This is a genomic window from Vibrio sp. YQ_11 (genome assembly GCF_043103065.1).
GTDB lineage: Bacteria > Pseudomonadota > Gammaproteobacteria > Enterobacterales > Vibrionaceae > Vibrio > Vibrio parahaemolyticus.
This window is the reverse complement of record NZ_JBICJM010000009.1, coordinates 171,452-286,794: the sequence shown is the minus strand read 5'-3', so window position 1 is coordinate 286,794 and position 115,343 is coordinate 171,452. Positions and strand designations below refer to the sequence as shown.

Sequence of the window (115,343 nt, the reverse complement as noted above, 5' to 3'; positions counted from 1 at the left end):
TCGCGATTGTAGATGCAAAGCATATCTAGGTAAGCGCTCACGAGCTCTTTCAACTCGGCTTCACCTTTGAAGCGGTTTGCTTGTACGAACAGCGAGTAACAAATACCGTGGAATAGATTTGCCAAGTGTTCTGAATCGTGTTGATCACACACTTCACCGCGTTCAATCGCTTTAATGAACATGTTTTGAACCAGTAATTGGTTAGTGCGGTTGGTAGACACAAATAGAGGCCAAACTTCATCACGAGTTGATGCGCTCCACTCGAACCAAACTTTCAGCCAGTGACAATCTTGGCTTACGAGCTCGATCATCGCATTGGTGATGTTTGCGATGTTTTCACGAGCGTGTATGTCTAGGTCGATATTATCCGAAAGGAAATTCGAGAACTGACGGACAACATGGTTGAGAACTTCATCAACCAAATCTTCGCGAGTTGGGAAGTAGTTAAAAACGGTTGCAACAGACACTTGCGCAATTTCAGCAATATCTGCGTGACCACCACGGCCAATACCACGGCGTGCAAATACTTCTAACGCGATTTCCATGAGTTGTTGCTTACGTTTAAGAGGAGAAAGCCTAGTTCTAGGTCTCTTTGCAATTGAGTCCATATCCATTTTCCTTGCCATTTGAGTTGTTGTTGGGGGTAACCCCCTAATTGATTATTTTAATAATTGCTTTAAGCAGTGATGAGTGTAATGGTGCATATGCACAAGGTCAACATCTGATGGATAATTTATAGACAGTAATGTCATTATTATTGATAAGTTTTGCTGTAAACTTTCGAAAATTTGGCAGCGCTCCCAAGAATTTTCCGCAAAAGGATGTGACTTTCAACCCACTCTTCGTGGTGATACACTACACGCCGTAAGATTAGGTGATCGTTTGCGTGCGATCTACCTCAACCCACAAACTAAATTGAGCACAGTATGAAACATACAATAGAAGTCATGATTTCTGAGCAAGAAGTTCAGGAACGAATTCGTGAATTAGGCAAACAAATTACAGAGCGTTACCAAGGCAGTGAAGACCTAGTTTTGGTTGGCTTGTTGCGTGGTTCTTTTGTATTTATGGCCGACCTAGCGCGTGCTATTGAACTGACTCATCAAGTTGATTTTATGACGGCATCAAGCTACGGCAACACAATGGAAAGCTCACGCGATGTACGCATCTTGAAAGATTTGGATGATGACATTAAAGGCAAAGACGTTTTGCTTGTTGAAGACATCATCGATACAGGTAACACGCTCAATAAAATTCGCGAAATCCTATCGCTACGTGAACCGAAATCTATCGCGATTTGTACGCTACTAGACAAGCCATCTCGCCGTGAAGTAAATGTGCCAGTTGATTGGATTGGTTTCGAGATCCCTGACGAGTTCGTTGTTGGTGTTGGTATCGATTACGCTCAAAAATACCGTCACCTACCATTCATCGGTAAAGTGGTTCCTCAAGAATAATTGAGTTCACTATTCGAAATACAAAAAAAACGCCCATATAAATGGGCGTTTTTTATTTATTCAGATTTTATGGCTTAGCGACACAGAAGCTTATTGTCAGGGTTTAAAATCGTCGACAGTGCTTTCTGGTACGATGCTTCAACGGTCTCTTTAGAATTAGAGCGAATACCTAAATATTCAAGGCGACCATCTTCTATTCCGTATACGACACCATGAATTTCGACATCTTGCCCGCGCTCCCACGCGTTTTGCATGATGGTTGAATTGCCTAGGTTATAAACTTGTTCTGCAACGTTAATTTCACCAAGCTTATCGGCACGATCTTCAACAGGCATTTGGTCTAAGTAAGAACGATGCTTGAAGTAAAGATCTCTGATGTGCAGTAGCCAGTTATTGATAAGCCCGAGTTGAGGGTTATCTATCGCCGCATTAACACCGCCGCAACCATAGTGGCCACACACAATAATGTGCTTCACCTTGAGTACATCAACGGCGTATTGAACAACGGAAAGGCAATTGAGGTCTGTGTGAATGACTTGGTTTGCAACATTGCGGTGAACAAATAATTCACCGGAGTAAAGGCCGGTTAATCGTTCTGCGGGTACTCGACTATCGGAGCAGCCAATCCAAAGAAAATCAGGCTTTTGGCCTTCGGCGAGCTTAGCGAAATATTCAGGACGATCAGATTTGATTTCTTCCGACCATTTTGAATTATTCTCAAATAACTGTTTAATTTCCGGCATCTTGCAAACTACTTCCCTTAAATGACAAAAGCACTCATCGCAATTGAAACATATCAAGCGATCAGTGTTGTAACTATACACAATGTTACAATTTCGATCCCGTTAAATATGCGTCAGACAGGACTCATCTGACGTGTTCTTGGAAATAAATTCGTACAATTCAGACCGCTTATTAGATAACGAATTAAGCCATAATTTATTTATGGTTTAATTTTTCACATTCCTCGTTAAAGTAATGACATTTTACTTATTTAATTTTGAAATTAATGCAGGGAGCTAAACGGTGTTCGGTAGTCGTTTTAAAGATATCAATTTCAAAGGGGATATATTTGGCGGGGTGACCACGGCCATTATTTCTCTCCCTTTGGCGTTGGCGTTCGGGGTTGCTTCGGGGGCGGGTGCAGAAGCTGGCCTTTGGGGCGCCATCATGGTGGGCTTGTTTGCCTCCTTATTTGGTGGCTCAAATACACTTATCTCAGAACCCACGGGGCCGATGACGGTGATCATGACAGCCGTATTGACCAGTATGATGGCGAAGTACCCTGAAACAGGTATGGCGATGACGTTTACTGTTGTCATGATGGCGGGTGCATTTCAGATCTTGCTTGGAACGCTGAAGATGGGTAAATACGTTACCTTAATGCCTTACAGCGTGATCTCCGGCTTTATGTCGGGTATTGGTGTCATACTTATCATTCTTCAATTGTCGCCACTCCTGGGGCACGCTGCGCCTACGGGAGGAGTGCTAGGAACATTATCTGCGCTGCCTGAAACCATTTCTAATCTAAAATTTAACGAGCTTTTCCTTGGCTTGCTGACATTAGGCATTCTGTTCTTTTTCCCAAAGAAGTATCGCAAATATGTACCCGCCCAATTGGTTGCACTGGTTGCAGTGACCTTATTGTCGGTGATGTTGTTTGATACGGAAGATATCCGCCGTATCGGGGAAATTCCGGCTGGCCTGCCATCTTTGGTCGCGCCACATATCGACCCCGATATGTTCGTTGAAATGGTCATCGATGCATTGGTGTTAGGTACGCTCGGTTGTATTGATACCTTGTTAACTGCGGTTATCGGTGACTCACTTACCCGAAAAGAGCACGATTCCGACAAAGAGCTTCGTGGTCAGGGCTTAGCGAACATGATTTCAGGTTTATTCGGCGCACTTCCAGGAGCGGGTGCGACGATGGGCACGGTGACAAACATCCAAGTTGGCGCTCGCTCTCCATTATCTGGTGTGGTGCGAGCCTTAGTATTGGCTCTGGTTGTTTTGGTGGCTGGTGGATTAACCGAACCTATCCCAATGGCTGTGCTAGCAGGCATCGCGGTGTACGTTGGCTTTAACATCTTAGACTGGAGCTTTATTCAGCGCGCGCATAAGGTCAGTTTTTCTGGCATGGCGATCATGTATGGCGTGATGCTACTGACAGTGTTCGTTGATCTCATTGTGGCCGTTGGTTTGGGGGTGTTTGTTTCAAACATCATGATTATTGAGCGCTTGAGTCGCGAGCAAGCTCGTCAGGTAAAAGCCATCAGTGATGCCGATGAAGATGATGTGCCACTGACGGACAGTGAACGAGGATTGTTAGATCGCGCCAATGGGCGAGTGTTGTTCTTCTATCTCTCTGGCCCGATGATTTTCAGTGTGTCTAAGGCTATTTCTCGTCAACACACCAGTATTTCTGATTACGACGTGATGATCTTGGATTTGACCGATGTTCCTATGCTGGATGTTACGGTGGGCTTAGCTCTCGAAAACGCCATTAAAGACGCGTTAGATGCTCGCTGTGAAGTGTACTTGTTGTGTCCGAATCAGCGTACTCGCGAGCAACTCGAGAAGTTTCATGTCATCGACCTAGTGCCGGATAACAATATGTATCAGTTCCGCTACGAGGCCCTGAATGCGGCGGTCGCGCATGTAGAATCGGATCACTACCAGCGAATGACAGCTTAATTTTTACGCTCTGTATGAAAGCGCTGCTCAGTCTGTTTAGCGGCGCTTTTTTTGTTTCCCCTTAACCCCCTCAATTGAAAGCCTTGAAGATTACAAGGTTGATATTTCCAATATTGTCGAAAGGTTTAATTGTAATCATCGTTATTCGACGATAAACTAATGAAACTTTCTCCAGCTTCCTACTAAGCTTCAGGTGATGCTTATCTTGGAACTGGTCATCCCAATTCACTAACAGATGGCAATCATTACGCTATGTACGCATTAGAAATTGAACAATTACGTAAAACGTATGTGGGCGGCTTTGAAGCGTTAAAAGGCATCAGTCTACAAGTTAAAAAAGGTGACTTTTACGCGCTTCTTGGACCTAACGGTGCAGGAAAATCAACCACGATCGGCATCATCTCTTCTTTGGTTAATAAGACCTCTGGAGTGGCAAAAGTTTTTGGTTATGACATTGATACTGATTTAGAACTTGCCAAGCAAAACCTTGGTTTAGTGCCTCAAGAATTCAACTTCAACCAATTTGAAACGGTTGAGCAGATCGTCATTCAACAAGCGGGTTACTATGGTGTTTCTAAAATTCTGGCAAAAGAGCGAGCCGAAAAATACCTGAAGAAGCTCGATTTATGGGAGAAGCGCAAAGAGCGCGCTCGTAACTTATCGGGTGGTATGAAGCGTCGCTTGATGATTGCTCGCGCGCTCATGCACGAGCCAAAACTGCTGATTTTGGATGAGCCGACGGCAGGGGTGGACATTGAGCTGCGTCGTTCAATGTGGGATTTCCTCAAAGAAATCAATCAGCAGCAAGGGATCACTATCATTCTTACTACGCACTATTTAGAAGAAGCGGAAATGCTGTGTCGCAACATAGGCATTATCAATCGCGGCGAGTTGATTGAAAACACAACCATGAAAGCGTTGCTCAGCAAGCTCAGCGTAGAAACCTTTATTCTAGATATCGAGACTGACGGCGAAGTGCCTGAGTTGAATGGTGTCAATCGTCAAAGCTTAATCGATGGCTCATTAGAAATTGAGTTAGATAAAAGCCAAGGTCTCAATGCGGTGTTTGCTCAATTAACGGAACATGGCGTGAAAGTGCTGTCGATGCGCAATAAAGCCAACCGATTAGAAGAACTGTTTGTCAGCATTGTCAGAGAGGGGAGCAAGTAAATGTACCAACTGTATTGGACGGCATTTCGTAGTTTGCTGGGTAAAGAGGTGACGCGCTTCTCGCGTATTTGGGTACAAACTTTGGTACCACCAGCGATTACGATGACGCTGTACTTCATCATCTTCGGTAATCTGATCGGTTCTCGAATTGGTGAAATGAGCGGATTTAGCTACATGGAATACATCGTGCCGGGTTTGATCATGATGTCGGTGATCACCAACTCGTATTCAAATGTCGCATCTTCATTCTTTAGTGCAAAACTGCAAAAGAACATCGAAGAGTTGTTGGTTGCACCTGTGCCAAACTACGTCATCATCGCAGGTTATGTCATGGGGGGTGTAACCCGTGGCTTGCTGGTTGGTGCTATTGTGACGTGCGTGTCGCTGCTGTTTGTAGATCTACAGGTTGAGCACTGGGGCATCATTGTGGCGACGGTATTTATGACGTCGGTGGTGTTTGCTCTTGGTGGATTGATCAATGCGGTTTACGCAAAGACGTTTGATGACATCTCAATCATTCCTACGTTTGTATTAACGCCGCTTACCTATCTTGGCGGTGTGTTTTATTCGATTAGCCTGTTGCCTGAGTTTTGGCAAGGTGTATCGAAAATCAACCCAATTGTTTACATGGTGAATGCATTCCGTTACGGATTTTTAGGCGTATCGGATGTCGGTATCGTGACTTCATTTAGTGTACTGGGTGTGTTTGTTGTGGTGCTATACGCCATTGCCCACTACTTGGTAACAAAAGGGATTGGGCTACGAAGCTAAGCCATGCTCATAAAGAAAAGAGCAGCGATTTACGCTGCTCTTTTGCATGCACAACAATACATACCCATACAATCTTCCGGTTTTTATCATGATAGGTTTCAATCATTTGTAATAAATGAGTGATCCTATGAATATTGTCCCGCCGCCGCTTTTTTCCTATCAGTTACTTAAGCCCAAATATTGGTCTGTTTGGCTGGCATTTGGAGCTCTAGCAATCATTGTTAATGTACTGCCATATGTGGTTTTACGAATCTTAGGTAGAAGCATCGGTTGCGTTGCGATGCATTTAATGAAGCGCCGATACAAGATCGCTTTGCGTAATCTTCAGCTATGTTTTCCTGATTACACAGATTGGCAATGCAAGGATGTGGTACGAAAAAACTTTCAATACACGGGAATGGCGCTCATCGAAACTGGTATCGCTTGGTTTTGGCCAGACTGGCGAATTAATCGCATAACTTCTATTGTTGGCAAAGATCGTCTGCTCACAGAGGAAAAGAACGGTCGCGGTGTATTAGTGGTGTGTAGTCACCATTTGAACTTGGAAATAACCGCTCGTATTTTCAGCCAATTTGCCAAAGGCTATGGTGTTTATCGACCAAACTCAAACCCTGCTTATGAATTTATTCAACATCGAGGCCGAACTCGTTTTGGGCATCAAATGATTGATCGAAAAGACGTTAAATCAATGCTCAAAGTTCTGAAAAATGGCCATCGACTTTGGTATTTACCTGATCATGATTATGGTGCCAGCCATTCTGTTTTTGCACCGTTCTTTGCCGTTGAACAAGCTGCGAGCACTGTGGGGGCTAGCGTGCTTATTGACGCAACAAATTGCGCGGTCATATCAGGTGTCACAGTGAGCAGGAGTCATCACTACACGTTGTATATTGGGAAGGATCTCAGTGAGTATTTTGAAAGGCGTAATGCGATGAAAGCGGCAAGTATCTTGAACCAAGAACTCGAAAAAATGATAAGACGCGACATTCCTGCGTGGATGTGGTTGCACAAACGGTTTAAAACACGTCCTGAAGGATTTGATTGCGTCTATACGTAGAACATAAAAAAGGTCGACACAAGGTCGACCTTTTTCTTTTGAGCGTTTGACTTATTCAGCGTTTGCTGCGGTACCATCATTAGATTCTGCTTCATCTTTCGATTCCACAACCATATCAACAGTTTGGTTGTCGATAAGACGAGCTTGACCTAAGAATGCCGACATCAGAATGACAGCTTGTGTCGTTTCTGGTGTGATCACTTGCAGAGTACGAGCATCACGAATGAAGATCTCATCAGGATGAAGACCGGCAGCGCGTAGCTGATCATTTGCATCTTCAATGATGGATGCGTAATCATCGCGGCCACCACGAATGGCACTGCTGATCCAACGCATTGTACGAGCAAGTACTGGCGCACGTTGACGTTCATCCAGTGTCAGCAGGCCATTGCGTGAACTCATTGCTAAACCGTCCATCTCTCGTACGGTTGGTACACCAATGATTTCAATATCCATTGCTAGGTCATCAACCATCTTGCGGATAACTGCAAGTTGTTGGAAGTCCTTCTCGCCGAAGCATGCTACATCCGGTTGTACGATGTTAAATAGCTTATTCACAATGGTCGTCACGCCACGGAAGTGACCTGGGCGAGACGCGCCTTCTAGAATCGTTGAGAGGCCAGGAACATCGACGAAGGTTTGCTTATCCAGACCTTCTGGGTAGATGATTTCTGGAGTTGGCGTGAATACCACATCGACGCCTTCTGCCGTCAACTTGCTTAAGTCTTCTTCAAGCGTACGTGGGTAGTTATTTAAATCGTCTGCACGATCAAATTGCATCGGGTTTACAAAGATGCTTACGACAACGATATCAGCATATTCGCGTGCTTTACGCACTAAAGTTAAGTGACCTTCGTGAAGGTTGCCCATTGTAGGGACGAAGGCAATTTTACGACCTTCACGTTTAAAGGTTTTAAGGTGTTCACGAACTGCTGAGATTTCCGCAAAAGTTTGCATGCTTTTATCCTCTAGGCAATGGTATGAGCGTCGTCTGGGAATACACCGTTTGCTACATCTTCAATATATTTTGCAACGGCTTTGCGCATATCACCTGTTTCAGCAAGGAAGTTTTTGGAGAATTTAGGCATGTAGTTGGCAGAGATGCCGAACATATCATGCATTACAAGAATCTGACCATCCGTTACGTTACCCGCACCGATACCGATAACTGGTACGTCGAGTACTTTAGTAATGCGTTCTGCCAGTTCTGCAGGCACACATTCTAGTAGGACGATTTGAGCGCCTGCTTCTTGTAGCGCTAACGCATCTTTTACTATGCGATCCGCTTTTTCTTGATCGCGACCTTGGATTTTGTAACCACCAAAAATGTTAACAGACTGAGGGGTTAAACCAAGGTGAGCACAGACTGGCACCGCGCGTTCAGTAAGCATCTTAACGGTATCAACTAGCCAGTCGCCACCTTCGATTTTTACCATGTTTGCGCCTGCGCGCATCAATTTTGCTGCGTTCTCACACGCTTGCTCTGGTGTTGCGTAGCTCATGAATGGCATATCGGCCATTAGTAAGCAATTCGGGCTGCCAGCACGTACACAGCGAGTGTGGTACACGATGTCGTCTACCGTTACTGGTAGCGTATCGTTTTCACCTTGCAATACCATACCAAGTGAATCACCAACTAAAAGAACGGGCATTTCTTGGCTTTCAAAAAGTTGTGCAAAGCTCGCATCGTAAGCGGTTGAAGTAGCAAATTTACGACCTTCTTGCTTCCACTTGATAAGGTCGTTGATGGTCATCTTTTTCATTGTTTTATCCTTACTAGGAGCTGGCTATGACTGCCAAATTCTGAGGCCGTTTCTATCTACTTGTTCCAGTAGTTCAGAGACCTCGGTCCCATCAGGGAGTTGTAAACTTGGTGCAATTTCCGCAAGAGGGTAGAGTACGAATTCGCGCTCTCGCATTCCGTAATGAGGAACAATAAGTCTTTCGGAATTAATCACCTCATTGCCGTAAAGAACGATATCAAGATCCAAGGTTCTTGGTCCCCAACGTTCGTCTTTTCGGACACGCCCTTGCTCTTGCTCAATTGCTTGGGTGCAATCAAGTAGCTCAAGAGGCGTCAAATTTGTTTTGATCGCCACAACCGCATTGATGTAATCCGGCTGATTTTGTGGCCCCATAGGCGTGCTGCTGTATAGCGAAGACGCTTGTACAAACTCAGAGTTTGGTAATGTTTTTAGAGCCTCAATCGCTTGCTGAGCTTGGCTGACAGGATCAGCCAAGTTACTGCCTACCGCAATGTACGCTGTGATCATGATTTCGGCTTACTCTTTTTCTTGCGAAAGGTTTTGCGGCGACGTTGGCCCGATTTTGGTGCTTGACCATCTAGGTCTGCGGCCATCGCTTGGCGCATTTCTCGGCCTGCATTTTGGAAAGTTTCCCACCACTTAGCAAGCTTCAGAGTGTCGCCACCCTCAATTTCACCGCGCATTTCAAGAAAATCAAAGCCAGCTCTAAATTTGTTGAGTTCCATTAGGCGGAACGCACGTTTGCCATTACGTCGTGGAAGGCGCAATTGCAGCTGCCAAATCTCACGGATGGTCGCAGTATGGCGACGTGGAATTGCGATGGTGCGAACTTGATCATCAAGAATGATGTTGCTCGCTTCCATGATCGCGTCGTAATGACACAAGTTATGCTGATCCATGAGTTTGTCTGCTAGTGCACACAGCGGGTACCACAGCATTGCAGCAAACATAAATGCTGGGTTAATGCGCTTGCCATCTTCAATACGCATGTCAGTGGAATCCAACACAAGATCGAGCATTTGTTCAGTATGCGACGAGTAGTCTTCTGTGAAGTGCTCCGAAATGGCTGGGAACAGCTGTTGGAATAAGTTGTATTCACGTAGCAGGTGGTATGTCTCTAGACCATGGCCTGACTGCAAGAGTTTGAGTGACTCTTCGAAAAGACGAGCGGAAGGAATTTCACGCAGTAGCGGCGCCATCTCTTCGATTGGTGCAGCTGTGTCTTCTTCAATATCAAAGTCCAGTTTCACGGCAAAGCGAACTGCACGCAGCATGCGCACTGGGTCTTCACGGTAGCGTGTTTCTGGATCGCCAATCAGACGAATCAGACGATCTTCTAAATCTTCGATACCGCGCGCGTAGTCGTGGATCGAGTAATCAGCGATGTTGTAGTACATCGAGTTGATCGTAAAGTCACGGCGCTCAGCGTCTTCATCAATGGTGCCGTACACGTTATCGCGTAGCAGCATACCTTCTTTGGATTGCTGAGAGATGTTTTTGTTCTTTTGCTCTTGATGGTGACCGCGGAATGTCGCCACTTCGATGATGTCTCGGCCAAACATAATGTGTGCCAGACGGAAGCGTCGGCCAATCAAGCGGCAGTTTCTAAATAGCTGCTTGATCTGTTCTGGCGTTGCGTTGGTCGCAATATCAAAGTCTTTCGGTTTTTGTCCAAGCAGTAAGTCTCGAACCCCGCCACCCACAAGAAAAGCATCGAAACCAGCACCGTTTAGTCGGTACAGCACTTTCAGTGCGTTGTCACTGATCTGCTTACGCGAAATGTTGTGCTCTTCACGAGTTATTACATTGAGAGCGAGCTCTGGAACTGTGGCAGGTTCGCTTGGTGTATAGTCGTTTGTATTCATGTGCATCTGGCAATAACTGGGTTTAATCCAATCTTGCTTTGGTTAGTTATCTGCGCCTCTAGGGCTGATTTTGCGGCTAATGATAGCCTACACAGTGCCATTTGAGAATCGCGGTGTGATCTCGATCTCTGATGGCAGTTGTTCTAAGCGCCAATTTTCGCAGCCCCAACGAAGAATTTCGTTCATGCTGGCGGCTTTTATTTCTTCAGGCACATCAAAGCCTAAAAACGTCATGGCATGCAATAAAGCTGGCTTAGGGTTTTCGATATCAATAGCTGTCGCGTGATTTTGTTTCGACAATTTGTTGCCGTTGTCATCCATCGCCAATGGTAAATGCAAGTAGCTAACTTCAGGTTGTCCAAGGATTTGGTACAAACTGATTTGGCGTCCTGTTGGTTCAATCAGGTCTGCACCTCGAACCACTTCAGTAACCCCTTGGTCGATGTCGTCCAATACTACCGCAAGATTATAAGCAAATAATCCATCTCGACGTTTAATAATGAAATCTTCATTAACCAATTGCTCTGGAATCTCAATCATTCCATGTTTCTGATCGAGGAAGCGGGCGACGGGTTTGGTCATTTTTAGGCGAATCGCGCCTTCTTTCAAGTTTTTATCTCGGCAAGTTCCCGGATAAAAGCCACCGTGCTCTTTAATTTGCTTGCGAGTGCATTGGCAATAATAGGCGTCACCGTTGTCGAGCCAAGCGTCGATCTGTGCTTGGTAAAGGTCATGACGCTCGCTTTGATACACCACTTCTCCATCCCAATGCAACTGGTAAGCTTTAAGCGCTTCTAGAATCAGTTGCGAAGCGCCGGGCATTTCTCTTGGTGGATCAAGATCTTCAATGCGTACTAACCAAATTCCGTTGTTTGCTTTGGCTTGAAAATAACTGCCAAGCGCAGCAATCAATGAGCCAAAGTGTAATGGGCCAGAAGGGGATGGGGCAAATCGACCTACGTAGCGTGCCATGGGTGTATCTCGAATTTATTAGATGTACAGTTTAGTCATCGTAAGTAACGCTTCAGCTAGGTTTTGTAAACACGAAGTGGCAATAGCGTTTTGCCTGTGGAGAGTGTTTGTGGTTCTGAGCGCTTACGGGACTGATATTAGCCAAAACAAAAAGGGAGCCTTAGCTCCCTTCAGTAATCAAATGCGTGGTGATTAACCTTGCATCTGCTTCTCTTTGATTTCTGCAAGTGTTTTACAGTCAATACAAAGGTCTGCAGTTGGACGTGCTTCAAGGCGACGAACGCCAATCTCAACGCCACAAGACTCACAGAAACCAAAATCATCTTCTTTGATTTTGTCTAATGTTTTTTCAATCTTCTTGATCAAACGGCGCTCACGGTCACGATTACGCAGTTCTAGGCTGAACTCTTCCTCTTGAGAGGCGCGGTCAACTGGATCTGGGAAGTTTGCTGCTTCGTCCTGCATGTGGTGAACGGTACGATCTACTTCAGCTCGTAGTTGGTCACGCCAAGCTGTTAAGATTTTCGTAAAGTGTTCAACCTGCGCTGGTGACATGTATTCTTCACCAGGCTTCTCCTGATATGGCTCCACGCCGGCAATGGCTAGGATGCCGATCGTTTTCTTCTTTGCTTCTGGCATACAGCATCTCCTACTTACACCTAGTCAACTGCTACGCAGTCAATTTAAGGCGGGTATCTATAGCAAAAAGAGGCGGTGCAAGCAAACACTGAATCGCAAAGTTGTCGTCAATGTGAAGACGACATCATTTTTTCTCTTAATTGATAAAATCAATAGCGGAAATTAGCTTCATTTCAGTATTGCTCAGTTCGGCTTTATAGCAGAGAACTTCTACTCCGGCGTCTTGTGCTTGTTTGAGTAATAGTGAATATTTCGCGTCTATATGGTGTGCCGCGGATACTTTTTCAATACCTGAATGTAAAACAGTGAATAAAAGTATGGCTCTACTTCCATTTTGTGCCATTTCTGTGAGCTCTCTCAGGTGCTTTTGACCACGAGTCGTGACGGCATCTGGGAAGTATCCTTGTCCAGCTGAGCCTGTCTCATCAAGAAGAGTGACGCTTTTCACTTCTATATAGCACTTTGGCTTGTCGCTTGCGCTGAGCAAGATATCAATTCGACTATTTTCATTGCCATATTTCACTTCAGTTTGAAGTGTGTCATATCCGCAAAGCTCTGAAATGACATTATTTTCAATAGCCTCAACGGCTAATTGGTTGGCGCGGGCAGTATTGATACAAATACGATGCCCTTGCGCGGTTTCACTTAGCTCCCAGCTGTTGGGGTATTTGCGTTTTGGGTTGTCGGACGTTGAAAACCAAACTTTATCACCGGGTGTCGCGCAACCTGTCATCGCACCGGTGTTCGCACAGTGGATGGTGCGCAGCTCACCATTATCAAATTCGATATCAGCAAGGAAGCGTTTGTAGCGTTTAAGTAGAGTGGCTGACTCTAAAGCGGGTTTGAATTGCATTTGCTTATTTAGACGGGAATGTTTTTATGTACAATGTTGCCACCATTACACCACAAGGTATTTCCTTTGTCACAATTGCCGATTGAAGCCGTGATGCCCCAGCTACTTACGGCGGTCAAACATCAACATCAGGTTATTTTAAAAGCCGCGCCTGGTGCGGGTAAATCGACGTATTTCCCTTTACAACTTATCCAAAACCAAGTGGTGACTGGGAAAGTCATCATGCTTGAACCAAGACGATTAGCCGCGCGCAATATCGCGAGATATTTGGCCGAGCAACTTGGCGAGCAAGTTGGCCAGCGAGTGGGGTATCGCGTTCGTGGCGAGACAAAGGTAAGTGCTTCTACTCAGTTAGAAATTGTGACTGAAGGGGTCATGACTCGCATGATCCAAAATGACCCTGAGCTAGATGGCGTCGATTTGCTGATTTTTGATGAGTTCCATGAGCGCAGTATTCATGCCGATACGGCTTTGGCGCTTAGCTTGGAAGTTCAAGAAGCATTGCGAGACGATCTTAAGCTGGTGGTGATGTCGGCAACGTTGGAGCAAGAAGCGTTGCAATCCTTACTGCCGGAAGCTTGTTATATTGAATCTGAAGGGCGCAGCTTTGCCGTGGAAACTCGCTATGCTCCGCTGACTGCCAACGATCATCTTCCAACGGTAATGGCAAAAAATATAGAGAGTTTGATGAATAAAGAGTCAGGCTCTCTGCTTGCGTTTCTTCCCGGTGTGGCGGCCATTAAGCAAGTGCAAGAGCGGTTATCGCACTTACCGGACGATGTTGAAGTATGCCCGTTGTATGGTCAGTTGAGCTTTACTGAGCAACAGAAAGCCATCTCTCCTGCAGAAAAAGGTAAGCGCAAAGTCGTATTGGCAACCAACATTGCGGAAACCTCTCTGACAATTGAAGGTATTCGCCTTGTGGTGGATTCTGGTTTGGAGCGTGTTGCGCGTTTTGACTTGAAAAATGGCCTTACACGATTGGAACAAACGCGTATTGCTCAATCGTCTGCCATCCAGCGAGCTGGTCGTGCTGGTCGGATTGAAGAGGGGATTTGCGTTCGCCTCTATTCAGAAAGTCAACTCAAGCAACAGCCACAAGTGCCACAACCTGAGATTTTGCATTCCGATCTTGCGAGCTTGGTAATGGAGCTGGCGTTTTGGGGGACGACCGATATTCATGAGCTAAAATGGCTCGATATTCCTTCTGCTGCCGCGCTGCAACAAGCTAAGCAGTTGTTGTTTTCATTAGGGCTTATTACCGAGCAAGGACAACTGACTGCGGAAGGAAAGCAGGCTCATGACTTGGGCGTAGAACCTCGCGCGGCAGCGATGTTAATTAAATCGCAATCCCACAGCGATAAGATGGTAAATGTCGCTTTGGCGGCTGTCGCCCTAATTGAAGAGCCAGAGCGTAATACAACGAATATCGCACATAGCTTGCATCGTTGGTTGTCCGGTTCTCATCCGAAAAAATCGTTGTTATTGAAGCGCGCACAATCTCTTGCGCATAAACTCGATACCATGTTTAGCCTTCGAGAAGTGGATGAAGATGTATTGCCGTTGGTGTTGAGCTTGGCGTTTCCCGATAGGATCGCTCAGCAACGCACCAATCAATTTGGTCGCTTTGCACTAGCGAATGGTCATGGTGCAGAATGTCGTCCTGACGATATGTTAGGCGGCTGTGAGTACTTGGTCGCGATTGATCTGATGCGGTCTCATTCCAATTCGAGCCAAATACATTTAGCGTGTGAATTGGACGTCAATATATTGCAAACGACTTTTGATTCGCTATTTTCTACTGAAGAAGTAGTGGATTGGGATGAAAAGAAAGGGCGTTTAGTGGCCGAGAAACAACGAAAACTCGGTCAATTGGTGATTGAAAGGGTGTCATTACCTAATCCGGGTAAAGAAAAAATGACACAAGCTTTACTCACTTATGTCCGCCGTCAGGGCTTAAGCAGTCTAAACTGGACGCCGGCAGCGGAAAGCCTGCTTGAACGTATTCGCTGTGCGGTGGATTGGTTACCTGAGCAAGCATGGCCAATGTTTGATGAAGCCAGTTTGTTGGATTCATTAGACGAATGGTTAGAACCGTACATGACGTCGGTCGCTTCGGTGAAAGATCTGAGCAAGATAAACTTGGTCGAAGCGCTTAATGCTCGATTAGGCTGGCCACTCAATCAACACTTGGATGAATGGTTGCCAGAACATTATCAGTTACCGACTGGGACTAAAAAGCGCATTCGCTATCAACATGGGCATGAGCCCGTATTGTCAGTGCGAATGCAAGAAGTGTTTGGGGAAAGTACGTCGCCAACGGTGGCCCTTGGCCGCAAGCGTTTGGTGCTTGAACTACTTTCTCCCGCACAACGTCCACTGCAAGTGACGTCAGACTTGGCGGCTTTCTGGAATGGAAGTTACAAAGACGTTCAAAAAGAGATGAAAGGGCGCTACCCAAAACACAGGTGGCCTGATGACCCGGCAAACCACGTAGCGACAACGAAAACGAAAAGACAATTGAATAATGACTGACAGTAAGAAGCCAAGCGCTAAGAAAGCGCCTGCGAAGAAAAGTACAGCCAGCAAAGGCACCACAAAACGCCCTCGTCGCACGCCGAGTAAAAAGCCAACCAACGAGAAACGTTCTTGGCTCAAAGTGTTGTGGTCTTTCAGCTGGAAAGCCGGCGTTGCTCTTGCTGCGGTGTTGCTGTTTGTTGGTATTTACCTAGATAGTGTGGTTAAAGAACGCTTTGATGGGCAGCTATTCGAATTGCCTACCGTTGTGTACGCGCGCATTTTGAACCTCAATCCAGGTGAAAACATCACCATTCAAGAGCTTCGCAACGAATTAGATGTACTGAACTACCGCAAGGTAAGTCAGCCTCGTTACCCTGGTGAGTATTCTTCTTCTTCGACTCGTGTTGAACTGATTCGCCGTCCTTTTGAATTTGCTGATGGCCCAGAACCGGATCGCCACGTCATGCTGCACTTCTCAGACAGCGGTTTACAGCGTATTCAATCTTTAGAGTCAAAAGGCGATCTAGGCTACTTGCGCCTTGAGCCAAAGATGCTGGGGATGCTTGAAAAAGATCGTGATGAGCAACGTCTGTTCTTACGTCGTGACCAATTCCCTGAAATTTTAGTTGATGCCTTGTTGGCGACAGAAGACCGAGACTTCTATCAGCATGATGGTGTTTCACCATTGGCTATTGCCCGTGCTTTAGTGGCGAATATCAAAGCGGGTCGCACCGTGCAAGGTGGCAGTACCTTAACGCAGCAGCTAGCGAAAAACTTATTTCTAACCCGTGATAAAACGCTGTGGCGTAAGGTGCGCGAAGCTTATATTGCGCTTATTCTTGACTACCGTTACAGCAAAGACCGCATTTTAGAAGCCTACCTCAATGAAGTGTATTTGGGCCAAAGCGGCGGCGAAGCGATCCACGGTTTTGGCTTAGCATCGCGCTACTACTTTGGGCAGCCAATCCAAGAGTTGCGAATTGATCAACTTGCGATGCTGGTGGGCATGGTGAAAGGACCGTCGTACTACAATCCTGTTCGCTATCCTGAGCGCACTAAAGAGCGTCGAGACTTGGTGCTTCGATTGCTGATGCAACAAAACATGCTCACATCGCAGCAATATGAACAAGCTGTGAGTCGACCTCTTGATACACAAAGCAAACCACGTATTGCGAGCCGTCAGCCTGCATACTTCCAGCAATTGAATATCGAGCTGAAAGAGAAGGTCGGTGATCGCTTCAAGGCTGAAACTGGTCTGCGCGTGTTTACGTCTCTTGATCCTGTCTCTCAAAGTAAAATGGAGCAGGCGATCGCGAAGAAAATACCGGATTTAGCGAAGCGAGGCGGCAAAGAGCTTGAAGCTGCTGCCGTGGCTGTTGATCGCCACAGTGGTGAAATTCGTGCCATGGTTGGTGGTAAACGCGTGGGTTATGAAGGCTTTAACCGTGCGCTTAATGCTAGTCGTCCAATTGGTTCGTTGGTCAAGCCGGCGATTTACCTGACCGCGCTTGAACAGCCAGACAAATACAATTTGGGGACGACGCTGCACGACACGCCTCTAAGTTTGAAAGGTAGCAAAGGCTCGGTGTGGACTCCGCGTAACTACGACCGTAAATACCGCGGTGATGTGCCACTTTACCTTGCGCTTGCGAAGTCACTGAATGTACCAACGGTAAGGTTGGGGATGGAGCTTGGTATTCCAGAAGTGTCTGGCACGCTTGAACGTTTAGGCGTCAACAAAGATGAGATTCGTCCTGTGCCTTCTATGTTCTTGGGCTCGTTTTCATTGACGCCATTTGAAGTGGCGCAAATGTACCAAACACTGACTAACTCGGGTAAACGCGCTAAGTTGACCGCGCTTCGTTCCGTCATCGATATGGAAGGTAACGTGCTTTATCAATCGTTGCCTCGTTCCTCTCGCGCGGTTGATGAACAAGCGGCTTGGCTAACGACTTACGCGATGAAACAAGGTGTCGCACAAGGTACAGGCCGCTACCTTCAAAGCCAATTCGCTTGGGCTGCATTGGCGGGAAAAACGGGCACCAGTAACGATACTCGTGATAGCTGGTTTGTCGGGATTGATGGCCGTGAAGTGACGACCATTTGGCTAGGCCGTGATGACAACAAGCCAATCAACCTTACGGGGTCAAGCGGTGCATTGCGTGTTTACGCGGAATACTTGGCGCAGCGAATTCCTGAGCGTTTGGAGTTGCCTTGGCCTAAAGAAGTGACGACGCTTGGCTTTAAACCGACCTCCAACGGTGGTTTAGAGATGAATTGCCGCAGCGATTACAAACTTCCAGTATGGGATAAAACGGGTCAAATCAAACAACAGTGTGAGAAAAAATCTAACTGGTTGAATAGTTTGTTTGATTGGTAGGATCTCCAAATCAACAACATGGACTTGTTTCACTGGTCAATTCTTAGTACATATTAGTGATCAAGTATTCAGTAAAGGAAGAAGTGGATGTTCAAAACGCTGTCATCAAGCCCGATGTCGCGCTATTTCGCGTTGTGGGTAAGTTTGTTTTTGATAGCCACTCCTTCTGTTGCTCAAGTCAAAAATGAGGATACTCCGACTCGTCCTAAAGTCGCGGTTGTTCTCGCTGGTGGCGGCGCAAAAGGCTCAGCCCACATTGGTGTACTCAAGGCGCTAGAAGAAATGCACATTCCTGTCGATATCATCACAGGGACAAGCATGGGAGCTTATGTTGGCGGCTTGTACGCGACAGGCATGAGCGCCGATGAAATCGAAAGTTTTATCTATTCTGTTGATTGGAACAGTGGTTATCGTGATCGCGTCGATCGCAGTCAGCGTCGCGTTCGTGACAAAGAATATGAAGACCGCTATCAAATCACGACCGACCTTGGTTTACGGTTCGGCGAGGTTCGTGCTCCAACTGGTGTGGTTCAAGGGCAAAACATGTTGCGTGTGTTGCGCGAGACCACAGGCAACCTCGGACGTTTTGACTCCTTTGATGAGCTTGCCATTCCTTACCGTTCCGTTGCGACAGATATTTTAGAACTGGACGAAGTGGTGATCGGCAATGGTTATTTAGTTGATGCCATGATGGCCAGTATGTCTGTACCCGGTGCGCTCCCTCCGTATAAGTTAAATGGCCACATGCTTGTTGACGGTGGCGTGGTCAACAACATGCCAGTGGATGTTGCGCGTGCGATGGGCGCGGATGTGGTTATCGCGGTAGACATCAGTACCGACTACAAAACCGAAGATGATTTTACTGGGCTGTTTACCGTTGCAGACCAACTCTCCAACTATCTGGTGCGTCGCAGTACCCAGCAGCAAGTCGAAACCCTGCAAGAACACGATGTTTACATTCGTCCCAATGTCGGCCAAATGGAAACCGTCGAGTTCGACAAAATGCCTTGGGCTTTTCAATCTGGCTATGACATCACCAAAGAAATGGAGTCGAAGCTAGTGGGACTACGTTTATCAAACGCGGAGTATCAAAAGTACATCGACCATAAGCAGGAAGTTCGCAAGAAGCTCGTTTACGGTGATGATCGCGTAGTGGATGAGATTGTGATTGTAAACAATACCCACTATAGCGATGTTTTGTTGACCAACCGTTTGGAACTGGAAACTGGCCGTAAAATCGAAACGGCTGAAATCGAAAAAGCGGTAGAAAACCTCTATGCATTGGACCGATTTGAGTTAATTACTTATCACTTTGAAGAAGTCGATGGTTCGAATTTATTGGTGTTTGACGTTAACGAAAAATCTTGGGGGCCAAACTACCTTAACTTCCGTTTCTTCCTCGAAGATGACTTTGATACCGACAGCCAATACGGCATAGGGATGTCGACTAACTTTACCAACTTAAACTCGCACGGTGCTGAAATGGCACTCAACGTTGAGATGGGCACAGATAAGCTCATTGAGGCGGAGCTGTATTCTCCGGTTCTGTCGAGCCAAGAGTTTTTTGTTGCTGGTAAGGTGGCGTACAGCAGTGAAGGGCGAAACTTGCCGGTCAGTGATGATGACTCGAGTTTAAGTTCGGTGAACGATTTTTTGCCAGTGTCTTATACCGAGTTTGTTTCCGAGATAGCGATTGGTATTCAGCCTACGTTGTGGCAAGAGTTGAGATTGGGCGGTCGATACTCTTCGGGTAGCATTGAGTTATCGACATTGGCGTCTGTAGGCAATCTAGATTTTGAGCGAAGAGGCTTGTTTGCCAATTACCGCTTAGACACCCTCGATGATTTTGCTTTTCCTACGCGAGGTTTGTTGGTCGACCTAGAATATTTGGTTTCTCACGATACCAGCCCTCAAGAGATAGGTCAGTCCAAGCCTGAAGATATTGTGGAAGATACAGTGTATGAAATTGACGCTCGATTTAAGGGGGCAATGAGCTATCAGCGTCATACTTTAGTCGGACAAGCAGAATACAGCTTTGTGCAAAGTAAAAATTCGTCGATAACGCTGGACCCTCGTGAGTTAGGGGGCTTTTTGCATTTGTCAGGCATACCGAGAAACAGCTTGATAGGGCAAAACTTATTCTTCAGCAGCTTGGTATATCGCTACAAATGGTTCGACAATGATTTTGGATTGTTTGAAGCGCCAGTTTATGTTGGCGCGTCGCTAGAACATGGCGGTACATGGTCAGACAACGATCTGAAATTGAATGAAGCACCATTGTATAACGCCGCATCAATTTTCTTTGGTGTGGACTCGCCAATTGGACCTATTATGTTGGCATACGGTCGTACGGAGCAGAATATGGAAGCTGTGTATTTGATCGTAGGAACGTCGTTTAAATAATTGGGCTGTAGAAAGCAAAACCTTGGCATATTTGGTCAAAATTAGCAGGACTTTAGTCGTAAGTTGCTATGTTGGTCAAAATGATAAGATTTTAATTTAAGGTTAAATTTGCTATTCTTTTGCCCACAGTTTGGCCTCTACGGCGCTGTTTCTCAATCAGAATTGAATGAAAACAAGGGCAATGGAGAGCCAAGTTTCCAAGGATGTTCACTCCTTTACTTTAACAATAGTAATAATAGAGGAGGAACCGCAATGAGAGGAAAAAGTCGTGCTTGAAGCCTACCGTAAACACGTCGAAGAGCGTGCTGCCGAAGGAGTTGTTCCTAAACCGCTAGACGCAGAACAAGTTGCTGGACTTGTAGAACTTCTGAAAAATCCCCCGCAAGGTGAAGAAGAGTTCATTCTTGACCTACTAGAAAACCGTATTCCACCAGGTGTAGATGAAGCTGCTTATGTTAAAGCTGGTTTCCTGACTGCAGTAGCAAAAGGTGAAGTGTCTTCACCGCTTGTAAGCCGAGAAAAAGCGGCTGAGCTACTGGGTACAATGCAAGGCGGTTACAACATTGCACCGTTAGTTGAGCTACTAGACGATGAAGCCTTGGCTGAAATCGCTGTGAAAGCTCTGTCTCATACGCTACTGATGTTTGATGCTTTCTATGATGTAGAAGAGAAAGCGAAAGCAGGCAATGCTCATGCACAAAAAGTGCTTCAATCTTGGGCGGATGCTGAATGGTTCCTATCTAAGCCTAAGCTTGAAGAAAAAATCACGCTGACTGTCTTTAAAGTGACAGGTGAAACGAACACGGATGATCTTTCTCCAGCTCCTGATGCATGGTCTCGCCCTGATATTCCAGTACACGCGCTTGCGATGCTGAAAAACGAACGTGAGGGTATAAACCCTGACCAGCCAGGCACCATCGGTCCAATCAAACAAATCGAAGAGCTAAAATCAAAAGGTCACCAGCTAGTGTACGTTGGTGATGTTGTTGGTACTGGTTCTTCTCGTAAATCTGCAACTAACTCAGTGCTATGGTTCATGGGCGATGATATCCCTTACGTACCTAACAAACGCGCTGGTGGTTACGTGCTTGGCGGTAAAATTGCGCCTATCTTCTTCAACACAATGGAAGATGCGGGCGCGCTGCCTATCGAAGTTGATGTAACGAAGTTGAATATGGGCGACGTTATCGACGTTTACCCATACGAAGGCAAAGTATGTAACCACGAAACAGGTGAAGTACTCGCTGAGTTTTCTCTAAAAACAGACGTGCTGATTGATGAAGTCCGTGCTGGCGGTCGTATCCCACTGATCATCGGTCGTGGTTTAACAGATAAAGCGCGCCAAGCTCTAGGTCTTGAGTCTTCTGATGTATTCCGTAAACCTGGTGAAGTCGCTGATTCTGGCAAGGGTTACACGCTTGCACAGAAAATGGTTGGTAAAGCATGTGGTGTAGCAGGTGTTCGTCCGGGCACTTACTGTGAGCCTAAGATGACAACCGTAGGTTCTCAAGATACAACGGGTCCTATGACGCGTGATGAGCTTAAAGACCTTGCGTGTCTTGGCTTCTCAGCAGACCTAGTTATGCAGTCGTTCTGTCACACATCTGCGTACCCTAAACCAGTTGACGTGAATACTCACCATACACTTCCTGATTTCATCATGAACCGTGGCGGTGTTTCTCTACGTCCAGGCGATGGCATTATCCACTCGTGGCTAAACCGTATGCTACTGCCAGATACTGTCGGTACTGGTGGCGACTCGCATACTCGTTTCCCGCTAGGTATTTCATTCCCAGCTGGTTCTGGTCTGGTTGCATTCGCAGCGGCAACAGGCGTTATGCCATTGGATATGCCTGAATCAATTTTGGTTCGCTTTAAAGGCAAGATGCAACCGGGTATCACACTTCGTGACCTAGTTCATGCCATCCCTTACTACGCGATTCAACAAGGTCTACTGACTGTTGAAAAAGCCGGTAAAGTGAATGAATTCTCTGGCCGTATCCTTGAGATTGAAGGTCTAGAAACACTAACGGTTGAGCAAGCATTCGAATTGTCTGATGCGTCAGCTGAGCGTTCTGCTGCGGGTTGTACCGTTAAGTTATCTCAAGAATCAATCGAAGAGTACCTAAACTCGAACATCGTGATGCTTAAGTGGATGATCTCGGAAGGCTACGGTGACCGCCGTACAATCGAGCGTCGTATCACTGCGATGGAAGAGTGGTTGGCGAAACCTGAATTGATGTCAGCGGATTCAGATGCGGAATACGCGCATGTGATTGAAATCGACATGGCCGAAATCCACGAGCCAGTACTGTGTGCACCAAACGATCCAGATGATGCTCGTTTGCTATCTGAAGTACAAGGCACTGCGATTGATGAAGTGTTCATCGGTTCTTGTATGACGAACATTGGTCACTTCCGTGCTGCAGGTAAATTGCTTGATAAGTTCAATGGTCAGTTAGCGACGCGCCTTTGGGTAGCGCCTCCAACGAAGATGGATAAAGACCAACTGACAGAAGAAGGCTACTACGGCATCTTCGGACGTGCAGGGGTTCGTATTGAAACTCCAGGATGTTCACTATGTATGGGTAACCAAGCACGCGTTGCTGACAAATCGACAGTCATGTCTACGTCTACGCGTAACTTCCCGAACCGTCTAGGTACTGGCGCGAATGTTTACCTATCTTCTGCGGAGTTAGCAGCAGTAGGTGCAATCCTAGGTAAGATTCCAACCAAAGAAGAATACCTAGAATACGCGAAGCAAATCGACGCAACGGCAACAGATACTTACCGCTACTTGAACTTCCATAAAATGGAACAGTACACCAAGAAAGCTGATGAAGTTATCTTCCAAGAGCCAGCATAAGCAAAGCTAAACGACGAAAAGCACCTCACTTGAGGTGCTTTTTTTATGGACGTAATTCGTTATACTCCGCACCAAATTGATACGAAAAGGCAACCTCGATGGAATTTGAATTCATCCGTAATACGTTGATGGGCGAGTACTACGTAAAATGCAGCATGGGGCATGAGATCGTAGGGCGCTGGTTACAAGAAGAAATCGGGAAAGATCCAGCGAAGATTGCTCAAGTAGAAGCCTTAATTGATAAGGCGTTTTCTCTTCCTTCTCAAGAGTATACTTTAACAGGCACTGAGATCAGCTTGATGATTCAAGGGGATGAAGTTCTGGTGCAGGAGAACGCTCTATCGCACGATTACGATGTAGAGATGGAAAGTGAGTTTGATTTCTATGATGCAGAGAGTACAGCAAGCTGCGGCATTGAAGACTTTGTTGCACTGATTGAGCAATGGAAAGACTTTTTGAGCATTTAATGCACACTTTTGGGTAATCCCATCGGGATTGCTTTATATTTGTGAAAAAGGCGCACCATATCGGTGCGCCTTTTTTGTTTATAAACCTATAAATTACTATAAATCTATCTAATTCAATGGCTTAAAAACTTGGCACGCAGATTGGATTATTAGAAGTGTTTCAGGATGAAAGCTTCGGAGAGAATTGCATGAAAATAATCAACGCCATTATTAAGCCGTTTAAGTTAGACGATGTTCGCGAGGCATTGGCTGATGTCGGTATCGAAGGGATGACAGTATCAGAGGTGAAAGGCTTTGGTCGCCAGAAGGGTCACACTGAGTTGTACCGCGGTGCGGAATACCAAGTGGACTTTCTACCGAAGGTCAAAATAGAAATTGCGACACATGCAGACAATGTTGATCGCGTTGTAGAGGCGATCACAAAAGCGGCGCAGACCGGAAAAATTGGCGACGGTAAGATTTTTGTGTACGACCTGAACCAAGCGGTGCGCATCCGTACGGGTGAAATGGACGCAGAAGCACTTTAAGTATTCAAGGGATTGGAGACACTATTATGGAATTAGCAACAACAGTAACCGAGTTACGTTACGCACTCGACACCTTTTTCTTCCTCATTTCCGGTGCGTTGGTAATGTGGATGGCAGCAGGTTTTGCCATGTTAGAAGCGGGTCTAGTGCGTTCTAAGAACACAACTGAGATTCTAACCAAAAACTTTTGTTTGTACGCGATAGCGTGTACCACTTACCTTGTTATTGGTTACAACATTATGTACGTCGATAACGGAGAAGGCGGTTGGTTACCATCGTTCGGTGGGTTGATTGGTACCCAGGGTGAAGGCGCAGACCATTCTCTTGAATCCGACTTTTTCTTCCAAGTGGTATTTGTTGCAACAGCGATGTCTGTTGTTTCGGGGGCCGTTGCAGAGCGCATGAAGCTTTGGTCATTCTTGCTGTTCTCAGCTGTTTTGACCGCGTTCATTTACCCAATGGAAGGCTACTGGACATGGGGCGGTGGCTTCCTATCTGAAGCTGGCTTTAGCGACTTCGCGGGTTCAGGTATTGTTCATATGGCAGGTGCGTCTGCGGCGCTAGCTGGCGTGTTACTGCTTGGTGCTCGTAAAGGTAAATACGGTAAAAACGGTGAAATCTACCCAATTCCTGGCTCGAACATGCCATTAGCAACACTGGGTACGTTTATTCTTTGGTTCGGCTGGTTTGGCTTCAATGGCGGTTCTCAATTGATGGTTTCAGACTTTGAAAACGCAACAGCGGTTGGTCAAATCTTCCTTAACACGAACGCGGCTGCGGCTGCGGGTTCGATTGCTGCATTGTTTGTGTGTAAAACCACTTGGGGTAAAGCAGATTTAACCATGATCCTTAACGGTGCGCTGGCTGGTTTGGTCGCTATCACGGCAGACCCACTATCACCATCACCTTTGTATGCTGTAGCAATCGGTGCGGTATCGGGTGCGCTAGTGGTATTTAGCATCATCGGTCTCGATAAACTGAAGATTGACGATCCTGTAGGTGCAATTTCAGTTCATGGTGTTTGTGGTTTCTTCGGTCTAATGGTTGTTCCTCTAAGCAACGGTGAAGCGACGTTTGGTGCGCAGCTTCTTGGTGCCGCAGTGATCTTTGCTTGGGTATTTGGTGCAAGCCTAGTGGTTTGGGCGATTCTTAAAGCTACGGTTGGTATTCGAGTTACGGAAGAGGAAGAAATGGAAGGTATGGATATGCACGATTGTGGTGTTGGTGCTTACCCTGAATTCGTAACTGTGAAGTAAATATGCCTTGTAATAAATAGTTACATTCTCGGTATGTAAAAACCTGCTCCGATGAGCAGGTTTTTTTATTTTGGTCGTTGTTTTCTTATTGAACATACATATAATAACGCAACTGATAAACGTTATCATTAGCATGGTAAAGGATTAAACAATGAAAAAACTGCTAACTCTTTCAGCACTGACTTGCGCAACTCTAGCTCCAACAGCAATGGCAGCTGAAGAAGTGAACGTCTACTCTTACCGTCAACCTTTTCTAGTTGAACCAATGTTCAACGAGTTCACTAAAGAAACTGGCATCAAAGTAAACGTTAAATTTGCGAAGGAAGGTCTAGCAGAGAAACTAGCTCAGGAAGGCGAATACAGCCCAGCGGACGTTGTCCTGACTACTGATATCAGCCGTCTAGCAGAACTGACAAACAAAGGTCTAGTTCAGAAAGTTGATAGCAAGATCATTGAAGAAAATGTACCAGCTCAGTACCAAGACAAAGAGAATGAGTGGTTTGCACTTACGCTACGTACTCGTAGTGTTTACTCTTCTCGCGACCGTGTTGGCAAACTAGGTGCGGACTTTAACTATGCTGATCTAGCCAAACCAGAATACAAAGGTAAGATTTGTACTCGCAGCGGCAAGCACCCATACAACGTATCTCTTGTTTCTTCGATGATCGCTCACTACGGCGAAGCAGAAACGAAAGAATGGTTGGAAGGCGTAAAAGCGAACCTTGCTCGTAAACCTCAAGGTAACGACCGTGCACAAGTAAAAGCGATTAAAGAAGGTCTATGTGATGTTTCTTTGGGTAACAGCTACTACCTAGGCAAAATGGTTAACGACAAAGAGCAAAAAGCTTGGGCTGATGCGGTTTACATCAATTTCCCGAATCAAGAAACAACAGGCACGCACGTGAACATCTCTGGTATGGCGATGGCGAAATACGCTCCAAACCGAGATAACGCGCTTAAGCTAATGGAGTTCTTGACTGGCGAAACCGCTCAGAAGATGTACGCAGAAGTGAACTACGAGTACCCAGTAAAAGAAGGCGTTAAGCGTTCTGAACTTGTGGAATCTTGGGGCGACTTTAAAGCAGACACGCTTTCTCTAGATGATATCGCTTCTCACCATGAAGCAGCGATTAAGCTACTAGATGAAGTGAAATTTGACCTTTAATTCCTTGTGGGGGTATAACTATACCCCCATTTGATTAAAGGATATGAGATGTATTTGCACCAGCATTTGTATTTCATAAAGCCTTGCAGTAATTAGGCAATGAAAGATAGACATTCTCTATGGAAAACCAGTAGTGGAGCGATAACTCTGTTACTGGTTTTGCCGATCTTAGCGATCTTCTACACCGCAATTGGTGAAACGGATAACCTGTTTACACATTTGATGTCGACGGTGATGCCAACCTATATCTATAACACCGTCGTCTTAACGATTGGGGTTATGGTCCTGTCTCTTATTTTCGGTATTCCAAGCGCTTGGTTGATGGCAATGTGTAAGTTGCCAACGGAAAAGTGGTTACAGTGGGCGCTTGTATTGCCATTGGCAATGCCGGGTTACATTATTGGTTACATATTTACGGATTGGTTCGACTTTGCTGGTCCAATTCAAATATTCCTGCGTGATGTCACCGGGTGGGGACCTGGCGAGTATTGGTTCCCTGATATTCGAACCTTACCGGGGGCGACCTTTGTCCTGTCTCTAGTGTTATACCCTTACGTGTATCTACTGTGCCGCGCGGCGTTTATGGAACAGAATGTTTCACTGCTGCAAAGTGCCCGCTTGCTGAAATGCTCACCTTGGGAGAGCTTTTGGCGTATTTCGATGCCTTTGGTGCGGCCTTCTATTGCCGTGGGTTTGTCGCTGGTGGCGATGGAAACCATTGGGGACTTCGGCACTGTCAGCTATTTCGCCGTTAACACATTAACGACAGCGGTTTACGACACGTGGCTTGGTTATTCTAACCTTAACGCGGCCGCTAAAATTTCCGCAATTATGCTGTTGATTGTTGTGCTGCTACTCAGTACAGAACGTTATAGCCGCAGAAAGCAGAAACTATTCCAAAGCCAATTTAACAGCCATGAAGATTTTCGTTACGAGTTAAGTGGCTGGAAAAAATGGGCGGCACTGGTGTGGTGTTGGGGGCTGGTTGCTGTGGCGTTCATTTTGCCATTACTTCAGTTGATTGATTACTCCATTACTTACTTTGAGCAAAGCTGGACACCAGAATTCCGTGAGTACGCGTGGAACAGTCTTGTTGTGTCTGTCATTGCTGCGATCATCGGCGTGGCCGTTGCTCTTGTGGTTAACTTTACTCACCGAGTCAATGGCAAACGTGAAAGCCTTGCTTTTATGCGTCTTTCCTCAATGGGCTACGCAGTACCTGGAACGGTATTGGCGATCGGCGTGATGGTTGCCGTGCTGTTTATGGACTATCGCGTAAACGATATTGCGAAGGCGATGGAATGGGGTAGGCCGGGACTGATTTTCTCAGGCTCAATGTTTGCGTTGATCTTTGCGATGGTGGTGCGTTTCTCAGCTGTTGCGATTGGTAGTATCGAAAGTAATCTAAATAAAATTTCTCCATCGTTAGATATGGCGTCACGCACGATGGGATGTACGCCAAATACGATGCTGTGGCGAGTGCACTTTCCACTGGTAAAACGTGGTGCACTGATCGCGGCATTGTTGGTGTTTATTGAGTCGATGAAAGAGCTCAATGCCTCTCTACTTCTGCGTCCATTCAATTTTGAAACACTGGCAACATACGTATATAACTTTGCCTCGGATGAGCATTTAGAATTGGCAGCTCTGCCTGCTGTATTGTTGGTTCTTGTTGGGTTGATCCCGCTTGTTGTTGTTAACCGTTCACTGGAGCAAAATCACTGATGAGCTGCGCACTATCAATTAAAAACCTAACTTGCCAATACGATGCTCAAACCGTTTTAGAATCTTTGTCGCTTGAAGTGGAACAGGGGCAAATTGTTTGTCTTTTAGGGGCGAGTGGTTGTGGCAAAACGACATTATTGAAAGCGATTGCTGGTTTGCTGCCTCTTACTTCTGGTCAAATGAGCTTAAATTGTCAGACGATTGATGATGGTGAAAATTGGTTGCCGCCAGAAGAGCGCAATATCGGAATGATCTTCCAAGATTATGCACTATTTCCTCATCTGACAGTTGCGCAAAATATAGCCTTTGGCCTGAAGCATCAATCTGCACAAGAAAAACGCGCGAAAGTCGATGAAATGCTAGAACTCGTGCACCTTCAAGGTTACGCCGACCGTTATCCACATCAGCTTTCTGGTGGTCAACAACAGCGCGTTGCGATTGCCCGTTCTCTGGCTTACAGCCCTGATTTACTGCTTTTGGATGAACCGTTTTCGAATATTGATACTCAGGTTCGTCACGAGTTAATCAGCGAGATCCGTAAGATTTTTAAGGCACAAGGCGTTACAGCGATTTTCGTGACTCACAGTCGTGAAGAAGCATTTGCGTTTGCCGACAAAATGGCGGTGATGAACCACGGTGTTATTGAGCAATACGGCACGGCTTCAGAACTCTACTACCAACCTTCGAGCAAGTTTGTTGCAGACTTCTTAGGTGGTGGTAGCTACCTAGCCGCAACGCGCATTTCAGATACGGAATACGAAACCCATATTGGTGTAGTTGAGGCGAGTGCACAGCAAGAGATTCAAATGCAATCTGCTTGTTCATTACTACTGCGACCACAACATGTCCAAATTCAGTCGGATGAAGACAGTGCGGTCACTGTGCTTGAGCAGCACTTCATGGGTGATCATTGTCGTTATGTGATTGATGCTAATGGTGATCGTCTACTGGCTATCGCATCACAGCCGCTTCATATCGGTGAGCGTGTTGCTGTGAAGATCGAAACTCAAGGCGTGCTAGCGTTCGCTTAATGTCTCTGCATACGGGATTGCGAATCCATTCTCGATTTATAGATACAAAAAAGCCCGGCAGTGATGCCGGGCAAGTGCTCTTCTCCTGTTGATGATCGCCTTTTCCAGACAGCGTCGGCTCTCATCATTGTGCTCGAAGCGGGCACAAGGTCAGTTATAGAGACAAGAAGTCTTTAAACTGTTGAAGAACACGTTCCGCAGTGTCCTTATCTTGCATTTCTGCAAAAATACGTAGTAATGGCTCAGTACCAGAGAAGCGCGCGATGATCCAACCGCCGTTCTTGAAGTAGACTTTCGCGCCATCTTCGTAGCTGACTTTTTCAATATCGAACTCAAACTCAGGCAGTTGTTTTTCAACATATATCTTGTTGAATAGGACTTCTTTTTGCGCTGGTTTGAATTTGCAATCACCTTCTGCCATGTACGCGTAGCCGTACTTGCCATAGATTTCATCCAGTAGCTCAGACAGCTTTTTGCCCGTTACCGAGATCATTTCAACCAGTAAGCTTGATGCGAACACACCATCTTTACCTTTGATATGACCGCGAATAGTTAAACCACCAGAGCTTTCTCCACCAATCAGTGAGTCATCTGCTTCCATTTGCGAGCTGATGTGTTTGAAGCCCACTGGAACCTCAAAACATTTCTCACCGTGATCTTCGGCGATTTTGTCTAATAGGTGTGTTGTCGCGATGTTACGTACGACTGAGCCTTTCCAACCTTTGTATTTCAATAGGTAGTAATACAGAAGAATCAGCACTTCATTTGGATGAATGAAGTTGCCTTTCTCATCGATGATACCAAGACGGTCTGCATCGCCGTCAGTCCCAATACCGATGTCGTAGCCTTCTTGCTCGACAAGGTGCATCAAGCGGTACAGGGTCGCAGCACTTGGAGAAGGCATTAAACCGCCGAAGTCTGGGTTTTTTCCGTCGTTGATCACGTCTACTTCACAGCGGCCGTTGATTAGGACGGTTTGCAGTGCGTTTTTCGCGACGCCAAACATCGGGTCAATCAGCACACGAAGGTTGGCTTTTTTGATTGCTTCAATGTCGATAAAGTCGATGATTGAATCAACAAACTCGTTCATCGGGTTGATGATTTCAATTAACTTGTCTTCAACCGCTTGGTCAAAATCGACACTTTTCACATCTTGTGCGGTAAGTGTAGAAATTTGAGTTTCAATTTTCTCGGTAATGATTTCATCGGCATCACGACCACCTTCAATGAAGACTTTGATGCCATTGTAATCGGCAGGGTTATGCGATGCGGTGATGCACGCTGAATATGCACAGCCCATCTCTTTTGCTTTGAACATCACGATTGGCGTTGGAACAAACTTATCGATAAAGCTGACTACAATGCCATTTGCCGCTAAAACTTCGGCAAACCAACGGCCCGCTTTATCAGACAGAAAACGTCGGTCATAGCCAATGACAAAGCCACGATCTGCCACTGATTCTCTGTTAGTGATGTTTGCTACTGCCTGAGCAACCAAACGAACATTATCTTTAGTGAATTCTTCACCGATGAATGCGCGCCAACCGCCTGTACCAAATTTGATCATGATTCGAACCTCAATAAGGGCGGCAATACACCGCGCCTTAAAATTTTGCTAGCGAACCCAATGCACAAGCTAAAGAGCAAAAGTGCATTGGGGCATTTTTAAGCGATTAACCTAGTGTTACGATCACTTCGTTCACGGAGCCTTCCGCTTGAACTGGTACTGATGCGCTAGTGATAGCTTCGCCGTTCAGAGTGATAGATTTCACGCCTTTGCTGACTGAATCAGGGTTAACAACTTTGATGTTGTAAGTCGCGCCTAGCCACTGACGAGTGACTTCAAATCCAGGCCAGTTAGTTGGAATACATGGATCGATAGTTAGACCATCAAAACCTGTGCGCACACCAAGGATAAAGTTGGTCACTGCGAAGTAAGCCCAACCAGATGTGCCAGTTAGCCATGGGTGGTTTGCACGACCGTGATCTTGGTGGTCTCGACCCATAATGAACTGCACGTAGGAGTACGGTTCTGCGATACGTTTTTCGATGATGTCGTTTTGGTTGTATGGGTTGAGTGCATCGTAGAACTTCATCGCACGGTCACCGCGCCCCAATTTTGCTTCAGCAACCCAAGCCCATGGGTTTGGATGTGAGAAGATCGCACCGTTTTCTTTTACGCCTTGGTAAACGCGCGTTACAAAGCCGATATCATCATTTGGTGTTGCGAATGATGGTGAGTTCAGATGTAGGCCGTATTCAGAGAATAGATTCTCGTCGACTGCGTCCATTGCCTTTTCACCGCGCTCTTGAGATACCGCACCAGACAGCACCGCAAGAGTGTTTGACTCAAGGTGTACACGACCTTCTTTTTGTTGCGCTGTGCCAATCTTGTCGCCGTTTTTCGTTAGACCACGGATATACCAGCCGCCTTCTTCGTCCCAAAGGTGTGTTTCACACGCTTCACGCACGTTTGCTGCCATCTCGGTGTATTTCTCAACGTCAGCTTCTTTGCCTAGATATTTTGCAAGGTCGATGAACTCTTGTAGCGCCCAGAAGTGTAGGAAAGACACCATTGAAGACTCGCCGCCACCTAGGTTTAGACAGTCGTTCCAGTCGGCACGTAGACCTTTACAGATGCCCGTTTGACCCACGTATTCAGCTGAGAAGTCTAGCGCAGCTTTCATGTGGTCATACACGGTTGCATCACCGCCATCCGCGTAAGGAATCACTTCGTCGAAGAAGCTGTGCTCACCGGTTTCCATCACGTATTTACAGATGGTTGGTACTAGCCATAGGTGATCATCAGAGCAAGTGTCTTCAATACCGTGGATCTTATCTTCATCGGACGGAGTAGGAACAACCGTTGGAGACTTAGATGGTTTAACATCTGCTTTTTCAGGATCGAACCAATCAGGATCGAATAGGTGTAGGCCGTAACCCGCTTTTACTTGACCACGCAGTAGATCAACGATGCGCTTACGAGTCATTTTCGGGTTCGCGTGAGGAACGGAAATTGCGTCTTGCGCCGTATCGCGGTAACCAAGACCAGTACGACCACCCACTTCGATGAACGAAGCAAAGCGAGACCAAACCACACATGTTTCTGCTTGGTATAGCGTCCAAGCATTGATCATGGTGTCTAGGCCTTCGTTTGGCGATTTCACTTGGAACTTGCCACAACGCTCATCCCAGTGTGCTTTGATGCCAGAAAATGCATTGTCGACTTCTGCAAGGTCTTGGTACTTAGCACGCAGACGTTCACCGTTACCTTTACCGATACCCAGAATGTAAGCAAAGCGAACTTCTTCACCTGGTTGGATAGTAAATTGCTTGTGCAGAGAGCCACAGTGGTTGTAACACGTTTGTGCGGTGTTAAAACACTTACCTTGTTCTACTGCTAATGGGTTTGCTTCGTCGCGGTATAGACCTAGGAAGCTATCACGTTGACCGTCGTATGAATCTGGATCAAACGTTGACGCTAGGTAGTAGAAGCCTTCGAAATCGTTAGTGTTGTAGTACAGGTCGTATTCAATCACACCTTCGTTGTATGACGTACCAGCAGAGTAGAGAGACATCTGGTGGTTTTGGTTATCTGATTGAATGTGGCTGAACGAGAACTCAACAAATGAGAATGCACTGATCGTACGCGGTTTGTCAGAGGTGTTCTTGATGACCACATCCCAAATTTCTGCATCTTCGCCTTTTGGTACAAAGAGCGTTTTGGTTGCGCTAATGCCGCTGTATTCACACTTGAATTTAGAGTACGACAAACCATGACGAACTTCGTAGTTCGCTTCGTCTAGGCTTTTGGCAACTGGTTGCCAAGAGATTGACCAGTAATCTCCCGTCTCATCATCACGTAGGTAAACGTAGTGTCCTGGGCGATCGAATGTCGCATTTGGACGGAACTTAGTAACACGGTTGTATTCTGGAGAGTTGTAGAACGAATAGCCACCTGCGTTATGCGAGATAACGGTACAGAATTTTTCTGTACCTAGGTAGTTGGTCCAAGGAGCAGGTACATCAGGGCGAGTAATGACGTATTCACGATTCTCGTTATCGAAATAGCCGTATTTCATTTGTGTATTTCCTTTTTACAAAGCTGCGTCTGCAGCCAAAATTTAAAAACTCTTCAAGCGTGATGTTTCTACATCAGCTCTGTATTACTTCCACGGTTTACGGTAATTCACTCCCTGCAAATCAAGCAGCGGTAGGTGTCCTTTCAAACGTGATAAATAGTCGGTCCAGTCTCGGTGTTGCTTGTCTGTCCAACATGCTTCTGCCATTGCGGTTAAGCGCGGGAAGACCATGTAGTCCATGCGAGACTGGTTGTTGATGATTTCACACCACAATGCTGTTTGAATGCCCCAAATGCGTTTACGTATTGGATCGTCGGCTGGCACTTCAGCGAGTGGTTCATAGTTGTAAGCTTTTTCTAGCGGCAACGGGTTAGCCCAATCCACGCCCGGTTCTTCTGGTGCGTAATCTTGGGTCATATCTAGGTAGGTGGTTTGCGCTGGTTGTAGCACCACATCGAAACCTTGGCGCGCGCAGTTCAACGCCGCTTCTTCGCTTAACCACGAATAGATCACTGTGTCTTTGCTAACTTTGTCGCCATGCTGTGCTTCTTCCCAACCGAGCATACGCTTGCCAAGTTTGCGCAGTTTGTCTTCGGCATGACGCAAGAAGTGCCCTTGTAACTCTTTGTAGTCGCTGTAACCCAGTTGTTCCATTAGTGCTTGGCACGCTGGGCTTTTTGACCATACGCCGTTAGGTACTTCATCCGCACCGATATGAACATAAGGGGCAGGGAACAACGCGGAGACTTCCTCCAACACTTTGTCGATAAACTCATAGCTCCCCGGCAGAGCTGGGTTAATGACATTGTCGTTGTAATGCTGAATGCTGCGGTATTCGGTGGTATCTTCTGCTTCTACCAATAGGTGTGGTAATGACTTGATGGCAGCTCGGCAGTGGCCTGGTACATCGATTTCAGGGATAACAGTGATGCCTCGTTTAGAAGCAAAGGCAACCACGTCTTTGATGTCTTCTTGAGTGTAAAAACCGCCGTAACGCTCAGCAAGGTGCGTGTACTGTGGCTCATTGGTTTCATCCAACCCACGCCATGCGCCAATATCGGTTAGTTGAGGCAATGATTTGATCTCAATTCGCCAACCTTCATCATCGGTAAGGTGCCAATGGAATGTATTGAACTTGTAGTGAGCCAACTGGTTGATCAAACGTTTGACTTGCTCAACGGAGTGAAAATGGCGAGCACAATCTAGCATCATACCGCGGTAACGAAAACGTGGTCGGTCTTTGATTGAACAGCAAACCACTTCCATTGAGGCTGGTTGATCGCCAACTTTGATCAGTTGCAATAACGTTGCACAAGCATGGGTAAAACCAGACGAAGAGCCAGCTTCAATTTTGATAGACTCTTCTGCTACCTTCAGCTTGTAGGCGCCTTCATCCAAGGTTGGGTTGCCTTTGAAGATGATCTGACTGCCATTGTCTGATGCGAACTCAAATTGATGAATGCGCTTAAGCTCTTCAAGTAACCACTCTTTAGCTGAATTGGCTAAGTTTGAATAAACCGCAACGCCAGCTTGATGATTAAAGCTAAAGTAGTGATCGCTGACTTCTATATGGTTTGGTTTTGGCAATAAAGGCTGCGCATGCGTCAAGCTGGAAGGGATCTCACTACGTTCACGGTACGGCGAAGCCAATACGATCGGCGTGACATCGACTTGAGCTCGCTGCAGGTTGCCGTTGACTTCAAAGTTGACCAAGGCTTCATTGAATCCATCAGAATAGTAACGGAATGGGTTCGAACCAATACTGAACTCGCAGTAAAAATGATGGTTAGCTGCCAGCACCAACCCTTCTGGTTTGAGGGTGCAGTAGCTGCCAATTTGCTTGAGCTGACCATTCGAAATACTATCCGGCAGAATGTAGCGATCAAAAGCAAAAATCAGGCTCCAATTGTGGAGATCTTGATCGCTCAAGTTATGGAAAGTCAGTCCGAAACGGCAGTTTTGCTTTTGTTCTGATAGGACGACGAGATCAACACGATATTCCATATCTACTCCTACGCCGCACTGAGCGAGTAAAGGTTATGTTCAGGTTTACCTGCAAACATAATTGCGCCTTCAATCGCGTCAAACTGTGGCTCAACAACCCATTGCTGAACTGGTGGCGAAAGCCAACGTAAAATACGTTCAGCAATGCTGCCCATTAAACAAATACGCGTTGCGCCGCGCTTGTTTAATGCCACGAGAAACATTTCTATATCAGCTGCAGTTTGCTTCAGCATCTCAATTGCCAGTGCATCACCTTGTTCTGCATGTTGGAAAATAGCAGGAGAAAACTGGCCATAATCACGAGGAAGCGCTTGTTTAGACCAAGCCACCACGTTATCAACGTCATTTTCGAAATGCGCCATGACGTGTTGTGCTAGAGGCGTTTTCTCCCTGATGCCATCTTCTGCTAACAAAACTTGTTGAACTAGGCGAAGCCCCATCACTGCGCCGCCACCTTGATCCGAAATCGGGAATTCACGACCACCGACAACGTGCTGCTCCAATCCTTTAAGGTAGATGCCACAAGAGCCCGTTCCTGCGATCATGATTGCGCCATCTTCGCCATTGTGTGCACCAACGCACGCGCCGTAAGCATCAGTATTAAGAGTCATACTGGCAAACGGATGAGGAAGAGACATAAAGGCTTGCCAAGATGCTTTGTGCTCAGCACCTGCAAGGGCTAAGCCGACATGCATTGATGCGAAATCTTGTTGTGTCAGACCGCCTTGCTCGGCAGCCGAAGTGATGGATTCAAGAATCGAAGCCATTGCAATTTCAGCACCTAGCATGATGTTGGCGCTGCCGCTTTTGGCCTCGCCAAGAAAATTACCTTGTGAATCTTTAATCCTGGCTCGACATGACGTGCCGCCACCATCGATACCAACAAAATACATCCCCATGATTATTGTTCCTTAATATTTTTAGAGGTTGCCAACTGAGAAATATGCTGAGCTTGACTCATTATCGCGAGTAAGTACCAAGCGCCATGCGGGATCCATTGTTCGCCCCAGCGCCAGTTTTGTAGCATGTCGTCTTTTTGTGCTGGTGGGTTAAATGCGATGTCTTCCTCGTCTTCAAAGCCGCCAGTGATTCCGTTACATACACCGCCTTTAGCGTTGAAGAAACCATATTGAGGAAGGTAATCAGGGTTGTTACGACCGTGGCCATCAAGCATGCACATGTCGTACGGGTTTAAGCCTACAATCCAGTTCAATGCATCTTGAGCAAACACGGAAAGTTGTTGTTGTATTTCTTGCGACGCTATATGCGGTTGAGCGAGATACGCCATGGTCGCGAGTGAGCCCAATCGAGCATTCTCGCCTTGCCACCAATAGCCGGATTCATTGTTGTGTGCGACAAAAAATGCATCGCGTTTTGACTCGTTTACGCCTTTAACATACTGGCGAGGGTAACCGAATGGGTTGGTCACTTTATTCGATATTTTGATCTCAAACTCACACGCTCGGTTAACGATGCATTTTACTGATTCTGTCTGTACGGAGTCGTCTTCAATTGCTAGGTATTCGCATAGGGCAATAACTGGTAGACCTGCTTCGGCAGCGTGAAAGTATGGACGACTGCCGTCTTGGTTTGCTGACCAAAAGTGTTGAATCTGCTCGTCGCTCATTTGGCGGGCAACTAAGCGTTGTGCCCACAAACGGCTCTCTTCCAAGTAGCGAGTTTCTTTGGTGGCTTTAAACAGTTCTACACTAGCTAGTAGCGCACAGTATTCGTCGATAATGTTTTCTTCACCATCATTGAGGTACTGCGTATTGTGCTCTTTTAAGTGCCAGTAACCATTTTCAGCAGCGTTGCGGTATTTCTGTTGATCGTATTCGCCGTGAACACCTAAACGCGACGCCGCGGCCAGCGCTGCGATGGCGACACCGCCACCTTGTCGAAAGCCTGCTTGGTAGTCGTCAAATTTGTGACCAAGTTGCGTTTCATAGGCACAAATTTCTCGTTGTGCGGTATCTTTGCTCCACTTATCAAAGACCGTCATGTAGAAGAAGCCTTTTTCGTTTTGCATACGAACAAGGAAGTCTGCACCGAACAGGGCTTCTTCAATAAGACGTGTACGTGTGAAGGCTGCGATGTCTTCGCTTCCTTCAAGCAATGAAAGCCCTTTTAGGATGTTCCAAACCACCATTGGAGTTTGTTGAGGGTTCAAATAATTAGCGTATGAAAGATGACTTAAATACTTACTAACGTCTCCAGATGCGTCGTACCAGCCTCCGTGAACATCAACTGTTTGGTTGGCGTTGAGCACTGGCACTTGTCGATCTTGTTGATCGAAAACCCCACCGCAACGTTGTGATTTGAAGTAGTGGATCACATCTGACAGGGTTTGATTCAACAGAATATGTTCGCCAACAGTGAAAGAGGAAGAACGCGAATCTTCCACTTGTAGGAAATAGTCGCCTGAATCTGTGAAAGATGAAAAGTCGATGAGGTAGAAATAGCCCTGATGCCAGTTCGCCACTTTACCTTGTTCTTCAACCGCAAAAGTTGCCACTGTTTGCTCGCTAGTGGCACAAATCAATTGAGCAGTGTAAGAAGACAAGTGTGGTTGTTCGGTCTGGATAATGGCTTTTTTGGGACCCAGACGTTCATAACCAATGTGGTTAGTCAGTAGCAGCATTCAATGTCTCCGGGAAACGATAAAACAGGAATGGGCCAGGCTGAACCTGACCCTCGTTATGATTAATCTTCAAATAAGTAACAGCGGACAAAGTGGTTGTCGGACAGTTGAGTGACGCCCGGTAGTCGTTCGCGACATTTGTCGGTAGCGTGTACACAACGTCCTGCAAATGGACAGCCGACAGATTCTGGTGTCCAAAGTGGGATTTCCCCTTTGTTGCCTTTCAGCTTCTCGTGAATAGACTTCGATGGATCTGGAACCGCAGATACCAACAGTTGAGTATATGGGTGTTGAGGATCGTGAATGATTTCTTCAGTATCGCCCCATTCAACCATGTGACCTACGTACATGACCGCGAGATCTTCAGCAATGTAACGCGCTGTTGCGATGTCGTGAGTGATGTAAAGCAGAGACATTTGTTTCTCGAACTTCATCTCTTCCATCAAGTTCAGAACACCGGCACGGATTGATACATCGAGCATCGATGTTGGCTCATCCGCCAATACCACTTCTGCACCTACTGCGATGTTACGAGCTAGGTTTACACGTTGACGCTGGCCGCCAGATAGCTGGTGCGGGAACTTTTGCGCCGTTTCTTTTGGTGGAATAAGACCAACTTGTTCAAGTAGGTCGTACACACGCTCTTCCAGTTCTTTCTTGTTGCCCGGTGCTACTTTCTTATGAATCAGCAGCGGGCGCGCAATATGGTGGAAGATATTGTGCGTTGGGTTTAGCGAGCCAAATGGGTCTTGCCACACCATTTGTACGCCTTCACGATATGCCATCAAGTCTTGTCTTGAGGTGATGTCTTGAATATCACGCCCTTTGTACTCAATGATGCCGTCAGTAGGTGCGTACATTTTTGCAATCATTTTAGCGGTGGTCGATTTACCTGAACCAGATTCGCCCACTACTGACAAACCGCGGCTTTTGTACATTTTGAAAGATACGTCGTTGATAGCACGCATCTTTGACTGCTTGATTGAGTTACTGTTTAACGGGAAGTCCTTAACGACGTTTTTACCCTCAACCAGCAGTTCGCCGAGTTGTTTGCTCATAATTCTCTCCAGTGTAATTTTGTTCTTAGCTAGCGTGACTTCTGGTTTTAAACCTTGGTTTGAGCAATCGTATCGCCGTACAAGTGGCAGTTTGAATAACGACCAGGTTCAATTTGACGCAGCTGAGTCGGTACTCGTGTACAAGCTTCGTGGACACGGTCACAGCGAGCTTGGAAGCGGCAGCCTTGAGGAATCTCTAATAGGTTCAAAGGGTTGCCTGGAATACCAGTCAATTTGGTCTTAGGGCCAGTTAGTGGAGGGAAAGAGCTACCCAAACCTTTGGTGTAAGGGTGGTAAGGACTTTCCAGAATTTGTTTCGAAGGTGCGACTTCAATCAATTCACCTGAATACATGATGCCGATACGGTCAGAAAACTCGACCATCAGCGACAAGTCATGAGTAATGAACAGAATCGAGAAGCCAAACTCTTCTTTAAGCGCGTAAATCTTTTGCAGAATTTCACGTTGGACCACCACGTCTAGTGCCGTAGTTGGTTCATCCATGATGATCATCTTCGGATTCAGAGCCAGAGCAATAGCGATAACCAAACGCTGACGCATACCACCAGAGAACTGGTGCGGGTAATCGCTCAAGCGGCTAGGATGAATATCAACAATTTCCAATAGGCCTTCAGCGCGAACTCTTGCTTGAGCTCGAGTGAGTCCTGTGTGGCGCATGATTACGTCGCAGAACTGTTCTTCCATAGTGAGAACTGGGTTCAGCGCGTTCATCGCACTTTGGAATACCATCGACATTTCACTCCAACGGAATGATTGCATGCGTTGATCACTGTATTGGAGGATGTCTTCGCCATTGAAGATAACTTCACCTCCGGTGATAAACGCTGGCGGCTTATGTAAGCGCATTAGTGAGAAAGCAACGGTTGATTTACCACAGCCTGATTCACCAGCCAGACCAAAGACTTCGCCCGGTGCAATATCAAAGCTTACGTTGTTACAGGCACGGACATCGCCCGCATCTGTAATGTAGTCTACGCATAGGTTACGGATAGAAATTAGTGGTGCAGTCATGATTATTTATCTCCGCTCCATAGTGCATTTTGCGGTGCCAATTCAGGCTCACGCTCTTTCTTGTCTTTTGCTGCTAGTTTTTTCCAGCGTTTCATGCCTTTGTGAGAACGAAGCTGAGGGTTCGCAATTTCGTCAACGGCAAAGTTCAACAGAGCAAGACCAGTAACCAGTAGTGTTAGTGCAATACAAGGTGCGAGTACTTCCCACCATGCGCCAATCAACATTGCTGAAGATGTTTGTACGTTGTACAGCATGATGCCCCAGCTGATGGTGTTTGCGTCGCCAAGACCCAAGAACGAGATAACGGCTTCGGTGTTGATTGCCAGCATTACTGAACCGATGAAGCTTGCACCTACGATAGGAATTAGGTTTGGCAGAATTTCAACGAAGATGATGCGGAATGGAGATTCACCCAAAACTTCGGCTGCTTTAACGAACTCTTTCTCACGCAGTGCCATGGTTTGCGAGCGAACAACACGAGCGCCCCAAGCCCAGGAAGTACCTGCAATAATTAAGGCAATGGTGAGAGGACCTGCCTCGCCAATGAATGCCGCCAATACAAACAGCAATGGATATTGAGGAATTACTAGCATGATGTTCATTGCAGCACTCAATACGTCATCCACTTTACCGCCGAAGTAACCTGCCGAGATACCAATGACCGTAGCTAGGAAACACACGATGATGCCAGCACCGAAGCCTACCCCTAGTGATACGCGGGCACCGTAAGCCACTTGTGACCAGATGTCGCGGCCCATACGGCTAGTACCTAATACGTGATCTGCTTTTTTAGACATAATCAGCGTGCGACGATCGTCTGCTAGGTTCTTAGCCACCCAACCATCAGGGTTACTTTGCGCTTGTTTCACAACAAAGCTTGGGTACTCATGAGGGTTACCAGTACGCTTGTCTGGTGCGTGTTTTGTAATTAATGGTGCTGCCACTGCAACGAAGATGAAGATCGTGATAATGGCTAAACCAATACGTGCGAACGAGTTGCCTAAAATCAGTTTGAATAAGTTTTTCATGATTATTTGCCTCCCTTGCGTAGGCGAGGGTCTAGAATCATGTACAGCATGTCAGCCATTAAGTTGAAGCACAGCATGAACATCGTCATGATAATTAGTTGACCTTGAAGTACTTGGTAGTCACGAGCGTGGATAGCGTTCAGTAGAACAGTACCTAGGCCTGGGTAGTTAAAGATCATTTCGATAATCAACTGACCACCGATAGCCATACCTAGAGACATTGAAAGTGCAGTCACACTTGGAAGTAGAGCGTTACGAGCGGCGTAGTTAAATACCACACGGTTTTCGCTTAGACCCTTACCTTTAGCCATTGTGATGTAGTCTTCAGCTAGAAGGTTGATCATGTTGTTACGCATGTTTACTAAGAAGCCACCGATTTGAACAATCGTTGCACAAAATAGAGGCAGTACCGCGTGATAACCAACGTCTTTAATGAATGCCCAGCTTGACCAATCTGGTACGGTGCCTGGTGTATAAGCGTAGCCAGATGGGAACCATTTCAAGCCAATTGAAAAGGTAAACAGCGCTAGCATTGCGATAACCATTTGTGGGATAGCTTGGATGATCAGTGTGCCTGGTGTTACGAAGGCATCGTAACGACTACCACGTTTCCAAGCGGCGAAGATGCCAAGAACTGATGCGATTGAGAAAGAAAGTACAACCGCTGTACCAGCTAGGAACAGAGACCAGCCAAATGCACTGCCAAGTAGAGAGTTTACTGAAAGCGGATAGAACTGAATTGAAGTACCTAGCTCCCAGCTTAGAATGTTTTTAATGTAGGACAGGTATTGGATGTAAATAGGACCATCAACGAAACCTAGCAATTCTTTCATTGCTGCGATTCGCTCTGGCGTTACCTGTACTGAAGCGTTCGCAAACATCATGGTAACTGGGTCACCAGGCATTGCTCGCGGAATAATAAAGTTTAACGTCGCCGCAACTAAGAGCGCGACAAGATAGAACGACAAACGTCTTAAAAAATAACCCATAACTCACACCTTACTCACCCAGATTTTTTCCCTGTTTCTGGTTTCAGGTCGCCCCTAGCGAAATTTAGAGCGAAAAATCCCCTGACGACGAGCGCCACATATTGGTTTCGTTATTAGGGGATTTTTATAGGCGGCACACGGGATGTGTGCCGCGAGAAATGAACTTCTACTTATTTAACTGGTTTTAGGTCCAGTACGTGAAGTAGACGCTCTGGGATACCAGCCCAAATGTTTGGACGGCCCTTAGGATTTTCTTCGTTCCACCAACCAGTGAAGCGAGTTGTGTTGTATTGGTACATGTAAGCGCCAGACAACACAGGGATAGTAACTTGATCCTGAGCGATGATTTGCTGGATACCATGAGCGATTTCTAGCTGCTCTTGCTTATCAGCTGTTTTGTAGAAGCTGTTAAGTAGGCTGTCTAGCTTGTCGTTCTTGTAGAAGTGCATCGCGAAACGAGGCATACCATCGCCAGATTGTAGCTTCGAGTTGTAACCGCTATCCCAGTACAAGTGTGGATCTGCACCGTGGAAGTAGTTGGTGTAAGCAACGTCGTAAGTACCTTCTAGCATTGCTTGGTTGTACACAGAGAAGTCTGGAGTACGAGCACGTGCTTTAATACCAACTTCAGCTAGTTGCTCAACCGCTAGTTGTACTGTGTTGTTGAAGTCCGTCCAACCGTTTGGCGATTGAATTAGAAGCTCAAAAGACTTACCTGATGGTGTGTCTACGAAGCCATCTTTGTTCACGTCTTTGAAGCCAGCTTTCGCTAGAAGTTTCTTAGCACCTTCAACGTTGTACGTGTTGTAGCCTTTGTACTTGTTGTGAGTTGCTTCGTCAGACCAAGCTTCGAATGCGTAGCCAAGGCCAGATGCGAAGTCGTTCACTGTACCGCCACCGTAGAATGCGATGTCGATGATAGTTTGACGGTCAAGCGCCATAGAGAACGCGCGACGGAAGTCAACGTTTGTTAGTGCTTCGTTCTTAGCAGCGTCTGGGTTTTTGAAGTTCACTACGAACGCTTGAGTACCCGCTGGCGGGTACCAGTAGTGGTGGTTCGGGCTTGCTGCTGCGTAAGTACGGTCAATGTCAGGAACGAATGAAGAAGTCCAGTCCATCTCGCCGTTAACAATCTTACCTAGGAATTGGTCGTTGTTTGCGATTTGAGGTACACGTAGACAGTCAACATCTAGGTTGTCAGCATCCCAGTAGTTCGGGTTTTGACATTGGATGTACAATTGTGGAGTGAACGTATCGATCACTGTGAATGGGCCTGAACCTACAGGATTTTCGTTAGTAAACGTTGCTGGATCTTTCACTTTGCTCCATACGTGCTTAGGTACAACTGGTACTTTAGCAATTTCGTAAGGAACGTTAGAGTTTGCTTCGCTTAGACGGAATTTAACTTGGTAGTCGTTAACTTTCTCAACACCAGTAACCCAAGAGTTGATGCCTGACTGGTCTAGCTCAGGTTTCTCTTTTACTAGGTTGAAAGAGTAAACAACGTCGTCAGCAGTGAATGCTTGACCATCAGACCATTTCACGCCTTTACGGATATCGAAAGTTACGCTCATTAGGTCGTCAGCCATTTTGAAGTTTTCAGCTAGACGGAATACCGGAGTGTTACCGTGCATTTCGTTGAAAACAACTAGTGGCTCGTAGATGAAGTCGGTTGTTGTGTGCAAGTTAGTTGCACCCAAGAAAGGGTTAAAGTTACGAACGAAAGTTGTAAACTCTTTAGGGTGGATAGTCAGTTCACTGCGTTCAGCCGCAGTAGCTACCGATGCAAAACCTGTAGTAGCTGTTGCAATAATTGCTGTTGCTAGTGCTGTTTTTTTAATATTGGCAAGCATAGCTGTTCCTTACTATTTGCTTTCATTTCACTAAATGGAATTGAATGTCATCAATTGATAAACACTCTCCAAGACCTACCTCTTCGTTTTTCGTTACTTACGCTTTTCACATTAAGTCTCGTTAAGAGTGGCCTGTAGGCCTTAGGCAGGAGTAAGAAAACACCTTATCCATAAAATAATCAAACTCGATTCCCGTTAAAAACGTTAAAAACACACCCGTCCACGTCATAAACGTCATTTTGTTTGCTTTTAGCTCGTTCTTGGTTGAAAAATGAACATTGATATGTGTCGCAGTTTATATCCGTGTTTTGTTTGTGTGTTAGTGGATGCTAACCTTGGGGTTGGAGTATTTAAAGGGTTCTTTCTGTCTATCTAAGGTTCGGAGATCTAGCTCACATGCGCTGAAAGCGTTAATTAATCAGGTGAAATTTAATCTGCCGTTCTGTTGTGATTGACTTCGCAATCTCTGTCAATTGTTGGTCAATTTCCGTTTGGAATATGAAAAATCGTCTTTTTTACCAGCGAAATTAAGGGGGTGATTATGCTTTTTTTACAAGAAAAATGAAGTCTAATTTCCCATTTATCAAAGAAGAATGGCGGATTGATAAATAGTGCAATACAACACTTTTTAACTACGGTGTTTTTTCGTTTAAAGAAGAGGAGAGTTCCGTCGAAGCTGCTAGGAAATGAGCTCAATTAAGAAGAGTGCTTGAGGCCGTCGCTAAGATTAATGGTGTTTGTGAAAATGTCAGCTCGTACTAGTTCGTTGAGTGCATAGGAGCATACTTTCACCGTTTACATGTCATGCATTTTGTTTTTTGAGAGGTGAGAGTGCGTACCACCCATAGGCAGAAAACATAGGTATAAAAAGCCCCGCATTGAGCGAGGCTTGTATTTTATGAGAGGTTTAGCTAGTGAGCAGTCTTTGCAATTTATCGCGCTGTGCTTCGATGTAAGCACGTTCAGGGCTCTGTTCTTTACAGTGTTCAAGAATAAACTCAATCGAACTCAGAACCGTTCTCCAGCGTGGTGTTTTAGGCAGAGTTTCGATACGCATGTATTTATCGAGCGTGCGGGTTTGCAGTGTGCTTCGGTCGAGGTAGACGCGCCACAGTCCACTTTGTTCGGCAAACGCAAATTTACTTTCACCCGTAACAGACTCCCAATAGTCCAATGCATGCGTCATGGCATCGACTAACACTTCACGCATCAAATCTTGCTTATCTTTTTTGTTGCCCAAAGCCTTATCAGCCAAACGAGTAAACTCGCCACCAAGCTCTTTGAGTTTCTGCAACTGGTCTCTATCACCATCGAATGCATAACTTGAGAGTACTTCTACCGCAGTTTCTAGGTTATGAATACGCGCGGCGTTAGCTCCACCACCGACATTAAAGATGTACATCACATCTAAGCCGGAGCCTTCTGGCAGTTTTAGAATGTCGGCTTCAATGTTTTGACGAATATCCTCAATGTAGATATCAATTTTGCCGCAATAATGAGGCTGCTTCACCGTCAAATATTTTGGTGCGATCAGTTCGTCAGCTGACGAGCGTTTAAGTTGCTCTAAACTGCGTTTGAATAGCTTACAAGCCGCTTCGTTAGCAAAACGAATACGCTGATCTTCTCGCAGACAAATAATAGCTTCCGGTGCAGATTCTAGCTGTTCCAACAAACGACCTTGAGTTTCAAGAAGGCTTGCTTCGACGACAGCACGTTGTCTAAGTTCTGACTCCAGCACTTTGTTTTCCATATGGCGCATTTCCGCTTTACTTGCTGTTAAATGCGCTTGGATACGTGCCGCCAACTCTTGTTTGTTGAATGGCTTCGATAAGTAGTCATTCGCGCCTGCTTCAAAGCCTCTCACACGGTCTTCTGTTTGGCTGAGAGCGGTGAGCATAATGATCGGTAGCTCAGCATGATCATAGGTTTCACGTAGTTCACTACATACTTGGTAGCCGCTCATGCCGGGCATCATAATGTCGAGTAACAGCAGTTCCGGCTTTTCTTGTTCAACCAGCGCCAGCGTTTCTGGGCCATCTGAAACGGTACGAACGCGGTATCCTTCTAGGCGCAAGAAGCTTTCCAGTACTCGCAAGTTAACGGGTTCATCATCTGCGACGTAAAGCAGTGGGCCATCAGGGTTCTCGGGTAGCGATAAGTCGTCGCCATTTTCCAAATTAATCTCAGGAATTTGAAAGTGCCCGCGCGCCACTAAGGTTTGAGTTGCTTGGATTTCTTCTTCGCTGGCCAATGGCAAGGTGAAACTAAACGTGGTGCCGACCATCGGTTGACTGCTTACGTAAAGCGAACCGCCCATCAACTCAATCAGTTGGCGGCTAATCGATAGTCCCAGTCCCGCACCTTGACGATAGCGACTTGCATCTTGACCAGCTTGAATTAAAGGCTCAAAAATATGCTCAAGATGTTCTGCTGGAATCCCCTGACCAGTATCGACCACTTGCACTCGGACGTGATCGTCAACAATGGTAGCGGAAATGACGATCTTACCTTCTGAGGTGTATTTAATGGCATTGCCAATCAAGTTATACAGCACTTGCTCTAGGCGTTGAGGATCGGCCGAAACGGCTTTCAGGTCGGCTGGTACTTGGTTGATGATGCGAATGGTCTTATTGCCTAGCAGGTGATTAGAAAGCTCAAGCACCAAGCGTGTTGCACTGGCTAAGCTTACTGCCGATTTTTGGATATCCATGCTGCCATAGCGCATTTTGTGGTAATCCAATAAATCGTCTACGAGGTTAGCTAAGCGTTGACCACTTTTGATAATGATATCAAGTTGGTATTTTTGACTGGCGGGAATGACTCCATTTGCTCCTGACACGAGGGTTTCTGCAATCCCAACCATGCCATGTAGCGGTGTACGTAATTCGTGCGAGGTTGTTGCGAGGAACTCATCTTTCAGTTTATCAGCCAGTTGCAACTCATCATTTTGCTTCTGAATCAGCTTGATGTTGCTTTCAAGTTCTTCGTTTTGCTGTTTGATGGTTTGGATTTTTTCTCGAATCGAGCGCTGCATACGTTCGAAGCTGATAGCCAAGCGACCGATTTCATCTTTACGTTCGGTATTGAATGTTGTTTCGTCGAGGTCGCCAGCGGATACTTTCTCCGCCGCCCAAGTCAGCTTCAGCAGTGGTGATGTAATGAAGTTGGACAAATAATGCGATGCAATCACCACAAGAATGATCGCGATTAGCATGGCGATAACGAAGAGTTTTTCCAGTTGATGAATGCGTGAAAACGCCTCTTTTTCTGGAAGTTGAACTACGAGCGCCCATGTAATGCCGCGTGTTTGAATTGGGGCAAATGCAGCGATAATTTCTTCGCCAAGTCCATTGGTGTAGGTGCCAACGTCGGTTTGTCCCGCTAAAGCTTTATCGATGACTTCAAGACTGTTTTGAATACTGTCTTGTTTGGTATTAATCGTACGTGGTTGCTGATCGCTGCCGACCAGTAGAGTGTTGATGGACGATTCACGGTTCTTATCTGCGATCAGTTTGGTAATGCCGTTGTTTGGTAAACGGAACATAGCATAGCTGTGCAAATAGCCTTGCTGAACGATAGGTGCTCCAAGCCAAGCGACTTGTCGACCATGTTCCAGTTCAAAATCAGAAATAATGACGGGCGTATAATCTTCATTCACTTTGCGGCGTTCGTTGACGTCATCAGCTAGACGTTTAAAGGTTTTACCTAATGCCGAGTCTTTGTAGCGCCCCGTTAGTAGGTTAGTACCGTAGTTGTCATCTTTGTTGATGGAATAAGTCACGTTGCCGTTAATATCGACCAGCAAAATATCATTAAAATCTGAGCGTTTGAGTAGCTCCAGATACGCCCAGTGATAACGTTTGTGGAGTAAGCGATAACGTTCACTGCCGACATAATTTGAGGACTCCGGCAAAATCGATGTTTTGATTTGGTCACCGCTGCCTTCGATATAACGTTGCTGAGCATTTTCACGTGCTTCTTCAATATCATTGCCTAAACGGCTAAATGCATTGACGAGGCCGTAAAAACGACCACCACTGGCATACGCGAGCTCAGAGCGTACAAATCCCATGACTTCGGTTTCTTGCGCTTCGAAGTAGTCGAGGATCTGTTGTTGTTTGGTATCACGAACAGAAAGCAGATGTGAAGTGCTCTGTTCTTGCAGATCTTTACTATGGGATTGCAGGAAAAAAATCGCAGTGATGGTAAGAGGCGTAATGCTGAGGACAAGAAACGCAGTCATCAGCGTACTCTGAAGGCGCTTAAATTTCTGTTTTTTGTAGAATTTAAACATGGATAAGATTACAACTCGTAAAGGGCTTGCACGGGTTGAAGGTGCTCGCCTAGGTTCTCGTTAAAAACGGATAAGAAGTTAAATTCGATAGAATTAACAAAATTAACGAGTTTTTTTTCTTTGACAAGAAAGTTAGTTGCAAAGCGTGCAGAGTCACGCAGTTTTTCTTACAAATGGGGCAATTTTAGGAAAGAAGCGCGCAGGTTCTTGCCTGCGCGGCTCACCATTACGATTTTTTCGCGTAGTAGATAGAGAACTTATTGGTCTTATTTAGCGTCTCGCAATTATTGAATGCATTCTCAATAATTGGTGGGTATTTCAAGAAGCTGTTCGCAACAATGATCATCTCACCATGGTTTGAAAGGTGTTGTGGCGCGTGACCTAACAGAGTTTCAGCAGCGTTGTAATTGGTGTCTAAACCACTGTGGAATGGCGGGTTGCTGATGATAAATCGGTAGTCATTGGCCGTATCTGAGTAAATGTCAGACGCAAACACGCGACCAGACAAACCGTTGGCTTCAAGCGTTGCTTGGCTTGAGGTGATGGCATACGCGTTGATGTCACACATCTCAATCGCAATTTCTGGGTTTGCTTTCGCCATGAACGCGCCTAAAACACCGGCCCCACAACCAAAATCGAGCACTTTGCCTGACAAGTTAGGTAAGGTTTCCAGTAGTAGACGGCTGCCTAAGTCAAATTGACCATGACTGAATACGCCCGGTAAACTTTTTACTGTAAGTGACTGCTCACCAAGGGTTACCGTGTAAGACTTAAACCAATCTTCTTGATTGAATGGCTTTGGCTCATTTAAGCAATTACCCCAGTAGAAAGAGCAGCGGCGAGCTGAGTCGTATTTGTTCACCGGGCCATATTCTTTGAACATCTTTTCAATGCTCTTTACGCCGGAACGGTTTTCACCGACAACCACAATCTCCGTGTTCACGCCGAGTTTAGCCATGAGCATGGCAAGCAAATATTCGGCTTCTGCTTTCGCTTTTGGCCAATACAGCAGGAGCATGTCGGCTTGAGTACCCACATCAAATTCAGAACCAAAATGGCTTTTTATTTTATCTGAGTGACGGATTTGACGGAAATAGCTGTAGTTTGAAGTAAAGACTTCGACCGATTCACAGTGTGCGGTCAGTTCCAGAGGGAACATATCTTCGACTTCACCTGCAACTAAAACATGTTTTCCGTTGAAGTACTCTAGCTGACGCTGAGCGATTTGGCTTGGAGCGATATAGGCAGACATAAATTTGGTTCATCAGAAATAATTAGGGCCAGATTTTCGCACAATCTGGCCCAAGCTTGAAGCTGTTGCTTACTATTCAGTGGCGGCTAGCTGTTGTCTTGTTGGTTGAGGAAGTCTTTGAATTCCTCTTCATAGATATTAAACAGCACCATGGTGACCGCAAAAATCAGTGGGCCATAAATCAAACCAATCAAACCAAATAAGTGCAGACCACCTAATAATGAGAAGAAAATCATTAAGGTATTCATGCCTGCGCTGCCTTGCATCAACAATGGACGCAGCAAGTTATCAATCGAACCGACGATGACTACACTCCATGCGGTTAGGAAGATTGCCCACGTCATATCACCGGTGAGGAACAAGTACGCGGCGGCTGGTATCCAGATCAACGCCGTACCGACAACTGGAATGAAGGAAGCAAAGCCCATCATGGTGCCCCAGAATAAACCAGGGAAGCCAGCTAGCCACATACCGATACCGCCCGCTAAGCCTTGCGCGATAGCTGTTAAAAACGAGCCCATGACTGCGGACTTCGAAACTTGTTCTATCTCGGTCAAGATTCTATCTTCTTGGCTACGAGAGAGTGGCAGAATATGTCGAATTGCCGAAATGATTTTGTCGTGGTCACGTAATAGGAAGAAAAGCACAAACAGCATCAGGAAAAAATCCATCAAGAAGTTTGTTGCATCACCCAGAATTTTCGCACTGATCGCGACAAGGTTTGAACCAAAAGTGGTAGCAAATTGCCCGATTTTTTCGGCGATGGCTTTTGGCTCGATTTTATCGAAAGGTAAGTACTCATTAACAATGGATAGACCTTTGATAACCCAAGGATGTTGGAAGATGTCTTGAATGCCACCATTGGTGACCCATTTGTACGTATTCTGAGAAAAAACAGAGCCTTGTTGAACAATTGCAGCAAACACAAACAGTAGTGGAATGACAATAATGAAAGTCAAAACTACGCACGTGAGCAGCGATGCCGAATTTTTGTGTTTTGGCATTTTACGCTCAAACCACTCATGCACAGGAAACATAAGCAGTGAGATAATGAAAGCCATTACGATCGAATTGATGTAAGGCTCGACCAATAAATAGCAAGCAAAAGCAGCGGCGAGTAGAGCGATCATTAATACACGATGACTCGACGTGATTTTTACGTTGTTTGGCATGAGATAAATCCAACTTACGGATGACGTTTACAATGGCTCGCGTTGATATCAGCGCGAAACCTTTATTACTTTGCACCGGCTTTCCTTTCAGCCTTATGACACAGCTGAATTGGGAAGGGGTAAATGACCTTGTTATAATGACTACAAATCAGATGGTTATCAATCAAGAGATGAAAAATGGGTTGTTGTAACGGCGATAAGAAATGTAAATCTGAGAAGAAAACCAAACGTATTCCGTGGTTTGGCATTGTTCTAGGCGTGTTAGCTGTCTTGGTAATTTTGAACTGGCAATAAAAAAGGACCTTCCGGTCCTTTTCTTATAACTTGCGTATAGCGCTTATTTTGCTTCTGCCGCAATGATTGCAAAACAGCGATCCGCCGCTTCTAGTGTCGCGTCGATCTCTTTTGAACCGTGCGCTAGAGACGTAAAGCTTGCTTCGAATGCTGATGGCGCGAGGTATACGCCGTGATCTAGCATTAAGTGGAAGAAACGCTTGAATCGTTCGATGTCGCACTTAGTTACGTCTTCGTAGCAAGTTACTGTTTCTTGGTCAGTGAAGAAGAAGCCGAACATGCCGCCCACTTGGTTAACAGCTAGTGGGATACCGTGTTTCTCTGCTAGAGACTTAAAGCCATCTGCCAGTTGCTTAGTTTTAGAAGCTAGGCGTTTTTCATTGCCTTCTTCTTTTAGAAGGTTCAAACAGGCAAAACCTGCAGCCATTGCCACTGGGTTACCAGAAAGCGTACCAGCTTGGTAAACAGGGCCTGTAGGCGCAACGTATTGCATCACTTCTTTACGGCCACCGAAAGCACCCACAGGCATACCGCCGCCGATTACTTTACCTAGTGTGGTTAGATCTGGTTTGATGTTGTAGTGTGCTTGTGCGCCGCCAAGTGCGACACGGAAGCCTGTCATTACTTCATCAAAAATCAGCAGTGCGCCTTCTTGATCACAGATTTCACGCAGGCCTTCGTGGAAGCCTTCTACTGGTGGGATACAGTTCATGTTGCCCGCTACTGGTTCAACGATGATACATGCGATCTCACCTTTGTTCGCTGCAAACAGTTCACGTACAGAATCTAGATCGTTAAATGTTGCCGTTAGCGTGTGCTTAGCAAAGTCTGCAGGAACGCCTGGAGAGCTTGGTTGGCCTAGAGTTAGTGCGCCAGAGCCAGCTTTTACTAGCAAACTGTCTGCGTGACCGTGGTAACAGCCTTCAAACTTCATGATCTTGTCACGACCAGTAAAGCCACGAGCGAGACGAATCGCACTCATGGTTGCTTCTGTACCAGAACTTACCATGCGGATTTGTTCCATTGATGGTACGAGTTCAGACACTAGTTCTGCCATCGCGATTTCCATCTCTGTTGGTGCGCCAAAGCTCAGGCCACGTTGTGCCGCGTCGATAACCGCTTCACGAATAACAGCGTGGTTGTGGCCAAGAATCATTGGACCCCAAGAGCCAACGTAATCAATGTACGCTTTACCATCGGCATCAAAAATCAGTGCACCGTCTGCTCGTTCGATAAATAGCGGAGAACCGCCAACGCCATTGAATGCACGAACTGGTGAATTTACACCGCCAGGAATGGTTTGCTGAGCTTTTTGATACAGCTCTGATGATTTGGTCATGGGGTTATCCTCTTTTGATTGCTCGGACCAAGTGGGGCGCATTGTACCTAGCTATAATCAAGTTAGAAACGTTTTGCTTAATTTATGTGTTGTTTCGCAGTGTAATCTTACATATCAGCGACCAATCTAAAGAATCGGCGGCGAATACTTGAACGAGTTTGTCAGGTATTGGATAATCGTCCTCAATTAGCACAAATTTGACGTCTTGCTCCAGGCTTGACGCATTACACGAGTGAGAGAGGTCTTCGTGAGCGAAGTAAACGTACCATTATCTTTTTCTGATGCTGCAGCATCTCGCGTTAAGGCACTGATTGCAGAAGAAGAAAACCCGGCATTGAAATTGCGCGTATACATTACTGGTGGCGGTTGTAGCGGCTTCCAATACGGCTTTACTTTCGATGAGAACGTAAATGACGGCGATACAACCATCGAAAACAGTGGCGTGACACTGGTTGTTGACCCAATGAGCCTGCAATACCTGATTGGCGGCATTGTGGATTACACCGAAGGGTTGGAAGGCGCTCGCTTCTTCGTTAACAACCCGAATGCAACAACCACATGTGGTTGTGGTGCATCATTTAGCGTGTAATTGACACGATGACAGGCAGCCAATTGGCTGCCTGAGTTTTACGTAGCAGGATGTCACGTAAACATGCTCTCAGCGCTCCGCAGGAGAGAATAATAAAAAGGACTTTGTATGTCTGGAACTTCGTTTGGGCGACGTTTTGTCGAACGTCCATGGCTAGTATCTCTCATCCTTATTTTGCTACTTGTTGCTTGGTTGGCTGCAGGGCAGCTCAAAGCACAAGGTGACCACACCTCATCCCCATCTCTCCAATCTGAAAACACGCCCTTAGCTAAGGTGATGTTTGATACTTTCACCGCAAAACCTACCAGTAAAACGATAGAACTTTATGGCCGAACCGCACCCAATCGCCAAGCTCGTCTTGGTGCAGAAGTGGCCGGTAAAATTGTCAGTCTCAACATCAATAAAGGGCAACTTGTTAAGCAAGGGCAAGTGATTGCTAACATTGATAAGCGGGATTTGGACAGTCAGCTCAAACGCGCTCAGGCTATGCTGCGAGTGAAAGAAAAGGAGTTTAATGCCGCAAAATCCCTCAAAAGCAGGGGGTTACAAGGCGAGGTGGCCTTTGCGACTGCGGAAGCCGCGTTAGTCGATGCAAGAGCGAACCTCAATAATGTCCAAACCGCTCTCAAGAATACCGAAGTTAAAGCGCCCTTTGATGGCATTGTTGATCATCATTTTGTCGAAGTGGGTGACTTTGTCGGTGTGGGCGACCCAATAGCGACAGTGATTGATTTAGAGACTCTGGTTATTGAAGCCGACGTTAGCGAGCGCCATATCCAGTATCTTAAAGAAGGTCTTCAAGCGGATGTCAGAACTATCAATGGTCAGCATCACTTGGGGATTTTACGTTATATTGGTCGCGTTTCCTCCGCATCGACCAATACGTTTCCGATTGAAATCGAAATAGATAATCGCAATTCGCTCATCCCTGCGGGGATCAGTGCGGAAGTGCAGCTCCCTTTGAATGAAGTGCTAGCGATTAAAATTACCGCTGCAATGTTGGCGTTAGATGAAGAAGGGAATTTAGGTGTCAAAACACTGCAAGATGAACACGTTAAGTTTGTTCCTATTCAGTTAGTCAAAGCAGAAGAAGATGGCGTTTGGTTATCTGGGCTTGGCGAGCAAGCGGACATCATTGTATTAGGACAGGGGTTTGTTCGTGATGGCGATACCGTAATTGCGAATAAAGTCGGTGATGTCGCTGCCGATGCGGCCGAAAAATAGGGAGGCAGCATGTTTAGCATAATTGACGCTGCGTTATCCCGATCAAGAACGATGTTGACCTTGTTGGTGATGATCCTCATCGCAGGGGTCATTACTTACGTCACCATCCCAAAAGAATCTAGTCCCGATATCACTATTCCTATCATTTACGTCTCTGTGGGGCATCAAGGTATTTCTCCAACTGATGCTGAGCGTTTACTGGTTCGTCCTATCGAACAAGAACTGCGCTCAATTGAAGGGGTGAAAGAGATGACATCGGTTGCCTCCGAAGGCCATGCCTCAGTCACTTTGGAGTTTAGCGTCGGCGTGGATCTCGATAAAGCGATGGCGGATGTTCGCGACGCGGTCGATCTGGCGAAACCTAAGTTACCTGCAGACAGTGATGAACCGACGGTCAATGAAGTCACTTTTGCTTCAGAGGAGCCTGTTTTAACTGTTGTGCTTTATGGCACGGTGCCAGAGAGAACCATTGTTCAAATCGCACGAACGTTGCGTGACCGATTAGAAAGCTTCCGCCAGATTTTGGAAGTCGATATTGCTGGTGATCGTGAAGATATTGTCGAGATCGTGGTCGATCCGCTTTTAATGGAAAGCTATGGATTGGATCAGGCCGATATCTATAACTTGATCGCACTAAACAACCGAGTGGTTGCGGCTGGGTTTGTCGATACAGGGTATGGGCGCTTTTCGGTCAAAGTTCCGTCGGTGTTTGATTCTCTGAAAGATGTTCTCGAATTGCCTATCAAAGTGAATGGCAAAGAAGTGATCACCTTTGGTGATGTGGCCACAGTTCGCCGAGCGTTTCGTGATCCGGAAAGCTTTGCCCGCTTGGATGGTGAGCCTGCCATTGTGCTTGACGTGAAAAAGCGTGCTGGCGAGAACATTATTGAAACCGTCGCGTTAGTTAAAGAGGTGATTGCCCAAGGGCAACTGCGAGCAGAGTGGCCAAGTAATTTGCAGGTGAAATACACTTGGGATCAGTCGGATGATGTTAAGCTGATGCTTAGTGATCTGCAAAACAACATTCTCTCGGCAATCATTTTGGTGGTCATCGTTATTATCGCGATCTTGGGGGTAAGAACGGCATTGTTGGTTGGGATCTCTATTCCAGGATCTTTCTTAACGGGGCTGTTAGTTCTCTCTGTTTTTGGTCTTACCGTAAACATCGTGGTGCTGTTTGCCTTAATCATGGCGGTCGGCATGCTGGTGGATGGTGCAATCGTCGTCACTGAGTTTGCCGATCGGAGAATGCAAGAAGGCACGCCGCGTAAAGAGGCATACCGAGACGCAGCCAAACGCATGGCATGGCCGATCACCGCCTCTACCGCAACTACGTTGGCGGCATTTGCTCCGCTTCTTTTTTGGCCGGATATTACCGGTGAGTTTATGAAGTACTTACCGTTAACGCTAATCGCGACGTTAGCGGCGTCATTGGTGATGGCTTTGCTATTTGTGCCTGTTATTGGCGGCATTATTGGTAAACCTCAGGTTATCAATCCTAAAGCCCAACAAGAAATGGTGGAGTTGCACAACGGAAACTTTGAGAAAGCGACAGGAATTACCAAGCTTTATTACAAAACCTTGTTTGTGGCGATTCAACATCCTTGGAAAGTGCTGCTGAGCGCGGTATTGCTGGCGGGTGGTGTTGGATTTACTTACAGTAAAGCGGGGTTAGGAGCTGAGTTTTTCCCTGAAGTCGACCCGCCATTTTTCACCGTAAAAGTACGCTCTTACGGGGATCTTTCCATTAATGAGAAAGATATCGTAATGCGAGAAATTGAAAAGGTCATGCTGGGTCATGATGAGTTTGAAAGTGTCTACACTCGCACTGGATCGAGCGATAATGGTGACGAAATCGGTCAGATTCAAATAACTCCTGTGGATTGGCAATATCGTCGTAAAGTCAAAACGATCATTGAAGAACTAAAAGCTACCACCGACCAATTTTATGGCGTTGAGTTAGAGTACAAATTCCCGGATGCCGGCCCTCCGGTTGAACATGATTTGGTGATTGAAGTTTCTTCTCGAAGTAGGAGTATAGGCGAGCTAGATGACGCCGCGAAGCTAGTTAGGCTTTGGGCTGATAGCAACCCAGCACTGACTAATTTGAGTGATACCACCAATAAAGAGGGGATTGACTGGCAAATTGACATTCGACGCGACGACGCTTCTCGTTTTGCTGCCGATGCAACTTTGGTGGGAAATACAGTTCAATTTGTCACGAATGGTCTGAAAATAGGGGACTATTTACCTGACGATGCGGATGAAGAAGTCGATATTTTGGTGCGCTACCCACAAGAGAAGCGAGATATTGGTCGATTCGATCAGCTAAGAGTGAAAACCGCTGCAGGTTTAGTGCCTATAACCAACTTTGCTCAAATTAAGCCAGACCACAAGCAAGATACTATCCGTCGTGTTGATGGTCATCGAGTTATCAACATTAAAGCGGATATGGTGGAAGGCTACAATTTGGCGCTTGAGTTACCTAAGATTGCCGCTGAAATGGAACAGCTCGGTTTACCGGAAGGTATTGAATATAAGATAAGGGGGCAAAATGAGGAGCAGGAAAACTCATCAGCGTTCTTGCAAAACGCTTTTGTTGTGGCTCTTGGCGTCATGGCGCTCATTCTCATCACGCAGTTCAACAGCTTTTATCAGGCATTTTTGATTTTGAGTGCGGTGCTGTTTTCAACGGTCGGGGTTTTTGCTGGGTTGCTTATTTTCCAAAAACCATTCGGCATCATCATGTCTGGCATTGGTGTGATTGCCTTGGCTGGTATCGTAGTTAATAACAACATTGTACTGATTGATACTTATAACCAAATGCGAAAAAGAGGACTGGACAAAGCAGAGGCTATCCTGCGGACCGGTGTGCAACGTTTGAGACCGGTGCTATTAACCACAATTACGACCATTTTAGGGTTGTTACCGATGGTTCTAGAAATGAACATCGATTTAGTTAATCAAAAAGTCGAATTTGGTGCGCCGAGTACGCAATGGTGGTCTCAGTTAGCGACGGCAGTAGCAGGAGGATTAGCATTCGCTACGGTGTTGACGTTGGTGCTTACGCCTTGTTTGCTTATGTTGGGAAGAGATCATCTTGCTAAGCCCGAACCTGATGAAAGCGAAGAGGCAGCGTAATGCTGCCTCTTTTTACTTTTCCGTTTATCTCATTGCCAGTAACTTACTGTAACGATCCAGCTTGTCCATACTGACTTTTGCATTCGCCATGAAGGTTTGTCTTGCTTTACCTGTTAACGATTTGGATTGCGGCAAATTCACTGTTCTTGGGTTTTTGTGCACGCCATTTACTAGGAACTCATAATGTAAGTGAGGTCCTGTCACACGACCTGTTCCACCAAGCGTACCGATAGTTTGACCTTGTTTAACACGTTGACCCGTTTTGACTGTGCGCTTCGTTAAGTGCAGATACTTGGTAATGTATGTGTTGCTGTGCTTGATGAACACGTAGTTCCCGTTGAACTTGTTGTAAGCCGATTTTTGCACCACACCATCACCAGCGGCCCAAATTGGCGTACCAACAGGTGCTGCGTAGTCAGTGCCTCGGTGAGGACGTACTCGACCCGTAACTGGGTGAAGACGACGTGGGTTAAAGTTTGAAGTCACGCGACGGAAATCCAGTGGAGCGCGCAAGAAGGCTTTTTTCATCGCTCGGCCATTTTCGTCGTAATATTTGCCCGTTTTTTCATCTAAAATAGCCGTAAACGTATCGCCCTGGTTTTTGAATATCGCAGCGATGATTTTTCCGCGACCAATGACTTCACCTTCTACAACTTCTTCTTGATACAGCACTCGGAAAGAGTCGTTTTTGCGAATATCGAGTGCGAAGTCGATATCCCAGCCAAAAATTCCTGCTAGCTCCATGATTTGGTTGCCATTCAAGCCAGACGAAATTCCTGCGTTCCAGAAGTTGGATTTGATGGTTGCCTCGGCGTAGTTAAATTGGTAATCGACCTCTTTTTTATCGACCTCAGAAACGTATTTGCCGTCTTGCAGTTTGATGCGAAAGGTTTCAAATGCGCTTAGCGTACGGCGCAGTTGAACCAAGTCGTTTTTCTCATCAAAACCAAATTGCAATTTATCGCCCGGACGAAGACGAGTTAACTGCTGTTCAATTTCTTTATCGGAGGACACTAACTCGTGCAGTAGACGAGCAGAGAGTCCCACTCGATTAAATAGAATGGCGGCGCTCTCGCCATTTTTTACTTTGTAAGTTTCCCAGCGCAAAACCGAAGACATCTGAGAAGAGCCATTTAATGTCGTCAATTCAAGTGAGATCGGCACAGGATAGTGTTGACCAACTTTTAATCGGCTTTGTTGCGGGTTGAGGTCTTGCGGATCGGGCAGAAAGAACAGTGCAATGATGATCAGAGCACTAAAAAAACCGATCAATACTTTGTGCAAGAGTGGAAGTCGGACAAAAATCGAATGCATGAGGTACTTGATTGCTAAATTAAACGGAAAAAGTGACAACTACCTAGTCTAACGTGTTTCAAAATGCATCGCTATTCAAGTAATATGTTCAGCTATTATATTTTTGCCAAATCTGTGGGAGTGAACAAGAATGGCGAGCATTGAAGCTGCACTAGCCGAGATTAAGCGCGGTGTTGAAGAGCTGATTCCAGAAGAAGAGCTAATCGCAAAACTAAAAGAAGGTCGTCCTCTACGTATTAAACTGGGCGCCGATCCAACAGCACCTGACATTCACCTAGGCCATACGGTTATTTTCAATAAGCTTCGCTTGTTCCAAGAACTGGGTCATGAAGTGACGTTCCTAATCGGTGACTTCACTGCAATGGTTGGTGACCCAACAGGTAAAAACACCACTCGTCCACCGCTAAGCCGCGAAGACGTATTGCGTAATGCTGAAACGTACAAAGAACAGGTGTTCAAAATTCTAGATCCTGCGAAGACTAAAATTCAGTTTAACTCTGAGTGGCTGTCTGAGCTGGGCGCAGAAGGTATGATTCGTCTTGCTGCAAACCAAACCGTTGCTCGTATGCTAGAACGTGACGACTTTAAAAAGCGTTACGCAGGCGGCCAACCAATTGCTATCCATGAGTTCATGTATCCACTTCTGCAAGGTTGGGACTCAGTTGCGATGGAAACGGACGTTGAATTAGGCGGTACAGACCAGAAGTTCAACCTTCTAATGGGTCGTGAACTGCAAAAATCTCACGGTCAAAAGCCTCAAGTTGTACTTATGATGCCGCTTCTTGTTGGTCTAGACGGCGAGAAGAAGATGTCTAAGTCTGCGGGTAACTACATTGGTATCAGCGAAGCGCCAAGCGAAATGTTTGGTAAGATCATGTCGATCTCTGATGACTTAATGTGGAGCTACTACGAGCTGCTATCGTTCCGTCCTCTAGAGGAAATCGAACAGTTTAAAGCGGATGTTCAAGCGGGTAAAAACCCACGTGATATCAAAGTGCTACTTGCTAAAGAGATCATTGCGCGTTTCCACAGTGAAGCCGATGCAGATGCGGCAGAGCAAGAGTTTGTGAACCGTTTCGCTAAGAACCAAATCCCTGACGAAATGCCAGAATTTGACTTTGATGCTGGTACTCCAGTAGCGAATCTTCTAAAAGATGCTGGTCTGTGTGCGTCAACGTCTGAAGCGATGCGCATGGTAAAACAAGGTGCAGCAAAGGTTGAAGGCGAGAAAGTTGCCGACGCTAAATTTGCACCAGAAGCTGGTACTTACGTATTCCAAGTTGGTAAACGTAAATTTGCACGTATTACGATTAAGTAATCCATAATTATTACGTATGGAAGCGCCCAATGGGCGCTTTTTTTGTTCCTAAAATTGGCAAAAAAAGAACAAAGCCCACCTGTAAATATGGATTAACTTTGCTACTATACTTGCGCTGCTAATCAGGGCAGCGATATCGGAGATTTACATGAACAATACCGACCATCCTCCCAGTCGTTGGGTGAGTAAGATTAAGGGAGCGAAATAACCCGCTTCGGTATTGGCGATCTCCGTCTTACCCGAGTGGTGAGGCATCTTTTCTAATTTTCTTCTCGTTATTTCCTTCATACATTCTGAATAGACAGTGCTTTTGCATTGGTGAATTTGCGTGTTTGTGTCATCTATCGGCATAAAGGCGTGATGAGCTTGTGCTTGTGTTGTCGATGGTCGTTACCAATGCCAATCGGGAGATTCGCCATGACGGTAATGAACAACACTTTTATTGAAACAACACCAAACTTTTCTGAAGTAGAAATTGGTGCAGCTCGCAATGCGTTTTTGAAATACGATCAAGAGCAGCAACTTCATTTGCTCACCATCATGCCAATAGATGAAGCGGTGGGGATTTTGAAGCACTGTTCTGTAGGGTATGTGAACAGTTTGATGTCTCAACTTGAGCATGCGGGTCATGATAAGCGTGCGCGTCACTATGCGCACCAATTGGGTTTGCATGTGTCGGAAGTTGATACTCCTGACGGTTACTTATCAACAGGCGTACTAGAGCATGTAAAGCAGCGAATAGGCTGGATTATTGCTCTCGCTTTATTGGGGATCGTTTCTGGGCTGATTATTGCTCAGTATGAAGATACATTGAGCCAACTGGTTTTACTTGCAGTGTACATGCCGGTGATTGCGGCGGCTGGTGGTAATACGGGTACTCAAGCGGCCACATTGGTCATTCGTGCATTGGCCACAGGTGAGCTTAAAAAGCGTCAGTGGTTAGCAGTACTTTGGAAAGAAAGTCGCGTAGCGCTGTGTCTCGCATTAGCGATCGCAATAGTTATGGTTGGACGCATTATGCTTTTTAGTGCTGGCCAATCTACGGGGGGCTTTGAACTGACAGACATCGCACTTGCAATCGCAGTTGCTTTGTTTATTCAAGTCTCAATTTCCACGACGCTTGGCGGTTTGTTGCCAATAATTGCCCGTGCTTGCAAGCTAGACCCAGCCGTATTGGTGAGCCCTGTGCTTGCATCAATCGTTGATATATCAGGTATGTGGATTTACTTTACTGTGGTGAATTACTTCTTAGGTATCGCCTGACTAAAATTCACGATGTCACGGTAAAATAACTGCTCAAAATGCGTAATAGGGGCGATGACAGGTTTGTTATCGTCCCTTTTTTCTGGGAAGTAGTCTGAGACAAACTGTACGAAAATAGTATTCGGCTGGCCATTTTTATCTAAACCATAACCCGCCATGTTGTAGGTTCCGTACAATGAACCACTCTTGGCAATCAGTTGACCTTTAATTGGGGCATTCCGCATGCTTTGGCGGTATTGCAGCGTACCCGACTCGCCTGATTTAGGCATGATGGCAATCAGCTTCAGTGTTTTTTCGTTTTTCCAGATATAACGTAGGATTTCTGCCATTTTGTTCGCAGAAATACGGTTGTTTCTTGAAAGGCCCGATCCATCTTCCAAGCGTGCGTTACGGATATCGATGCCAGTGTTGGCGAAAATGATCTGTTTGATCGCTTCTGTACCATTGGTAAAACTTCCGGGTTGAACAAAAAATTTCGCACCCAATGTTTTCGTTAATGTGTCTGCGATCAAATTGTCAGAATGCTTGAGCATGTCATCAAGTAAATCGGATAGCGGCTTTGATTGATGTAATGCCATCAATTTACGTTGTTTCTGTGGCGCTGAACCAATCTTAATTTTGCCTTTGAGCTCAATACCTAATTGCTTGAGTAACGTACTGATATTTTGACTGGTATAACGTTCAGGATCTTGAACCGCAAATTTGAGAGGCAGCGGCTTTTCTCGTTCGACTAAGCATCCTTTTAATTCGTAGCGATTGTCTGGGTTAGCAAGCAGGTCTAAATCGCAATGGCGGCTCTTTTGAATGGTCTTAGAAACGGTCTCGACCGAACTTTTAACACGAATAGGTTGATGCTCTGGCACATAGACTCGAGTCCCGCCATCTTTTTGCGTATAGATAGAAGCTTGGACACAGTTGTTGTTGAGTGTAATGCTAGAAGCCGGAGCGCTGTAGCAAACCCCCAGAATGTCCCACGGCCAACCCACCGCTCGGTCATACCCTGTAAAGGCACTGTTGTCTAACCACAAGTCACCGTTAATGCGCGTTAAACCATTTTTTTTCGCCAATGACAGCAACGCTTTCAAATCTTGGGTTTGTAAGGTGGGATCTCCGACAAAGTAGATAACGGCATCGGAACTCGAGGTTTCAAGCTTTGTTCGAAATGCAAAGCTGTCCCCTAACTCTAATTTAGCAGCTAAGGCTGTGACAATTTTTAAGGTGCTCGCAGGTGGAAATAGTTGGTCTGTTGGACGGATACCATCGAGCGTGGAACTTTCGGTTAGTTTTTCTGCAACTAAGCTGATACGGGCGCCCTCTGGCAATACCTCTTGATGAGGATACGCATAAGACAATAGCGGAAAAATAAGAGAAGAAATGAGTAGAGGCCAACGTAAACGCATAGTGTGATTTTCTAGGGTTAGTTATGTGATTGAGTATACGCAAGTCCACTCAATATGCTAGGTGCATCCAAGAATGCTTGGTTCATCATTAATATTGAGACAAAGTGGATAGAAGAACGCGCTATTAAGATGAGAAATGAAAGATAAAAAAATGCCCGCAATAAGCGGGCACTGAGTATTCAAGTCTAAAGACAGGAATTAGAAGTCGTAACGTAGACCTAGAGCTAGCTCGTCTTCTGCATCTGCTTTAGATGCTGTAGTGTTGCCACCAGCTTTACCTAGTTTATCGCCAGAGTCGATTAGGTTGAAGTTGTATGAAACGTAACCACGGAAGTTAGGCTTGAAGTAGTAAGATGCATCAACAGCGAAGTTGTTAGCAGAAGTTTCGTTGTTAGTTTCTGCGTTGTTGTACGTTGTTGTGAATACTGTTTGACCTAGAGTGTAAGCACCAGCTAGTTCGTAACCAGTGTAGTCACCTTCAGTTTTCGCTTTTTCACCGTCAGTGAAGATACCAGCGAAGTATAGGTCACCCATAGTGTAAGATGCAGCTAGCATGTATTCGTTAGCTTCATCTTGGTCTGCATAACCAGCACCTAGCTCAAGACCGGTGTCTGCTACTGCGTAGATTGCAGATAGAGAGTAGCCGTCTTGTTTGTTGTCTGTGTATTCACCGTTTACTTCTTCACGGTCAGCAAAGCGGTAGCTAGCTTTAACGTTTAGGTTTTCGAATTGACCTTTGTAAGACATCATGTTGTCTGAACGGTCAGCCACTGCTAGTTTGTCAGCTGCTGAGTTACCGTGGTAAGCCATGATATCTGTGAAATCAGTGATAACGCCTAGTGCACCTTCGTTTTTACCGTAAGTGAACTCACCCCATGCACCGCCAAGACCAGCGTATGCGTAACGAGTGTCTAGGTTGCTGTTTCCATCCACACCGCCGTTTTCAGCTGTAGTAAACTCACCTTCCCAGAAACCAACACCGTATAGGTTATCGTTGATTGCTTGAGTACCAAGGAAGTTTAGACGGATACGAGAGTTGTCTTGAGCGTCGCCATCTTTCATAGATAGACGTGCTTCAGCGCGGCCGCCCATTTCTAGAGAAGTGCCGTCTTGGTTGTAAAGTTCAGCTGCGTTAACGCCAGTTGCCATAGCTGCTGCAGATACAGAAAGAGCAATTAGAGTCTTTTTCATCTTATTTGTCCTAGTTAGCTGTCCATAATCATTGTTGTATGGGGGAGAGATGACCTCTCACAAGTTATTGGTCTATATTTGGCTTCATCTGCGAGAGTTTTCCGCAACTGTAAGCCTTTGATGTAACAACTTGCTGGACATGTTTTACTGCTAAAGTTTCATGATGAGTTAGTAAAATGATATAAATCATGCTGATGAACACTGTTCGATTGTGGTTGGTTGTTTATTAAGTAGTTGTTTTACATATACTAATGCTTCGATGACATTGGCCTGACATTGATTAGTTTTTATGTTTTTTGATGTTTTTAGTGTAATGAACAGTGTTGTTTTTCAATAAATTGCGATAATGAGTGGATCTAAAATTGATTCGGTTCATTATGCTGCAAAGGCATAGCAATGTTGAATTTCGAATTAAGATGATTTCGCTCAGGAGTTTGTTTACACTAGTTGAAAATACATCTTTAACCGCACTACCTAGTCCTACGACTGGGTGGGCTTTTTATTGTCCAAAGACCCATTTGGGCTTGAGGTTACATAATGGAAAAAGTTCCAATGACACTACGTGGCGAACAAATGCTACGTACAGAACTAGAACGTCTACTTAAGCTACGTCCTCAAATTTCAGAAGCGATTGCTGAAGCACGAGAACTAGGTGATTTGAAGGAAAATGCTGAATATCATGCCGCTCGAGAAGAGCAGGGTATTTGTGAAGCGCAAATCCGTGACATTGAATATAAGCTATCTGTTGCGCAAGTAATTGATGTAACTAAAATGGAAAACACTGGCAAGGTTATCTTTGGTTCAACGGTGACTTTGATTGATGTCGATACCGATGAAGAAAAGACATATCAGATCGTTGGTGACGATGAAGCTGATATTAAAGCTGGCCGTATTTCAGTGAGCTCTCCAATTGCTCGTGGCTTGATCGGCAAGATGGAAGGCGACGAGGTTGCTATCCAGACTCCTGGTGGAGCGAAAGATTTCGAAATTGACCGAGTTGAATACATCTAAGTGGCATCTTGAATGCCCACTATTTGTTAAATGCAAAAAAGGTCGCCAATGGCGACCTTTTTCTTCAACAACGTAAGTGAATTACTTACGAGGAATTTCGATTTTACGCTCTTCAGACTGGCGGTATAGCACAAGCACTTTACCAATTGTCTGAACTTTTTCAGCGCCTGTCTCACGTACGATAGCGTCAATGATTAGCTGTTTTGTTTCACGATCTTCTGAAGCAACTTTTACTTTGATCAGTTCGTGATGGTTTAGAGCGATTTCAATTTCTGCTAGCACGGCTTCTGTAAGTCCATTTGCGCCCATTAGCACAACAGGTTTTAAACTGTGAGCCAGGCCTTTTAGGTGCTGCTTTTGTTTGGTGCTTAGGTTCATTACGCGGCCAATTTTCTTTAAAATAAGGGTTGAAAAAAGCTATTTTAACGCCATCTATTGCTGAAGACTATAATTTATTGAGTAATAGGTTGTGCCTATTAAAACAATAGCTCCTATTTGCGCCTTGTTGGGATTAAAATGAGTAAACAAAAACATTCGGCTAGTTCTGGTCGTTGGTTGAAAGAACACTTTGATGATAAATACGCGAATGAAGCCCGTAAAAAAGGATATCGTTCACGTGCGTACTTCAAGATTGATGAAATCCAAACAAAAGATAAGTTGTTAAAACCTGGCATGACAGTGGTCGATTTAGGTGCTGCTCCGGGTGGATGGTCTCAATATGCTGCTAAAATAGTAGGAGATAGTGGTCAGATTATTGCTTGTGATTTACTTCCTATGGATCCAATAGCTGGTGTAAGTTTCTTGCAAGGTGACTTCCGAGACGATGCCGTGTTAGAGGCGTTGCTTGATAGAATTCAACCATCAATGGTTGATGTTGTAATGTCTGATATGGCGCCGAACATTGCAGGTAACAACTCTGTCGATCAACCACGCGCAATGTATTTAGTTGAATTGGCTTTAGATATGTGTCGACAAGTTCTAGCGCCTAATGGTAGCTTTGTCGTAAAGGTTTTCCAGGGTGAAGGCTTCGATCAATACGTGAAAGAAGTCCGAGACATGTTTAAAGTCGTAAAAATCAGAAAACCAGACTCATCGCGAGCGCGCTCCCGAGAAGTCTTTGTTGTAGCCACTGGTTACAAAGGTTAACTATTTTGCTCTTTCGGGAGCGTGTTAACACTATAGCTACAGTGAGTGAACTGTAGTACCCTACCTTTAATTACAATTAGTTATCGAGAGGCTTACACCTTGAGTGACATGGCAAAAAATTTAATTCTGTGGCTTGTTATCGCTGTCGTATTGATGTCGGTATTCCAGAGCTTTGGCCCTGGAGAAAGCAATGGCAGAACCGTGGATTACACCACGTTTGTACAGGAAGTTGGCCAAGGCCAGATTCAAGAAGCAACTTTTAAAGACGGTGAAATTAGCTTTGTTCGTCGTGGCGGCGGTGCCAAAATGGTCACTTACATGCCTGTGTATGATCAGAAGCTTCTAGATGACCTAATTAACCAAAACGTGAAAGTGCAAGGAACGCCTCCTGAAGAGCAAAGCTTGCTTGGCACAATTTTCATTTCTTGGTTCCCAATGATCTTACTGATTGGTGTGTGGATTTTCTTCATGCGTCAAATGCAAGGCGGCGGCGGTAAAGGCGCTATGTCTTTCGGTAAGAGTAAAGCTCGAATGATGAGCGAAGAACAAATCAAAACCACTTTCGCTGATGTTGCAGGCTGTGACGAAGCAAAAGAAGACGTAAAAGAACTTGTTGATTACCTACGTGATCCAAGCCGTTTCCAAAAACTGGGTGGTAAGATTCCAACTGGTGTTTTAATGGTTGGTCCTCCAGGTACGGGTAAAACGTTACTTGCAAAAGCTATCGCAGGTGAGGCAAAAGTACCGTTCTTTACTATTTCAGGTTCCGATTTCGTAGAAATGTTCGTTGGTGTTGGTGCATCTCGTGTACGTGACATGTTCGAGCAAGCGAAGAAAGCCGCGCCTTGTATTATCTTTATCGATGAAATCGATGCTGTAGGTCGTCAGCGTGGTGCTGGTGTAGGTGGTGGTCACGATGAACGTGAGCAAACACTGAACCAAATGCTAGTAGAAATGGATGGTTTTGAGGGCAACGAAGGTATTATCGTTATTGCTGCGACCAACCGCCCAGACGTATTAGACCCTGCATTGCTACGTCCGGGTCGTTTTGACCGTCAAGTGGTTGTAGGTCTTCCTGATGTACGCGGTCGTGAACAGATTCTAAAAGTACACATGCGCAAAGTGCCATTAGCTGGTGACGTAGAGCCTTCTTTAATCGCTCGTGGTACACCAGGTTTCTCTGGTGCAGACCTAGCCAACTTAGTTAACGAAGCTGCGCTATTTGCTGCACGTGGTAACAAACGCAATGTCTCTATGGTTGAGTTTGAGTTAGCGAAAGACAAAATCATGATGGGTGCAGAGCGTCGCTCTATGGTGATGTCAGAAGAGACCAAAGAGTCAACAGCGTACCATGAAGCTGGTCACGCGATTGTTGGCCGTTTAGTTCCTGAGCATGATCCAGTGTACAAAGTGTCTATCATTCCACGTGGTCGTGCACTTGGTGTAACGATGTACTTGCCAGAACAAGACCGCGTAAGTATGTCTCGTCAGCACTTAGAGTCTATGATTTCAAGCCTGTATGGCGGTCGTCTTGCTGAAGAGCTAATTTACGGTCCTGAAAAAGTATCGACAGGTGCTTCCAACGACATTGAACGGGCGACAGATATTGCTCGTAAGATGGTGACACAATGGGGCTTCTCTGAAAAACTTGGTCCTCTACTTTATGCAGAAGATGAAGGTGAAGTATTCCTTGGTCGTAGCGTAACGCAGACTAAACACATGTCTGATGATACCGCTAAGCTGATCGATGACGAGGTTCGTCAAATCATCGACCGCAACTACGACCGTGCGAAAAAGATTTTGGAAGACAACATGGACATCATGCATGCGATGAAAGATGCGCTAATGAAGTATGAAACCATTGATGCTCGCCAAATTGATGATCTCATGGAACGTAAAGCGGAAATTCGTGAGCCAGCAGGCTGGGGTGATAACCCAATGAATAAGCCAAAGGATGACGATAAGTCTCAAGCAACGCCTGAAGTGAAAGAGGAAGAGAAAGCAACGGATTCTGCGAATGCCGCAGAGCAAGTTACTTCTCAAGATTCTGCTTCAAGTGAAGTTCCAGAAAAGAAAGACTCTGAATAAAGAGTGTTGATAATAATAAACCCCGAGTTAGCTCGGGGTTTTTGTATTTATTATGATTATTACAGCAAATAACAAATCTCTCGACCTTTCTCGTCCACATGTAATGGCGATTCTTAATGTTACCCCTGATTCATTTTCTGATGGTGGTAAATTCAATTCTTTAGAACTTGCTCTTGCTCAAGTTGAAAAAATGATTACCGCAGGGGTTAGCATCATTGATGTTGGTGGTGAGTCTACACGCCCTGGTGCGCCAGATGTCTCTCTAGAAGAAGAGCTGCAACGCGTTGTTCCTGTTGTAAAGGCCATCCGCGAAAAATACGATGTATGGATCTCTGTCGATACCAGTAAAGCAGAAGTAATGCGTCAGGCTATCGCTGTTGGTGCGGATCTAATTAACGATATCCGTGCGTTACAAGAACCTGGTGCACTTCAAGTTGCGGCTGCATCAAAACTACCTGTTTGCTTAATGCATATGAAGGGGCAACCTAGAACTATGCAGGAAAGCCCTCAGTACGAGAACTTGATGGATGACGTCGCTCAGTTTCTGGAAGAGCGCATAGCTGCTTGTGAAGCCGTAGGTATCAATAAGTCTCAACTTATCCTCGATCCTGGTTTTGGCTTTGGCAAAACCATTGAACACAATTATCATATGCTCGCTCATCTCGAGAAGTTTCATGAGTTCGGTCTGCCTATCTTGGCGGGTATGTCTCGTAAATCAATGATTTTCAAGCTGCTTGATAAGCCAGCAGCAGATTGCACTAACGCCAGTGTGGTTTGTGCCACGATTGCTGCCATGAAAGGCGCGCAGATCATTCGTGTTCATGATTTTGAAGAAACTATTGAAGCAATGAAAATTGTCGAAATGATGCAAAACAATATTTAAAAATAATAAAGGTAAGTTTATGTCGAATAAAAGACGTTACTTTGGTACGGACGGTGTACGCGGTAAAGTTGGACAGTACCCAATCACTCCAGACTTCGTACTTAAGCTTGGCTGGGCTGCTGGTCGTGTACTAGCAAAACAAGGCACAAAGAAAGTTATTATTGGTAAAGATACTCGTATCTCTGGTTACATGCTTGAATCTGCACTAGAAGCTGGTCTTGCTGCCGCAGGTCTGAAGGCAACCTTCACAGGTCCAATGCCGACACCTGCTGTCGCTTACTTAACGCAAACTTTCCGCGCAGAAGCGGGCATTGTGATTTCTGCATCGCATAACCCATATTACGACAACGGTATTAAATTCTTCTCATCTGAGGGCACAAAATTGCCTGATGATATCGAGCTTGCTATCGAAGCTGAATTGGACAAAGACATTGAATGTGTTGAGTCTTCTGAATTGGGCAAAGCGACTCGTTTAAATGATGCTGCAGGTCGTTACATCGAGTTCTGTAAAAGCACATTCCCATCGACACTAAGTCTCTCTAACTTAAAGATCGTCGTTGATTGCGCTCATGGTGCTACCTACCATATTGCTCCAAATGTCTTCAAAGAACTTGGTGCAGATGTAATCGCGATGGGTGTTGAGCCAAATGGTATCAACATCAATGAAGAAGTCGGTGCTACAGACGTTCGCGCGCTACAAAAACGCGTTGTAGAAGAGCAAGCTCATCTTGGTCTTGCATTCGATGGTGACGGTGACCGTATCATCATGGTTGATCATTTAGGTAATAAAGTCGATGGTGACCAAATTGCTTACATTATCGCACGTGATGCTTTGCGTCGTGGTGAACTAAAAGGTGGCGTGGTTGGTACGTTGATGACTAACCTAGGTATGGAAAATGGCCTGAAGCAATTAGGTATTCCATTTGTTCGTGCAGCTGTCGGTGACCGCTATGTAATGGAGCAATTGCTGGCTAAAGGCTGGAAGATCGGTGCCGAAAACTCTGGTCACGTTATCTTGCTAGATAAAGTAACAACGGGAGATGCGATTGTTGCTGCTCTACAAGTGCTTGCTTCTGTTGTTGGCAGTGACATGTCATTGCACGACTTGTCGCAAGGCATGACGCTTTACCCACAAGTTTTAGAAAATGTACGTTTCGCTGGTGAAAACAACCCTCTAGAAGCGCAAGCAGTACTGGCTGCTGTAGAAGAAGTTGAAGCTGAGCTAGGCGATAAAGGTCGCGTTTTACTACGTAAATCAGGTACAGAGCCTTTGATTCGCGTAATGGTAGAAGGTGAAGATGCCGAGCTTGTTCAAAGCTCAGCGCTTAAGATTGCGGATGCAGTAAAAGCAAGTTGTTAATCATTGCTTTAACGTATTTAAAGAAAGAAAAGGGCAAGTTTTGCCCTTTTTTTGAGCGCTTAACCCGCCGACATTGATTTTTTACTAATTTTCCCTTGTCAGCGTTACTGGCTTTCGCTAGTATTGCTCCGCCTCCCGTTAGGAGGTCGCTAGCCTTGTTCATTAACGATGTTTCGATATTGAACGGCGCTGGCTCAACAATTTGGAACATAGGTGGAAAAAATGTTTTCAGTTCTACTTGTGATTTACCTGTTGGCAGCGCTTGGTGTGATTGGCCTTGTGTTGATTCAACAAGGTAAAGGCGCAGATATGGGAGCCTCGTTCGGTGCTGGTGCTTCAAACACAGTGTTTGGTGCTAGTGGCTCAGGTAATTTCTTAACCCGAACAACTGCTATTTTAGCAACCGTATTTTTTGTCGTTAGCTTGCTACTTGGTCGTATGTCTACACACAAGACCGAGTCTCAATGGGTAGACCCAACATTAGGTCAACCAGTAGTTGAACAAGTTAAAGACGCAGCGAGTGAAGTTCCAGCACCTACTGGTGATGAAATTCCTCAATAAGCTGTAAGGTTTTGTGCCGAGATGGTGAAATTGGTAGACACGCTAGCATGAGGTGCTAGTGCCTTAGGTGTGAGGGTTCGAGTCCCTCTCTCGGCACCATGTATTTACAAACTTGTAAATCACTTGTTTGCGAGTATAATGCTCAGCAAGTCGGACGCGGGGTGGAGCAGCTTGGTAGCTCGTCGGGCTCATAACCCGAAGGTCGTCGGTTCAAATCCGGCCCCCGCAACCAATCTCCTTCTTTGAATAAAGAAGTTGCAGATTGGCAAGTTTGCGTAGTGCTAACCACACTACGAGTTAAGAAAAGTAATTTTGACTATTCTTAACGTATCAGGGTCCAGCAGCATAAAACCCCGACTATCGGGGTTTTTTGTTATCTGAGTTTTTTAAATGACTCAGGTCACTGCTTGGTTTTTTGATTGGGCTCTGAGCCCTTTTTTTGTTTCTGGAGTGGTTTAAATGACTGGTTTAGAAAGACAACTTACTGAAATGCTTGAAGCGCCAGTAGAGGCATCAGGCTATGAGTTAGTTGGATTAGAATTCATTCGTGCTGGCGCGCACTCAACGTTACGCATCTACATCGACCATGAAAATGGTATTAACGTGGACGACTGTGCAGAAGTTAGCCACCAAGTAAGTGCAGTGTTAGACGTTGAAGATCCAATTTCTGTTGCTTACAGCCTAGAAGTGTCTTCTCCAGGTTTAGAAAGACCACTATTCAAAGCAGCACATTACGAGCAATTTATTGGTCACGAGGTCAGCATCGTTTTGAAAATGGCTGTAGCAAACCGTCGTAAGTGGAAAGGCATTATCCACGGCGTGGATGGCGAAACAGTGACAGTTACTGTTGAAGGTCAGCAAGAAGAGTTTGCTTTAAGTAACATTTCAAAAGCTAACCTGATCCCTAAATTTTAGGTCCCTAAAAAAGTTTAAGCTTAGAGGCTAAATACAATGAGTAAAGAAATTTTAGCGGTAGCAGAAGCGGTATCGAACGAAAAAGCGGTACCTCGTGAGCGTATCTTTGAAGCTCTTGAGATTGCTCTAGCAACTTCTACAAAGAAAAAGTACGAAATCGAAATCGACGTTCGTGTTGCTATTGACCGTAAAACTGGTGAGTTTGTAACTTACCGTCGTTGGTTGGTTGTTGACCAAGTAGAAAGCCCAACGAAAGAGATCTCTCTAGAAGCTGCTCAATATGAAGATGATTCAGTTGAGCTAGGCGATTACGTAGAAGATGAAATCGAATCAGTAACGTTTGACCGTATTACGACTCAAACGGCTAAGCAAGTTATTGTACAAAAAGTTCGTGAAGCTGAACGTGCACAAATCGTTGAGCAGTTTATCGACAACGAAGGTGATCTAATCACTGGTGTTGTTAAGAAGGTAAACCGCGACACAATCGTTCTTGACTTAGGTAACAACGCAGAAGCTGTAATCCTACGTGATGACCAACTTCCTCGTGAAAACTTCCGTCCAGGTGACCGTGTACGTGGTCTTCTGTACAAAGTCGCTCCAGAAGCGCGTGGTTTCCAATTGTTTATCACTCGTTCTAAGCCTGAAATGCTTGAAGAACTATTCCGTGTAGAAGTTCCTGAGATCGCTGAAGAAATCATCGAACTGAAAGGCGCTGCTCGTGATCCTGGTTCTCGCGCTAAGATCGCAGTGAAAACAAATGACAAACGTATTGACCCTGTTGGTGCGTGTGTTGGTATGCGTGGCGCACGTGTACAAGCTGTTTCTGGTGAGCTTGGTGGTGAGCGTATCGATATCGTGCTTTGGGATGATAACCCAGCGCAATTCGTTATCAACGCAATGGCTCCAGCAGACGTAGCTTCTATCATCGTGGATGAAGATGCACACTCAATGGACATCGCAGTTGAAGCCGACAACCTAGCACAGGCTATCGGTCGTAACGGTCAGAACGTACGTTTAGCATCTCAGCTAACGGGTTGGGAGCTGAACGTAATGACAGTTGCAGATCTTCAGAAGAAACACGCTGAAGAATCACAAGCGTCTATCGAAAACTTCATGAAGTACCTAGACATCGAAGAAGACTTTGCTCAGCTGCTTGTTGAAGAAGGCTTCTCTACTCTAGAAGAAATCGCATACGTTCCAGTTAACGAGCTTCTAGAAATCGACGGCCTAAACGAAGAGCTTGTAGAAGAGCTACGTGGTCGTGCGAAAGACGCGCTAACAACAATTGCATTAGCACAAGAAGAATCTTTTGAAGGTCTAGAGCCTGCAGACGATCTACTAGGTCTTGAAGGTCTAGAGCGCGAAATGGCATTCAAACTGGCAGCTAAAGGTGTAGCGACACTGGAAGATCTAGCTGACCAAGGCATTGACGATTTAGAAGGTATCGAAGGCCTGACCGAAGAACGTGCAGGCGAGCTAATTATGGCCGCACGTAACATCTGTTGGTTCGGCGAAGAAGCATAATTTCGGCAAGGAGGAAAGCGGCATGACACAATTAACAGTTAAAGCACTGAGTGATGAGATTGGTACGCCAGTCGACCGCTTGATTGAACAACTTGCTGACGCTGGCATGAAAAAGGCGAGCTCTGACAATGTAACTGATGAAGAGAAGCAAAAGCTTCTCTCTCATCTAAAGAAAGAACACGGTGATAAATCTGGTGATGCAGAGCCGACTCGCCTAACGCTTCAGCGTAAAACTCGTAGTACACTTAGTGTGAATGCGGGTGGTGGTAAGAGTAAGAATGTTCAGGTTGAGGTGCGCAAAAAACGTACATACGTGAAGCGTAGCACAATTGAAGATGAAGCTAAGCGCGAAGCAGAAGAAGTAGCAAAACGTGAAGCAGAAGAAGCAGCAAAACGCGTAGCAGAGGAAACTGCTAAGCGTGAAGCTGAAGAAGCTGCAAAACGTGAAGCTGAAGATGCTGTAAAACGTGAAGCGGAAGAAAAAGCGAAACGCGAAGCTGAAGAAAAAGCGAAGCGCGACGCAGATACGAATGCACAACGTAATGCTGAAGAAAAAGCAAAACGTGATGCTGAAGAGAAAATTAAGCAAGAAGCAGCGCGAAAAGAGGCCGACGAGCTTAAACGTCGTCAGGAAGAAGAAGCTAAGCGTAAGGCTGAAGAGGAAAGTCAGCGCAAGCTTGAGGAAGCTCGCGAATTGGCTGAAAAGAATAAAGAGCGTTGGTCTGCTGCAGAAGAGAAAAAGGGTGATATGGAAGATACAGATTACCATGTAACGACTTCACAATACGCACGTGAAGCCGAAGATGAAGCAGATCGCAAAGAAGAAGCCGGTCGTCGTAATAAGAAGAAGAAAAAACCTTCGACTAAAGACGAGCAGGCACGCAATAGCGGTCGTAGCCAACGTGGCGGTAAAGGCGGCCGTAAAGGTAAGCTAGCTAAACCAACATCAATGCAGCACGGCTTTGATAAGTCGGCGACTGTTGCTAAGCAAGATGTTGTGATTGGCGAAACAATTGTTCTTTCAGAACTTGCTAACAAGATGTCGGTTAAAGCGACAGAAGTTATCAAAGTGATGATGAAGATGGGCGCTATGGCGACTATCAACCAAGTGATCGACCAAGAAACAGCACAGCTTGTTGCTGAAGAAATGGGTCACAAAGTTGTTCTTCGTAAAGAGAACGAACTGGAAGAAGCAGTACTATCTGACCGCGACACTAATGCTGAATCAGTACCTCGTGCTCCAGTTGTAACGATCATGGGTCACGTTGACCATGGTAAAACGTCAACACTTGACTACATCCGTCGTACACACGTTGCTTCAGGCGAAGCTGGTGGTATTACACAGCACATCGGTGCTTACCACGTTGAAACTGAAAACGGTATGATCACGTTCCTTGATACTCCTGGACACGCGGCGTTTACTGCTATGCGTGCTCGTGGTGCTCAAGCGACAGATATCGTTGTTCTTGTAGTTGCAGCAGATGATGGCGTAATGCCACAAACAGTAGAAGCGATCCAGCACGCGAAAGCGGCAGGCGTTCCTTTGATTGTTGCTGTGAACAAGATCGATAAAGAAGATGCGAACCCAGACAACGTTAAGAATGAGCTAGCTCAATACGACGTAATCCCTGAAGAATGGGGCGGTGAGAACATGTTCGTTCACATCTCTGCAAAACAGGGTACAAACATTGATGGTCTGCTAGAAGCAATCCTTCTTCAATCTGAAGTTCTAGAACTTACAGCTGTGAAAGAAGGTATGGCGTCTGGTGTGGTAGTTGAATCTCGTCTTGATAAAGGTCGTGGTCCAGTTGCTACAGTACTAGTTCAATCTGGTACGCTACATAAAGGCGACATCGTACTTTGTGGTCAAGAGTACGGCCGTGTTCGTGCAATGCGCGACGAACTAGGTCAAGAAATCACAGAAGCAGGTCCATCTATTCCTGTAGAGATCCTTGGTCTTTCAGGTGTGCCAGCTTCAGGTGACGAAGCTACTGTAGTACGTGATGAACGTAAAGCACGTGAAGTTGCTAACTACCGTGCTGGTAAGTTCCGTGAAGTGAAACTTGCTCGTCAGCAGAAATCTAAACTAGAGAACATGTTCTCTAACATGACTGCTGGTGAAGTTGCAGAGCTTAACGTTGTTCTTAAAGCTGACGTTCAAGGTTCTGTAGAAGCTATCGCAGACTCACTACTGAAACTATCGACTGACGAAGTGAAAGTGAACATCGTTGGTTCTGGTGTTGGTGGTATTACTGAGACTGACGTAGTACTAGCAGAAGCTTCAAACGCAATCATTCTTGGCTTTAACGTACGTGCTGATGCATCTGCTCGTCGTGCAGTTGAAGCCGCAGCAGTTGACCTACGTTACTACTCAATCATTTACCAATTGATTGACGAAGTGAAACAGGCAATGGGCGGTATGCTTGCTCCAGAATTCAAGCAAGAGATCATTGGTCTTGCTGAAGTTCGTGACGTGTTTAAGTCACCGAAACTGGGCGCAATCGCTGGCTGTATGGTTACTGAAGGTCTAATTAAGCGCAACAACCCTATCCGTGTTCTACGTGATAACGTTGTTATTTACGAAGGTGAACTAGAGTCACTACGTCGCTTTAAAGATGACGTTCAAGAAGTTAAGAATGGCTACGAATGTGGTATCGGCGTTAAGAACTACAATGACGTTCGCGTTGGTGACCAAATCGAAGTATTCGAAATCGTTGAAATTCAACGTACTCTAGACTAATTGACTAAAATTACTCATATTATCTTTGATAGATAAGTAGTAATTGGTTGTTGAATACACCATGGGGGGCTGGCTTTGACCAACCCCCCATTCTTTCTATATAAGAGAAAAGATATGTCAAAAGAATTTAGCCGCACGCAGCGTGTTGCACAGCAGCTGCAAAAAGAATTAGCAATGATCCTTCAACGTGAAGTTCGTGATTCACGTTTGGGTATGGTTACCATTTCCGATGTGGAAGTCTCTCGTGACCTTGCTTACGCAAAAGTGTTCGTGACTTTCCTATGTGTAGGTGAGCAAACACCAGAATCATGCCTAGCGGCACTACGTGAGCATGAAGTTCACATTCGCATGATGCTTGGTAAGCGTATTCGTCTGCGTCTAACCCCAGAAATCCGCTTCTACTACGACAACACGCTCGTAGAAGGTATGCGTATGTCTAACCTAGTAACCGAAGTGGTTAACTCAGACAAGCAGAAGCAAAAGAACTCTGGCCGTGAGGACGAAGAATAATGGCTCGTCGTCGTAAAGGTCGTCCAATTAATGGTGTTATCTTGTTGGATAAACCAACAGGTATCTCTTCCAATGATGCACTGCAAAAAGTAAAGCGAATCTACTTTGCTGAGAAAGCGGGTCACACTGGTGCGTTGGACCCTCTAGCGACGGGTATGTTGCCGATCTGTTTAGGTGAAGCAACCAAGTTTTCTCAGTTCCTACTGGATTCAGACAAACGCTATCGCGTGATCGCAAAACTTGGCGAACGTACTAACACTTCAGACTCTGATGGTGAAGTGGTAGAAACGCGACCAGTAGATGTGACTTTCGAGAAACTAGAAGCGTGTATTGAGAAGTTCCGTGGCGAATCTGACCAAGTGCCTTCGATGTTTTCTGCTTTGAAATACCAAGGCAAACCTCTGTACGAGTACGCTCGTAAAGGCATCGAAGTTCCACGTGAGTCTCGTAAAATTACGGTATACGAAATCATTCTTCACCGTTTTGAAGGTGATGAAGTTGAGATGGAGGTGCACTGTTCAAAAGGCACTTACATTCGTACTATCGTCGATGACTTGGGCGAAATGCTCGGTTGTGGTGCTCACGTAACTATGCTGCGCCGCACAGCTGTAGCCAAGTACCCTTACGAGAAAATGGTGACTCTTGAGCAGCTTAATGAGCTGCTTGAGCAAGCTCATCGTGAAGAAATCGCTCCTCGCGAGTTGCTCGATCCACTGCTTATGCCAATGGACACTGCAGTTGAAGACTTACCAGAAGTAAACCTAATTCCTGAATTAGCAGATATGGTTCAGCATGGCCAACCGGTTCAAGTATTAGGTGCACCAGAGCAGGGGGCTCTACGCCTGACTATGGGCGAAGAGCGTTTGTTTATCGGTGTTGGTGAAATGAACGATGATGGTAAGATCGCACCAAAACGTTTAGTCGTTTTCCGCGACGAAGAGTAATCTCTATCTCACTTGAAAAATACCGGCATTTAGGCCGGTATTTTTATATTGCGCCTATAAGCAAACTTCCTTATAATTCGCGCTTCTCGTGTCGGCTGAATCAGAGATTGGCTGGCACAAACATTAACTTACTCTTATTAGGAGAGAATTATGTCTCTGAATGCAGAAACTAAAGCAGCAATCGTTGCAGAATACGCACAATCTGAAGGCGACACTGGTTCACCAGAAGTTCAAGTAGCTCTACTTACAGCTTCTATCAACCACCTACAAGGTCACTTCAAAGCTCACAAAGGCGATCACCACAGCCGTCGTGGTCTTCTACGTATGGTTTCTCGCCGTCGTAAGCTTCTAGATTACCTAAAAGGTAAAGATCTAGCTCGCTACCAAGACCTAATCAAGCGTCTAGGCCTACGTCGCTAATAAGCGACTGCATAGCAGTTTGTCAAAAAAGGGGCTTTATGCCCCTTTTTTGTTGCCTCTAATTTATTTTTTGACTGCTATAGCTTAGCCAAATCATCCTTAAGCCGTTATAATACTTGCGGCTTAATCTTTTGATACCGTTCTAGATGAGTGATTAGTCGCTGATTAGTCGCTGATTAGTCTGGTATATTAGATTTTTATTAAACTCATAGCATTACAGTCAACCTCGTCGACCAAAAGGTCGCGGCTATTAAAAAGAAATTTAGGTAAGTTTCTTTTCACTAGTCGCGATTCGTAATGCCTTGAGTGTTTATTAACACACCTAAGCGGCTATTTATCGGTGCGCTTAGAAACAAGGAATAACAATGTTCGAAAAACCAGTTGTTAAAACGTTCCAGTACGGTAACCACACGGTTACTCTAGAAACTGGCGTTATCGCACGTCAAGCTACAGCAGCAGTTATGGTTACAATGGACGATACAGCAGTATTCGTTTCAGTTGTTGGTAAAAAAGAAGCAGTAGCGGGTCAAGACTTCTTCCCACTAACTGTAAACTACCAAGAGCGTACTTACGCTGCAGGTAAAATCCCAGGTGGCTTCTTCAAACGTGAAGGTCGTCCATCTGAAGGCGAAACGCTAACAGCTCGTCTAATCGACCGTCCAATCCGTCCACTATTCCCGGACGCGTTCAAAAATGAAGTGCAAGTTATTGCAACGGTTGTATCTGTAAACCCAGACGTTCAACCAGATATCCCAACAATGATTGGTACATCAGCGGCTCTTGCTATCTCTGGTATTCCATTCAATGGTCCTATCGGTGCAGCACGTGTTGGTCACATCGATGGTCAGCTAGTTCTTAACCCTAGCCAAACTGAGCTAAACGCATCGCGTCTAGATCTAGTGGTTGCAGGTACAGAGTCTGCGGTACTAATGGTTGAGTCAGAAGCTGACAACCTAACTGAAGAAGAAATGCTAGCAGCAGTTGTGTTCGGCCACGATCAACAACAAGTTGTAATCAACGCTATCAACGAGTTCAAAGCTGAAGTTGCTACTCCAGCTTGGGATTGGGTTGCTCCAGAAGAAAATACAGCACTTAAGACTAAGATTGCTGAACTTGCTGAAGCTAAGCTTGTTGAGGCTTACCAAATCACTGAGAAAATGGCTCGTTACGACCGCATCCATGAGATTGCAGCAGAAGTAAACGAAGCACTGCTTGCTCAAGATCCTGAAGCGGATACTAAAGAAATCCACACAATCTTCCACGATCTAGAGAAGACTGTTGTACGTCGTAGCATCATCGCGGGTAACCCTCGTATCGATGGTCGTGAGAAAGACATGGTTCGTGCGCTAGACGTACGTACTGGTGTTCTTCCACGTACTCACGGTTCTGCACTGTTCACTCGTGGTGAAACTCAGGCCCTAGTTACTGCGACTCTAGGTACTCAACGTGATGCACAAATCATCGATGAGCTAACTGGTGAGCGTAAAGATCACTTCCTACTACACTACAACTTCCCTCCATACTGTGTGGGTGAGACTGGTTTCGTAGGTTCTCCTAAGCGTCGTGAAATCGGCCACGGTAAACTGGCTAAGCGTGGTATTGCAGCTGTAATGCCATCTGTTGACGAGTTCCCATACACAGTTCGCGTTGTATCAGAAATCACGGAATCTAACGGTTCATCTTCAATGGCGTCTGTATGTGGTACATCTCTAGCACTTATGGATGCTGGTGTGCCAATCAAAGCATCTGTTGCGGGTATCGCGATGGGTCTTGTGAAAGAAGGCGATGACTTTGTTGTTCTTTCTGACATCCTTGGCGACGAAGACCACCTAGGTGACATGGACTTTAAAGTAGCAGGTACTAGCACTGGTGTTACTGCACTTCAAATGGACATCAAGATCGAAGGTATCACTAAAGAGATCATGCAAATTGCGCTTAACCAAGCACAAGGCGCACGTAAGCACATCCTATCTGTAATGGATGAAGCGCTTGCTGGTGCTCGTGACGATATCTCTGAGTTCGCTCCACGCATCCACACAATGAAGATCAGCGCAGAGAAGATCAAAGACGTTATCGGTAAAGGTGGTGCAGTTATCCGTGCTCTAACTGAAGAGACTGGTACAACTATCGAAATCGAAGACGACGGTACAATCAAGATTGCAGCAACTGAAGGTGCAGCAGCGAAAGAAGCTATCCGCCGTATCGAAGAGATCACTGCTGAAGTTGAAGTAGGCCGTATCTACACTGGTAAAGTGGCTCGTCTAGCTGACTTTGGTGCGTTTGTAACGGTTCTACCAGGTAAAGATGGTCTAGTACACATTTCTCAAATCGCTGAAAAACGCGTTGAGAAAGTGTCTGACTACCTAACTGAAGGTCAAGAAGTTCAAGTTAAAGTTCTTGAAATCGACCGTCAAGGCCGTGTACGTCTAAGCATGAAAGAAGCGGTAGAGAAGCCTGCTGAAGAAGCAGCGGCAGAAGCAGCGGCAGAAGCACCAGCAGCGAAAGAAGAGTAATCTGAAACTCGCCTTTCGGTCTTTTATTAGCTTAAGAGCCTGAAAGCATGCTATAAAGGGGAGCATTTTCGCTCCCTTTTTTTTTGGCCTGTTTCGAGGAGTTTGACCTCAAATGAGGTTATTTATCCTATAGTGCATTAAGGAAACAGACCCAAGGCGGTCCAAACAGGAGTATCAATTAGTGAAATGGTTTCAAACCGCAAGTTTATGTGTTGCTATCGCGCTGACCGGTTGTGCAAATACTTCTCAGCATTCAGCACTGAAGTGGCTTTACCCACCAATGGCTGTGCCTTTACAACCGAGCGTTCAACAAGAAGTTCAAATTGCGCGTTTATCACAACTACTGCAGCGCCCTGATCTCAGCGATGAAGTGCGTGCCAAAATGCACTATGAACGTGGTAATTACTACGACAGTGTTGGCTTGCGTGACCTTGCTCGTTTGGATTTCAACCAATCATTGCAGTTGAACCCAGCTCAGCCAGATATATTTAATCTTCTCGGCGTTTACTTTACTCAGGTTGGAGAGTTTGATGCGGCATACGAAGCATTTGATTCAACACTCGAACTTGCACCAGATAACTCTTACGCAGAGCGCAATCGGGCGATAGCGCTATACTACGGCGGTCGTATTGATTTGGCCTTGGAAGATATGACCAAGCATTATCAAGAGATGCCAAGCGATCCATTTCGCGCATTGTGGTTATACATCATTGAAGCGGATCAAAACCCTGAGCAAGCAAAAGCAAACCTTCAGCAGCGTTACCAACAAGATCGCAGTGAAGAATGGGGTTGGGTGTTAGTCGCTCTTATGCTACGCGATGTTTCTGATGAAGCGGCTCTTGCTGCGATTATGGATGGTACGCGAGAAAACTATCGCCTTGCTCAGCGATTGACGGAAACCTATTTTTATCTCGGTAAACGTCATCAATTGGAAGGTGACATCGCCAGCGCGATTTCGTTGTATAAGCTTGCCATTTCGTTGAATGTGTACGAGTACGTTGAGCATCGTTACTCTTTCTTGGAGTTAGCACAAATTTATGACCAACTTCAGCAAGATAGGTTGGCCAAGCTAAAAGCCGCCGAGCAACAAGAACAACAATAATAATAAAGCCGCTTCCATAAGCCGCTTCCATAAGCGGCTTTTTTACGCTTGATGATTGAGATAACTCGCTTTAGAATAGTTAGCCTTGCTAACTAATTGGTGAATCTTTATGGCTTTAGAAGAGAGTTTGATCGATTTGGAGCGTTTTTGCGCCAAAGCTTGGCGTGTTTACGCTAAAGAAGATCCATTGTCTCATCTTAGCTTTAACGAATTTGATTACTTACGCGTAATTCAGGTGTTTCCTGAAGGCGTTCGTATTACTGATCTTGCCGACGAGTTACAGGTAACCAAACCTTCTGCCTCCAATATGGTGGTGCGTTTAGAAAAGAAAGGGTTAGTGAAGCGTATTGCTTGCAATGAAGATGCTCGCGCAAAGCGTATCTTACTGACGGAAGATGTCGCTGAAAAAATGTCTTTAGAACAAATTGTTTATAAGGATATTTCGGATCAAATGATGCTAAAGCTAAATGAACAAGAAGCCAAACAATTGCAGTCGCTACTCAATAAAGCGCTTGGAAATTAATTCAAAAATTCATTTATTTAACTATTTAGTTAGCTTTGCTAACTATTGGTGAGAATCATGCAAAACTCCATTTATAAACAGTTTTGGAAATATACCATGCCAACTGTCGCAGCCATGTTGGTCAATGGGCTATACCAAGTCGTCGACGGTATTTTTATTGGCCGTTACGTTGGCGCTGACGGATTGGCGGGCATCAATGTTGCTTGGCCAGTGATTGGTAGCATTCTGGGAATAGGGATGATGGTTGGTGTGGGAACGGGAGCCCTGACTTCCATCAAGCAAGGAGAGCAAGATCAACAAGGTGCGAAACGGGTCTTAACCACAGGCTTGCTATTTTTGTTGGCCCTGATGCCTATTGTCGCAACGATTCTGTTTTTCTTTGCTGATGACTTTATTCGTTGGCAAGGCGCTCAGGGGCGAGTGTACGAGTTGGGCTTGCAATATCTCCAGATACTAATCGTCGCGTGTATTTTTTCACTTGGTTCTATTGCTGTTCCATTTTTGCTACGTAACGACAACAGCCCTAACTTAGCCACAATTTTGATGGTGATAGGTGCAATCATTAACATTGTGTTGGACTATGTTTTCATTGCTTGGATGAATTGGGAGCTAACAGGGGCGGCTATTGCGACCGCATTGGCACAGATGGTTGTCACCGTGCTAGGTGTGGGCTACTTCTTCTCTTCTAAAGCGAAGTTACGTCTAACATTTAGAGAGTTGAAAGTGCAATTGGATGCTATTCCTAAAATTGTGCTTATCGGGACATCCAGCTTTTTTATGTACGCTTATGGATCTACGATGGTAGCTCTGCACAACGCGTTATTCGCACAATACGGCAGCCCGCTTTTGATCGGCGCTTACGCCATTTTAGGCTATATCGTGACGGTCTATTATCTCGTGGCGGAAGGCATTGCCAATGGTATGCAGCCTTTGGTGAGCTACAACCATGGCGCACGAAATCAAGATAACATTCGTAAGTTGCTACAAATTGCTATGGGGGCATCGGTTTTAGGTGGTGTTGTGTTCGTGGTATTGATGAACCTTTTCCCGTACCAGCTCGTATCCGTCTTTAATGACGCGGATCAGCAGCTTATCGAAAGTGCTGTGGTGGGAATTCGTCTCCACATGTTCGCACTGTTTCTTGATGGTTTCTTAGTGGTAGCAGGAGCTTACTATCAATCGGTCAACAAAGGCAGTAAGGCGATGTTTGTGACGGTAGGTAATATGCTTATCCAACTGCCATTCTTGTTCATCATGCCAAAACTGTTGGGTGTGACAGGCATTTGGATTGCATTCCCGCTATCCAACATTGCGTTAAGTCTGGTTGTGATGAGTATGCTTTGGCGTGATATCAAAAAGTTGATGGTGGATAGCCCAGTAGAACCGAGCATCCAAGCGTCTTAAGTTGGCAGCAGAAAAGCGAGGCTAGTGCCTCGCTTTTTACTTTGTCGGAAGAGTTAAATGTTCTTCACTTCTAAGCCAGCCAATTGATGCCAGTAACCGTTGCATTGGCGGCTTGATAGTTTGTCTGGATTTGAGCCTTGCTCGTTGGAACGGAAGCGATCCAATTCTGAGAAGGTACTTACGCCTAATGGACTCAAGCGAACGACATCAACGAGTCCTTGCATGCTTGGCAGATCGTTGATCAGGTTGTAACAGTAGCCCGATTGCGTTTGGATGCCATTTAAGTTGAAGACTTCTTGTCCCTCTTGGCTGCTTACTTGGATACCGGTTGGGTATTTTATGCAGCAAGTTTCGCAATCATCCTTCGCTTTATTTTCCGCACGCGCTGTGAAGCAGCGAGCCGAGTAGGCTAATGGCAAATAGCCGTGGCTAAAGACTTCGACTTCGAATTTGTTACGAATCCCTAAGTCTTCACATTGTGTCAGAGTATCGCTTAGCCATTCACGAGATAGCTCAACCGGCATACACCAACGAGTCATCCCTTGTTTTAAAAACAGGTTCAAGGTGTGTGCGTTGTAAGTGTTAATTGCTGGGCCAACGACAAATGGGACTTTGTGTTCAGACGCCAGTTGAACCGCGGACACGTCATTTGCTTCAATCGCGAAGTCACCATTATCGATATACTTCTTCATGATATTGACTTCGCTTGGTGCTTCCAACAATGCCATGGTGGAAAGCACCACTTGCTTACCGGATGCCGACAGGTCTTTGGCAATATCGAACCAATGAGCAGGTTTCATCTCGCGACGTTTTGAACAAACGGTTTCACCCAAGTAGATAATGTCTGCCGAGCTTTCTTTCGCTTGTAAGTAAAATGCTTCGATATCTTGTTTTGGCCAAAAGTACAGCAGTGGGCCAAGTGCGTATTTCATTGAATTTTCCATCTTAACCTCTACTGCCATTTACGGTGGTATGCACCCAGCGTGGTTTGCGTACCTTCAGAAACGTTCGCCAGGGCGGCATCCCAAGCTGCTTCGACTTGGTAAGCTTCTGGGTTTGCTTGGTAACGATCAATTGCTGCGCGCCAAGTGCGAGTAACTTGCTCTACATAGGCAGGGCTGCGTTGACGGCCTTCAATTTTTACCGACGCTACGTTTGCTGCAAACAGTTCAGGAAGCATAGAGAGAGTATTTAAACTGGTTGGTTCTTCCAGCGCGTGGTAACGTTTTTTCTCGCCTTCAATTTCAGCTTCAAAGCGGCCTTTACAAAGCGTTGGATAGCCTGCGTTTTCACCCGCGCAGTAACGGTCGATCAAAATGTTGTTTAATCGAGACTCCAAGCCTTGTTCAGTTTCTTGCCAGCGCACGTATTTCGCTGGAGAGCAGGCTCCTACCGTATTTGGTGATTCACCCGTCATGTAAGACGACAAGTAACAACGACCTTCAGACATGATGCACAGACTGCCAAACGCAAATACTTCCAGCTCGACATCACTGGTGATGTTGCGCGACAGTTGTTTCACCTGATGAATGGACAACACGCGAGGCAATACCACACGTTTAACGTTGAAGTTTTGCTTGTAGAAATCAATTGCAGCTACGTTGGTAGCAGAAGCTTGCACGGAAAGATGTAGCTCAAGCTCAGGGTATTTGCGAGCAGCGTACTCAAGAACAGCAATGTCAGCGACAATCAGTGCATCTACGCCCAATGCCGCTGCATTATCGACGGCGTTCGTCCAGCGTTCAAAACCGTTTGGATGGGCAAAGGTATTGAGTGCAACGTGGATCTTTTTGTTGTGGTCATGCACATATTGCACGGCCTTTTCTAGTTTTTTACCGTTGAAGTTCAAACCAGCAAAGTGACGCGCGTTGGTATCGTCTTTGAAGCCGATGTACACGGCATCTGCACCGCAATCAATCGCGGTTTTTAGCGCAGGCAGGTTACCCGCAGGACACAAGAGTTCCATATGCTCACAATCATAGAGAAGGAAAAGGTGCCCGCATTTTATGAAGAATTATGAATAGCTAATTTGACCTAAGTTAGGTTTAGCTCAATAAACTCAATATTTACCCCTTGAGAGTAGGGGTAAAGGTTTGATTTGACGAAGTAGGGGGATCAGTTTTTGTGGCGGCGGTTTTGCACAAACAACTCTTCGATTTCATGTTTTGGCTGAGGTCGGTAGAAATGAAAACCTTGAATCGAGTTACATTGAAGGTTGGAAAGCAAAGTAGCTTGCTGATGCGTTTCTACGCCTTCTGCAACGACCGTTAGTTCCAAAGATTTGCCCAAGTTGATGATGTTCTCGATGACGGTCACCTGTTTTGGCAGGGCGTCAATGTCATTAATGAATGCTCGGTCGATTTTTAGTTCATCAATCGGGAAACGAGCTAAATACGACAGTGACGAATACCCAGTGCCAAAGTCGTCGATCGACAAAGCAAAGCCAAGCTTTTTAATCGCATTCAGCATTTGCAGCGTATGTTCGCTGTCACTCATCACCGCGCTTTCAGTTAGCTCAAACGTGATGCAACTTGGATCAAGTTCGGTTGTGCGCAGCAGCTTCTCCATAAAGTCGATCAACTGAGGGTTGCCAAACTGTTCTGGAGACAGGTTGATCGCGACGCGACCCGGCAAAATGCCTTGTTGTTTCCAGCGTTTTACGGTGTTGAATACATCACGCATCACCACGCGGCCCAGATGCTCAATCAAACCTGCTCGTTCCGCCACAGGAATAAATGATCCTGGGCTAATGTAGCCCTCAACCGGATGTTTCCAACGTACTAAAGCCTCTGCGCCATTGATACTGAAATCACGGGCGTTCACTTTGGGTTGATACCAAACTTCAAGACCATTTTGCTGCAGGGCTTTTTGCAGTTCGATTTCGAGCCACAAACGCATACGCGCTTCTTTGTTCATTTGGTCATTGAATTTGATCAGACGGTTTCGTCCGCGATCTTTGGCTTCGTACATCGCGGTATCGGCGTTTTGTAGCAAGATACGAGCATCCTGCCCATCTTCCGGATAGCGGACGCTACCAATTGAGCAGGCAAGACGTTTACTGAAATGGTGCAGATCAAAAGGTTGGTTTATCAAAGAAATAATGCGATCTGATAACACTTCTGCCATGCGCGAGTTTTCTGGCTCAGGAAGGATGATGCCGAACTCATCACCGCCAAGATGGCCGATGATCGCTTGGTTTGGCAGCAGTCGTTTTAAACGCGCAGAAACTTCTTGGATGACTTTGTCACCGATGTGATGACCCAGCGAGTCATTAATGTTCTTAAAGTTATCGATATCGAGGTAAAACACCAATAGCGGTGTTTGGCTTTTGATCAGTTGTTCTAGGCGCTTGGTGAAACCAAATCGGTTATACAGTTTGGTTAAAGAGTCGATATGAGAATCTTCACTGGAGGCTGACGACAAGTGTTTTGGTGTGTCATCCGCATCTTGGATAAGAATAATTTGAGATTCACTGCCTAGAATTGCCGTCGAGTCCGCATGCAATTGGACTTTGCGCTCAAATCCGCAACGCGCGCTAGTCAGGCAAACAAACGGTTTGTCCGAAATAAGCGTGCTGAGTCGGTGACTGAAAACTTTTTTGGTGTTTTCGTCGATGAACAGACGAGAGAGCTCTTCACCGAGCAGCTCGTGAGGGGAGTTAAGCCCAAGCAAACGAGCCGAGGCAGGGTTTGCTGAGATGATGGTGTCATCTTCAATCAGCAGCAGGCCATCGGGCAATAGTTGGGTCAGCTTGGCAAATTTGTTTTCGGCTTCTTCCAGAGAGCGGACAAGTATTTGCTTTTCGGAGGTGTCGACGGCGTGAAACACCACGAAACGTACCTCGTTACCTTCATACACTGGTGACAAACTAAAGTGAAGGCTGGTCTCTAAATCGGTTTCATCTAAGGTAATTTCAGCTTCGACATGCACGCCTTTGAATGCGCGTTGGTAGTAAGGTGCCAGCTTCTTATAAAACTGCTCACCTAGCACCTGGCAATCGTTTAACCCGATGATTTCTTCATGATTTAAGCCGGCAATATCACAATAGCGGTCACTCACCATTCGATAATTGTGTTTTTTGTCAAGAATGGCAAAAAAGAAAGGGCTATTTGAGGTTAGCGTGGCAAACCAATGTTGTAATTGCTGGGAAGGCATTAGGGTATTACCGATCTCCAATGAGCCAGATTAATTCGTCCGTGTAATCAAAAGCGCTACCCTGGCGAATATGCCGCCGTGCTTCTCAAGCCTGCATAGTGAGTCATTTTTAAGTGGTTGACTCGGCTTTATTCTGTGACTTGATATCACGAGGATACGCTCGGATAACTATAACTTTGAAAATACGGTTATTAAAGCGTTTATCAAGCTGTTCGCATCAATAATACACGTAAGGTCAAAAAACGACACGTTAGTGGACAATAAACCACCAACTGAAAACAAACAGTTTATTGATACATAACAGGTATCGCGGTGGTGCGATTGCGTAATATGAGCGACCTAATGACAAAGTAACGGATAATGAACGTGTTAAACAAGATTCGCAGTCAACTAGTAAAGAACGCAGCCAACATTTTGCGTTCTCCAGTCCAGTTATTACCACAAACAGTTCAACAAAAAGCCTTGCTTGAAGGGCTGAAAATGGTATTCAAAGAAGCGTTAGAAGATGGCGACTTTGAATTCCTTGAAGACAAGTGGTTAAAAGTTGCGATTAAAGACTTGAACTTAGCATGGTACATCAGCTATCAAGGTGAAAAATTAGTCGTCGCTGAAAAACCAGTTCAGGAAGATGTGAGTTTTAGTGGTAATCTAAACGACCTAGTACTGATTGCTGGTCGTAAAGAAGACCCTGATACGCTGTTCTTCCAACGTCGCCTTTCAATTGAAGGTGACACTGAGCTTGGCTTAGAAGTGAAAAACTTGATGGACAGTGTCGACTTAGAGCAGTTACCAAAAGCAATGCAAGTAGCGCTGAACCAACTGGCTGACTTTGTCCAAAAAGGGGTTCAAGAGCCTGCACAACAACCCGGAGTAGCGAATGCTTATTCGAACTGAAGCCCCTGCGGACATTCTGACCATTGACCGTCTATTGAAACATGCGTTTCCAACCGATGCAGAAGCCAACTTGGTGATGCGTTTACGTGAAAACGGCAAGCTGACCTTGTCGCTGGTGGCGTGTACGGATGAAGGTGAGGTAATTGGCCATGCTTTATTTAGCCCAGTTACATTAAATGGTGAAGATTTGTCGTGGCAAGGGCTTGCACCATTGGCTGTTCATGAGGACTATCGCCGTCAAGGCATTGGTGCTGAACTCATTAAAGAAGGTTTCGAATCTCTGCGTGATTTCGGTTATCCAGTCTGTGTCGTGTTGGGTGAACCTAACTACTATGCACGACAAGGTTTCAATGCTGGTGAAGAGATGGGCTTTGAATGCGCTTGGGAAGTGCCTGAAGGTGCGTTTCGAGTAGCTGAACTCGTCGAGGGCCAATGTGCAGGACGTTCTGGACGCATTGATTACGCGCCTGAGTTCTCAGAGCTTTAAATACTGAAACAGCCCGCTGAAATAGCGGGCTGTTTGCTTTTCATCAGTCAATCGACAAGCATGACGTTTATTGAGCGTTTTTGGTTCTCTTTTTGCCCCAGATTTCGACTTTTGCTTTTTTGCTGACACCCAACACGTCGAGCTTCATGTTTCCCCAACTGCTGTATTTCATTTCAAGGTGCTTAAGTTTCGCGTCCTCCGCTCCTGGTAGTGTCCAAGCTCGCGTTGACATTCCGTTGGTGAGCGTGCCCATTGAAGTGAGTTTTTTCTCGCTGCCGTCGGTCATGGTGACTTTGATGTCTTTTAAATCGACAGTGCCTTGAATGCACTTTATTTTGATTTTACTGAAGTTACGGTTTTTGAGCAGACTATTTGGCGTAACGGTGTCTGTCTCCGTTTGGAAGTTGACGGTCTTGGTTGCGATCAGCTCCCAGTCATCATTATTGCTGCTCGCAAATGTGGAAAAACTGATGGTCGCTACCATCATCACAGTAAAGAGTGATTGGAAAAGCTTCATAACACCTCTGACTTTTTGATAGGATTGCCTCGTTCAAACAGGTGACGAAAAATGTCAATTAACGAGAAACAGTATTTATACGAAATGGGAATCACCTCGTGGGAGTTGATTCATCCAGAAAGGTTGGCAGGCTATCAAACGCCAACTATAGATTTGCCAAGTTCTTGCAAACTTCTGCTTATCTCACCCATCTGTCCTACGAATGAGACAGCGATACTGTTCGAGAAGATACTTAAAAGTATGAAGTTAACGCTTGAACAAGCCATGCATATCGAGCCTGAGCGCCTTGCAATGCTTGGTGAACATCATTTGGAGTGGGTATGGTTTGCAGGCTGTGAAAGTAACAGCATGGAAAATGCTAAGCAGCTAACCTCGCCGTTATTGCAAGACATTGATGGCAACAATGAACAAAAACGCGTACTTTGGCAGCAAATTTGTTCTTACTCGTAACGTTTGTAAAAGATCGAATACCAAGCTCTATTGTGGCGCGGTATTTCGACCTAATAGGTTAAATCATGACGATTGAAATTCTCCCAATGTGCAGTGAGCATGTGGAGCAAGTTTGGCAAATTGAACAGCAAGCGCATTCTCACCCATGGGCAGAGTCGTTAGTGCGCGATTTGTCGAGTCGCGGTGCGTGCCATCACGTGATGGTCGAAGACGGCTCGGTAGTTGGCTACTTTTATGCACAAAATATTGTGGGTGAAGTGACGTTACTCAATATTGCGGTTGCCCCTGCTCTACAAGGAAAAGGCTACGGTCAAAAGTTATTGGATGCCTTTCTGAATCACTGTGAGCAAGCCAAAGCAGACAGCGCGTGGCTAGAAGTAAGAGAAAGTAACCATCCTGCGATTCATATTTATGAGCAGGCTGGTTTTAACGAAGTGGATCGTCGTTATGATTATTATCCAGCCAAAACAGGCAATGGAAAAGAAGACGCGATCATCATGAGTTATCTCTTCTTTAACTAGACGCACTACTCGGGAAGTTGCCCCTAAAGCAATAATAGGCGAGAATACCGCGCAAAATTGAATCTACAAAAAGCGTGTTTGCTTTTCAGCAGGCATTCAGACATCAAAGAAGACCAGTTTCATGTCAAATACACCTTTTCTAAGCGAAGTTTCTAAACGTAGAACGTTCGCTATTATTTCTCACCCGGATGCGGGTAAAACAACCATTACCGAAAAAGTCCTTTTATTCGGAAACGCGATCCAAAAAGCAGGTACTGTAAAAGGTCGTGGTAATGCACAGCACGCAAAATCTGACTGGATGGAAATGGAAAAGGAACGTGGTATCTCGGTAACCACTTCTGTGATGCAGTTCCCGTACAACGATTGCCTAGTAAACCTGCTTGATACTCCAGGACACGAAGACTTCTCAGAAGATACTTACCGTACTCTAACGGCAGTTGACTCGTGTTTGATGGTTATCGATGCGGCGAAAGGTGTCGAGGATCGTACTCGTAAGCTAATGGAAGTAACACGTCTGCGTGATACGCCAATCGTAACTTTCATGAACAAACTTGACCGTGACGTTCGTGATCCAATGGAAGTATTGGACGAAGTAGAAAACGAATTGGGTATGATGTGTGCACCGATCACTTGGCCGATCGGCTGTGGTAAAGAATTTAAAGGTGTTTACCACATTCACCGTGACGAAACGATCCTTTATGAATCTGGCCACGGTCATGAAATTCAAGAAGTTCGCATCATCAAAGGTTTGGATAACCCAGAACTTGATGAAAAAGTTGGTGAAAGCCTAGCGGCAAGCGTTCGTGAAGAGCTTGAGCTTGTAATGGGTGCATGTCCTGAGTTTGATAAAGAACTGTTCCTAACGGGTGAATTGACACCAGTTTATTTCGGTACCGCACTGGGTAACTTTGGTGTAGACCATATGCTAGACGGTCTGACTGAATGGGCGCCAGCGCCGAAAACGCGTCAAGCGGTTGAGCGTGATGTTGAAGCGACAGAAGACAAGTTCTCTGGCTTCGTATTCAAGATCCAAGCAAACATGGACCCTAAACACCGTGACCGTATCGCATTCATGCGTATCGTATCGGGTACTTACACTCAAGGTATGAAGATGAACCACGTTCGTCTAGGCAAACAAGTAAGTATCTCTGATGCGGTAACCTTCATGGCTGGTGACCGTTCACGAGCAGAACACGCTTACGCGGGTGACATCATTGGTCTGCATAACCACGGCACTATTCAAATTGGTGATACTTTCACGCAAGGCGAGTCACTGAAGTTCTCTGGTATTCCAAACTTTGCGCCTGAATTGTTCCGTCGTATTCGTTTGAAAGATCCATTGAAGCAGAAGCAGCTACTAAAAGGCTTGGTTCAGCTTTCTGAAGAAGGTGCGGTACAGGTATTCCGTCCACTGCAAAACAACGATCTGATCGTTGGTGCGGTAGGTGTGCTTCAGTTTGACGTGGTTGTGGCTCGCTTGAAGTCAGAATACAACGTTGAAGCAATCTACGAAGGCGTTAACGTAGCGACTGCTCGTTGGGTTGAGTGTGGCGATGCGAAGAAACTGGATGAGTTCCAGCGTAAAAACCAAGCGAACTTAGCATTGGATGGTGGTGACAACCTAACGTACATTGCCCCAACTATGGTTAACTTGAACCTTGCAAAAGAACGCTTCCCAGACGTTGAATTCCGTGCGACTCGCGAGCACTAATCAACCGCCGCGTTAAAGCAACTAGATTTTAAATCGCCCTTGGCTATAGACTTAGTCAAGGGCGTTTTTATATAAGGAAGAAAAATGAACTGGTTCAAACGTGGGTTAAAGCGTTACGACGATTGGTGTAAACAAATGGGATTAACGCCCGATCAAAAACGCAGCTGCGTCCCATATCGAAAAGATCCTGCCCATCAAAACGAAGAGAAGGGCGAAGCTCTGTCTTTTTCTGACTCTCCGTCTGCTGGCGTCGATAAAAAGTCTCAAGATGAAGTTCTTTGATACGCACTGCCACTTTGATTTTGATGTGTTTCAAGATGACTTTGCGCATCAACTTGAGCTTGCTCAAACGCAAGGCGTCGCAAGAATTCTGATTCCTTCCGTCGGCCCGCAAAATTGGGTTCGTATTCAAACGTTGGCAGAGCAACACGCCAATTTGTATTACGCGCTCGGTTTTCATCCGTATTTTCTAGAAGATAACGTTGAGCAGCACCTTGCAGAGCTAGAACGTTATCTCAACCAAAAGTCGCCACAGTGTGTGGCAATCGGAGAGTGCGGACTAGACTTTGCAGTTAACGTAGATCCTGAGCTACAAGAAAGGGCGCTTGAAATTCAATTTGAGCTGGCAAGGCGTTTCAATCTTCCTGTCATTTTGCACAGCCGGAAAGCACACAATCGACTCATTCAAATGGTCAAAGCGGCGAAGTTACCTCGTGGTGGCGTTTTGCACGCGTTTGCTGGTAGTTATCAGCAGGGGATGGAGTGGGTCAGATTAGGTTTTTTCATCGGTGCTGGTGGAACCATTACCTATCCGAGAGCCCATAAAACTCGCGACGCGATTCAAAGATTACCACTCGAAAATCTAGTTATAGAAACAGATGCTCCAGATATGCCTATACTTGGTTATCAAGGGGAGCCGAATCACCCTGCCAAACTCATTCATGTATTCAATGAGCTCGCAGAGTTGCATAGTGTGCGAAAGCAATCGATTGCCACTCAGCTGTGGGAAAATAGCAATTTTGCTTTCTCTATCTGTGAATAAAATCTAAAGATGTAGTCTGAAATAGAAAACGTTTCCCTGCTTATTGTGAGATAACTCACAAAGGTGGGTGAATCAATGATGAATCTTATAAGAAAGTGTGAGGGTGGCATTACTTTAATTGATTCTGCGTGAGTATAATTGCCCCCGCTTTATAGCTCCATTTTGTAACACGCCAATAAATAACTTATAAGGAAGTCATAAACTATGAGCCTGTTTATGAGCCTAGTCGGTATGGTAGTGCTTCTTGCTATTGCATTTGCATTTTCTAATAACCGTAAAGCTATCAATCTAAGAACTGTGGGTGGCGCATTCGCTATCCAATTCGCATTAGGTGCATTCGTACTTTATGTACCTTGGGGCCGTGATCTACTGAACGGTTTCTCTACTGGTGTTTCTAACGTTATCAACTACGGTAACAATGGTTCATCGTTCCTATTCGGTGGTCTTGTTTCTGACAAGATGTTCGAAGTATTCGGCGGCGGCGGTTTCATCTTCGCTTTCCGTGTTCTTCCTACACTGATCTTCTTCTCAGCACTGATTTCAGTTCTTTACTACGTTGGTGTAATGCAGTGGGTTATCAAGATTCTTGGTGGTGCACTTCAAAAAGCGCTTGGTACTTCTCGTGCGGAATCAATGTCAGCAGCAGCTAACATCTTCGTAGGTCAAACTGAAGCACCTCTAGTAGTTCGTCCATTCGTTCCAAAAATGACTCAATCTGAGCTATTCGCGGTAATGTGTGGTGGTCTAGCTTCTGTAGCTGGTGGTGTACTAGCAGGTTACGCATCTATGGGTGTTCCTCTAGAGTACCTAGTAGCAGCATCATTCATGGCGGCACCAGGTGGTCTACTGTTCGCTAAGATTCTTCACCCAGAGACTGATCAGCCTCACGAAGATATCGAAGAAGCAATGGACGGTGGCGACGACAAACCAGCTAACGTAATCGACGCAGCAGCGGGCGGTGCGGCTTCTGGTCTACAACTTGCGCTAAACGTAGGTGCAATGCTAATCGCATTCGTTGGTCTGATTGCTCTAGTTAACGGTATGCTAGGTGGCATCGGTGGTTGGTTCGGTATGCCTGAGCTAACTCTAGAACTAATCCTAGGTTACGCATTCTCTCCACTAGCATTCCTAATCGGTGTTCCATGGAACGAAGCAGTTGTTGCTGGTTCATTCATCGGTCAGAAACTAGTTATCAACGAATTCGTTGCTTACTTGAACTTCACACCTTACCTAGGTGACAGCGCTCAAGTAGTAGCAGCAACTGGTGAAGTAATGTCTGAGAAGACAACAGCTATCATCTCATTCGCACTATGTGGCTTCGCGAACCTTTCTTCTATCGCGATCCTACTTGGTGGTCTAGGTAGCCTTGCACCAAACCGTCGTTCAGATATCGCTCGCATGGGTATCAAAGCAGTTCTTGCAGGTACGTTGTCTAACCTTATGGCAGCGACAATTGCAGGTTTCTGCCTAAGCCTTGCAGCATTTTAATTAGAATCGGTTCTTAATATATAGACGCCGTTTTAAACCATGCCCTGTAGCAAGAGATTGCTGCGGGGCATTTTTCGTTTTTCAGGACCAAAATTTTTACGCTGAGTAAACCCAAGACATTGGTTTACGCAGCCAATGGAATAGCGGCTTGGAAATTTTGAGATACAAACCGTTTGCGCTCTATTTGGTGCTACAGTTTTGCGGTGAATATCTATAATGTAGTAATCACGAGATCATGGTTACGATAACCACTTAATCATAGAGTGAATATTACATACTCGATGGGCAAATGAATTGCCCTGCAATATCAGATCTAATAGGCGTTTCGTTGTGTGATGTGATATTAAAGACACCGCAATCATAGATTGTTGTGCCATAGGCCAAACTGGTACTGTGCGGTGACAAGGATAGCAATTGGTATATGAATTTTTCGCTGTATATGCCGAGTCTTCAGGGAACCAAGTCCGTTCATAAATAGACTGTTTAGCCAATTTCTCACACTATCTCGACTTGTTGATTATAGTTAGAGAAGTGATTTGAGGCTGAGTAGTGAATTTTTTGAATATTGATCGGAGATAGAAATGAGCGATTTAAAAGCAGCAGCGCTACGTGCACTAAAACTTATGGACCTAACTACGCTGAATGATGATGACACTGATGCAAAAGTGATCTCACTATGTCATGACGCGAAAACAGCAGTAGGCAACACAGCTGCAATCTGTATTTACCCTCGCTTTATTCCTATTGCTAAGAAGACACTTCGTGAGCAAGGTACGCCAGAAGTTCGCATTGCAACAGTAACGAACTTCCCACACGGTAACGACGATATCGACATCGCTGTTGCTGAAACAAAAGCGGCTGTTGCTTACGGTGCAGACGAAGTTGACGTAGTTTTCCCATACCGCGCGCTAATGGCGGGTGATGAGAAAGTAGGCTTCGAACTAGTTAAGCAATGTAAAGAAGCTTGTGGTGACATTCTTCTTAAAGTGATCATCGAAACTGGTGAACTAAAAGAAGAAGCACTAATCAAGAAAGCATCTCAAATCTGTATTGAAGCAGGTGCTGACTTCATTAAAACTTCAACTGGTAAAGTGCCAGTAAACGCAACACCAGAATACGCTCGCATGATGCTTGAAGTTATTCGCGACATGGGTGTTGCAGAAACTGTTGGTTTCAAACCAGCAGGTGGTGTGCGCACTGCTGAAGACGCAGCGGCATACCTAGCAATGGCTGACGAAATCCTAGGTGACAACTGGGTTGATGCTCGTCACTACCGTTTTGGTGCGTCTAGCCTGCTAACCAACCTACTAAATACATTAGAAGTGTCGGACGACGTCGCTGATCCAACAGCGTACTAATTCCAATAATACGTCTGAACGGTAGCACCTAAACGGGTGCTACCAAACCTCTTCTATCCTACTACAACCATGGCTCAAAAGAGCTTGGGAGGCACTAATGTATTTACCACAAGAAATCATTCGTAAAAAACGTGACGGCGAAGTCCTAACAGCCGACGAAATCAACTTCTTTATTCAAGGCGTAGCGAACAACACGGTATCTGAAGGTCAGATTGCGGCGTTTGCTATGACGATTTTCTTTAATGAAATGACCATGGATGAGCGCATCGCCCTAACGTGTGCAATGCGTGACTCAGGCATGGTTATCGACTGGAGCCACATGAACTTCGGTGGTCCAATTGTCGACAAACATTCAACTGGTGGTGTGGGTGACGTAACGTCTCTGATGCTTGGCCCTATGGTGGCAGCATGTGGCGGTTTTGTACCTATGATCTCTGGTCGTGGCCTTGGCCACACAGGCGGCACGCTAGATAAACTTGAAGCGATTCCTGGCTACAACATCACTCCAACGAACGAAGTTTTTGGTCAAGTAACCAAAGATGCGGGTGTAGCGATCATCGGCCAAACAGGCGATCTTGCTCCGGCAGATAAGCGTGTGTACGCGACTCGTGATATCACGGCTACCGTAGACAACATCTCACTGATCACGGCATCGATCCTGTCTAAGAAATTGGCAGCGGGTCTGGAATCTCTAGTGATGGATGTAAAAGTTGGTTCTGGCGCATTCATGCCAACTTACGAAGCGTCTGAAGAGCTAGCAAAATCTATTGTTGCAGTAGCAAATGGTGCAGGCACGAAGACAACGGCAATCCTTACGGACATGAACCAAGTACTGGCTTCTTCTGCTGGTAACGCGGTGGAAGTTCGTGAAGCGGTTCGTTTCCTAACAGGTGAATACCGCAACCCGCGTTTACTTGAAGTGACGATGGCATCATGTGCTGAAATGCTCGTGCTTGGCAAACTGGCTGAGAACACAGACGACGCACGCGCGAAACTGATGGAAGTGCTAGACAACGGTAAAGCAGCAGCTTGCTTTGGCAAAATGGTTGCGGGTCTTGGCGGTCCAGCTGACTTCGTAGAAAACTACGACAACTACCTAGAAAAAGCAGAAATCATCAAGCCAGTTTATGCGACAGAAACAGGTATTGTCTCTGCAATGGACACGCGTGCTATCGGCATGGCTGTGGTTTCTATGGGTGGCGGTCGCCGTGTTGCAACTGATGAAATCGACTACGCGGTAGGTTTTGATAACTTCATCCGATTGGGTGAAGTCGCTGATAGCGATAAACCTCTAGCAGTTATCCACGCTCGCAGTGAAGAGCAGTGGGAAGAAGCGGCAAAAGCACTACGCAGTGCAATCAAAGTGGGTGGTGAATACACGCCAACTCCAGAGGTTTACCGTCAAATTCGTGCAGAAGACATCTAAAAGATTAAGTAATTACATAAGGCCTACTCAACCATAATAATTCGCCGAGTGGGCCTAAGGAAAGAGCAATGAAAAGAGCATTTATTTTAGTACTAGACTCATTCGGTATCGGTGCAACTGCTGATGCAAAAGAATTTGGTGATGTAGGTTCAGACACTCTAGGTCATATCGCTGACCAGTGTGAAAAAGGCTTAGCAGATAACGATAAACGTCAAGGCGCACTTCGCCTTCCAAACCTATCTAAACTTGGTTTGGCTATGGCACACAAAGAATCAACAGGTCGCTTTGCTCCTGGCCTAGACGCTGATGCAGAAATCATCGGTGCTTACGGCCACGCTGCTGAGCTTTCTTCTGGTAAAGACACTCCGTCTGGTCACTGGGAAATTGCTGGCGTACCAGTTCTGTTTGACTGGGGCTACTTCACAGATAAAGCAAACAGCTTCCCTAAAGAGCTGACTGACCGCATTCTTGAGCGTGCAGGTCTAGATGGCTTCCTAGGTAACTGCCACGCATCTGGTACTCAAGTTCTTGATGACCTTGGTGAAGAACACATGAAGACTGGCCAGCCAATCTTCTACACCTCTGCGGACTCTGTATTCCAAATCGCATGTCACGAAGAGACATTCGGTCTAGATCGTCTATTGGAGCTTTGCCAAATTGCTCGTGAAGAACTAGAAGATTACAACATCGGCCGTGTAATCGCGCGTCCATTCATCGGTCCTGGTAAAGGTCAATTTGAGCGTACGGGTAACCGTCGTGACCTATCTGTAGAGCCACCATCAGCAACGGTTCTACAAAAGTTAGTCGAAGAGAAACAAGGCAATGTGGTTTCTATCGGTAAGATTGCAGACATCTACGCAAACTGCGGTATCACCAAGAAAGTGAAAGCGACAGGTATTCCTGCATTGTTCGAAGCAACGCTAGAGCAAATCAAAGAAGCGGGTGATAACACCATCGTATTCACTAACTTTGTTGATTTCGACTCCGCTTACGGCCACCGCCGTGATGTAGCGGGTTACGCTGCGGCGCTTGAGTACTTTGATGGTCGCATCAACGAAGTGCTCGAACTGATGGGTGAAGATGACGTGCTAATCCTAACGGCTGACCACGGTTGTGACCCAACATGGCCAGGTACTGACCATACTCGTGAGCACATTCCAGTATTGGTTTACGGTCAAAAAGTGCCAGCTGGCTCTCTTGGCCGCCGCGAAACGTTCGCAGATATCGGCCAAACATTGGCGAGCTACTTCGGTACTTCTCCAATGGATTACGGTAAGAATTTCCTATAATTAGGATATTAAAAACTAGGAGCTGAATGCTCCTAGTTTTATGTTTGCAGTATGCAAGTACTGCTTGTCGGAAATGAGAATACTCTGGCTTACATCGCCTTAAGCGCGGAGCGCTAGAGAAAGGTTAAGGAAAAGAAAAATGGCAACTCCACATATCAATGCTGAAATGGGTGCATTCGCAGACGTAGTACTGATGCCAGGTGACCCGCTACGTGCAAAATACATCGCAGAAACCTTCCTTGAAGATGTTGTTCAAGTGTGTGATGTGCGCAATATGTTCGGTTACACAGGCACTTACAAAGGCCGTAAAATCTCTGTGATGGGCCACGGTATGGGTATCCCATCATGTTCGATTTACGCGACTGAGCTAATCAAAGACTTCGGTGTGAAGAAAATCATCCGTGTCGGTAGCTGTGGTGCGGTGAATGAAGACATTAAAGTACGTGATGTTGTGATCGGCATGGGCGCGTGTACGGATTCAAAAGTAAACCGCATTCGTTTTAAAGGCCATGACTTTGCGGCTATCGCAGACTACAAAATGGTTCGTGCAGCAGAAGATGCAGCAAAAGCACGTGGTATTGATGTGAAAGTCGGCAACCTATTTTCAGCGGAGCTTTTCTATACGCCAGATCCAGAAATGTTCGACGTAATGGACAAATACGGTATTGTTGGTGTTGAAATGGAAGCGGCGGGTATTTACGGCGTAGCAGCAGAATACGGCGCAAAAGCTCTGACAATCTGTACGGTTTCTGACCATATCAAAACAGGCGAGCAAACCACATCAGACGAGCGTCAAACAACATTTAACGACATGATGCTAATCGCGTTAGATTCAGTATTGCTAGGCGACGCAGAATAAGCGACAAAGATTCGTCTTCGCTTTCAAGAACTAAAAAACAGCCCGCTCAAAGCGGGCTGTTTTTTATTTGAAGTTGGCTGTTGGAATTACTTGGTCAGCAGCAAGTTTTCGGCTTTTTTACGGCGGATCGGCTGTCTACGTAAAATCATAATAAACAACATGCCACACACAAAACTCATCAAGACCATCATGTACATGTAACGATCACTCTTACGATAATGGTGATCAGAAATCGCCGTCACTCGGCCTGTCTCAAACGTCACACGTACAAAACCAATCACAGCACCATCAGCTAGGACTGGCTCGACCAATTGCTGGCGACCAATAGATGCGGTGGCTAGTGGGGTATCTAATCCTAGGACCTCACGGACAGACAGCGCCTCGTCACTCGATGCTAATCGTACACCTTGTGAGTCATAAATCGTGGCATCAAATACCAAACGGTCTTGCGCGAGCTGGTTGGTCAGCTTAAGCAATCGCTCTTGGTCTTTGGTTAATATCATTTCGCTGGCAGACAAAGATGCCTGCGAGATCAAAACCTTGGTGAGTGTTTCAAGCTGCTGCGCTTGAATCTTCTCGTTGCCCTTACTGATCACAACACTGTTTTTGATGGTGATGAATAACATCACGCACAGTAGGATTAGTGCCAGAATTCGCAGGGCATTCCTTACTGAGAACAAGGATTCACTCATGCTCTTTACTCATCCATTTAAAACAAAACAAAGACTTGCCTTTTTAGTTTGTTGAGGTAACGTTTTAGCAAAGTCATAAGGGATTATATACATGGACGCGTCAAAAAGCTTGCCTATCAGAAAACATACGACACTTTTAAACCGACTGCCCGAAACTCGATTTGCTACCCAGTTAGATAAAGCGAAAGCGAATTGGATCGTTTTTGCTGAATATCTTTCCCCTCGCCATTTTGAAGATATCGACTTCTTCACTGGTTTCTATAACCCGGTGTTAGAAACATGGAAAGTCGGTCAGTATGAAGTAGCATTGATGGCGGGCGAATTAACATCTCAACACGAAACCATCTTAAAAAGCCTCAACATTGATTATGCTTCTCTGAATGAAGTGCCGGATCTCTCTGCGCCTGGCTTAGTGGTGTTCGATATGGATTCCACAGCGATTCAAATTGAATGTATTGATGAAATTGCCAAACTGGCTGGAGTAGGGGAAGAAGTCGCCGAAGTGACTGAACGTGCGATGCAAGGTGAGTTGGACTTTGAACAAAGCTTGCGTCAACGGGTTGGTAAACTAAAAGGCGCAGATGAAGCGATTTTAGAGCAAGTGCGTTCTGAGCTTCCATTCATGCCAGACTTTGAAGCGTTGATTGCGACCTTTAAAGCGCTCGGTTGGAAAACCGCCATTGCATCTGGTGGGTTCACTTATTTCTCTGATTACATCAAAGAGAAAGTCGGTCTAGACTTTGCTCGTTCAAATCAGCTTGAGATCATTGACGGAAAGTTAACAGGGCAAGTGATTGGTGACGTGGTATCTGCGCAAACCAAGTCCGATATTTTGGTTGAACTGGCGGATGAATACGAAATTGAACAGCATAATACCGTTGCCGTTGGTGATGGTGCTAACGACTTAGTGATGATGTCCGCCGCAGGCCTTGGTATTGCCTACCACGCGAAACCTAAAGTAGAGGCACAAGCACAAACCTCGGTGCGTTTTGCTGGGTTAGGTGGGGTACTCTGTATTTTGTCTGGCGCGCTCGTGAAGCAGCAAAAAATCAGTTGGAAAGCGAAGCCTTAATAGAATCAGAAAGAAAAACACCGCCTATCTTGGCGGTGTTTTTTATTCCGTTAGTTCAAGTCGCACGACGACTTCTTCGGTTATGTCTTCAAACTCGCTGTAGCCAACCAAAGCCGTCAGCTCCTTTTCTAGTTTACTGGCTTGATGAACGCCAAACTGAGTAAGGTCACTCAAGTCCTGTCGTAGCAGCGACGTCATAGGATCAAAAATGGGTGCGGTGGACATTCGAAATACATAGAAATCGCCCATCATGCGCGCTTTTTTGATGAACTGAATTCGCTCTTTCACGCTATTAAATTCTTGGTGCAGCTTGGATTCGATAGCAGTGATCTTATTGCCGATTTTCGCTGCACTAATGTAGATGTCTTGGTGTCTTGCTTGTGCTCCGTCGACACGCTTAATTGGTTCAGCAATCAGCGTGCTAGAGCGGCCTTTAAAAATTGGCTCTAAAGAGAACTTTTGGTCGTGACCCAAGCGTGCAAACAACTCAATGTGTTTTGGCAACGGCAGGTTCACCCCAACCACCGGAGTTTTTAGTGCCGACGCTGTACTTTTGCTGATAAAGATAGGTGTGCTTAACGTCCTTGATAGCAAAACGCTGTGCAGTCTTTCCAGTAATGCGTTGCTTGGTAACATCTCTTTTTGTGGGATCAGCTTATCTTGGTTGTGTTCAATGATGCTGTTGAAGAAAGCGATCACACGGATCGTTTTGCTGTTTTCATCAATAACCAATTGTACGCTGCAACCGTCAGGGCTGACTCGAATAACGCGATATGGAACGGCCATGAGAGGCAGCTTTTTATCGTAAAGTTGTAACTCACGAAAGTTAACTTGCACTTCTTGTCCCGAGCGTAACATCGTTGGCTCATCTAAACGAATCCCCAAGCCTCGCTTAGAAATATCAACGGTTGAACCTGCTGCTTTTAACTCACCCGAACTGAGTTCAAGCGGCGTTTTGAATCGATAGCGTGGTTCTTTACGGCGCGATTGAGCATCGAAATAGATACCTTTAGGGTTGCCAGTGATTTTTCGAGGATGACGAAAGGCATTTAACGTGTTGGCTGGCAAACGCGGCTTTTCTGTTAATAGGTAATCTTGCCCCGACTTTTCGTCAGCGATTTCTTGCAAAATTCCGATATGAGTCAGTGACTGAGAGGTTTCGGCTAACTCTGGAGAGAATAGTGCGAGATCTTCTTTCTCTTGCTCAGATAACTCAAAAATAGAAATTCGAAACGCACGCCAACTTTCTCGCTTTGCCCCTAAATGCCAAAACAGCTGGCGTTGTTCGCGAGTCGCTTCGGGTCTAAGCATCGAGTAGAAGTACGTTTTGTTTTCATGTTCATGAGTAAACGAGTACAAAACGTTACTGGTGCCTTTCACGCCTTGTTTGATCAAAGAAGCGACGCGTTGCTCGTTAAACAAGGAGCCAAAGACTTGTTGATTTCTCTCATCGTGCCAGTACTGCCACAACTTTTGGTTGTTTGGTGTCAGCATCGCTAGCTTGAGTTCGTTACCATCAAAAAACAGTGGTAAGTTGCTCGTGTGTTTGAGTGCAATGTGCTCATAACCGCGTGTGCGTGCACGAATGATTTTATCTTGGTTGTCATGACGTGCGCGTTTGGCGGCACTGTTTAATGCTTCGTCGATGACGCGCGCAACGACATTGGTTTCCGTTAGACGAATGGTTCGTAGATAGCGCACTGCATCATTTTCATAGCAATCGTCTACGGCCAATACTCGATACGACAGTGGCTTTTCGATGCCCGCGACTTGCGACTTGCCTGCAAACTCGGTAAACGAAACTTGAATGATTTCACCAAGGTTGTATTTAAATGCGCTCGGGACTTTAAATTTTGCCCCAGAGCTCGACAAATCGATGCTTAATCCATGAAGGATTTGCCCTTTGGCGCGGCGAATTTCTACCTGCGACTGAACCTTCAAGCGCTTTTCTTGGCGTTTTAAGTCGTAACCGAGGTGAACCGGTTCTGCGAGAAAGGCGCTTTTAGGATCGGTTAATGAATGAGACTTTTCCTGCGTGGCGAGCTTGCTCATCACACGAAAGTTATTGCGCGTGTTGACCAATGCTTCCCACATGCCTTCGGTGTAGGTGCCAAACTTTTTAATATTCTTGTGATAAGCATTAAAAGCGACATCGTCCAACCAATGCGAAATGCCATCTAAAACATATTCACGACATTCGCCTTTGACGCGACCACGTAAATCAATGCTCTTCTTACATGGTGCCATAAGACGGTTCAGTTCCATCTTCACTAAGATTTTGGCCGACGGCGGCTCTTCCTCGGTCAATTGACCAAGGACAAAATCAAAGTCTTCAGAACCATAAACGGGAATGAGTCTTTCAGCGAGCGAGAGAATTTCAGATTGCTGCATTATTTCTGTTAGAGTATGTCGTTACTTTAATTTGTATCGACTAAGTAAAGTAAAACTTAAGTATATCAATAGTTCATTTCAGATTAGATCTGACTTGGCTGTGCTTGGTCACATTTGTAGAAAAAATCGAGGCATCATGGCGAAAGCAAAACGAGCGTATGTTTGTAATGATTGTGGCGCGGATTTTCCACGTTGGCAGGGACAATGTAATGCGTGTGGTGCATGGAATACGATCACAGAGGTGCGCATTGCTGCTTCGCCAACCGTTGCTCGCAATGAACGCTTAAGCGGTTATGCTGGTTCGGCGACAGAATCGAAAGTCCAAACCTTATCTGAAATCGATCTGCAAGAAGTGCCGCGATTCACTAGTGGTTTTAAAGAGCTCGATCGTGTGCTTGGTGGTGGTGTCGTACCTGGTGCGGCGATTCTGATAGGTGGTAACCCTGGAGCGGGTAAGTCGACGTTGCTTCTTCAAACTATGTGTACGTTATCAGGGCTGATGCCGACACTTTACGTTACGGGTGAGGAATCGCTTCAACAGGTTGCGATGCGCGCGTCTCGTCTTGGTCTGCCAAAAGAGCACCTGAAGATGCTATCAGAAACCAACGTCGATAAAATTTGCCAAATTGCAGAGAAAGAGCAGCCCAGAATTATGGTGATTGACTCGATTCAGGTTATGCACGTTTCTGATGTTCAATCGTCACCGGGCAGTGTTGCTCAGGTGCGAGAATCTGCGACGGCACTGACGCGATACGCAAAACAGAACAATGTTGCGGTATTTATTGTTGGTCACGTAACGAAAGATGGTACTCTTGCCGGCCCTAAAGTCCTTGAGCACATTATTGACTGTTCTGTCTTGCTTGATGGCGGAACAGATAGTCGTTTCCGTACACTGCGCAGCCACAAAAACCGTTTTGGTGCGGTAAATGAATTAGGCGTGTTTGCGATGACGGGGCAGGGACTGAAAGAAGTAAGTAACCCATCGGCGATTTTCCTTTCTCGTGGCGAAGAAGAGACGTCAGGATCTTCGGTCATGGTTGTGTGGGAAGGTACACGTCCTCTATTAGTAGAGATTCAAGCGCTGGTGGACTACTCGCAATTGGCAAACCCTCGTCGCGTAGCGGTTGGTTTGGAGCAGAATCGTCTCTCCTTATTATTAGCCGTACTGCATAAGCACGGTGGTCTGCAAATGGCCGATCAAGACGTGTTTGTGAATGTGGTCGGCGGCGTTAAGGTAACAGAAACCAGTGCGGATCTTGCTTTAGTGATGGCGTTACTATCAAGCTTTCGCGATCGTCCGTTGCCAAAAGATGTGGTGGTATTTGGCGAAGTTGGTTTGGCTGGCGAGATTCGCCCGGTACCGAGTGGCCAAGAGCGTTTGAACGAGGCATTTAAGCACGGCTTCAAAAAGGCAATTGTCCCGGCTGCTAATATGCCAAAAGGTGGCATTCCGGGGATGCAAATCCACGGCGTTAAGAAGTTGTCAGAGGCTATTGAGGTTTTTGACGAGCTGTAATGCTGAAAAAGAATGGTATTTGTGGGCTCACAAACTGTTCATTCCGTCCTGAATATAGAACGAATAAAGTACATAAATCGCTATGTTTGACTATCCTTTGAGGACGGAAAATTCACGTTAAAATTTTTTTTCTTCCATCTGCACGCAAGGGTATCAGTATTGACAGAATGTGATATACTCTGCGCGCACTTTATACCTTATTAACAGAGTAAGACAATGACTGATTTATCAAAATACAGAAACATTGGTATTTTTGCTCACGTAGACGCGGGTAAAACTACCTCTACAGAGCGTATCCTAAAGCTAACTGGTAAGATCCATAAGATCGGTGACACTCACGACGGTTCAACTACTACTGACTTCATGGAGCAGGAAGCTGAGCGTGGTATCACAATCCAGTCTGCAGCAACAACTTGTTTCTGGAACGATCACCGTCTAAACATCATCGATACTCCTGGACACGTTGACTTCACTATCGAAGTTTACCGTTCTCTAAAAGTACTTGACGGTGGTATCGGTGTATTCTGTGGTTCTGGTGGTGTTGAGCCTCAGTCAGAAACTAACTGGCGTTACGCTGACGAATCACACGTATCTCGTCTGATCTTCGTTAACAAACTAGACCGTATGGGCGCAGACTTCTACAAAGTTGTAGACCAAGTACAAAACGTTCTAGGTGCAACTCCTCTAGTAATGACTCTACCTATCGGTATCGAAGAAGATTTCGTAGGTGTTGTAGACGTACTAAGCCAACAAGCTTACGTATGGGACGAGTCTGGCCAGCCAGAGAACTACGAAGTTCAAGAAATCCCAGCAGACATGGTAGACAAAGCAGCTGAATACCGTGAAATGCTAATCGAAACTGCTCTAGAGCAAGACGAAGATCTAATGATGGCTTACCTAGAAGAAGGCGAAGAGCCATCTGTAGAAGACATCAAACGTTGTATCCGTAAAGGTACACGTGACCTAGCATTCTTCCCAACTTACTGTGGTTCAGCGTACAAGAACAAAGGTATGCAACTTATTCTTGACGCGGTAGTAGATTACCTACCATCGCCAACAGAAGTTGATCCACAGCCTCTAACTGATCCTGACACAGGTGAAGCGACTGGTGAAGTTGCAACTGTATCTGCAGACGAGCCACTAAAAGCGCTTGCGTTCAAAATCATGGACGACCGTTTCGGTGCTCTAACCTTCATCCGTATCTACTCTGGTAAGATGAAGAAAGGCGACACAGTTCTTAACTCTGCAACTGGTAAAACAGAGCGTATCGGCCGTATGGTTGAGATGCACGCAGACGAGCGTAACGAGATCGATTCAGCACAAGCTGGTGACATCATCGCTGTAGTTGGTATGAAGAACGTTCAAACTGGTCACACTCTATGTGATCCTAAACACGAATGTACTCTAGAACCAATGATCTTCCCTGAACCAGTAATCTCTATCGCTGTTAAGCCTAAAGATAAAGGCGGTTCTGAGAAGATGGGTATCGCTATTGGTAAGATGGTTGCAGAAGATCCATCATTCCAAGTTGAGACTGACGAAGAGTCTGGCGAAACTATCCTAAAAGGTATGGGTGAACTTCACCTAGATATCAAAGTTGATATCCTAAAACGTACTTACGGCGTTGAGCTAGAAGTAGGTGCTCCTCAGGTTGCTTACCGTGAAACTATCACTCAAGCAATCGAAGACAGCTACACTCACAAGAAACAGTCTGGTGGTTCTGGTCAGTTCGCGAAAATCGACTACCGTATCAAACCAGGTGAAGTTGGTTCAGGCTTCACGTTCAAATCAACAGTTGTTGGTGGTAACGTACCTAAAGAATTCTGGCCTGCAGTTGAGAAAGGCTTCGCTGGCATGATGGAAACTGGTGTTCTAGCTGGCTTCCCTACTCTAGACGTAGAAGTTGAACTTTACGACGGTGGTTTCCACGCAGTTGACTCTTCAGCTATCGCTTACGAAATCGCTGCTAAAGGCGCATTCCGTCAGTCTATGCCTAAAGCTGGCGCGCAACTTCTTGAGCCAATCATGAAAGTTGACGTGTTCACTCCAGAAGATCACGTTGGTGACGTAATCGGTGACCTTAACCGTCGTCGTGGTATGATCAAAGACCAACAAGCTGGTACTACTGGCGTACGCATCAAGGGTGATGTACCTCTATCAGAAATGTTCGGTTACATCGGTACTCTACGTACAATGACATCTGGTCGTGGTCAGTTCTCTATGGAGTTCTCACACTACTCACCATGTCCAAACAACGTTGCTGAGCAAGTAATTGCTGACGTTAAAGAGCGTAACGCTAAGAAGTAATTCTTAAGTTAACTCTATGATTTTAAAGCCCCGCCTCGTGCGGGGCTTTTTATATCTATGGCCGAAAGTTGTTTGAAGAGTCATCAACGTTCATCTTTTAAGTTTGCTTTACTTTGATGCTGAGATGCTGGCTAACATTCATCACCGAACTTGGTCGTTCTCTTGCTGTTTAGCAAAACTCCTTTTGAAGTAAGACGTGCTTATTTATCGAGCTCGATAATTTCAAAATCTTGTGTCACTGACTTTTCAAATGTGTCTATCTCTTCTTTTAACCACTGGGCAAATAGTTGTGCTTTTGGTCGCTTCAAGTAACCCTTGGGTGCACATAGGTAGTACGCAAATCTAGGTTTTATCGCGATGTCGCCAATACGAACCAGTTTACCCGTCCGAAAATATTTATACGCCAAGCTGTGTTTGACGAGCGCTACACCTTGTAGGGATAACGCAGCTTCCAACACTAAGTGCGAGCCACTGTATTTTAAAGCGGGCTTTGCCGCAGAGTGTCCAAGTCTTGCTAACCACATGTTCCAGTCGAGATCGGGCCACACGTCTTCGATGAGCTCTGCTTTGCTTAAATCTTCGATGCTATAGATGCCATGTTCCTTCTGATACATCGGATGACATGCTGGGTAAAAGGCTTCGTCCATCAGCCACTGCGATTCTAAATTTGGGTATTTTCCTAATCCGTAGCGAACGCACAAATCTATCTGACTATCTTGAAAAGAGACGAGATCATTTGTGGGCTCTAGTAATAGGGCAATATCAGGATGACGTTGACGAAAGGCGGTGATTTTAGGCACCAACCAATGGTGGGCAAAGGAGGGCAGTGTTGATATTGAAAGATGGTTCGGGTTTGGATCCTGGTTGACAAGGCGTACGCCTTGCTGCAAATGGGCAAACCCTCTTTCTGCCTGAGTAAATAGCAGTTCCCCTTCTGGCGTCAGCACAATTTTTCTGTGTTGACGAACAAACAAGTCCGTCCCTAAAAACTCCTCAAGCTGACGAATTTGTTGGCTGATGGCTGCGGGGGTAACAAATAGATTCTTGGCTGCGGTTTTAAAACTGCCTTCCTTTGCTGCGATGAAAAAATAGTACAAGCCCTGTAATGGTGGCATTCGATCTTTCACATTAGTTTTCCTTAACTCAATGGCAGATTCTATCGTTTGAGGATATCAGCGTAGTCTCCGATTATTAACTGGTCAATATTGTAATAGGAAGCCTAAACATGGAAAACGTGACGCAAACTTGTGAACAAGTGATCCCAGTCAGTCGTCAGACTTGGTTACAGTTAATTTATTCTAAACTGGTAGTTTGGCGAAGGAACTATCGGACGCGCCGACACTTGAAGGACTTACCTGAACATTTGTGGGATGACATTGGATTAGAAGCGAATGAGATTCGTGATGAAGTCAGCAAACCATTTTGGAGAGAGTAGTTTGAAGCAAGAATAAAGAGCACTCCCCAATAGCTTTGAGGAGTGCTTTGCTTGGTTACAAGTCTTCTTCCCACAAGATTAATTCATCTTTCGGCCAGTTGTGGCCAAGCTCGTGGTATTTTTGTTCCAATACATGGCGTTTGATTTTGAGTGTTGGTGTCAACACTCCATTTTCAATACTCCATGGCTCTTTGATCATCAATACGCCTTTGATCTGTTCATGAGAGGCCAATTCTTGATTCATGCGCGCAATGACTTTTTTTGTCGTACGAGCATAACGCTCCTTGTCGAAATGAGGAAAATCATGCGGCACCACAAGAAGAATAGGGCCAGGTAAGCCTAAGCCAATCAGGCACATCATTTCTACACGGCTGTACTCGAAGAGTTTTTTCTCAATCGGTACTGGAGAGACAAATTTACCCTTGGCGGTTTTGAACGTGTCTTTTTTGCGACCTTGAATGGTGAGGTAGCCATCTTTATCAATTGCGCCAATATCGCCGGTGTGCAGCCAACCATCTGAATCAAAAGATTCTTGAGTTGCGATGTCATTCTTGTAGTAGCCAGAGAACAATCCTTTACCGCGCACCATGATTTCGCTGTCATCGGCAATTTTTAACTCAATGCCGGGGCCTGCGTTACCCACGGTACCAATTTTATCTGCCCTAAATGGATAGTTTATGGTGCTGTAAGCGAAGGATTCCGTCATCCCCCATGCTTCGGTGATGTTTAGGCCAACGCTGTGGTACCAATCTAATAGTGCGGGTGATACCGGAGCAGAACCACAACCCAAAACTCGCGCTTGATCTAACCCCAGCCCTTCGGCGAGCTTTTTCTTAATCAGCGAATTTACGAACGGTATTTTCAGTAAGAAATTCAATTTTTTCTGTGGAAGTTTGTCTTGAATGCGTTGCTGGAACAGAGTCCATAATCTCGGTACAGAAATGAACAAGGTTGGGCGGTGCATTTTCACGTCTTCGATAAAAGTATCGAGCGACTCTGGGAAAGCCGTTGGTACGCCACCCATGATGGATGAGCCAAAAATATAAACGCGTTCAGTAATATGTGCCAATGGTAGGTAGGAAAAGAGTCGGTCGTTAGCTTGAATGCCGATGTGGTTGATCAGCTGTTGTACCGACCAACTAAACGCTCCGTAAGTCAGCATTGCGCCTTTTGGCAAACCTGATGTGCCGGAGGTATACACCAATGACATCAACTTATCGTCGTAGTGTTGTGGACGCTCTTCACTTGGCACGGCATCCGCAATCAAAGCGTTGAACTGGTATTGGCATTGTGGTGCTGAATCATACGGCAGCGCGATGCTGATAAGCTCTGGCATGGCATCAATGACTTGCTGAGTTGCTGCTGGGTCATCAAGCTTCCCCCCGATCAGCGCCTTACTTTCACTGTGAGTTACACAGTATTCAATCGTGTCTGCCCCTGCGGTAGGGAAAATAGGTACGCTTACGTAATCCCCTAGCATCATGGCCAAATCGCAGATAAACCACTCTGCGCAGTTTTTCGATACCAGTGCGACTTTATCGCCAGGCTGAATACCCAGCCCACGTAGTGCACTGACGAGCTTGAGAGCCTGATCGGCGACTTCTGCGTAAGTAAACTCGACAAACTGTCGGTTAATGATTTGTTTTAGGTAGACCTCATTCGGGCGCTCCGCTGCCCATTTAAGAATCATTTCATTTGGTGGTGGGAGAGCGCAACCAGCAGTGCTATTTATTTTCGGCTGATTCATGTTTGGTGACTCCATGTCTTCTCGTTGTATTTATAATTGTTAACGCATTGTTAACTTTAGCATGTTGAATTACGACACGGGAACGCATTTTGATGAATTCTGTGGAGATCATAGCGATTTGCAATTGACGATTTTTTCTTCATCTCTAGTTGATGTCAAAGATAAGCGATTTATTTTAAAAACATTATTGCGAAATCTGAGAATCTATTCTAATCATTTATAAATGAGTAGTTTAATGTTGAATCACGATTCGGATACTTGTTGGAAGTGTTCTCATTATTGGCTCTACTATGAAAAGTAAGAGGCTTCTCTTTAAGGTGCAGCCCAAGTTTGCTTGGATTAGATCATTAGAAAAAGGAAAATGTGATGTTAAGGAAGAGTTTGTTAGGGAGTTATCTTTGTAGCTTATTTTTAGTTGGTCAAGCGTACTGTGCCGAGGGCGATGATATACCTCAGAGAGCACAAACAGTTGGTGATGTTATTGAGCGTCCAGGGGTCTTAACTCCCAAAGGGAAGTGGTCGTTTGATTCGTCTCTAAGTTATACGCAGAACTCTTCAAATAAAGTTTCTGTTGTTGGGTATACGGTGTTGCCAACGTTGATCGTTGGTCGCATCGAGGTTAGTGATTCGGATAGAACCACGGTAACAGTTGGATTAACCGCGCGTTATGGTTTAACAAATGCTACAGAATTAGAGATTCGAGTACCATACGTTTATCGTAATGATCAAGTTTCTACAAGACCTATTCAAGATGGATCTAATAGCAATGTGGTCAATACTACGGTAGATGGTGGCGGTCTAGGGGATTTAGAGTTTGCTTTGAGACACCAGTTTAACTTTGAATCTGCACCATACTGGGTTGGTGGTTTGAGAATAAAGTCAGACACAGGCCGCTCACCTTATGATGTGTCCATTGAAGATGGTAGCAACTCATTTAGTGATGTACCTACTGGCTCTGGTTTTTGGAGCTTTGAACCAAATTTGTCTCTTATTCATCCTGTTGATCCTGCAGTTTTGTTTGCTAGCATCAGTTACATCTACAACTTAGAGGATACTGTTAAGGTTGGTGACACAAAAGCTGATGTTGAACTAGGAGACACTATTTCTCTTTCGGGAGGGATGGGATTTGCTGTAAACCCTGATCTTTCCTTCTCATTAGGACTGAGTCATAAAACTATCTTGAAAAGCAAGGTGAATGGAAGCTCAGCAGATGATGCAAAATTGCTTCAACTAGATGCACTTACTTTTGGAATAAATTATGCGTTTAGCCAAAGATCGTCTATCAATATCAGTGCGCAGGCTGGGCTAACTGAAGATACTCCTGACTTTCAATTGACGGTTAGAGTACCGTTCAATTTATGATACTTAATTTCTGATAGCGTTTATGTATGTCGATCTAATTGAAGTACCATCGATGCACTTTTTACGTCAGGTTTACTAAGGTCTCATGTTGACCTTAATTTAGAGCATTTAATTTACAAAAACTAAGCATGTTAAATTGAGTTAGTGGTTATTTCTTCTTTAACGTGTAATCTACGATTTGAAAAAGTACTTATATTAGAAAAAATTTAATTAGGAACTGATATGTCATATTTTTTAAAGTTATAAAATATATGACATAATAAGTAGTAGTCTCGGTTTATAGGCTAAATGACATTTTTATTGCAAATGATTCAATAAAGCATCTTCGAGTTGTTGGTTTGCTTTGATTTCCCGTATTACCCCATTTACTTGAGCATCAATGTCTACGAGCGTGCTAAGTCCAATAATACTGTTATCTTTCGTGTTTTGAATAATATTGATAATGCTTGAATTTATAAAGTCTGAACTTATTATATTAGGATTTTGAGACGAAGGCATTTTTGGTGAATCTATAGAATCATCTCCAATAATATTTCCTTCACCAAATTGTATGATGTTAACAATACCCTGGTTGAAAACATCTCCACTTTGATTTTCACTATTTGCGCTAATGTTTTTTAAATTACCATTTTCAATTACTAAGTTGGCAATATTTGTGTTCAAAATATCATCGCCATTTATAGTCGTAGTAATGCTTAATCCAATATTAATAATATACTCGTCCGTAATTTGGAAACCACCTCGATATTCTTCTAAAGATGAATTTGAAAGAGGAGTAAGCTCTTGTAGGCCAACATCTTTAGCATCCACATTAAAATGAGGTATTAGCATACAAAGCACTAACAAAAATTTATTGTAGTTCATAATGCAGGCCTTTCAGGTTGTTAGATTCTTAAAGTTATTTAAAATACTGTTAGATTAATTTTCACCGGAAACTGGTAGAGTAATGCTAAATACCCCCAAGGAATCTCTAGACACGCCTGTTTCTAATGGTGATCTTTGATATACGGTGAAATTATCATTGGTTATAAAGCTAGACCGTCCCATTTCCGCTTCGTTACGGACCAGTAACACAATTCCTTGGTAATATTTTTCAAACTCATCCAGTTTCATTATCATGGTTCCTCTAGAAGGGTCTCCTAGAATAACTGAGTGATTGTTTATACCTCTGATTACAACAAAATGCATATACCCATCGAAATTAACGAGAGTAATCCCAGGGACACCGACTTCTTTAATTTTCTCCAGTCCTACTTGAAAACCGTCAGAACGTAACCCTATGGAATCCAAGTAAAACTTCATTTCCAACAAAGAAAAACCTTTCTCTTTGATTTTTTCTTTATCACCTTTTTCAAACATGCTTTTGAAGATATCTTGTTCAGATGACTCTGTTGCATAATGAAAAGTGAGAAGAGAAGCCAGGGCGGCAGAGCCACAGCTGAAGTCATACTGTTGGCGAAAAACATCACCAAACACTATTTCTTTGTAGCTTTTAACAGGAACAGAGTAATGTGCTCGGTAAGGTAGCAGTTCTAATGAAATGGCTGATGCTGAATAAACGAGCATCAGCCAAATTAAGTTATTTAATACTTTCATATTGTTTACTTGAGTGTCAGGTTAACGACGGTAGAGTTCTGGATTAAAACGTTGTTTCCGCTGTTCTGAATTACGTTGGATATACCCGAACTGTCTGCGAACGCTCCACTTGATAGTATATTGTTACCACTCACGGTGTTTGACGCGACATTATCTGACGAAATACCATTGATATCTGATTCTGCATAAACCAAGTCGAGTTCAACATTTTGTCCACCTCTTGATTCATTCATGATATCCAAGCTAACTTCTCCGCCAGATAATGCAATGTCATCAGCGAGTGCAGTGCAGGCAACTATCATACTCAAAGTACAGATTGCCAAACGCATCGCTTTCTCCTACTAGTCGGTTACTCACCCCCAGTAAACACACTTGCATTAGTTGTAACAGATTGTTGTACAAGTGAATTTGAACCAGCATTCTGACCAACGGTAGTAATACCAGCAGCACCACCAAGACCACCAAGGGTGTTAATGTTTTCAACTCGAACTCGAGTATCATCTGCGTTAGTTGCATAAATAACTGATGCACCTGTAACACCACCCATTAGGCTTGAGCTCGCAACAACCATATCTGTATCCATATGGACTTGATTGAAGCTATCAACATTTGTTGAGCTCGAGTCACTTTGATAGTTACTATTGTCGTTAAAGCTGTTCGAGTTTGTTGTGCTTGAATCAGCGTAGCTACGGTTATCACTCTGGTTACGGTTGTCGCTTTGATTACGATTATCGCTGTTATCATTAAAGCTACCGTTGACGCTAGAGTCACTGTTGTCGTTGTGGCTTCTATTTGTATTGATACTTGAATCACTACTATCACTAGTTAAGCTCACATCAAGATCAGCACTGGTACTATTATCGTTGTGGCTTTGAGCGGTGTTCATGCTCGAGTTTGAATTGTCGCTGTTGTCATTAAAGCTGTCATCAACGCCAAGAGTTGCACTGTTGTCAGTATCGCTGTTATCGTTAAAGCTATCACCGATACCCAGTGAAGCACTGTTGTCACTGTTGTCGTTAAAGCTATCGCCAACACCCAATGAAGCACTGTTGTCACTGTTGTCGTTAAAGCTGCCTGATAAACCGATAGCAGTATTGGCGCTGTCAGTCCATTGCATATTATCGTTGCCATCATCGATCTCATTCGCGATTAGAGAGCCACTAAATAAAATTGCTGACATTGCTAAAGCAAGCCCTGTTTTGTTTAGAGTCATAACGATTACTCCATTTCCTATATATTCCTGATTAAAAATGACTGCACTTAACTTCTTGCTGCTTCCTTCAAATGTTGTGGGAAGCGATGAAATTATAAGAGAGGATC

92 protein-coding genes and 2 tRNA genes (1 of these 94 cut by a window edge) are annotated in these 115,343 nt (G+C 45.4%); 55 read left to right on the top strand and 39 right to left on the bottom strand.

Annotated elements, in window-relative coordinates:
* On the bottom strand, nt 1-608 hold the 5' portion of the coding sequence (gene opaR / locus ACF8EG_RS07030) for a transcriptional regulator OpaR (RefSeq protein ID WP_005479697.1). The gene continues 7 nt to the left of window position 1, outside the view; only the first 608 of its 615 coding nucleotides appear in the window; its start codon is at nt 606-608; its stop codon lies off the left edge, out of view.
* A gap of 318 nt (nt 609-926) precedes the next feature.
* Here opaR and hpt point away from each other — a divergent pair, with 318 nt between their 5' ends.
* Entirely contained in the window at nt 927-1,457 is a 531-nt protein-coding gene (gene hpt / locus ACF8EG_RS07025) for a hypoxanthine phosphoribosyltransferase (protein ID WP_005479701.1), read from the top strand.
* 74 nt (nt 1,458-1,531) lie between these two features.
* On the opposite strand, the gene can is transcribed toward hpt, so the two are convergent.
* Nucleotides 1,532-2,200 (bottom strand): carbonate dehydratase, encoded by a 669-nt coding sequence (can, locus tag ACF8EG_RS07020; RefSeq protein ID WP_005462578.1) that lies wholly within the window; start codon nt 2,198-2,200, stop codon nt 1,532-1,534.
* 283 nt (nt 2,201-2,483) lie between these two features.
* On the opposite strand from can, the gene ACF8EG_RS07015 reads away from it, so the two are divergent.
* From ACF8EG_RS07015 to ACF8EG_RS07000, 4 genes are all read left to right on the top strand, one after another.
* Entirely contained in the window at nt 2,484-4,154 is a 1,671-nt protein-coding gene (locus tag ACF8EG_RS07015) for a SulP family inorganic anion transporter (protein ID WP_005493993.1), read from the top strand.
* A 252-nt stretch (nt 4,155-4,406) separates the two neighbouring features.
* A complete protein-coding gene (locus ACF8EG_RS07010) occupies nt 4,407-5,324 on the top strand; it encodes an ABC transporter ATP-binding protein (RefSeq protein ID WP_062889710.1) in 918 nt (305 codons plus the stop codon).
* The gene (locus tag ACF8EG_RS07005; protein WP_005479696.1) at nt 5,325-6,095 is read left to right on the top strand and encodes an ABC transporter permease; all 771 of its coding nucleotides are present in this window, start codon (nt 5,325-5,327) and stop codon (nt 6,093-6,095) included.
* A gap of 127 nt (nt 6,096-6,222) precedes the next feature.
* On the top strand, nt 6,223-7,152 hold the full coding sequence (locus ACF8EG_RS07000; RefSeq protein WP_020841254.1) for a Kdo(2)-lipid IV(A) acyltransferase: 930 nt from the start codon (nt 6,223-6,225) through the stop codon (nt 7,150-7,152).
* Between the two features lie 51 nt (nt 7,153-7,203).
* On the opposite strand, the gene panC is transcribed toward ACF8EG_RS07000, so the two are convergent.
* The 7 genes from panC to sfsA all read right to left on the bottom strand — a co-directional run bounded on the left by panC (nt 7,204) and on the right by sfsA (nt 13,247).
* The gene (gene panC / locus ACF8EG_RS06995; protein WP_020835401.1) at nt 7,204-8,109 is read right to left on the bottom strand and encodes a pantoate--beta-alanine ligase; all 906 of its coding nucleotides are present in this window, start codon (nt 8,107-8,109) and stop codon (nt 7,204-7,206) included.
* 11 nt (nt 8,110-8,120) lie between these two features.
* A complete protein-coding gene (gene panB / locus ACF8EG_RS06990) occupies nt 8,121-8,915 on the bottom strand; it encodes a 3-methyl-2-oxobutanoate hydroxymethyltransferase (RefSeq protein WP_069507399.1) in 795 nt (264 codons plus the stop codon).
* Nucleotides 8,916-8,939: 24 nt separating this feature from the next.
* Nucleotides 8,940-9,425 carry a 2-amino-4-hydroxy-6-hydroxymethyldihydropteridine diphosphokinase gene (folK, locus tag ACF8EG_RS06985; protein WP_005494002.1) on the bottom strand — a complete coding sequence of 162 codons (486 nt, stop codon included), beginning with the start codon at nt 9,423-9,425 and terminating at the stop codon, nt 8,940-8,942.
* Nucleotides 9,422-10,789: a polynucleotide adenylyltransferase PcnB gene (pcnB, locus tag ACF8EG_RS06980; RefSeq protein WP_015297242.1), complete on the bottom strand. Its 1,368-nt coding sequence runs from the start codon at nt 10,787-10,789 to the stop codon at nt 9,422-9,424. Before pcnB ends, folK begins: the two co-directional genes overlap by 4 nt.
* An 81-nt stretch (nt 10,790-10,870) precedes the next feature.
* On the bottom strand, nt 10,871-11,755 hold the full coding sequence (gene gluQRS / locus ACF8EG_RS06975; RefSeq protein ID WP_021450009.1) for a tRNA glutamyl-Q(34) synthetase GluQRS: 885 nt from the start codon (nt 11,753-11,755) through the stop codon (nt 10,871-10,873).
* Nucleotides 11,756-11,947: 192 nt separating this feature from the next.
* Nucleotides 11,948-12,394, bottom strand: a complete 447-nt coding sequence (gene dksA / locus ACF8EG_RS06970) for an RNA polymerase-binding protein DksA (protein ID WP_005490361.1) — start codon at nt 12,392-12,394, stop codon at nt 11,948-11,950.
* Nucleotides 12,395-12,530: 136 nt separating this feature from the next.
* Complete coding sequence (gene sfsA, locus ACF8EG_RS06965) at nt 12,531-13,247, bottom strand: DNA/RNA nuclease SfsA (RefSeq protein ID WP_020841252.1); 717 nt, start codon at nt 13,245-13,247, stop codon at nt 12,531-12,533.
* A 66-nt stretch (nt 13,248-13,313) separates the two neighbouring features.
* Between sfsA and hrpB the strand changes: the two genes are divergently transcribed.
* From hrpB to ACF8EG_RS06915, 10 genes are all read left to right on the top strand, one after another.
* Nucleotides 13,314-15,782, top strand: a complete 2,469-nt coding sequence (hrpB, locus tag ACF8EG_RS06960; RefSeq protein ID WP_069507398.1) for an ATP-dependent helicase HrpB — start codon at nt 13,314-13,316, stop codon at nt 15,780-15,782.
* Entirely contained in the window at nt 15,775-18,147 is a 2,373-nt protein-coding gene (mrcB, locus tag ACF8EG_RS06955; RefSeq protein WP_069484914.1) for a penicillin-binding protein 1B, read from the top strand. The genes hrpB and mrcB overlap by 8 nt, the downstream gene beginning before the upstream one ends.
* Before the next feature lie 87 nt (nt 18,148-18,234).
* Entirely contained in the window at nt 18,235-20,550 is a 2,316-nt protein-coding gene (locus tag ACF8EG_RS06950; protein WP_031814042.1) for a patatin-like phospholipase family protein, read from the top strand.
* 268 nt (nt 20,551-20,818) lie between these two features.
* Nucleotides 20,819-23,416 (top strand): bifunctional aconitate hydratase 2/2-methylisocitrate dehydratase, encoded by a 2,598-nt coding sequence (gene acnB, locus ACF8EG_RS06945; RefSeq protein ID WP_005480203.1) that lies wholly within the window; start codon nt 20,819-20,821, stop codon nt 23,414-23,416.
* 98 nt (nt 23,417-23,514) lie between these two features.
* A complete protein-coding gene (locus tag ACF8EG_RS06940) occupies nt 23,515-23,883 on the top strand; it encodes a YacL family protein (protein ID WP_069507397.1) in 369 nt (122 codons plus the stop codon).
* 188 nt (nt 23,884-24,071) lie between these two features.
* Nucleotides 24,072-24,410 (top strand): P-II family nitrogen regulator, encoded by a 339-nt coding sequence (locus ACF8EG_RS06935; protein WP_005386570.1) that lies wholly within the window; start codon nt 24,072-24,074, stop codon nt 24,408-24,410.
* Nucleotides 24,411-24,436: 26 nt separating this feature from the next.
* Nucleotides 24,437-25,666, top strand: a complete 1,230-nt coding sequence (locus ACF8EG_RS06930) for an ammonium transporter (RefSeq protein WP_005490371.1) — start codon at nt 24,437-24,439, stop codon at nt 25,664-25,666.
* Nucleotides 25,667-25,817: 151 nt separating this feature from the next.
* Complete coding sequence (locus tag ACF8EG_RS06925) at nt 25,818-26,831, top strand: Fe(3+) ABC transporter substrate-binding protein (protein ID WP_005479089.1); 1,014 nt, start codon at nt 25,818-25,820, stop codon at nt 26,829-26,831.
* Between the two features lie 99 nt (nt 26,832-26,930).
* Nucleotides 26,931-28,556, top strand: coding sequence for an iron ABC transporter permease (locus ACF8EG_RS06920; protein WP_023584004.1), 1,626 nt, complete (start codon nt 26,931-26,933; stop codon nt 28,554-28,556).
* Nucleotides 28,556-29,587 (top strand): ABC transporter ATP-binding protein, encoded by a 1,032-nt coding sequence (locus tag ACF8EG_RS06915; protein ID WP_005461276.1) that lies wholly within the window; start codon nt 28,556-28,558, stop codon nt 29,585-29,587. Before ACF8EG_RS06920 ends, ACF8EG_RS06915 begins: the two co-directional genes overlap by 1 nt.
* A 154-nt stretch (nt 29,588-29,741) precedes the next feature.
* On the opposite strand, the gene ACF8EG_RS06910 is transcribed toward ACF8EG_RS06915, so the two are convergent.
* The 14 genes from ACF8EG_RS06910 to hemL form a co-directional block, all read right to left on the bottom strand.
* Nucleotides 29,742-31,154 (bottom strand): phosphoglucomutase/phosphomannomutase family protein, encoded by a 1,413-nt coding sequence (locus tag ACF8EG_RS06910; protein ID WP_005488437.1) that lies wholly within the window; start codon nt 31,152-31,154, stop codon nt 29,742-29,744.
* Between the two features lie 106 nt (nt 31,155-31,260).
* Complete coding sequence (locus tag ACF8EG_RS06905; RefSeq protein ID WP_069507396.1) at nt 31,261-33,669, bottom strand: GH36-type glycosyl hydrolase domain-containing protein; 2,409 nt, start codon at nt 33,667-33,669, stop codon at nt 31,261-31,263.
* Between the two features lie 84 nt (nt 33,670-33,753).
* Entirely contained in the window at nt 33,754-35,673 is a 1,920-nt protein-coding gene (locus ACF8EG_RS06900; RefSeq protein WP_024702439.1) for a beta-N-acetylhexosaminidase, read from the bottom strand.
* An 8-nt stretch (nt 35,674-35,681) separates the two neighbouring features.
* Complete coding sequence (locus tag ACF8EG_RS06895; protein WP_023584006.1) at nt 35,682-36,572, bottom strand: N-acetylglucosamine kinase; 891 nt, start codon at nt 36,570-36,572, stop codon at nt 35,682-35,684.
* Nucleotides 36,573-36,574: 2 nt separating this feature from the next.
* A complete protein-coding gene (locus tag ACF8EG_RS06890) occupies nt 36,575-38,314 on the bottom strand; it encodes a glycoside hydrolase family 9 protein (RefSeq protein WP_031814036.1) in 1,740 nt (579 codons plus the stop codon).
* A gap of 62 nt (nt 38,315-38,376) precedes the next feature.
* Entirely contained in the window at nt 38,377-39,372 is a 996-nt protein-coding gene (locus ACF8EG_RS06885) for an ABC transporter ATP-binding protein (RefSeq protein ID WP_005461254.1), read from the bottom strand.
* A gap of 47 nt (nt 39,373-39,419) precedes the next feature.
* The gene (locus tag ACF8EG_RS06880) at nt 39,420-40,403 is read right to left on the bottom strand and encodes an ABC transporter ATP-binding protein (RefSeq protein WP_020841243.1); all 984 of its coding nucleotides are present in this window, start codon (nt 40,401-40,403) and stop codon (nt 39,420-39,422) included.
* 2 nt (nt 40,404-40,405) lie between these two features.
* Complete coding sequence (locus ACF8EG_RS06875) at nt 40,406-41,431, bottom strand: ABC transporter permease (RefSeq protein ID WP_005461261.1); 1,026 nt, start codon at nt 41,429-41,431, stop codon at nt 40,406-40,408.
* 2 nt (nt 41,432-41,433) lie between these two features.
* Nucleotides 41,434-42,420, bottom strand: a complete 987-nt coding sequence (locus ACF8EG_RS06870; protein WP_005461259.1) for an ABC transporter permease — start codon at nt 42,418-42,420, stop codon at nt 41,434-41,436.
* Between the two features lie 170 nt (nt 42,421-42,590).
* Nucleotides 42,591-44,273, bottom strand: coding sequence for an ABC transporter substrate-binding protein (locus tag ACF8EG_RS06865; protein WP_005461274.1), 1,683 nt, complete (start codon nt 44,271-44,273; stop codon nt 42,591-42,593).
* A 907-nt stretch (nt 44,274-45,180) separates the two neighbouring features.
* Nucleotides 45,181-48,567 (bottom strand): response regulator, encoded by a 3,387-nt coding sequence (locus ACF8EG_RS06860; RefSeq protein ID WP_005461251.1) that lies wholly within the window; start codon nt 48,565-48,567, stop codon nt 45,181-45,183.
* A 226-nt stretch (nt 48,568-48,793) separates the two neighbouring features.
* Nucleotides 48,794-49,819, bottom strand: coding sequence for a 16S rRNA (guanine(1207)-N(2))-methyltransferase RsmC (rsmC, locus tag ACF8EG_RS06855; RefSeq protein ID WP_069507395.1), 1,026 nt, complete (start codon nt 49,817-49,819; stop codon nt 48,794-48,796).
* A gap of 86 nt (nt 49,820-49,905) precedes the next feature.
* Complete coding sequence (locus tag ACF8EG_RS06850; RefSeq protein WP_005461253.1) at nt 49,906-50,991, bottom strand: AI-2E family transporter; 1,086 nt, start codon at nt 50,989-50,991, stop codon at nt 49,906-49,908.
* 337 nt (nt 50,992-51,328) lie between these two features.
* On the bottom strand, nt 51,329-52,624 hold the full coding sequence (gene hemL, locus ACF8EG_RS06845; RefSeq protein WP_069507394.1) for a glutamate-1-semialdehyde 2,1-aminomutase: 1,296 nt from the start codon (nt 52,622-52,624) through the stop codon (nt 51,329-51,331).
* A gap of 247 nt (nt 52,625-52,871) precedes the next feature.
* Between hemL and erpA the strand changes: the two genes are divergently transcribed.
* From erpA to vmeK, 3 genes are all read left to right on the top strand, one after another.
* Nucleotides 52,872-53,213: an iron-sulfur cluster insertion protein ErpA gene (erpA, locus tag ACF8EG_RS06840; protein WP_005461279.1), complete on the top strand. Its 342-nt coding sequence runs from the start codon at nt 52,872-52,874 to the stop codon at nt 53,211-53,213.
* Between the two features lie 108 nt (nt 53,214-53,321).
* On the top strand, nt 53,322-54,437 hold the full coding sequence (vmeJ, locus tag ACF8EG_RS06835; RefSeq protein WP_065764235.1) for a multidrug efflux RND transporter periplasmic adaptor subunit VmeJ: 1,116 nt from the start codon (nt 53,322-53,324) through the stop codon (nt 54,435-54,437).
* A 9-nt stretch (nt 54,438-54,446) separates the two neighbouring features.
* Nucleotides 54,447-57,578 carry a multidrug efflux RND transporter permease subunit VmeK gene (gene vmeK / locus ACF8EG_RS06830; RefSeq protein ID WP_024699407.1) on the top strand — a complete coding sequence of 1,044 codons (3,132 nt, stop codon included), beginning with the start codon at nt 54,447-54,449 and terminating at the stop codon, nt 57,576-57,578.
* Nucleotides 57,579-57,602: 24 nt separating this feature from the next.
* Here vmeK and ACF8EG_RS06825 read toward each other — a convergent pair whose 3' ends face one another.
* Nucleotides 57,603-58,892, bottom strand: a complete 1,290-nt coding sequence (locus ACF8EG_RS06825; RefSeq protein ID WP_005490383.1) for a peptidoglycan DD-metalloendopeptidase family protein — start codon at nt 58,890-58,892, stop codon at nt 57,603-57,605.
* 130 nt (nt 58,893-59,022) lie between these two features.
* Between ACF8EG_RS06825 and tyrS the strand changes: the two genes are divergently transcribed.
* Both tyrS and ACF8EG_RS06815 read left to right on the top strand, forming a co-directional pair.
* Nucleotides 59,023-60,210 (top strand): tyrosine--tRNA ligase, encoded by a 1,188-nt coding sequence (gene tyrS, locus ACF8EG_RS06820; RefSeq protein WP_005479092.1) that lies wholly within the window; start codon nt 59,023-59,025, stop codon nt 60,208-60,210.
* 417 nt (nt 60,211-60,627) lie between these two features.
* Nucleotides 60,628-61,473: a magnesium transporter gene (locus ACF8EG_RS06815; RefSeq protein WP_005494055.1), complete on the top strand. Its 846-nt coding sequence runs from the start codon at nt 60,628-60,630 to the stop codon at nt 61,471-61,473.
* On the opposite strand, the gene dacB is transcribed toward ACF8EG_RS06815, so the two are convergent.
* Together dacB and ACF8EG_RS06805 are read right to left on the bottom strand one after the other, a co-directional pair.
* A complete protein-coding gene (dacB, locus tag ACF8EG_RS06810) occupies nt 61,452-62,873 on the bottom strand; it encodes a serine-type D-Ala-D-Ala carboxypeptidase (RefSeq protein ID WP_005479070.1) in 1,422 nt (473 codons plus the stop codon). The two genes, ACF8EG_RS06815 and dacB, sit on opposite strands and share 22 nt — an antisense overlap.
* Nucleotides 62,874-63,071: 198 nt before the next feature.
* Nucleotides 63,072-64,064 (bottom strand): porin, encoded by a 993-nt coding sequence (locus ACF8EG_RS06805; protein WP_025535683.1) that lies wholly within the window; start codon nt 64,062-64,064, stop codon nt 63,072-63,074.
* 537 nt (nt 64,065-64,601) lie between these two features.
* Here ACF8EG_RS06805 and greA point away from each other — a divergent pair.
* Nucleotides 64,602-65,075: a transcription elongation factor GreA gene (gene greA / locus ACF8EG_RS06800; RefSeq protein ID WP_005485311.1), complete on the top strand. Its 474-nt coding sequence runs from the start codon at nt 64,602-64,604 to the stop codon at nt 65,073-65,075.
* Nucleotides 65,076-65,156: 81 nt separating this feature from the next.
* Here greA and yhbY read toward each other — a convergent pair whose 3' ends face one another.
* A complete protein-coding gene (gene yhbY / locus ACF8EG_RS06795) occupies nt 65,157-65,453 on the bottom strand; it encodes a ribosome assembly RNA-binding protein YhbY (protein WP_005380066.1) in 297 nt (98 codons plus the stop codon).
* Between the two features lie 138 nt (nt 65,454-65,591).
* Between yhbY and rlmE the strand changes: the two genes are divergently transcribed.
* The 17 genes from rlmE (at nt 65,592) to vmrA (ending at nt 83,708) form a co-directional block, all read left to right on the top strand.
* Nucleotides 65,592-66,221, top strand: coding sequence for a 23S rRNA (uridine(2552)-2'-O)-methyltransferase RlmE (gene rlmE, locus ACF8EG_RS06790; RefSeq protein ID WP_005494062.1), 630 nt, complete (start codon nt 65,592-65,594; stop codon nt 66,219-66,221).
* 108 nt (nt 66,222-66,329) lie between these two features.
* A complete protein-coding gene (gene ftsH, locus ACF8EG_RS06785; protein ID WP_021447645.1) occupies nt 66,330-68,309 on the top strand; it encodes an ATP-dependent zinc metalloprotease FtsH in 1,980 nt (659 codons plus the stop codon).
* A 52-nt stretch (nt 68,310-68,361) separates the two neighbouring features.
* A complete protein-coding gene (gene folP, locus ACF8EG_RS06780; protein WP_206926093.1) occupies nt 68,362-69,192 on the top strand; it encodes a dihydropteroate synthase in 831 nt (276 codons plus the stop codon).
* 19 nt (nt 69,193-69,211) lie between these two features.
* Nucleotides 69,212-70,552, top strand: coding sequence for a phosphoglucosamine mutase (gene glmM / locus ACF8EG_RS06775; RefSeq protein WP_005481562.1), 1,341 nt, complete (start codon nt 69,212-69,214; stop codon nt 70,550-70,552).
* A gap of 222 nt (nt 70,553-70,774) precedes the next feature.
* The gene (secG, locus tag ACF8EG_RS06770; protein WP_005481580.1) at nt 70,775-71,113 is read left to right on the top strand and encodes a preprotein translocase subunit SecG; all 339 of its coding nucleotides are present in this window, start codon (nt 70,775-70,777) and stop codon (nt 71,111-71,113) included.
* 15 nt (nt 71,114-71,128) lie between these two features.
* A tRNA-Leu gene (locus ACF8EG_RS06765) sits at nt 71,129-71,212 on the top strand.
* 56 nt (nt 71,213-71,268) lie between these two features.
* Nucleotides 71,269-71,345, top strand: a tRNA-Met gene (locus ACF8EG_RS06760).
* A 227-nt stretch (nt 71,346-71,572) separates the two neighbouring features.
* Nucleotides 71,573-72,028, top strand: a complete 456-nt coding sequence (gene rimP / locus ACF8EG_RS06755; protein ID WP_005456065.1) for a ribosome maturation factor RimP — start codon at nt 71,573-71,575, stop codon at nt 72,026-72,028.
* Nucleotides 72,029-72,064: 36 nt separating this feature from the next.
* Nucleotides 72,065-73,552 carry a transcription termination factor NusA gene (nusA, locus tag ACF8EG_RS06750; RefSeq protein ID WP_005456069.1) on the top strand — a complete coding sequence of 496 codons (1,488 nt, stop codon included), beginning with the start codon at nt 72,065-72,067 and terminating at the stop codon, nt 73,550-73,552.
* Nucleotides 73,553-73,574: 22 nt separating this feature from the next.
* Entirely contained in the window at nt 73,575-76,292 is a 2,718-nt protein-coding gene (gene infB / locus ACF8EG_RS06745) for a translation initiation factor IF-2 (RefSeq protein ID WP_005481598.1), read from the top strand.
* A 114-nt stretch (nt 76,293-76,406) separates the two neighbouring features.
* A complete protein-coding gene (gene rbfA / locus ACF8EG_RS06740) occupies nt 76,407-76,802 on the top strand; it encodes a 30S ribosome-binding factor RbfA (RefSeq protein WP_005456060.1) in 396 nt (131 codons plus the stop codon).
* Entirely contained in the window at nt 76,802-77,746 is a 945-nt protein-coding gene (gene truB, locus ACF8EG_RS06735; RefSeq protein WP_069507392.1) for a tRNA pseudouridine(55) synthase TruB, read from the top strand. Before rbfA ends, truB begins: the two co-directional genes overlap by 1 nt.
* 150 nt (nt 77,747-77,896) lie before the next feature.
* Complete coding sequence (gene rpsO / locus ACF8EG_RS06730) at nt 77,897-78,166, top strand: 30S ribosomal protein S15 (RefSeq protein WP_005456110.1); 270 nt, start codon at nt 77,897-77,899, stop codon at nt 78,164-78,166.
* Between the two features lie 365 nt (nt 78,167-78,531).
* Nucleotides 78,532-80,679: a polyribonucleotide nucleotidyltransferase gene (pnp, locus tag ACF8EG_RS06725; protein WP_069507391.1), complete on the top strand. Its 2,148-nt coding sequence runs from the start codon at nt 78,532-78,534 to the stop codon at nt 80,677-80,679.
* A 181-nt stretch (nt 80,680-80,860) separates the two neighbouring features.
* Complete coding sequence (gene nlpI / locus ACF8EG_RS06720) at nt 80,861-81,781, top strand: lipoprotein NlpI (protein ID WP_005481586.1); 921 nt, start codon at nt 80,861-80,863, stop codon at nt 81,779-81,781.
* 109 nt (nt 81,782-81,890) lie between these two features.
* Nucleotides 81,891-82,304 carry a MarR family winged helix-turn-helix transcriptional regulator gene (locus ACF8EG_RS06715; RefSeq protein WP_020841231.1) on the top strand — a complete coding sequence of 138 codons (414 nt, stop codon included), beginning with the start codon at nt 81,891-81,893 and terminating at the stop codon, nt 82,302-82,304.
* 57 nt (nt 82,305-82,361) lie between these two features.
* Nucleotides 82,362-83,708 (top strand): sodium-coupled multidrug efflux MATE transporter VmrA, encoded by a 1,347-nt coding sequence (gene vmrA / locus ACF8EG_RS06710; protein WP_020841230.1) that lies wholly within the window; start codon nt 82,362-82,364, stop codon nt 83,706-83,708.
* A gap of 53 nt (nt 83,709-83,761) precedes the next feature.
* On the opposite strand, the gene ACF8EG_RS06705 is transcribed toward vmrA, so the two are convergent.
* The 3 genes from ACF8EG_RS06705 to ACF8EG_RS06695 form a co-directional block, all read right to left on the bottom strand.
* Entirely contained in the window at nt 83,762-84,640 is an 879-nt protein-coding gene (locus ACF8EG_RS06705; RefSeq protein ID WP_005481567.1) for a U32 family peptidase, read from the bottom strand.
* Nucleotides 84,641-84,660: 20 nt separating this feature from the next.
* Nucleotides 84,661-85,674, bottom strand: a complete 1,014-nt coding sequence (locus ACF8EG_RS06700) for a peptidase U32 family protein (RefSeq protein ID WP_005456088.1) — start codon at nt 85,672-85,674, stop codon at nt 84,661-84,663.
* A gap of 149 nt (nt 85,675-85,823) precedes the next feature.
* Nucleotides 85,824-87,863 carry a bifunctional diguanylate cyclase/phosphodiesterase gene (locus tag ACF8EG_RS06695; RefSeq protein ID WP_005456059.1) on the bottom strand — a complete coding sequence of 680 codons (2,040 nt, stop codon included), beginning with the start codon at nt 87,861-87,863 and terminating at the stop codon, nt 85,824-85,826.
* Nucleotides 87,864-88,229: 366 nt separating this feature from the next.
* Here ACF8EG_RS06695 and ACF8EG_RS06690 point away from each other — a divergent pair, with 366 nt between their 5' ends.
* Together ACF8EG_RS06690 and ACF8EG_RS06685 are read left to right on the top strand one after the other, a co-directional pair.
* The gene (locus ACF8EG_RS06690) at nt 88,230-88,757 is read left to right on the top strand and encodes an SCP2 domain-containing protein (RefSeq protein ID WP_025631465.1); all 528 of its coding nucleotides are present in this window, start codon (nt 88,230-88,232) and stop codon (nt 88,755-88,757) included.
* Nucleotides 88,741-89,244: a GNAT family N-acetyltransferase gene (locus tag ACF8EG_RS06685; RefSeq protein ID WP_017447717.1), complete on the top strand. Its 504-nt coding sequence runs from the start codon at nt 88,741-88,743 to the stop codon at nt 89,242-89,244. Before ACF8EG_RS06690 ends, ACF8EG_RS06685 begins: the two co-directional genes overlap by 17 nt.
* Before the next feature lie 67 nt (nt 89,245-89,311).
* Here ACF8EG_RS06685 and ACF8EG_RS06680 read toward each other — a convergent pair whose 3' ends face one another.
* On the bottom strand, nt 89,312-89,761 hold the full coding sequence (locus tag ACF8EG_RS06680) for a hypothetical protein (protein WP_005456073.1): 450 nt from the start codon (nt 89,759-89,761) through the stop codon (nt 89,312-89,314).
* A gap of 51 nt (nt 89,762-89,812) precedes the next feature.
* Between ACF8EG_RS06680 and ACF8EG_RS06675 the strand changes: the two genes are divergently transcribed.
* The 10 genes from ACF8EG_RS06675 (at nt 89,813) to deoD (ending at nt 99,905) form a co-directional block, all read left to right on the top strand.
* Nucleotides 89,813-90,211 (top strand): DNA polymerase III subunit psi, encoded by a 399-nt coding sequence (locus tag ACF8EG_RS06675; RefSeq protein WP_045626651.1) that lies wholly within the window; start codon nt 89,813-89,815, stop codon nt 90,209-90,211.
* 65 nt (nt 90,212-90,276) lie between these two features.
* Nucleotides 90,277-90,732, top strand: a complete 456-nt coding sequence (gene rimI / locus ACF8EG_RS06670) for a ribosomal protein S18-alanine N-acetyltransferase (protein WP_005494078.1) — start codon at nt 90,277-90,279, stop codon at nt 90,730-90,732.
* Between the two features lie 121 nt (nt 90,733-90,853).
* Nucleotides 90,854-92,443 carry a peptide chain release factor 3 gene (gene prfC / locus ACF8EG_RS06665; RefSeq protein WP_005456063.1) on the top strand — a complete coding sequence of 530 codons (1,590 nt, stop codon included), beginning with the start codon at nt 90,854-90,856 and terminating at the stop codon, nt 92,441-92,443.
* Nucleotides 92,444-92,527: 84 nt separating this feature from the next.
* Nucleotides 92,528-92,725 carry a DUF5363 family protein gene (locus ACF8EG_RS06660; protein WP_005456108.1) on the top strand — a complete coding sequence of 66 codons (198 nt, stop codon included), beginning with the start codon at nt 92,528-92,530 and terminating at the stop codon, nt 92,723-92,725.
* The gene (locus tag ACF8EG_RS06655; protein ID WP_069507390.1) at nt 92,712-93,485 is read left to right on the top strand and encodes a TatD family hydrolase; all 774 of its coding nucleotides are present in this window, start codon (nt 92,712-92,714) and stop codon (nt 93,483-93,485) included. Before ACF8EG_RS06660 ends, ACF8EG_RS06655 begins: the two co-directional genes overlap by 14 nt.
* Before the next feature lie 204 nt (nt 93,486-93,689).
* Nucleotides 93,690-94,973: a NupC/NupG family nucleoside CNT transporter gene (locus tag ACF8EG_RS06650; RefSeq protein WP_005456066.1), complete on the top strand. Its 1,284-nt coding sequence runs from the start codon at nt 93,690-93,692 to the stop codon at nt 94,971-94,973.
* A gap of 581 nt (nt 94,974-95,554) precedes the next feature.
* Nucleotides 95,555-96,331 carry a deoxyribose-phosphate aldolase gene (deoC, locus tag ACF8EG_RS06645; RefSeq protein ID WP_005456105.1) on the top strand — a complete coding sequence of 259 codons (777 nt, stop codon included), beginning with the start codon at nt 95,555-95,557 and terminating at the stop codon, nt 96,329-96,331.
* A 97-nt stretch (nt 96,332-96,428) separates the two neighbouring features.
* On the top strand, nt 96,429-97,757 hold the full coding sequence (gene deoA / locus ACF8EG_RS06640; protein WP_005494080.1) for a thymidine phosphorylase: 1,329 nt from the start codon (nt 96,429-96,431) through the stop codon (nt 97,755-97,757).
* A gap of 68 nt (nt 97,758-97,825) precedes the next feature.
* Nucleotides 97,826-99,046 (top strand): phosphopentomutase, encoded by a 1,221-nt coding sequence (locus ACF8EG_RS06635; RefSeq protein WP_005456086.1) that lies wholly within the window; start codon nt 97,826-97,828, stop codon nt 99,044-99,046.
* 139 nt (nt 99,047-99,185) lie between these two features.
* Entirely contained in the window at nt 99,186-99,905 is a 720-nt protein-coding gene (deoD, locus tag ACF8EG_RS06630; protein ID WP_005456104.1) for a purine-nucleoside phosphorylase, read from the top strand.
* An 86-nt stretch (nt 99,906-99,991) separates the two neighbouring features.
* Here the strand turns inward: deoD and ACF8EG_RS06625 are convergent, their stop codons facing one another.
* Entirely contained in the window at nt 99,992-100,597 is a 606-nt protein-coding gene (locus tag ACF8EG_RS06625; RefSeq protein ID WP_005481596.1) for a YtjB family periplasmic protein, read from the bottom strand.
* 91 nt (nt 100,598-100,688) lie between these two features.
* Between ACF8EG_RS06625 and serB the strand changes: the two genes are divergently transcribed.
* On the top strand, nt 100,689-101,669 hold the full coding sequence (gene serB / locus ACF8EG_RS06620; RefSeq protein WP_020841223.1) for a phosphoserine phosphatase: 981 nt from the start codon (nt 100,689-100,691) through the stop codon (nt 101,667-101,669).
* Nucleotides 101,670-101,711: 42 nt separating this feature from the next.
* Here the strand turns inward: serB and ACF8EG_RS06615 are convergent, their stop codons facing one another.
* Nucleotides 101,712-104,060 (bottom strand): PilZ domain-containing protein, encoded by a 2,349-nt coding sequence (locus tag ACF8EG_RS06615; RefSeq protein ID WP_069507389.1) that lies wholly within the window; start codon nt 104,058-104,060, stop codon nt 101,712-101,714.
* A 136-nt stretch (nt 104,061-104,196) separates the two neighbouring features.
* Here ACF8EG_RS06615 and radA point away from each other — a divergent pair, with 136 nt between their 5' ends.
* The gene (radA, locus tag ACF8EG_RS06610) at nt 104,197-105,576 is read left to right on the top strand and encodes a DNA repair protein RadA (RefSeq protein ID WP_141180368.1); all 1,380 of its coding nucleotides are present in this window, start codon (nt 104,197-104,199) and stop codon (nt 105,574-105,576) included.
* Between the two features lie 216 nt (nt 105,577-105,792).
* Nucleotides 105,793-107,883 carry an elongation factor G gene (fusA, locus tag ACF8EG_RS06605; protein ID WP_005456593.1) on the top strand — a complete coding sequence of 697 codons (2,091 nt, stop codon included), beginning with the start codon at nt 105,793-105,795 and terminating at the stop codon, nt 107,881-107,883.
* A 200-nt stretch (nt 107,884-108,083) separates the two neighbouring features.
* On the opposite strand, the gene ACF8EG_RS06600 is transcribed toward fusA, so the two are convergent.
* A complete protein-coding gene (locus tag ACF8EG_RS06600; RefSeq protein ID WP_069507388.1) occupies nt 108,084-109,010 on the bottom strand; it encodes a LysR substrate-binding domain-containing protein in 927 nt (308 codons plus the stop codon).
* A 98-nt stretch (nt 109,011-109,108) separates the two neighbouring features.
* Between ACF8EG_RS06600 and ACF8EG_RS06595 the strand changes: the two genes are divergently transcribed.
* The gene (locus tag ACF8EG_RS06595; protein WP_005456575.1) at nt 109,109-109,318 is read left to right on the top strand and encodes a DUF1127 domain-containing protein; all 210 of its coding nucleotides are present in this window, start codon (nt 109,109-109,111) and stop codon (nt 109,316-109,318) included.
* A 55-nt stretch (nt 109,319-109,373) separates the two neighbouring features.
* Here the strand turns inward: ACF8EG_RS06595 and ACF8EG_RS06590 are convergent, their stop codons facing one another.
* Nucleotides 109,374-111,065 (bottom strand): AMP-binding protein, encoded by a 1,692-nt coding sequence (locus ACF8EG_RS06590; RefSeq protein ID WP_069507387.1) that lies wholly within the window; start codon nt 111,063-111,065, stop codon nt 109,374-109,376.
* Nucleotides 111,066-111,431: 366 nt separating this feature from the next.
* Between ACF8EG_RS06590 and ACF8EG_RS06585 the strand changes: the two genes are divergently transcribed.
* A complete protein-coding gene (locus ACF8EG_RS06585; protein WP_023624279.1) occupies nt 111,432-112,427 on the top strand; it encodes a transporter in 996 nt (331 codons plus the stop codon).
* 297 nt (nt 112,428-112,724) lie between these two features.
* On the opposite strand, the gene ACF8EG_RS06580 is transcribed toward ACF8EG_RS06585, so the two are convergent.
* Genes ACF8EG_RS06580 through ACF8EG_RS06565 form a run of 4 tightly spaced genes read right to left on the bottom strand, consistent with a single transcriptional unit; the run spans nt 112,725 to nt 115,236 of the window.
* Nucleotides 112,725-113,291: a hypothetical protein gene (locus ACF8EG_RS06580; RefSeq protein ID WP_023624280.1), complete on the bottom strand. Its 567-nt coding sequence runs from the start codon at nt 113,289-113,291 to the stop codon at nt 112,725-112,727.
* A gap of 54 nt (nt 113,292-113,345) precedes the next feature.
* Nucleotides 113,346-114,023 (bottom strand): C39 family peptidase, encoded by a 678-nt coding sequence (locus ACF8EG_RS06575; protein WP_045545318.1) that lies wholly within the window; start codon nt 114,021-114,023, stop codon nt 113,346-113,348.
* A 5-nt stretch (nt 114,024-114,028) separates the two neighbouring features.
* On the bottom strand, nt 114,029-114,352 hold the full coding sequence (locus tag ACF8EG_RS06570) for a hypothetical protein (protein WP_005380167.1): 324 nt from the start codon (nt 114,350-114,352) through the stop codon (nt 114,029-114,031).
* A 20-nt stretch (nt 114,353-114,372) separates the two neighbouring features.
* Nucleotides 114,373-115,236 carry a hypothetical protein gene (locus ACF8EG_RS06565; RefSeq protein WP_023624281.1) on the bottom strand — a complete coding sequence of 288 codons (864 nt, stop codon included), beginning with the start codon at nt 115,234-115,236 and terminating at the stop codon, nt 114,373-114,375.
* Nucleotides 115,237-115,343: the final 107 nt, after the last annotated feature.

Coding starts and splice junctions, on each gene's coding strand:
- deoC (WP_005456105.1), top strand. CDS start 95,555: ATGAGCGATTTAAAAGCAGCAGCGCTACGTGCACTAAAACTTATGGAC.
- ACF8EG_RS06655 (WP_069507390.1), top strand. CDS start 92,712: ATGAAGTTCTTTGATACGCACTGCCACTTTGATTTTGATGTGTTTCAA.
- rimI (WP_005494078.1), top strand. CDS start 90,277: ATGACGATTGAAATTCTCCCAATGTGCAGTGAGCATGTGGAGCAAGTT.
- panB (WP_069507399.1), bottom strand. CDS start 8,915: ATGAAAAAGATGACCATCAACGACCTTATCAAGTGGAAGCAAGAAGGT.
- glmM (WP_005481562.1), top strand. CDS start 69,212: ATGTCGAATAAAAGACGTTACTTTGGTACGGACGGTGTACGCGGTAAA.
- gluQRS (WP_021450009.1), bottom strand. CDS start 11,755: ATGGCACGCTACGTAGGTCGATTTGCCCCATCCCCTTCTGGCCCATTA.
- ACF8EG_RS06890 (WP_031814036.1), bottom strand. CDS start 38,314: ATGCTGCTACTGACTAACCACATTGGTTATGAACGTCTGGGTCCCAAA.
- rpsO (WP_005456110.1), top strand. CDS start 77,897: ATGTCTCTGAATGCAGAAACTAAAGCAGCAATCGTTGCAGAATACGCA.
- vmeK (WP_024699407.1), top strand. CDS start 54,447: ATGTTTAGCATAATTGACGCTGCGTTATCCCGATCAAGAACGATGTTG.
- ACF8EG_RS06635 (WP_005456086.1), top strand. CDS start 97,826: ATGAAAAGAGCATTTATTTTAGTACTAGACTCATTCGGTATCGGTGCA.
- ACF8EG_RS06700 (WP_005456088.1), bottom strand. CDS start 85,674: ATGGAACTCTTGTGTCCTGCGGGTAACCTGCCTGCGCTAAAAACCGCG.
- ACF8EG_RS06930 (WP_005490371.1), top strand. CDS start 24,437: ATGGAATTAGCAACAACAGTAACCGAGTTACGTTACGCACTCGACACC.
- ACF8EG_RS06705 (WP_005481567.1), bottom strand. CDS start 84,640: ATGAAATACGCACTTGGCCCACTGCTGTACTTTTGGCCAAAACAAGAT.
- panC (WP_020835401.1), bottom strand. CDS start 8,109: ATGCAAACTTTTGCGGAAATCTCAGCAGTTCGTGAACACCTTAAAACC.
- ACF8EG_RS06865 (WP_005461274.1), bottom strand. CDS start 44,273: ATGCTTGCCAATATTAAAAAAACAGCACTAGCAACAGCAATTATTGCA.
- ACF8EG_RS06915 (WP_005461276.1), top strand. CDS start 28,556: ATGAGCTGCGCACTATCAATTAAAAACCTAACTTGCCAATACGATGCT.
- fusA (WP_005456593.1), top strand. CDS start 105,793: ATGACTGATTTATCAAAATACAGAAACATTGGTATTTTTGCTCACGTA.
- dacB (WP_005479070.1), bottom strand. CDS start 62,873: ATGCGTTTACGTTGGCCTCTACTCATTTCTTCTCTTATTTTTCCGCTA.
- rimP (WP_005456065.1), top strand. CDS start 71,573: ATGACTGGTTTAGAAAGACAACTTACTGAAATGCTTGAAGCGCCAGTA.
- infB (WP_005481598.1), top strand. CDS start 73,575: ATGACACAATTAACAGTTAAAGCACTGAGTGATGAGATTGGTACGCCA.
- ACF8EG_RS06850 (WP_005461253.1), bottom strand. CDS start 50,991: ATGCCAAACAACGTAAAAATCACGTCGAGTCATCGTGTATTAATGATC.
- ACF8EG_RS06650 (WP_005456066.1), top strand. CDS start 93,690: ATGAGCCTGTTTATGAGCCTAGTCGGTATGGTAGTGCTTCTTGCTATT.
- mrcB (WP_069484914.1), top strand. CDS start 15,775: ATGACTGACAGTAAGAAGCCAAGCGCTAAGAAAGCGCCTGCGAAGAAA.
- ACF8EG_RS06580 (WP_023624280.1), bottom strand. CDS start 113,291: ATGAACTACAATAAATTTTTGTTAGTGCTTTGTATGCTAATACCTCAT.
- ACF8EG_RS06685 (WP_017447717.1), top strand. CDS start 88,741: ATGCTTATTCGAACTGAAGCCCCTGCGGACATTCTGACCATTGACCGT.
- folK (WP_005494002.1), bottom strand. CDS start 9,425: ATGATCACAGCGTACATTGCGGTAGGCAGTAACTTGGCTGATCCTGTC.
- ACF8EG_RS07000 (WP_020841254.1), top strand. CDS start 6,223: ATGAATATTGTCCCGCCGCCGCTTTTTTCCTATCAGTTACTTAAGCCC.
- pnp (WP_069507391.1), top strand. CDS start 78,532: ATGTTCGAAAAACCAGTTGTTAAAACGTTCCAGTACGGTAACCACACG.
- pcnB (WP_015297242.1), bottom strand. CDS start 10,789: ATGCACATGAATACAAACGACTATACACCAAGCGAACCTGCCACAGTT.
- ACF8EG_RS06875 (WP_005461261.1), bottom strand. CDS start 41,431: ATGAAAAACTTATTCAAACTGATTTTAGGCAACTCGTTCGCACGTATT.
- rlmE (WP_005494062.1), top strand. CDS start 65,592: ATGAGTAAACAAAAACATTCGGCTAGTTCTGGTCGTTGGTTGAAAGAA.
- dksA (WP_005490361.1), bottom strand. CDS start 12,394: ATGCCAGAAGCAAAGAAGAAAACGATCGGCATCCTAGCCATTGCCGGC.
- ACF8EG_RS06660 (WP_005456108.1), top strand. CDS start 92,528: ATGAACTGGTTCAAACGTGGGTTAAAGCGTTACGACGATTGGTGTAAA.
- ACF8EG_RS06895 (WP_023584006.1), bottom strand. CDS start 36,572: ATGGGGATGTATTTTGTTGGTATCGATGGTGGCGGCACGTCATGTCGA.
- radA (WP_141180368.1), top strand. CDS start 104,197: ATGGCGAAAGCAAAACGAGCGTATGTTTGTAATGATTGTGGCGCGGAT.
- prfC (WP_005456063.1), top strand. CDS start 90,854: ATGTCAAATACACCTTTTCTAAGCGAAGTTTCTAAACGTAGAACGTTC.
- ACF8EG_RS06805 (WP_025535683.1), bottom strand. CDS start 64,064: ATGAAAAAGACTCTAATTGCTCTTTCTGTATCTGCAGCAGCTATGGCA.
- ACF8EG_RS06565 (WP_023624281.1), bottom strand. CDS start 115,236: ATGACTCTAAACAAAACAGGGCTTGCTTTAGCAATGTCAGCAATTTTA.
- ACF8EG_RS06950 (WP_031814042.1), top strand. CDS start 18,235: ATGTTCAAAACGCTGTCATCAAGCCCGATGTCGCGCTATTTCGCGTTG.
- ACF8EG_RS07010 (WP_062889710.1), top strand. CDS start 4,407: ATGTACGCATTAGAAATTGAACAATTACGTAAAACGTATGTGGGCGGC.
- tyrS (WP_005479092.1), top strand. CDS start 59,023: ATGGCGAGCATTGAAGCTGCACTAGCCGAGATTAAGCGCGGTGTTGAA.
- ACF8EG_RS06940 (WP_069507397.1), top strand. CDS start 23,515: ATGGAATTTGAATTCATCCGTAATACGTTGATGGGCGAGTACTACGTA.
- ACF8EG_RS06615 (WP_069507389.1), bottom strand. CDS start 104,060: ATGCAGCAATCTGAAATTCTCTCGCTCGCTGAAAGACTCATTCCCGTT.
- ACF8EG_RS06815 (WP_005494055.1), top strand. CDS start 60,628: ATGACGGTAATGAACAACACTTTTATTGAAACAACACCAAACTTTTCT.
- ACF8EG_RS06595 (WP_005456575.1), top strand. CDS start 109,109: ATGGAAAACGTGACGCAAACTTGTGAACAAGTGATCCCAGTCAGTCGT.
- ACF8EG_RS06905 (WP_069507396.1), bottom strand. CDS start 33,669: ATGAAATACGGCTATTTCGATAACGAGAATCGTGAATACGTCATTACT.
- ACF8EG_RS06910 (WP_005488437.1), bottom strand. CDS start 31,154: ATGATCAAATTTGGTACAGGCGGTTGGCGCGCATTCATCGGTGAAGAA.
- ACF8EG_RS06925 (WP_005479089.1), top strand. CDS start 25,818: ATGAAAAAACTGCTAACTCTTTCAGCACTGACTTGCGCAACTCTAGCT.
- ACF8EG_RS06570 (WP_005380167.1), bottom strand. CDS start 114,352: ATGCGTTTGGCAATCTGTACTTTGAGTATGATAGTTGCCTGCACTGCA.
- serB (WP_020841223.1), top strand. CDS start 100,689: ATGGACGCGTCAAAAAGCTTGCCTATCAGAAAACATACGACACTTTTA.
- yhbY (WP_005380066.1), bottom strand. CDS start 65,453: ATGAACCTAAGCACCAAACAAAAGCAGCACCTAAAAGGCCTGGCTCAC.
- nusA (WP_005456069.1), top strand. CDS start 72,065: ATGAGTAAAGAAATTTTAGCGGTAGCAGAAGCGGTATCGAACGAAAAA.
- deoD (WP_005456104.1), top strand. CDS start 99,186: ATGGCAACTCCACATATCAATGCTGAAATGGGTGCATTCGCAGACGTA.
- ACF8EG_RS06885 (WP_005461254.1), bottom strand. CDS start 39,372: ATGAGCAAACAACTCGGCGAACTGCTGGTTGAGGGTAAAAACGTCGTT.
- ACF8EG_RS06935 (WP_005386570.1), top strand. CDS start 24,072: ATGAAAATAATCAACGCCATTATTAAGCCGTTTAAGTTAGACGATGTT.
- ACF8EG_RS06675 (WP_045626651.1), top strand. CDS start 89,813: ATGTCAATTAACGAGAAACAGTATTTATACGAAATGGGAATCACCTCG.
- vmeJ (WP_065764235.1), top strand. CDS start 53,322: ATGTCTGGAACTTCGTTTGGGCGACGTTTTGTCGAACGTCCATGGCTA.
- folP (WP_206926093.1), top strand. CDS start 68,362: ATGATTATTACAGCAAATAACAAATCTCTCGACCTTTCTCGTCCACAT.
- ACF8EG_RS06880 (WP_020841243.1), bottom strand. CDS start 40,403: ATGACTGCACCACTAATTTCTATCCGTAACCTATGCGTAGACTACATT.
- truB (WP_069507392.1), top strand. CDS start 76,802: ATGGCTCGTCGTCGTAAAGGTCGTCCAATTAATGGTGTTATCTTGTTG.
- ACF8EG_RS06715 (WP_020841231.1), top strand. CDS start 81,891: ATGGCTTTAGAAGAGAGTTTGATCGATTTGGAGCGTTTTTGCGCCAAA.
- ACF8EG_RS06920 (WP_023584004.1), top strand. CDS start 26,931: ATGAAAGATAGACATTCTCTATGGAAAACCAGTAGTGGAGCGATAACT.
- ACF8EG_RS06870 (WP_005461259.1), bottom strand. CDS start 42,420: ATGGGTTATTTTTTAAGACGTTTGTCGTTCTATCTTGTCGCGCTCTTA.
- sfsA (WP_020841252.1), bottom strand. CDS start 13,247: ATGCAATTCAAACCCGCTTTAGAGTCAGCCACTCTACTTAAACGCTAC.
- ACF8EG_RS06585 (WP_023624279.1), top strand. CDS start 111,432: ATGTTAAGGAAGAGTTTGTTAGGGAGTTATCTTTGTAGCTTATTTTTA.
- ftsH (WP_021447645.1), top strand. CDS start 66,330: ATGGCAAAAAATTTAATTCTGTGGCTTGTTATCGCTGTCGTATTGATG.
- hpt (WP_005479701.1), top strand. CDS start 927: ATGAAACATACAATAGAAGTCATGATTTCTGAGCAAGAAGTTCAGGAA.
- ACF8EG_RS06590 (WP_069507387.1), bottom strand. CDS start 111,065: ATGAATCAGCCGAAAATAAATAGCACTGCTGGTTGCGCTCTCCCACCA.
- ACF8EG_RS06900 (WP_024702439.1), bottom strand. CDS start 35,673: ATGGAATATCGTGTTGATCTCGTCGTCCTATCAGAACAAAAGCAAAAC.
- secG (WP_005481580.1), top strand. CDS start 70,775: ATGTTTTCAGTTCTACTTGTGATTTACCTGTTGGCAGCGCTTGGTGTG.
- ACF8EG_RS06860 (WP_005461251.1), bottom strand. CDS start 48,567: ATGTTTAAATTCTACAAAAAACAGAAATTTAAGCGCCTTCAGAGTACG.
- greA (WP_005485311.1), top strand. CDS start 64,602: ATGGAAAAAGTTCCAATGACACTACGTGGCGAACAAATGCTACGTACA.
- ACF8EG_RS06575 (WP_045545318.1), bottom strand. CDS start 114,023: ATGAAAGTATTAAATAACTTAATTTGGCTGATGCTCGTTTATTCAGCA.
- can (WP_005462578.1), bottom strand. CDS start 2,200: ATGCCGGAAATTAAACAGTTATTTGAGAATAATTCAAAATGGTCGGAA.
- ACF8EG_RS07005 (WP_005479696.1), top strand. CDS start 5,325: ATGTACCAACTGTATTGGACGGCATTTCGTAGTTTGCTGGGTAAAGAG.
- hemL (WP_069507394.1), bottom strand. CDS start 52,624: ATGACCAAATCATCAGAGCTGTATCAAAAAGCTCAGCAAACCATTCCT.
- vmrA (WP_020841230.1), top strand. CDS start 82,362: ATGCAAAACTCCATTTATAAACAGTTTTGGAAATATACCATGCCAACT.
- ACF8EG_RS06825 (WP_005490383.1), bottom strand. CDS start 58,892: ATGCATTCGATTTTTGTCCGACTTCCACTCTTGCACAAAGTATTGATC.
- rsmC (WP_069507395.1), bottom strand. CDS start 49,819: ATGTCTGCCTATATCGCTCCAAGCCAAATCGCTCAGCGTCAGCTAGAG.
- ACF8EG_RS06695 (WP_005456059.1), bottom strand. CDS start 87,863: ATGCCTTCCCAGCAATTACAACATTGGTTTGCCACGCTAACCTCAAAT.
- rbfA (WP_005456060.1), top strand. CDS start 76,407: ATGTCAAAAGAATTTAGCCGCACGCAGCGTGTTGCACAGCAGCTGCAA.
- ACF8EG_RS06680 (WP_005456073.1), bottom strand. CDS start 89,761: ATGAAGCTTTTCCAATCACTCTTTACTGTGATGATGGTAGCGACCATC.
- ACF8EG_RS06625 (WP_005481596.1), bottom strand. CDS start 100,597: ATGAGTGAATCCTTGTTCTCAGTAAGGAATGCCCTGCGAATTCTGGCA.
- deoA (WP_005494080.1), top strand. CDS start 96,429: ATGTATTTACCACAAGAAATCATTCGTAAAAAACGTGACGGCGAAGTC.